This is a genomic window from Pseudodesulfovibrio sp. 5S69 (assembly GCF_037094465.1).
GTDB classification, from domain to species: domain Bacteria; phylum Desulfobacterota; class Desulfovibrionia; order Desulfovibrionales; family Desulfovibrionaceae; genus Pseudodesulfovibrio; species Pseudodesulfovibrio methanolicus.
The window spans coordinates 1,117,501-1,229,708 of the sequence record NZ_CP146609.1; the positions used below are offsets into that span (position 1 = coordinate 1,117,501).

105 protein-coding genes, 3 tRNA genes, 2 rRNA genes and 1 pseudogene (2 of these 111 only partly in view) are annotated in these 112,208 nt (G+C 58.0%); 51 read left to right on the top strand and 60 right to left on the bottom strand.

Annotation, left to right across the window (positions count from 1 at the left end):
* The 3 genes from V8V93_RS05215 to V8V93_RS05225 all read left to right on the top strand — a co-directional run.
* A 23S ribosomal RNA gene (locus tag V8V93_RS05215) occupies positions 1-1,126 on the top strand (it extends 1,814 nt beyond the left edge of the window).
* A gap of 66 nt (positions 1,127-1,192) precedes the next feature.
* A 5S ribosomal RNA gene (gene rrf / locus V8V93_RS05220) occupies positions 1,193-1,307 on the top strand.
* 240 nt (positions 1,308-1,547) lie between these two features.
* On the top strand, positions 1,548-2,306 hold the full coding sequence (locus V8V93_RS05225) for a dimethylarginine dimethylaminohydrolase family protein (protein ID WP_338669302.1): 759 nt from the start codon (positions 1,548-1,550) through the stop codon (positions 2,304-2,306).
* A gap of 145 nt (positions 2,307-2,451) precedes the next feature.
* On the opposite strand, the gene V8V93_RS05230 is transcribed toward V8V93_RS05225, so the two are convergent.
* From V8V93_RS05230 to V8V93_RS05245, 4 genes are all read right to left on the bottom strand, one after another.
* Positions 2,452-3,840: an esterase-like activity of phytase family protein gene (locus tag V8V93_RS05230; RefSeq protein ID WP_338669303.1), complete on the bottom strand. Its 1,389-nt coding sequence runs from the start codon at positions 3,838-3,840 to the stop codon at positions 2,452-2,454.
* Positions 3,841-4,029: 189 nt separating this feature from the next.
* Positions 4,030-6,093 carry an AsmA family protein gene (locus V8V93_RS05235; RefSeq protein ID WP_338669304.1) on the bottom strand — a complete coding sequence of 688 codons (2,064 nt, stop codon included), beginning with the start codon at positions 6,091-6,093 and terminating at the stop codon, positions 4,030-4,032.
* Between the two features lie 22 nt (positions 6,094-6,115).
* Complete coding sequence (locus V8V93_RS05240; RefSeq protein ID WP_338669305.1) at positions 6,116-6,823, bottom strand: DUF4197 domain-containing protein; 708 nt, start codon at positions 6,821-6,823, stop codon at positions 6,116-6,118.
* Between the two features lie 158 nt (positions 6,824-6,981).
* Positions 6,982-8,010, bottom strand: a complete 1,029-nt coding sequence (locus V8V93_RS05245) for a DUF1786 domain-containing protein (protein ID WP_338669306.1) — start codon at positions 8,008-8,010, stop codon at positions 6,982-6,984.
* Between the two features lie 111 nt (positions 8,011-8,121).
* On the opposite strand from V8V93_RS05245, the gene V8V93_RS05250 reads away from it, so the two are divergent.
* Complete coding sequence (locus V8V93_RS05250) at positions 8,122-8,994, top strand: alpha/beta fold hydrolase (RefSeq protein ID WP_338669307.1); 873 nt, start codon at positions 8,122-8,124, stop codon at positions 8,992-8,994.
* 70 nt (positions 8,995-9,064) lie between these two features.
* Here V8V93_RS05250 and V8V93_RS05255 read toward each other — a convergent pair whose 3' ends face one another.
* Together V8V93_RS05255 and V8V93_RS05260 are read right to left on the bottom strand one after the other, a co-directional pair.
* Positions 9,065-10,648, bottom strand: a complete 1,584-nt coding sequence (locus V8V93_RS05255) for a HEAT repeat domain-containing protein (RefSeq protein WP_338669308.1) — start codon at positions 10,646-10,648, stop codon at positions 9,065-9,067.
* A gap of 34 nt (positions 10,649-10,682) precedes the next feature.
* A complete protein-coding gene (locus V8V93_RS05260; protein WP_338669309.1) occupies positions 10,683-11,141 on the bottom strand; it encodes a chemotaxis protein CheX in 459 nt (152 codons plus the stop codon).
* Positions 11,142-11,455: 314 nt separating this feature from the next.
* Between V8V93_RS05260 and V8V93_RS05265 the strand changes: the two genes are divergently transcribed.
* The 3 genes from V8V93_RS05265 (at position 11,456) to V8V93_RS05275 (ending at position 13,996) form a co-directional block, all read left to right on the top strand.
* A complete protein-coding gene (locus V8V93_RS05265; RefSeq protein ID WP_338669310.1) occupies positions 11,456-12,205 on the top strand; it encodes an N-acyl homoserine lactonase family protein in 750 nt (249 codons plus the stop codon).
* A gap of 78 nt (positions 12,206-12,283) precedes the next feature.
* Positions 12,284-13,192 (top strand): AEC family transporter, encoded by a 909-nt coding sequence (locus tag V8V93_RS05270; RefSeq protein WP_338669311.1) that lies wholly within the window; start codon positions 12,284-12,286, stop codon positions 13,190-13,192.
* A gap of 303 nt (positions 13,193-13,495) precedes the next feature.
* Complete coding sequence (locus V8V93_RS05275; protein ID WP_338669312.1) at positions 13,496-13,996, top strand: hypothetical protein; 501 nt, start codon at positions 13,496-13,498, stop codon at positions 13,994-13,996.
* 201 nt (positions 13,997-14,197) lie between these two features.
* Here V8V93_RS05275 and V8V93_RS05280 read toward each other — a convergent pair whose 3' ends face one another.
* The 3 genes from V8V93_RS05280 to V8V93_RS05290 all read right to left on the bottom strand — a co-directional run bounded on the left by V8V93_RS05280 (position 14,198) and on the right by V8V93_RS05290 (position 16,087).
* Positions 14,198-14,881 carry a DUF554 domain-containing protein gene (locus tag V8V93_RS05280; RefSeq protein ID WP_338669313.1) on the bottom strand — a complete coding sequence of 228 codons (684 nt, stop codon included), beginning with the start codon at positions 14,879-14,881 and terminating at the stop codon, positions 14,198-14,200.
* Between the two features lie 101 nt (positions 14,882-14,982).
* Entirely contained in the window at positions 14,983-15,693 is a 711-nt protein-coding gene (locus V8V93_RS05285) for an LrgB family protein (protein WP_338669314.1), read from the bottom strand.
* Positions 15,677-16,087: a CidA/LrgA family protein gene (locus tag V8V93_RS05290; protein WP_338669315.1), complete on the bottom strand. Its 411-nt coding sequence runs from the start codon at positions 16,085-16,087 to the stop codon at positions 15,677-15,679. Before V8V93_RS05290 ends, V8V93_RS05285 begins: the two co-directional genes overlap by 17 nt.
* A gap of 90 nt (positions 16,088-16,177) precedes the next feature.
* Between V8V93_RS05290 and V8V93_RS05295 the strand changes: the two genes are divergently transcribed.
* Positions 16,178-17,071: a LysR family transcriptional regulator gene (locus tag V8V93_RS05295; protein ID WP_338669316.1), complete on the top strand. Its 894-nt coding sequence runs from the start codon at positions 16,178-16,180 to the stop codon at positions 17,069-17,071.
* Between the two features lie 65 nt (positions 17,072-17,136).
* Here the strand turns inward: V8V93_RS05295 and aldA are convergent, their stop codons facing one another.
* Both aldA and V8V93_RS05305 read right to left on the bottom strand, forming a co-directional pair.
* Entirely contained in the window at positions 17,137-18,573 is a 1,437-nt protein-coding gene (gene aldA / locus V8V93_RS05300) for an aldehyde dehydrogenase (RefSeq protein ID WP_338669317.1), read from the bottom strand.
* Positions 18,570-19,061, bottom strand: coding sequence for a hypothetical protein (locus tag V8V93_RS05305; RefSeq protein WP_338669318.1), 492 nt, complete (start codon positions 19,059-19,061; stop codon positions 18,570-18,572). The genes aldA and V8V93_RS05305 overlap by 4 nt, the downstream gene beginning before the upstream one ends.
* A 246-nt stretch (positions 19,062-19,307) precedes the next feature.
* On the opposite strand from V8V93_RS05305, the gene V8V93_RS05310 reads away from it, so the two are divergent.
* The 10 genes from V8V93_RS05310 to V8V93_RS05355 all read left to right on the top strand — a co-directional run bounded on the left by V8V93_RS05310 (position 19,308) and on the right by V8V93_RS05355 (position 29,634).
* A tRNA-Leu gene (locus tag V8V93_RS05310) sits at positions 19,308-19,394 on the top strand.
* 175 nt (positions 19,395-19,569) lie between these two features.
* Positions 19,570-20,787: a tyrosine-type recombinase/integrase gene (locus tag V8V93_RS05315; protein ID WP_338669319.1), complete on the top strand. Its 1,218-nt coding sequence runs from the start codon at positions 19,570-19,572 to the stop codon at positions 20,785-20,787.
* Positions 20,788-20,795: 8 nt separating this feature from the next.
* A complete protein-coding gene (locus tag V8V93_RS05320; protein ID WP_338669320.1) occupies positions 20,796-21,497 on the top strand; it encodes a hypothetical protein in 702 nt (233 codons plus the stop codon).
* Between the two features lie 94 nt (positions 21,498-21,591).
* Positions 21,592-21,795, top strand: coding sequence for a helix-turn-helix transcriptional regulator (locus V8V93_RS05325; protein WP_338669321.1), 204 nt, complete (start codon positions 21,592-21,594; stop codon positions 21,793-21,795).
* 3 nt (positions 21,796-21,798) lie between these two features.
* Positions 21,799-22,617, top strand: a complete 819-nt coding sequence (locus V8V93_RS05330; RefSeq protein ID WP_338669322.1) for a conserved phage C-terminal domain-containing protein — start codon at positions 21,799-21,801, stop codon at positions 22,615-22,617.
* On the top strand, positions 22,535-23,266 hold the full coding sequence (locus tag V8V93_RS05335) for an ATP-binding protein (protein ID WP_338669323.1): 732 nt from the start codon (positions 22,535-22,537) through the stop codon (positions 23,264-23,266). Before V8V93_RS05330 ends, V8V93_RS05335 begins: the two co-directional genes overlap by 83 nt.
* A 1,225-nt stretch (positions 23,267-24,491) precedes the next feature.
* Positions 24,492-25,427, top strand: a complete 936-nt coding sequence (locus V8V93_RS05340; RefSeq protein ID WP_338669324.1) for a DNA cytosine methyltransferase — start codon at positions 24,492-24,494, stop codon at positions 25,425-25,427.
* Positions 25,384-26,313, top strand: coding sequence for a DNA cytosine methyltransferase (locus tag V8V93_RS05345; RefSeq protein ID WP_338669325.1), 930 nt, complete (start codon positions 25,384-25,386; stop codon positions 26,311-26,313). The genes V8V93_RS05340 and V8V93_RS05345 overlap by 44 nt, the downstream gene beginning before the upstream one ends.
* Before the next feature lie 68 nt (positions 26,314-26,381).
* A complete protein-coding gene (locus V8V93_RS05350) occupies positions 26,382-29,135 on the top strand; it encodes a DNA methyltransferase (protein ID WP_338669326.1) in 2,754 nt (917 codons plus the stop codon).
* A gap of 61 nt (positions 29,136-29,196) precedes the next feature.
* Complete coding sequence (locus V8V93_RS05355) at positions 29,197-29,634, top strand: very short patch repair endonuclease (RefSeq protein WP_338669327.1); 438 nt, start codon at positions 29,197-29,199, stop codon at positions 29,632-29,634.
* Between the two features lie 654 nt (positions 29,635-30,288).
* Here the strand turns inward: V8V93_RS05355 and V8V93_RS05360 are convergent.
* Positions 30,289-30,711, bottom strand: a complete 423-nt coding sequence (locus V8V93_RS05360) for a hypothetical protein (protein WP_338669328.1) — start codon at positions 30,709-30,711, stop codon at positions 30,289-30,291.
* Between the two features lie 505 nt (positions 30,712-31,216).
* Between V8V93_RS05360 and V8V93_RS05365 the strand changes: the two genes are divergently transcribed.
* The 3 genes from V8V93_RS05365 to V8V93_RS05375 all read left to right on the top strand — a co-directional run bounded on the left by V8V93_RS05365 (position 31,217) and on the right by V8V93_RS05375 (position 33,271).
* Positions 31,217-31,711 (top strand): GlcG/HbpS family heme-binding protein, encoded by a 495-nt coding sequence (locus V8V93_RS05365; protein ID WP_338669329.1) that lies wholly within the window; start codon positions 31,217-31,219, stop codon positions 31,709-31,711.
* Between the two features lie 189 nt (positions 31,712-31,900).
* On the top strand, positions 31,901-32,818 hold the full coding sequence (locus V8V93_RS05370) for a metal ABC transporter solute-binding protein, Zn/Mn family (protein ID WP_338669330.1): 918 nt from the start codon (positions 31,901-31,903) through the stop codon (positions 32,816-32,818).
* Between the two features lie 21 nt (positions 32,819-32,839).
* Positions 32,840-33,271, top strand: a complete 432-nt coding sequence (locus V8V93_RS05375; RefSeq protein ID WP_338669331.1) for a Fur family transcriptional regulator — start codon at positions 32,840-32,842, stop codon at positions 33,269-33,271.
* 582 nt (positions 33,272-33,853) lie between these two features.
* On the opposite strand, the gene V8V93_RS05380 is transcribed toward V8V93_RS05375, so the two are convergent.
* Positions 33,854-34,108, bottom strand: coding sequence for a hypothetical protein (locus V8V93_RS05380; protein WP_338669332.1), 255 nt, complete (start codon positions 34,106-34,108; stop codon positions 33,854-33,856).
* 10 nt (positions 34,109-34,118) lie between these two features.
* A complete protein-coding gene (locus V8V93_RS05385; RefSeq protein WP_338669333.1) occupies positions 34,119-34,709 on the bottom strand; it encodes a YkgJ family cysteine cluster protein in 591 nt (196 codons plus the stop codon).
* 456 nt (positions 34,710-35,165) lie between these two features.
* Between V8V93_RS05385 and dsrA the strand changes: the two genes are divergently transcribed.
* From dsrA to V8V93_RS05420, 7 genes are all read left to right on the top strand, one after another.
* Positions 35,166-36,482 carry a dissimilatory-type sulfite reductase subunit alpha gene (dsrA, locus tag V8V93_RS05390; protein WP_338669334.1) on the top strand — a complete coding sequence of 439 codons (1,317 nt, stop codon included), beginning with the start codon at positions 35,166-35,168 and terminating at the stop codon, positions 36,480-36,482.
* Between the two features lie 18 nt (positions 36,483-36,500).
* The gene (gene dsrB, locus V8V93_RS05395; RefSeq protein WP_338669335.1) at positions 36,501-37,646 is read left to right on the top strand and encodes a dissimilatory-type sulfite reductase subunit beta; all 1,146 of its coding nucleotides are present in this window, start codon (positions 36,501-36,503) and stop codon (positions 37,644-37,646) included.
* Positions 37,647-37,714: 68 nt separating this feature from the next.
* Positions 37,715-37,963 carry a dissimilatory sulfite reductase D family protein gene (locus V8V93_RS05400; protein WP_338669336.1) on the top strand — a complete coding sequence of 83 codons (249 nt, stop codon included), beginning with the start codon at positions 37,715-37,717 and terminating at the stop codon, positions 37,961-37,963.
* Positions 37,964-38,051: 88 nt separating this feature from the next.
* Complete coding sequence (locus V8V93_RS05405) at positions 38,052-39,440, top strand: cobyrinate a,c-diamide synthase (protein WP_338669337.1); 1,389 nt, start codon at positions 38,052-38,054, stop codon at positions 39,438-39,440.
* 75 nt (positions 39,441-39,515) lie between these two features.
* Positions 39,516-40,649, top strand: a complete 1,134-nt coding sequence (locus V8V93_RS05410; protein WP_338669338.1) for a DegT/DnrJ/EryC1/StrS family aminotransferase — start codon at positions 39,516-39,518, stop codon at positions 40,647-40,649.
* Between the two features lie 5 nt (positions 40,650-40,654).
* Entirely contained in the window at positions 40,655-40,999 is a 345-nt protein-coding gene (locus V8V93_RS05415) for a hypothetical protein (RefSeq protein ID WP_338669339.1), read from the top strand.
* A gap of 103 nt (positions 41,000-41,102) precedes the next feature.
* Entirely contained in the window at positions 41,103-41,597 is a 495-nt protein-coding gene (locus V8V93_RS05420; protein ID WP_338669340.1) for a peptidylprolyl isomerase, read from the top strand.
* A 110-nt stretch (positions 41,598-41,707) separates the two neighbouring features.
* Here V8V93_RS05420 and V8V93_RS05425 read toward each other — a convergent pair whose 3' ends face one another.
* From V8V93_RS05425 to V8V93_RS05455, 7 genes are all read right to left on the bottom strand, one after another.
* On the bottom strand, positions 41,708-42,325 hold the full coding sequence (locus V8V93_RS05425) for a hypothetical protein (protein WP_338669341.1): 618 nt from the start codon (positions 42,323-42,325) through the stop codon (positions 41,708-41,710).
* Between the two features lie 168 nt (positions 42,326-42,493).
* Positions 42,494-43,231, bottom strand: coding sequence for an ABC transporter ATP-binding protein (locus V8V93_RS05430; protein WP_338669342.1), 738 nt, complete (start codon positions 43,229-43,231; stop codon positions 42,494-42,496).
* Positions 43,228-43,995, bottom strand: coding sequence for an ABC transporter ATP-binding protein (locus tag V8V93_RS05435; protein WP_338669343.1), 768 nt, complete (start codon positions 43,993-43,995; stop codon positions 43,228-43,230). The genes V8V93_RS05430 and V8V93_RS05435 overlap by 4 nt, the downstream gene beginning before the upstream one ends.
* A gap of 10 nt (positions 43,996-44,005) precedes the next feature.
* Positions 44,006-45,100 carry a branched-chain amino acid ABC transporter permease gene (locus tag V8V93_RS05440; RefSeq protein WP_338669344.1) on the bottom strand — a complete coding sequence of 365 codons (1,095 nt, stop codon included), beginning with the start codon at positions 45,098-45,100 and terminating at the stop codon, positions 44,006-44,008.
* A 15-nt stretch (positions 45,101-45,115) separates the two neighbouring features.
* Positions 45,116-46,027, bottom strand: coding sequence for a branched-chain amino acid ABC transporter permease (locus V8V93_RS05445; protein ID WP_338669345.1), 912 nt, complete (start codon positions 46,025-46,027; stop codon positions 45,116-45,118).
* A 120-nt stretch (positions 46,028-46,147) separates the two neighbouring features.
* Positions 46,148-47,323 carry an ABC transporter substrate-binding protein gene (locus tag V8V93_RS05450; RefSeq protein ID WP_338669346.1) on the bottom strand — a complete coding sequence of 392 codons (1,176 nt, stop codon included), beginning with the start codon at positions 47,321-47,323 and terminating at the stop codon, positions 46,148-46,150.
* Positions 47,324-47,671: 348 nt separating this feature from the next.
* On the bottom strand, positions 47,672-49,408 hold the full coding sequence (locus V8V93_RS05455) for a long-chain-fatty-acid--CoA ligase (protein ID WP_338669347.1): 1,737 nt from the start codon (positions 49,406-49,408) through the stop codon (positions 47,672-47,674).
* A 544-nt stretch (positions 49,409-49,952) separates the two neighbouring features.
* On the opposite strand from V8V93_RS05455, the gene V8V93_RS05460 reads away from it, so the two are divergent.
* The 3 genes from V8V93_RS05460 (at position 49,953) to V8V93_RS05470 (ending at position 52,956) form a co-directional block, all read left to right on the top strand.
* On the top strand, positions 49,953-50,567 hold the full coding sequence (locus tag V8V93_RS05460) for a winged helix-turn-helix transcriptional regulator (RefSeq protein WP_338669348.1): 615 nt from the start codon (positions 49,953-49,955) through the stop codon (positions 50,565-50,567).
* Between the two features lie 2 nt (positions 50,568-50,569).
* Positions 50,570-51,661: an N-acetylneuraminate synthase family protein gene (locus tag V8V93_RS05465; RefSeq protein WP_338669349.1), complete on the top strand. Its 1,092-nt coding sequence runs from the start codon at positions 50,570-50,572 to the stop codon at positions 51,659-51,661.
* A gap of 335 nt (positions 51,662-51,996) precedes the next feature.
* Positions 51,997-52,956, top strand: a complete 960-nt coding sequence (locus V8V93_RS05470; protein ID WP_338669350.1) for a chemotaxis protein — start codon at positions 51,997-51,999, stop codon at positions 52,954-52,956.
* Here V8V93_RS05470 and V8V93_RS05475 read toward each other — a convergent pair.
* The 4 genes from V8V93_RS05475 to V8V93_RS05490 all read right to left on the bottom strand — a co-directional run bounded on the left by V8V93_RS05475 (position 52,953) and on the right by V8V93_RS05490 (position 56,040).
* A complete protein-coding gene (locus V8V93_RS05475; RefSeq protein WP_338669351.1) occupies positions 52,953-53,234 on the bottom strand; it encodes a DUF2325 domain-containing protein in 282 nt (93 codons plus the stop codon). The genes V8V93_RS05470 and V8V93_RS05475 overlap by 4 nt on opposite strands.
* 106 nt (positions 53,235-53,340) lie before the next feature.
* Positions 53,341-53,919, bottom strand: coding sequence for a flavin reductase family protein (locus tag V8V93_RS05480; RefSeq protein WP_338669352.1), 579 nt, complete (start codon positions 53,917-53,919; stop codon positions 53,341-53,343).
* A gap of 71 nt (positions 53,920-53,990) precedes the next feature.
* On the bottom strand, positions 53,991-54,425 hold the full coding sequence (locus V8V93_RS05485) for a MarR family winged helix-turn-helix transcriptional regulator (protein ID WP_338669353.1): 435 nt from the start codon (positions 54,423-54,425) through the stop codon (positions 53,991-53,993).
* Positions 54,426-54,741: 316 nt separating this feature from the next.
* The gene (locus V8V93_RS05490; RefSeq protein WP_338669354.1) at positions 54,742-56,040 is read right to left on the bottom strand and encodes a right-handed parallel beta-helix repeat-containing protein; all 1,299 of its coding nucleotides are present in this window, start codon (positions 56,038-56,040) and stop codon (positions 54,742-54,744) included.
* Positions 56,041-56,283: 243 nt separating this feature from the next.
* On the opposite strand from V8V93_RS05490, the gene V8V93_RS05495 reads away from it, so the two are divergent.
* Complete coding sequence (locus V8V93_RS05495) at positions 56,284-58,308, top strand: methyl-accepting chemotaxis protein (RefSeq protein ID WP_338669355.1); 2,025 nt, start codon at positions 56,284-56,286, stop codon at positions 58,306-58,308.
* A 71-nt stretch (positions 58,309-58,379) separates the two neighbouring features.
* On the opposite strand, the gene V8V93_RS05500 is transcribed toward V8V93_RS05495, so the two are convergent.
* From V8V93_RS05500 to V8V93_RS05510, 3 genes are all read right to left on the bottom strand, one after another.
* A complete protein-coding gene (locus tag V8V93_RS05500; protein WP_338669356.1) occupies positions 58,380-58,925 on the bottom strand; it encodes a tetratricopeptide repeat protein in 546 nt (181 codons plus the stop codon).
* A gap of 165 nt (positions 58,926-59,090) precedes the next feature.
* Positions 59,091-60,677: a chaperonin GroEL gene (gene groL / locus V8V93_RS05505; protein ID WP_338669357.1), complete on the bottom strand. Its 1,587-nt coding sequence runs from the start codon at positions 60,675-60,677 to the stop codon at positions 59,091-59,093.
* A gap of 173 nt (positions 60,678-60,850) precedes the next feature.
* Positions 60,851-61,111, bottom strand: coding sequence for a co-chaperone GroES (locus V8V93_RS05510; RefSeq protein WP_338669358.1), 261 nt, complete (start codon positions 61,109-61,111; stop codon positions 60,851-60,853).
* Positions 61,112-61,322: 211 nt separating this feature from the next.
* Between V8V93_RS05510 and V8V93_RS05515 the strand changes: the two genes are divergently transcribed.
* From V8V93_RS05515 to V8V93_RS05530, 4 genes are all read left to right on the top strand, one after another.
* Complete coding sequence (locus V8V93_RS05515) at positions 61,323-62,795, top strand: alpha,alpha-trehalose-phosphate synthase (UDP-forming) (RefSeq protein WP_338669359.1); 1,473 nt, start codon at positions 61,323-61,325, stop codon at positions 62,793-62,795.
* 1 nt (position 62,796) lies between these two features.
* Complete coding sequence (locus tag V8V93_RS05520; RefSeq protein WP_338669360.1) at positions 62,797-63,030, top strand: hypothetical protein; 234 nt, start codon at positions 62,797-62,799, stop codon at positions 63,028-63,030.
* Between the two features lie 26 nt (positions 63,031-63,056).
* A complete protein-coding gene (locus tag V8V93_RS05525; RefSeq protein WP_338669361.1) occupies positions 63,057-63,587 on the top strand; it encodes a hypothetical protein in 531 nt (176 codons plus the stop codon).
* Positions 63,588-63,689: 102 nt separating this feature from the next.
* A complete protein-coding gene (locus V8V93_RS05530) occupies positions 63,690-65,030 on the top strand; it encodes a DUF697 domain-containing protein (RefSeq protein ID WP_338669362.1) in 1,341 nt (446 codons plus the stop codon).
* Here the strand turns inward: V8V93_RS05530 and V8V93_RS05535 are convergent.
* Positions 65,027-65,539 (bottom strand): C40 family peptidase, encoded by a 513-nt coding sequence (locus V8V93_RS05535; protein ID WP_338669363.1) that lies wholly within the window; start codon positions 65,537-65,539, stop codon positions 65,027-65,029. The two genes, V8V93_RS05530 and V8V93_RS05535, sit on opposite strands and share 4 nt — an antisense overlap.
* Positions 65,540-65,547: 8 nt before the next feature.
* Complete coding sequence (locus tag V8V93_RS05540) at positions 65,548-66,111, bottom strand: BON domain-containing protein (RefSeq protein ID WP_338669364.1); 564 nt, start codon at positions 66,109-66,111, stop codon at positions 65,548-65,550.
* A 134-nt stretch (positions 66,112-66,245) separates the two neighbouring features.
* On the opposite strand from V8V93_RS05540, the gene V8V93_RS05545 reads away from it, so the two are divergent.
* Positions 66,246-66,668, top strand: a complete 423-nt coding sequence (locus tag V8V93_RS05545) for a hypothetical protein (RefSeq protein ID WP_338669365.1) — start codon at positions 66,246-66,248, stop codon at positions 66,666-66,668.
* Positions 66,669-66,677: 9 nt separating this feature from the next.
* Entirely contained in the window at positions 66,678-67,214 is a 537-nt protein-coding gene (locus tag V8V93_RS05550; protein ID WP_338669366.1) for a hypothetical protein, read from the top strand.
* Between the two features lie 5 nt (positions 67,215-67,219).
* Here V8V93_RS05550 and V8V93_RS05555 read toward each other — a convergent pair whose 3' ends face one another.
* The 8 genes from V8V93_RS05555 to V8V93_RS05590 all read right to left on the bottom strand — a co-directional run bounded on the left by V8V93_RS05555 (position 67,220) and on the right by V8V93_RS05590 (position 76,067).
* Positions 67,220-68,128: an RluA family pseudouridine synthase gene (locus V8V93_RS05555; protein ID WP_338669367.1), complete on the bottom strand. Its 909-nt coding sequence runs from the start codon at positions 68,126-68,128 to the stop codon at positions 67,220-67,222.
* Between the two features lie 98 nt (positions 68,129-68,226).
* Complete coding sequence (locus tag V8V93_RS05560; RefSeq protein ID WP_338669368.1) at positions 68,227-68,589, bottom strand: YdbL family protein; 363 nt, start codon at positions 68,587-68,589, stop codon at positions 68,227-68,229.
* On the bottom strand, positions 68,579-68,788 hold the full coding sequence (locus tag V8V93_RS05565) for a hypothetical protein (protein ID WP_338669369.1): 210 nt from the start codon (positions 68,786-68,788) through the stop codon (positions 68,579-68,581). Before V8V93_RS05565 ends, V8V93_RS05560 begins: the two co-directional genes overlap by 11 nt.
* 12 nt (positions 68,789-68,800) lie before the next feature.
* Positions 68,801-71,188, bottom strand: coding sequence for an intermembrane phospholipid transport protein YdbH family protein (locus tag V8V93_RS05570; protein ID WP_338669370.1), 2,388 nt, complete (start codon positions 71,186-71,188; stop codon positions 68,801-68,803).
* A gap of 319 nt (positions 71,189-71,507) precedes the next feature.
* On the bottom strand, positions 71,508-72,809 hold the full coding sequence (locus tag V8V93_RS05575) for a TRAP transporter large permease (RefSeq protein WP_338669371.1): 1,302 nt from the start codon (positions 72,807-72,809) through the stop codon (positions 71,508-71,510).
* A complete protein-coding gene (locus V8V93_RS05580) occupies positions 72,809-73,297 on the bottom strand; it encodes a TRAP transporter small permease (protein WP_338669372.1) in 489 nt (162 codons plus the stop codon). The genes V8V93_RS05575 and V8V93_RS05580 overlap by 1 nt, the downstream gene beginning before the upstream one ends.
* 55 nt (positions 73,298-73,352) lie before the next feature.
* Positions 73,353-74,360, bottom strand: a complete 1,008-nt coding sequence (locus V8V93_RS05585; protein ID WP_338669373.1) for a TRAP transporter substrate-binding protein — start codon at positions 74,358-74,360, stop codon at positions 73,353-73,355.
* Positions 74,361-74,411: 51 nt separating this feature from the next.
* Entirely contained in the window at positions 74,412-76,067 is a 1,656-nt protein-coding gene (locus V8V93_RS05590) for a VCBS repeat-containing protein (protein ID WP_338669374.1), read from the bottom strand.
* 209 nt (positions 76,068-76,276) lie between these two features.
* On the opposite strand from V8V93_RS05590, the gene V8V93_RS05595 reads away from it, so the two are divergent.
* From V8V93_RS05595 to V8V93_RS05605, 3 genes are all read left to right on the top strand, one after another.
* The gene (locus V8V93_RS05595; protein ID WP_338669375.1) at positions 76,277-77,560 is read left to right on the top strand and encodes an RsmB/NOP family class I SAM-dependent RNA methyltransferase; all 1,284 of its coding nucleotides are present in this window, start codon (positions 76,277-76,279) and stop codon (positions 77,558-77,560) included.
* 179 nt (positions 77,561-77,739) lie between these two features.
* Positions 77,740-77,815: transfer RNA gene (locus tag V8V93_RS05600), tRNA-Val, on the top strand.
* Positions 77,816-77,861: 46 nt separating this feature from the next.
* Positions 77,862-77,938 (top strand) — tRNA-Asp (locus tag V8V93_RS05605).
* Positions 77,939-77,954: 16 nt separating this feature from the next.
* Here the strand turns inward: V8V93_RS05605 and V8V93_RS05610 are convergent.
* The 11 genes and pseudogenes from V8V93_RS05610 to V8V93_RS05655 form a co-directional block, all read right to left on the bottom strand.
* Entirely contained in the window at positions 77,955-79,049 is a 1,095-nt protein-coding gene (locus V8V93_RS05610; protein WP_338669376.1) for a tyrosine-type recombinase/integrase, read from the bottom strand.
* A gap of 165 nt (positions 79,050-79,214) precedes the next feature.
* Positions 79,215-80,480, bottom strand: coding sequence for a hypothetical protein (locus V8V93_RS05615; RefSeq protein ID WP_338669377.1), 1,266 nt, complete (start codon positions 80,478-80,480; stop codon positions 79,215-79,217).
* Between the two features lie 152 nt (positions 80,481-80,632).
* Positions 80,633-81,526 (bottom strand): hypothetical protein, encoded by an 894-nt coding sequence (locus tag V8V93_RS05620; protein WP_338669378.1) that lies wholly within the window; start codon positions 81,524-81,526, stop codon positions 80,633-80,635.
* Between the two features lie 241 nt (positions 81,527-81,767).
* Positions 81,768-82,622 carry a GIY-YIG nuclease family protein gene (locus V8V93_RS05625; protein WP_338670164.1) on the bottom strand — a complete coding sequence of 285 codons (855 nt, stop codon included), beginning with the start codon at positions 82,620-82,622 and terminating at the stop codon, positions 81,768-81,770.
* Between the two features lie 67 nt (positions 82,623-82,689).
* On the bottom strand, positions 82,690-83,496 hold the full coding sequence (locus tag V8V93_RS19480) for a DNA adenine methylase (protein ID WP_422394411.1): 807 nt from the start codon (positions 83,494-83,496) through the stop codon (positions 82,690-82,692).
* Positions 83,459-85,420 (bottom strand): DGQHR domain-containing protein, encoded by a 1,962-nt coding sequence (locus V8V93_RS05630; RefSeq protein WP_338669379.1) that lies wholly within the window; start codon positions 85,418-85,420, stop codon positions 83,459-83,461. The genes V8V93_RS19480 and V8V93_RS05630 overlap by 38 nt, the downstream gene beginning before the upstream one ends.
* Complete coding sequence (locus V8V93_RS05635; protein WP_338669380.1) at positions 85,320-85,835, bottom strand: hypothetical protein; 516 nt, start codon at positions 85,833-85,835, stop codon at positions 85,320-85,322. The genes V8V93_RS05630 and V8V93_RS05635 overlap by 101 nt, the downstream gene beginning before the upstream one ends.
* Positions 85,836-86,169: 334 nt before the next feature.
* Complete coding sequence (locus tag V8V93_RS05640) at positions 86,170-87,555, bottom strand: ImmA/IrrE family metallo-endopeptidase (protein WP_338669381.1); 1,386 nt, start codon at positions 87,553-87,555, stop codon at positions 86,170-86,172.
* A 2-nt stretch (positions 87,556-87,557) separates the two neighbouring features.
* Positions 87,558-88,088, bottom strand: a complete 531-nt coding sequence (locus V8V93_RS05645) for a hypothetical protein (RefSeq protein WP_338669382.1) — start codon at positions 88,086-88,088, stop codon at positions 87,558-87,560.
* A 584-nt stretch (positions 88,089-88,672) separates the two neighbouring features.
* Complete coding sequence (locus tag V8V93_RS05650; RefSeq protein ID WP_338669383.1) at positions 88,673-89,443, bottom strand: hypothetical protein; 771 nt, start codon at positions 89,441-89,443, stop codon at positions 88,673-88,675.
* 802 nt (positions 89,444-90,245) lie between these two features.
* Positions 90,246-91,154: pseudogene (locus V8V93_RS05655) on the bottom strand (DUF5131 family protein).
* A 115-nt stretch (positions 91,155-91,269) separates the two neighbouring features.
* Between V8V93_RS05655 and V8V93_RS05660 the strand changes: the two are divergent.
* Positions 91,270-92,400 carry a hypothetical protein gene (locus V8V93_RS05660; protein WP_338669384.1) on the top strand — a complete coding sequence of 377 codons (1,131 nt, stop codon included), beginning with the start codon at positions 91,270-91,272 and terminating at the stop codon, positions 92,398-92,400.
* Positions 92,401-93,446: 1,046 nt separating this feature from the next.
* Here the strand turns inward: V8V93_RS05660 and V8V93_RS05665 are convergent.
* The 7 genes from V8V93_RS05665 to V8V93_RS05695 all read right to left on the bottom strand — a co-directional run bounded on the left by V8V93_RS05665 (position 93,447) and on the right by V8V93_RS05695 (position 97,320).
* The gene (locus V8V93_RS05665; RefSeq protein WP_338669385.1) at positions 93,447-94,922 is read right to left on the bottom strand and encodes a hypothetical protein; all 1,476 of its coding nucleotides are present in this window, start codon (positions 94,920-94,922) and stop codon (positions 93,447-93,449) included.
* Positions 94,923-95,332: 410 nt separating this feature from the next.
* The gene (locus V8V93_RS05670; RefSeq protein ID WP_338669386.1) at positions 95,333-95,530 is read right to left on the bottom strand and encodes a hypothetical protein; all 198 of its coding nucleotides are present in this window, start codon (positions 95,528-95,530) and stop codon (positions 95,333-95,335) included.
* Between the two features lie 8 nt (positions 95,531-95,538).
* Complete coding sequence (locus V8V93_RS05675; RefSeq protein ID WP_338669387.1) at positions 95,539-95,757, bottom strand: hypothetical protein; 219 nt, start codon at positions 95,755-95,757, stop codon at positions 95,539-95,541.
* Between the two features lie 20 nt (positions 95,758-95,777).
* Positions 95,778-96,173, bottom strand: coding sequence for a hypothetical protein (locus V8V93_RS05680; RefSeq protein ID WP_338669388.1), 396 nt, complete (start codon positions 96,171-96,173; stop codon positions 95,778-95,780).
* On the bottom strand, positions 96,174-96,524 hold the full coding sequence (locus tag V8V93_RS05685) for a hypothetical protein (RefSeq protein WP_338669389.1): 351 nt from the start codon (positions 96,522-96,524) through the stop codon (positions 96,174-96,176). It abuts the gene before it with no gap.
* An 8-nt stretch (positions 96,525-96,532) separates the two neighbouring features.
* Positions 96,533-97,012 carry a hypothetical protein gene (locus V8V93_RS05690; RefSeq protein ID WP_338669390.1) on the bottom strand — a complete coding sequence of 160 codons (480 nt, stop codon included), beginning with the start codon at positions 97,010-97,012 and terminating at the stop codon, positions 96,533-96,535.
* An 8-nt stretch (positions 97,013-97,020) separates the two neighbouring features.
* Positions 97,021-97,320 carry a hypothetical protein gene (locus tag V8V93_RS05695; RefSeq protein WP_338669391.1) on the bottom strand — a complete coding sequence of 100 codons (300 nt, stop codon included), beginning with the start codon at positions 97,318-97,320 and terminating at the stop codon, positions 97,021-97,023.
* Between the two features lie 156 nt (positions 97,321-97,476).
* Here V8V93_RS05695 and V8V93_RS05700 point away from each other — a divergent pair, with 156 nt between their 5' ends.
* Positions 97,477-97,797, top strand: coding sequence for a helix-turn-helix domain-containing protein (locus tag V8V93_RS05700; RefSeq protein WP_338669392.1), 321 nt, complete (start codon positions 97,477-97,479; stop codon positions 97,795-97,797).
* A gap of 119 nt (positions 97,798-97,916) precedes the next feature.
* On the opposite strand, the gene V8V93_RS05705 is transcribed toward V8V93_RS05700, so the two are convergent.
* Positions 97,917-98,303 carry a DUF6573 family protein gene (locus V8V93_RS05705; protein ID WP_338669393.1) on the bottom strand — a complete coding sequence of 129 codons (387 nt, stop codon included), beginning with the start codon at positions 98,301-98,303 and terminating at the stop codon, positions 97,917-97,919.
* Between the two features lie 213 nt (positions 98,304-98,516).
* Between V8V93_RS05705 and V8V93_RS05710 the strand changes: the two genes are divergently transcribed.
* The 8 genes from V8V93_RS05710 (at position 98,517) to V8V93_RS05745 (ending at position 108,128) form a co-directional block, all read left to right on the top strand.
* Entirely contained in the window at positions 98,517-100,019 is a 1,503-nt protein-coding gene (locus tag V8V93_RS05710) for an N-6 DNA methylase (RefSeq protein ID WP_338669394.1), read from the top strand.
* Entirely contained in the window at positions 100,016-101,215 is a 1,200-nt protein-coding gene (locus tag V8V93_RS05715) for a restriction endonuclease subunit S (RefSeq protein ID WP_338669395.1), read from the top strand. The genes V8V93_RS05710 and V8V93_RS05715 overlap by 4 nt, the downstream gene beginning before the upstream one ends.
* 1 nt (position 101,216) lies before the next feature.
* A complete protein-coding gene (locus V8V93_RS05720) occupies positions 101,217-101,657 on the top strand; it encodes a hypothetical protein (protein ID WP_338669396.1) in 441 nt (146 codons plus the stop codon).
* A gap of 1 nt (position 101,658) precedes the next feature.
* Positions 101,659-101,922 (top strand): hypothetical protein, encoded by a 264-nt coding sequence (locus tag V8V93_RS05725; protein ID WP_338669397.1) that lies wholly within the window; start codon positions 101,659-101,661, stop codon positions 101,920-101,922.
* Positions 101,923-102,232: 310 nt separating this feature from the next.
* A complete protein-coding gene (hsdR, locus tag V8V93_RS05730) occupies positions 102,233-104,656 on the top strand; it encodes an EcoAI/FtnUII family type I restriction enzme subunit R (RefSeq protein ID WP_338669398.1) in 2,424 nt (807 codons plus the stop codon).
* A gap of 182 nt (positions 104,657-104,838) precedes the next feature.
* Entirely contained in the window at positions 104,839-105,381 is a 543-nt protein-coding gene (locus V8V93_RS05735; RefSeq protein WP_338669399.1) for a hypothetical protein, read from the top strand.
* 3 nt (positions 105,382-105,384) lie between these two features.
* A complete protein-coding gene (locus tag V8V93_RS05740; RefSeq protein WP_338669400.1) occupies positions 105,385-106,218 on the top strand; it encodes a hypothetical protein in 834 nt (277 codons plus the stop codon).
* Between the two features lie 902 nt (positions 106,219-107,120).
* A complete protein-coding gene (locus tag V8V93_RS05745) occupies positions 107,121-108,128 on the top strand; it encodes a hypothetical protein (protein WP_338669401.1) in 1,008 nt (335 codons plus the stop codon).
* Positions 108,129-108,707: 579 nt separating this feature from the next.
* On the opposite strand, the gene V8V93_RS05750 is transcribed toward V8V93_RS05745, so the two are convergent.
* The 3 genes from V8V93_RS05750 to V8V93_RS05760 all read right to left on the bottom strand — a co-directional run.
* Complete coding sequence (locus V8V93_RS05750) at positions 108,708-109,733, bottom strand: molybdopterin-binding protein (RefSeq protein ID WP_338669402.1); 1,026 nt, start codon at positions 109,731-109,733, stop codon at positions 108,708-108,710.
* A gap of 246 nt (positions 109,734-109,979) precedes the next feature.
* Positions 109,980-111,416, bottom strand: coding sequence for a B12-binding domain-containing radical SAM protein (locus tag V8V93_RS05755; protein WP_338669403.1), 1,437 nt, complete (start codon positions 111,414-111,416; stop codon positions 109,980-109,982).
* Positions 111,417-111,582: 166 nt separating this feature from the next.
* On the bottom strand, positions 111,583-112,208 hold the 3' portion of the coding sequence (locus V8V93_RS05760; protein ID WP_338669404.1) for an aldehyde ferredoxin oxidoreductase N-terminal domain-containing protein. 1,522 nt of this gene lie beyond the right edge of the window; only the last 626 of its 2,148 coding nucleotides appear in the window; the start codon falls outside the window, past its right edge; its stop codon occupies positions 111,583-111,585.

Genomic DNA, 112,208 nt, shown 5'->3' on the forward strand with positions numbered 1-112,208 from the left:
TACTAAAAACATAGGTCTCTGCTAAGTCGTAAGACGATGTATAGGGACTGACGCCTGCCCGGTGCTGGAAGGTTAAGAGGTGGGGTTAGACTTCGGTCGAAGCTCTAAATCGAAGCCCCAGTAAACGGCGGCCGTAACTATAACGGTCCTAAGGTAGCGAAATTCCTTGTCGGGTAAGTTCCGACCTGCACGAATGGCGTAACGATCTCCCCGCTGTCTCAACCAGAGACTCAGTGAAATTGAATTCCCGGTGAAAATGCCGGGTACCCGCGGAAGGACGGAAAGACCCTGTGCACCTTTACTGCAGCTTGACATTGGTATTTGATTAATAATGTGTAGGATAGGTGGGAGACTTTGAAGCGTGCTCGCCAGAGTGCGTGGAGTCAACCTTGAAATACCACCCTTTATTACTTAGGTATCTAATTCATAACCGTTATCCGGTGTGGAGACAGTGTCTGGTGGGTAGTTTGACTGGGGCGGTCGCCTCCTAAAAAGTAACGGAGGCTTGCAAAGGTTCCCTCAGGCTGATTGGAAACCAGCCGTTGAGTGCAAAGGCATAAGGGAGCTTGACTGTGAGAGAGACATCTCGAGCAGGAACGAAAGTTGGTCTTAGTGATCCGGTGGTTCCGAATGGAAGGGCCATCGCTCATAGGATAAAAGGTACGCCGGGGATAACAGGCTGATCGCGTCCAAGAGTTCACATCGACGACGCGGTTTGGCACCTCGATGTCGGCTCATCACATCCTGGGGCTGAAGCAGGTCCCAAGGGTACGGCTGTTCGCCGTTTAAAGTGGTACGCGAGCTGGGTTTAAAACGTCGTGAGACAGTTTGGTCCCTATCCTCCGTGGGCGTAGGAGAATTGAAGAGGGTCTGCCCCTAGTACGAGAGGACCGGGGTGGACGAACCTATGGTGTTCCTGTTGTCACGCCAGTGGCACTGCAGGGTAGCTAAGTTCGGAACGGATAACCGCTGAAAGCATCTAAGCGGGAAGCCAGCCTCAAGATAAGTTCTCCCTGGACATTAGTCCCTAAAGATCCCTGGAAGACCACCAGGTTGATAGGCTGGAGGTGTAAGCAACGTGAGTTGTTCAGCTGACCAGTACTAATAGATCGTGCGGCTTATTTAACAATTACAGGAATTCTCTCTTCCCCTATTTACTAATATATTCCGAACTCCGGTTCGCCAAAATTTTCTTGGTGGCCAAGGAGGAGGGGGTACACCCGGTCCCATTCCGAACCCGGTAGTTAAGCCCTCCATCGCCGATGATACTGCATGGTAGCGTGTGGGAAAGTAGGTCGCCGCCAAGGAATATTTCAAAAAAGCCCTCAGTCATTCACTGAGGGCTTTTTTGCGTTGTGGCCACCGGCGCCCGGAGAATCCGCCCGGCGGACAAACGGGCCTCTCGCCGTCGCCCCTCAACGCGATTAGGCCGGTCTGGGAGTCGCCGGGGAGAGGTTTGCCTCCCTGGACGTTGTTGGAGAACGTGCTTGACGGGCCGTGGTGGAACCCGCAATCTGGGACGGCATCCATCACCCAAGGAGAATACCATGTTCACGCGCGCAATAACCCGCCGTCCCGGCCCCGAGATGGTCGACGGCATCACTTCCCAGAACCTGGGCAAGCCGGACTTCGATCTGGCTCTGAAGCAGCATGCCGTCTACTGCCGGACCCTGGCCGACCTCGGTCTGGACGTGACCGTGCTGGATGCGGTCCCGGGCTTCCCGGACTGCTGTTTCGTGGAGGACACCGCCGTGGTCTGCCCCGAGGTGGCCGTGCTCACCCCCCTGGGCGCCCCCTCGCGCCAGGGCGAGCAACTGACCATCGAACCGGAATTGGCCAAGCACAAGCCTGTGGTCCGGATCGTCCCGCCCGCGCTCATCGAAGGCGGTGACGTGCTGCTGGTGGAAAAGACCTTCTACGTGGGGTTGTCCGATCGGACCAATGCGCAGGGGGCCGCGGCCCTGGCCGATGCGGTCAGGCCCCACGGCTACGACACCGTGACCATCGCCTGCTGCCCGAGCCTGCATTTCAAGACCGACGTCAATTTCATCGGCAACGACACCATCCTGGTCTCGCCCTGCTGTGACTCCCTGCCTGAGCTTTCCCGCTTCCGGCGCGTGGTGGTCGAGGACGACGAGGCATATGCCCGCAACTGCCTGTACATCAACGGCACGGTCATCGTGCCCGACGGGTTCCCCAAGACCCTGGCTCAGGTTCAAGCTACCGGCGCCAAGACCACGGTGGTCGACGTGTCCGAGTTCCGCAAGCTGGACGGCGGACTGACCTGCCTGTCGTTGCGCTTCTAGGCCCCTGCGGTTTTTCGTTCCGCGTTACAAGGCCCCCGGCTCGTTCGAGCCGGGGGCCTTTCTATTCATCCCGCCCGCAGAGGGGAGGGAGGGAAGCGGCCGGTCGGGGAGGAGAGGTGAATCCCCGACCGGCCCCGGATGGGGTCTAGTACTGGCTGACCGGCTTGGGCAGGGTGAAGAACCACAGTTTGGGACGGGTCCCGGTGTTGGTCAGCTCGATGTGGGTGTTCACCGGCTTGCCCTTGTATTGGACCTGGCCGGAAGGGTCCACGGTATAGGCGGCGGCTTTGGTCACGGGCTTGCCGTCCGCATCGTTGACCGGGTCCACCACCTTGAAGGTGAAGCCGAAGTCGTTGTCCGAGGTCACGGCGATGGTGCGCATGTCGGGCAGCAGGGCAACGCCCTCGGCCTTGCCGGGCTTCCAGCCATAGTCCTTGAGATCGAGGAGCTTGGTCTTTTTGACGTATTTCACGCCGCGGGCCTCGACCTCGCCGCGGTCGGCCAGGGTCTCGAGTTCTTTTCCTTCCTTGGTTTTGACGCCGGTGATGTCCGAAGCGCCGGAGATGTCGATGAGGTAGACCGGGATGCGGGTCTTGCCGTCCGCGTTCTTGCCCCGCTCGATAATCAGGAATTGGGTTTCGGACACGGCGTGCAGGTCGCCGATCTTGGCGTCGGCGGATCTCTTATAGTTGTCTCGGTCATGCGGGTAGGCAAACTGCTCGACCTTGCCGGTGGCCGGGTCCAGGAGGAGCAGACGGCAGAAGGTGGCCTTGGATTTCTTGACGTTGCCATCCACGTCGCAGATGGACTGGATGGCGGCCAGGACCTTGTTGGCCGGGGTCACGGCGATGCCTTCCAGGCCCCGGTTGGGCTGGCGGGAGGCGGCGATCATGGGCAGTCCCTTGCCGGGCACGTACTTCTTGACAATCTTGCCGGTGTAGCCGTCGATCTTGGCGATGAACGGGCCGTACTCGTCGCAGATCCACAGGTAACGCTTGTCCTTCTTGTCGATGGCGATGCCCTCGGTGTCCAGGCCCTCGGGGTCGAAAGGCAGCCTTTTCAGCGAGTCGTTCAGGGGAATCTCGCCGGTGGCGCCCACGGATCCCAGGGGGATGGCCCGGCCCGATACCGGGCGCATGTGCGCGTCCTTCACAGTGATCAGGCTGGCCAGGACGGCGTGGCCGTCCTTGACCCGGACCGCGCCGAAGGAGGGGTGGAAATCAGGAGCCGGAAACATTTTGGTGGGCGTGGTCTTGCCTGCTTCGACCCACTTGGGGGCGTCGGCGTTGGGGCCGCGGTCGGTGATGGCGTAGAACACGCGCGCACCGTCGGCGGCCCGGCCCACGTAGGTCATGCCCGAGCCCACGCCGAGGGTGAATCCGTCCGGGAAACCTGCGGCGTACTGCCCCGTGTAGGGGACCATGAATTCCTTGGGGATCTCTATGTCGTATTTTTCCACGGTAACGTCTGCGGCCCAGGTATTCTGGACGGCGGACAAGAGCAGCAAAGCGGTCAGGATGAGATAGCGCAGCATGAAGTGCCTCCTAAAATATTTCCAGATTATATAAGGGAATGGCGCGAAACAGTTGTTTCGGCAGGGTGGCGTTTGTGTAACGGATGGCGGCCGCCCCGACAGGGGAAGAGGCGGAGGGAGCGGCGGTAAAAAAGAAGGGAGGGGCCGATGTTCGGCCCCTCCCTTATTGTGTTTACGGGGTTCCGTCGCTTACTGGAACAGCTTCCTGAGCGGGCTCAGGGGGTTGTCCGTGGACTTGGAATCGCCGCCGGTACCGGTTGAATCGGACGGCTTGGAGCCGCCGAGGAGCCCTTTCTTGAGGGTCTCTTCCAGGCCCTTGGCGCCCTGCTTGAAGGTGCCCTTGAACAGGGCCTCGCCCATGGCCTTGAGGTCCAGGGAGATGGACGGGTCGTCCAGGCTGCCCTTGACGTTGACGGGCAGGGGCAACCCCTTGAGGTCTTGGATGGACTTGCCGTCCTGGCCCTCCAGGGTGCCGACCACGGTGACCGTGGCGGTGTAGTCCGTGGTGTTCTTCGGCAGGTCGGCCCAGCCCTGGCCGTTGACGCGCAACAGCGGGGACTTCATGAGCAGGTCCTTGTTGACGATGTGCCCGTTGGTCAGGGTGGCGGAGCCGAGCAGTTCGGCGAAGTCGGTCTTGGCCGGTTCGTCGCCGGACACGGGTTGCCCCTTGAGGCGGCTCCAACCGTCGCGGAGCATCTTGGCCACGTTCACGCCGTTGACGGCCCCGTTGGTGAAGGCGAAGGAGGCGGTGCCCGAGACGGACTTCTTGATGTTGTCCGGGGTCAGCCCGGCTCCGTTAAGGTCGTACTGGGCGTTGGCGGTGCCGGTCAGGTGCTCCTTGCCGGTCAGGTCCTTGAGCAGCGGCCCGGCCTGGACGTTTTTGAGCCGGCCTTTTTCGGTCCAGGCGGCCACGGCCTTGTTCGCGTCCAGGGTACCCCGGGCGGTGTAGGCGCCGCCGTAGAGGTTGAGCGACACCGGGTCGGCGGTGACCAGGCCGTTCTTGGCGGTCACATCGGCCAGGATATCGGTGATGGTCAGATTCATGAGCTTGAGCTTGCCCACGGTCAGCCGGGCCTTGAGGTCCAGGGGCCTGAGCGCGCTCAGGTCGGGCTCCTGGGCCGGGGCCGCCTGGGGGGAGCTGGCGGCGGGCCGGGCCGGGGCGGCCTTGGATTCGGACTTGGGCGGCAGGTAGCGGTCCGCGTCGATGTCGTCCACGTTGACGTTGACGGTCACGGCGGGCTTCTTGAAGTTTTTGACCGCGCCCTCGGCGGTGATCAGGGTCTGGTCGAGCTTGAGGTTCAGGGACTCCAGGGTGGCCTCGGTGTCCGAGCCGTTGACCTTGAGGTCGGCGGTCAGGTTCTCAAGGACTTTGGGGTCGCTGGTTTCGGGCGGGGTCATGCCCAACTGCTTCATGAGCTCGCGAACCGAGGCCTGGGCCAGCTTGATTTCGGCCGAGAACGAGGTGTCGTCGTTTTTGCTCTTGGCGAAGAGCAGCCCGGAGAACTCAAGGTTGAGCACGGAGAGCTTCATGTCGTCGACTTCGATGCTCCCCGCCTCCTGGTCGAACCGGGCGAAGCCGGTCAGGACCGGGCGGGTGTCGACCTCGGGTTTGTCGAGTTTGAGGTGGAACTTGAGTTCGAAGGGGAAGCGGACCTTGTCGCCGACCTCGCCGATGACCAGGCTCAGGTCGTTGACCGAGGTCTTGGTCCCGGCCTGCATGTCGTCATAGACGATGTTGGCGTTCGATATCTCCACGCCCTGTACGGACAGGGACTTGGGCTGGCCGGACTTGGCGGCGGGCGCCTCCGATCCGGTGGCCGTCTCGGCCGCAGCGGAGCCGGAGTCGCCGCCCTTGGCCAGATCGTCCCAGTTGGTCACGCCCTGCTTGTTTTTGGCCAGGTTCAAGGTCAGGCCGTCCAGGACCACGGTGCCCACGGCCACGTCGCCCGAGAGCAGGGGCAGCAGCCGGATGGAGGCTTCGGCGCGCCGGATGCGGACCATCTCGGCCGGGGCGAACCCCTGGGCGTTGCCGAGCGCCATGGGGCCGACCTTGAGCCCGAGCCAGGGGAAGAAGTTGAAGGAGATGTCACCCTCGAACTTCAGTTCCCGGCCGGTCTGTTCCTGGACCGCCTTGGATATCTGGGCCTTGTAGTCGTTGGGATTGACGACCAGCACCAGGACGATGCAGGCCGCGATGAACAGGGCTGCCAGGGCCCCGATGATTATCAATCCGATCTTGAGCGTCTTGTTCATGATTCTGCTCCTCGCAGTCCGCTTAAAAGACCTTTTTCAGGAGTTCGCTGGTCACGGCGATATCGCCCGAGCGGACGTCCTTCTCGGTCTTGCCCATGTACAGGAACATGGAGTCCAGGGTTTTGTTCGTCAGATAGTCCACGGGGTTGAAGTCCGTGCCGGTCAGGGCGGAGAGCCTCTGCGCGGCGTCGACGGCCGTGCCCGCTCCGGCCTTTTTCAGAGCGGAGCGGATCAACGGGGCCGCGTTCTCGGCCAGTCCCGGCCGCGCGCTCTCCTCGAAATAGCTGGTCACCGCGTCGCTCTTGCCCGAGAGCAGGCCGGACGGGTTGGCGAACTCCATGGTCTTGATGGTCTTTTGGAACAGCTCGCCGATGGCCGGGACCGCCGCCTCGGCCGCCGAGTTCAGGTTGGCGAGCAGGTCCGGGGCTACGGTCTCGGCAACTTTTCGGTAGCTGTCCGGAAGGGACAGGGAGGTGGCCGCCAGCTTGGAGAAGCCGCCGTCACGGGACAGGGATTCCACGGCGGAATCCGCCCCCATGGAAAGCAGTTCGCGGAAGGCGCTCTCGATCTGGGAGGGGGTCACGGAAAGCCCCGCGGCCTTGGCCCCGGCGTCTCCGGCCGCCTTGAGGGCGTCGCCCCACCCTGTGGCGGATGCGGGCACGGCGGCCCACGACAGGGCCAGCACGAGCAACAGGGGGAGAATGGGGAGAGCGGGATATTTCACGGGCATGGTCGGCTCCTGTCTGCAAAAGGGAATGGGCATTCTCGAAGATTACCACGGGCCGACCGGTCTGCCTAGGGGGCAAGGCGAATTTTGGCGATACCGTATGGATGGGAACAGGACCGCCGACGCGAGCGGCGGCTGCCGGGACCGCGTGCCGTCACGCGCTAACGTTGCATGGCCAGCCCCTTGATCAGGCCGAAGCATCCGGCCAGCATCATGTCGCCGCCCGGAGCGGGGAACTCCACGTCGTACCCATCGAGCATGGCCCGGCGCGGGCCGATGACGAAGGTGGGCGCGAACCCGTCCGCCTCGGCGGGCAGGTCCATGCAGAGGCAGCCGTGGCCCCTTTCGTCGAAGACCTGCTCGAAGGAGAGGCAGCCGCAGCGGAACGCGGCCAGGTCGGCCCACAGCTTCTCGCCGTCCACGCACCCGGTGTGCTGTTCGTACACGCCGTGGATGCGCCCGGCGTAGAGCAGGAAGGCGATGAGATGGGAGTTGCCGATGTTGACCAGGGTGATGCCGCGCTCGAAGCTCAGCCGCTCGATCTCGTCCACGTAGAGCGCGCCGAGCACGGCGGCCGCGCCGGTGTCGGCCACGGGGCCGCCGCCGATGTCCCGCTGCAGGTCCGCAAGGCGGGTGAGCATGGCGGGCGGGGTCCGGTAGACCAGCGCCTCGGGGCGGCCCTCGCCGTCGCCGAGCAGGGCCTGCCAAAGCTTGAAGCGGCCCATGCGGTTGGACTGGCCGGGGTGGAAGCCGTGGTCCTGGGCGCAGGCCGCGATGGAGTCGGGCCAGTCCAGTTCGGCGGCATCCAGAAAGCGGCGCCACCAGGCCTCGTCGAAATCGGTCAGCCGGACCGGGGTGAATCCGTCCGGGCACTCCTCGGTGATATTGATGCTCATGTCCGTCACCCGCGTCAGGTCGTCGGCCATGGTGTAGGCCGCGCCTTCGCTGGCGGCCACCTTGAGACCGGCCTTGAGGTGGCCGTTGACGAACCGGGTCACCCCGCCGCCCATGTTGCTGCCGTGCAACCAGATCGGTTCGCCGCGCAGGCGCAGGGTCTCGATGCGGCGGCCGATCTGGAGGGCCGGGGAGGGGATGACGAACTTGGGACAGTTTTCGATCTCCCTGTCCGGGGAGTAGAGCAGCACGTCCTGGGTGCCGCTGCCGATGTCGAGGCAGAGTGTGGTTGTCACGGGGATTCTCCTTGGATGTCCGGCCTTGGTACACCGAGGGCGGGGCCAAGGCAAGGGAGCGCGCATTCCCGGCCGGGTTGACACCGGCACGCACCGGCGTCATGGTGCGGCATGCCTGTCAGAGTCTTCCTCTACATCCTCCTGGGCCTGACCCTGTTCACCCTGCTGCGCTACGGCATCTTCCTGCTGTCCAACGCCCTGGCCGGGCGGCTCGGGCTCATCCGCGAGGAAGCGGGAGGACTGGGCTCGGCCGTGGCGCGCGGCGTGGTCACGGCCATGGCCGCCGACGTGGTCGCCCTGCCGAGCATCGTCTTTCTGGCCCTGCCGGAGCGGCCCGCCTCGCCCACGGGCACGCCCGTGCTCATGGTCCACGGCCTGTACCACAACCGTACGGCCTGGTTGATCTTTTCCCGCAGGCTGCGGCGGGCTGGATTCGGCAACCTGCACACCTTCGGCTACAACAGCTTCACCAAGGACTTCGACAACGCCCTGGCCGGGCTCAAGGCGCGGCTCGACGCGCTCCTGGCCGACTCCCCGGACGGCAGGATCATCCTCATCGGCCACAGCCTGGGCGGGCTGCTCTGCCGTTGCGCTGCGGGCGATCCCCGGTTCCGCGACCGGGTGGCCGCGCTGGTCACCCTGGGCTCGCCCCACGGCGGCAGCGAGCTGGCCTGGCTGGGCGGCAACCGCATGGCCCGCGGCCTCATCCCCGGCCGGACCATTCCCGAGGCCGTGGCCGAAGCGCCCGACCCGGACTGCCCCAAGCTGGCCGTCTACACCGTGGCCGACGACTACGTTATCCCGCTGGACCTGTTGCGTACCGGCCGCCCCGGATGGGACGAGCGCGTTTGCGCCCCCATGGGCCACGTCTGGATGCTCTACTCGCCCGAGGTGGCCGACATGGTCACCGGCTTCCTGTGCCCGTTACCGCGCGTGGAGCGTGGTGGGGAGCCGGTCTCGGGTTCCCGGAAGAAAACCGGCTGACAATTTTTGCCTTCGGAAACAAAAAAGGGGCCTCGCGAGAGACCCCTTTTTTGTCGTATCATTGTTGATGCTAGCCGGTGACTTCGAGAATCTTGGCCTTGAGGTCGTCCGGCTTGAACGGCTTGGTGATGAAGGCGGACACGCCGGTCTTGGAGGCCAGGCCCTGCTGGGAGGCCTCGGACTCGGTGGTGACCATGATGATGGGCACGTCCTCCATGCCGGGGGTGGAGCGGATCTTGCCGACCAGCTCCATGCCGTCCATGATCGGCATGTTCATGTCCGTGATGATGACCTCGAACGTCTCGCCCTGTTCGATGAACTCGTAGGCCTCCTCGCCGTTGGCGGCCACGAACGGCTCGAACCCGAGGTCCGTGAGGATGGCCCGGTGCATGGCGCACATGGAGCGGGAGTCGTCCGCGGCCAGGGCCTTGCGCGTGCCGGTGACCAGGGCCGGCAGCCGGTCCAGGTCCTGTTCCGCGCGGATGCCGCCGATCTCGGCCAGCACATCCCGGAACTCCTCCACGATCTCCGGGTCGCGGGACTCGGCCAGGGCGTCCACGAGGATGTCCCCCGCGCCCTGGTTCTCGTACAGGTGGTCGAAAATGGTGGTGGCCCTGGAATTGATGACCGCCTTGGCCAGCCGGAAGGACTGCTCGTCGGCCATGGAAATGAGATTGATCAGGGAGGAGATCATGCCCGGATTGACGTGCTGTTCCAGCCCGCCGATGACGGCCATGAGGATCAGTTCGTCGGTCTCGGACAGTCCGTCCACCAAGCAGATGATGCCCTTCATGGTGCCGATGCGGCCCAGGGCCTCGTACACGGCGTAGCGGACGTTGGGATCATCGGCCTGGCCCTTGTCGAAGGCGGCGACCAGCCCGTCCGCGCCCGCCTTGTCGCGCAGAAAGCCGAGCACGTTGGCGGCCAGAATCTTGGTGTCCGTGTCCCCGGACACGAAGGCGTCCAGGAGCATGGGGATGCAGAACGAGCCCACGTTGATCAGCGCGTCGGTGATGATCCGGCGGACCGTGGGGTTCTTGTGGTGCAGGGTCTTGACCAGGAAGGCGATGGTGTCCTCGGTGGCGTTGCGGGCCAGGGCGTCCACGGCCTTCCAGGTGGTGATGTCGCAGACCTCGAAGCGGTCGTCCGCCTCGCTCTCGATGATGATCTTTTTGAACTCCTCGATGGACTGGGGGTCGGCGAGCTTGCCCAGAGCCTCGATGCAGGAGGACTGTATGAACGGGTCCTCGTGGTCCAGGAATCGCCGGAACACGGGTACGGCGGCCTCGTCGCCGATGCGGGCCAGCGAGGTCAGGATTTCCATCAGGCGGTCGAGGTCTTCCTCGGCCAGGGCCAGATCCACCAGCGGCTGCACCGCGCCCTTGAGGCCGTACTCCCCGGCCACGCGGATGCACAAAATATTGAACCCCTCATGCGAATCCTTGAGGCCCTCGATGACCTTGTCTTCGTTGCTCGACAGAACGGCGTTCAGGGCGTTGACCACCATGTAGTCGATGGAGGTGTCGCCGACCGGGTCCTTGAGCAGGTCCACAAGGCCGGGTAGGGCCTCGGAGTCCTTGCTCCCGGAAATCTCATTCAGGATCGTGATCTGATCCAGGAATTCCTTATCTCTGAAGTTCTCTAGTGGTGACATGGCGTCTCCGCGTGTTGATGGGGAAGGCCGCAGCCTACTCGAAGCAGAACTCGATGGTGAAATCCCCGTCTTTGGTCTTGAAGGGGATGGCCATGATCGGGGCCTTTGCCATGTGGGAGATGGTGTGGTTGTCTCCCATGACCACGGTGGGCGTGGAACCTTGGAACACGAGCCCGCGTTCCGCCAGGCCCGCGCGCGCCTGGCCGGAAATCATGTTCGTCAATTCGCCAACGGCGTCCTTGACGTCCTGCATGATGTCGTCGATCTCGTCGCCGAGCATGTTTCTGACGATGGCCACGGCGCATCCCTTGGAAAAAGAAAGGGAAACGCTGCCGTTCTTTTCGCCGGTAATGCCGACCATGCCGGACACGTCGCCGGCGGCGACGTTGTTTCGCTTCACGTAGGGTTTGCCCACCTCGGGTTTGATGAATGCCATGGTGGACAAGACATCTATGGCGGCTTTGATGAAGGGCTTGGCCAGTTCGACGTCCATGCTCTATCTCCTTAAAAAATGAGGGTCTTGGTATCAGCCTTCAAGTCCACTCCAATTATTGGCAATAAATGGAGAACACCTGTATATATCCATTTGAGACGCGCGCGATGGCATAGCCCCGCATTGCAAGTACCTACCCGAGGATGAGTTAAGGGGTCAAGGTGTGTATAATATTAATAATACACCCTTGAGATTTTTTTTTGCCCCGGTGCGGAGGAAGCGTCCGGGGGCCGGCCCGTAGCGATGCGCGCGGCCCTTGACATGGTTTACGTCCGTTCATACTTAGAGGTCAAATACAACAGGAAGCGTGAACTGTGAGCAGCTATAAAATTCACCCGATCGTCATGGGAACCAAGGTCTTCGACAAGGGCATGATGACCTATCAGCACGATTACGGCACCCCGTACACCATCCCCATCTACACATGGTACATCGAGGGCGGCGACAAGAACATCCTGGTGGACACCGGCGAGATGCAGCCGATCATTTCCGAGGACCGCGAAAAGGCCATCGGCGGCAAGATATATACCTTTGAGGAAGGGCTGGCCAAGTACGGCCTCAAGCCCGAGGATATCGACATCATCATCCACACCCACCTGCACAACGACCACTGCGAGAACGACTACAAGTGTCCGAACGCGACCATCTACGTGCACGAGAAGGAGATGGAGTCGGTCTACAACCCGCATCCGCTCGACTTCCGCTACCTGGAGGACTACGTGGACGACGCCAAGGAGAACGGCCAGATCGTGACCGTGGACAAGGACACCGAAGTCCTGCCCGGCATCACCATGATCCACACCCCGGCCCACACCCCCGGCGGCATGTCCGTGAAGATCGAGACCGACAAGGGCTCGGTGCTCATATGCGGCTTCTGCACCATCCTCGAAAACCTGGACCCGCCCAAGGAAGTCCGGGCCATGGAGATGGAGGTCATCCCGCCGGGCACCAACACCGGCCCGTACGAGGCCTACGACATCCTGCTCAAGGCCCGCGACATGGCCGACTACGTTCTGCCGCTCCACGAGCCCAAATGGGCGTCCATGGAGACCATTCCCGAATAGTCCAGACGGGGGATTTCCCTTTCGGAAGTCCCCCGTTTTCCTTGCCATAACATCGCATCGGGGCGTACCGTCCCGTCCATGTCCCCCGTCATTCTCGCCATCCTGCCCATCTTCGGGCTGATCCTTATCGGCTTCGTCCTGTACCGCCTCGACTTTCCCGGCGTGGGATTCTGGCCCGTGTCCGAGCGGCTGACCTACTACGTGCTCTTCCCGGCCATGCTCGTCAGCGGGTTGTCCGGTCGGCAGTTCGACGCCTCGTCCCTGGGGCTCTCCCTGACCCTGATCGGCGCGGTCTGCCTGCTGGGCGCGTTCCTGGTCTTCACCCGGACCATGTTCCACCTGGACGGGCCGGTCTTCACCTCGGTCTTTCAGGGCGCCATCCGGCCCAATACCTATGTGGGGCTGTCCGCTGCGGCCGGGCTGCTCGGCCCGGACTGGATGGCCCTGTCCGCCGTGGCCCTGCTGACCCTCATCCCCCTGGTCAACGTGCTCTGCGTCCTGGTCCTCTCGCGGCACGGACGGCACGGCGGCGGCCTGGGCCGGGTGGGGCTCGAACTGGTCAAGAACCCGCTCATCCTGGCCTGCGTGGTCGGCATGGTCCTCAGCGTGTTCAAACTTCCGCTGCCCGGCGTGCTCTTCGACCTGCTGACTATCCTCGGCAAGGCCGCGCTGCCGCTCGGCCTGCTTGCCGTGGGCGCGGGCCTGCGCTTCCACGGCATCGGTGCGTCCACCCTGCCCGTGGCCCTGGCCTCCCTGGCCCACCTCGTGGCCCTGCCGCTCGCCGCCTACGGTTGCGCCCGTCTGCTCGGCGTGGACGGCCCGGCCGTGACCACCGCGCTCATCTACACCGCCATCCCCGTCTCGGTCTCCGCTTTTATCCTCGCCCGTCAAATGGGCGGCGACCACGAGGTCATGGCCCTGATCATCACCGCCCAAACCGTCCTCTCCGCCCTGACCATGCCGCTTATCCTCGCCCTGCTGGGTTAGGAAGACGCCTCCGGCGCGGCCCCCCAACCCGCTTTCGCCCTTGGAAATTTTTGGTTGCCGTTTCGCGGGGCAGGGGGCTTGATTGGGATGATCGCGCATTTGAATGCGGCAGCATCCAAACGGCGTCAAAACACTGTATCCCTCCTTCAATCCATGCCCCCCCGAAGCGAAACGGGTGCGCAGCACCCGACAACCGCTCTTATTTCTTCAGCCGCCAAGCCGTCCTCGGAAGCCGCTTGCCATAAAGTTGGAATTGAGTAAGTATGCCGCAGATTTCCTGTTCACGGTTTAAAGGAGTGTGCAATGGCTAAAGATTTCAGAGAATATCTCGTCGAGGGCTATCGGTCCGACGATTTCGGCCGCGTGTTCAAGGAACTGGCCGTGGGTTTCAAGCTGTTCGTCTCGTTCCAGGCCAGCCTGGTCCACAGCTGCACCCCGGAGGAGACCCTGGACGACATCTATGGATACACCCACTGGGAGGTCTCCCTGCGGTCCACCACGCCGCCCATCGACACCCCCGGCATCGGGCCGTGGATGTATCTCCGCGACAAGGAATGGGCCGAGCCCTTTGACCGCCCAGAGTTCCAGCGGGCCATGGTCGGCGAGTTCATCCCCACCGAGCATTGCCAGCAGGTCCTTGAGGATTGCATCGCCTACGCCATCGAAAAGGGCCACATCGAGTCCGAAGCCGACATCCGCACCGTGGAGCCGGACGAGGAGGTCAAGAAGACCATGGGCTGCGGCGGCTGCAGCGGCAAGAAGAAGCCCGCCAAACCCGCCGCGAAGCCCGCGCCCGCCGAATAGGCGCGCTCCCGCAACGCACGCAACAAGGCCCGCCTGGTATCAGGCGGGCCTTGTTATTATTGGCAAGCGGTTAGCCGTGCACGGCCAAGACCGCCTCGACCTCGATCTTGAGGCCGTCGGCGAACGGCCCGGCCACCCGGACCAGGGAACTGGCGGACGGCGCGGACATACGGACCCAGCGGAATCGGCGGGCGGAAAGGATCAGCCGAAGAAGCAGGTCAGGACGACCACGTAGACCAGGGAGGGGAGCAGGTTGGCCAGGCGGATCTCGGTCAGTTCCAGGAGGTTGATGCCGATGCCCACGATGAGCAGCCCGCCGCAGCCGGTGATTTGGGCGATCATCAGGTCCGAAAAGTACTGTTGGAAGAACGAGGCGCCCACGGTGATGGAGCCCTGGTACAGGAAGACCGGGATGAACGAGAAGATGACCCCGGTGCCGTAGGTGGCGGCAAAGGCGATGGCCGCGAACCCGTCCAGGATGGACTTGGTGTAGATGATCGTGGCGTCGCCGTGGATGCCTTCCTCAAGGGAGCCGACGATGGCCATGGCCCCGATGCAGAAGAGCAGGGAGGTGGTCACCAGCCCGTCCGTGAAGGTGGCGTTCTTGGAGCGCACCAGCTTCTTGAAGCGGTTGCCCAGCCGGTCCAGCAGGGTGTCCAGCCTGAGCCATTCGCCGGTGATGCCGCCGAGCAGGACCGCGAAGATGACGATCAGGATGTTCTCCACCTTGAGCGCCATCTGGATGCCGATGAGCAGCACGCACAAGCCCAGCCCCTGGAACACGATGGTTCGGATGCGCTCCGGGAAACGGGATTGCAGAAAACAGCCGATCAGCGAACCGCCGATGATGGCGCAGGCATTGACTATGGAACCGATGGGCAGCATGGGGGTTTCCTTGATCAGACGTGGATATATCGTCCAGCGGTGCTACCACCAAGCGTAGGGCCTGACAAGCTGAATGGCGCTTCGCCGCTTCGGAAAAGCGCCTAGCGGAAGAGGGAGAAAACCGAGGCACCCAGGACGTTGAGCATGCCGACGAGGACCATCAGCAGCCCGGCGACGGCCCCTTCTTCGGTTCCGAGTTCATTGGCCTTGGCCGTGCCCGCGCCATGGGCCGCCACGCCGAGCATGGCGCCGCGGGCCAGGGCTGAGCGCAGGGGCAGCCGGTCGGCCAGAAATCCGCCCACGATGGAGCCGAGGACCCCGGTGACGATGACGAAGACGGCCGTTAGGTCGGCCGTGCCGCCGATATCCCTCGACACGTCCACCGCGAACGGGGTGCTGATGGAGCGGGGCAACAGGCTGAGGCGCAGGGCCCCGTTAATGCCGAGGACCGTGGCGAGGCCCCAGCTGGTCAGAAAGGCGGTGGCCGATCCGGCCAGCATGCCGATGGACAGGACGGCCCAGTAACGCCGGATCAAACGGCGCTGCTCGTAGATGGGCACGGCGAAGGCGACCGTAACCGGTCCGAGCATGGTCAGCAGCCAGCCAGCCGCGTCGTGGTAGCGGCTGTAGGACTCGCCCAGGAGCCAGACCAGCACGATCAGCAGCGCCGGGGCCAGGGCCAGCGGCATCTGCCACCAGCGGTGCCAGCGCCTGTAGGCGAACTTGGCCGTCAGGTAGAGGCCGATGGTCAGCAGGGACCAGACCGCGGCCTGGACCAGGGGATAGTTCCAGCACTCAGTCACGGCCGTCACGGCGAGCCTCCATGCGGAAAAAGAGATCGACGGTCAGCGCGGTCACGTTCATGACCGCGACGGTGCCCAGGAAGATGACCGCCAGCAGCTTCAGGCCGAGCAGCCCGAAAAATTCCGGATGGGCGGTGACGGCCGGCACGGCCGGGATGAAGAAGAGCAGCATCTCGCCCAGGTACCAGTCGGACCCGCGGCGCAAGCTGCGCAGGCTGATCTTTCCGCTGGACAGCAGCAAAAAGACGATCAGCAGGCCGACGATGCCCGAGGGCACCGGGGCGTGGGTCGCCCGGACGAATCCGTCGCTGGCCAGCCAGACGAGAAAGAGCAGCCCGACCTGGGCCAGGCTGCTGTTGTGGAATTTCCGCCGCAAGGGAACGGCGATGGCTCTTGTTGTCATGGTGAATACCTCGTGCCGGAAAGGTAGGTCGCGCCCCTTGATGAAGCAAATGACTTGTACAACTCGGAACTATTCCATATTGGAATAGAAATGGAGTTCAGAAAAATACAGATGTTTGTGGAGGTGGTCCGGCAGCAGGGTTTTTCCCGGGCCGCCAAGGTCATGTTCAGCACGCAATCGACCATCAGCAAGGCCGTGCGCCAGTTGGAGAACGAACTGGACGCGCCGTTGCTGGACCGGAACGCGCGGGGCATCGTCATGACCCCTTCGGGTGAGGTGGTCTACCGCCGGGGCCTACGCCTGTTGGCCGAGCAGGGGGACATGGAGCGCGAGCTTGAGGAATTGCAGGGGCTGGCCAAGGGCTCGCTGGTGCTGGGCCTGCCGCCTATCGGGGCATCCACCCTGTTCGCCCCGGTCTTTGCGGAATACCGCAAGCGGTTTCCGGGCATCGACATCAGGCTGGTCGAACACGGCAGCGCCGAATTGGAAGAGCAGCTTCTTGCCGGGCAGGTTGAATTGGCCGCGTCGCTGTTGCCCGTGGCCGAGGATTTCGAATGGCTGCCGATCCGGTGCGAGCCGTTGGTGGCGTTGCTTTCGTGGGATTATCCCCAGGCGGCGCGGGGCTCCATTCGCCTTGAGGACCTGCGCGAGGTGCCGTTCATCCTGTTCGAGGACGGTTTTGCCCTGAACCGGATTATCCTGGAGGCCTGCCGCCGAAGCGGGTTCGAGCCCGCCGTCATCACCAAGAGCAGCCAGATCGACTTCATCTGCAAGCTGGCCGGGGCCGGGCTGGGAGCGGCTTTCCTGCCCCGCGTGGTCGCCGAGCAGCGGACCTCCGGCGAGGTCGGGCTTGTTGAAGTGGAGGACCCGCATACGGCCTGGGACATGGCCGTCATCTGGCGGCGTGGGGCGTATCGCTCCCGGGCGGCCCAGGCCTGGCTCGACGTGGTGCGCGATCTGTACGGGGGGCCGGCGGCGGGCTGATCCCCCGCGCGGCAAAAGAAAAGGACCGGCCGTACGACCGGTCCTCTGTTGAGCGGACGTGGAGCCTAGTACTGGATGTAGGCCACGTGGGATTGCAGGTATTCGTACAGGCCGTGCTTGCCGTCTGCGCCGCCGATGCCGGACTTGCGCCAGCCCGCGTGGAAGCCCTGGATGGCTTCGAAGTGTTCGCGGTTGACGTAGGTCTCGCCGAACTTGAGCTCGTTGATGGCGCGCATCATCTTGCTCATGCCGGAGGTGAAGATGGACGAGGTCAGGCCGTATTCGCAGTCGTTGGAGTACTCGATGGCCTGGTCGAAGTCGTCGACCTTGACCACAGGCAGGACCGGTCCGAAGATTTCCTTGCGGATGATCTCCATGTCCTGGGTGCATTCCGCCAGCAGAGTGGGCTCGTAGAAGTAGCCCGAGGGCTGCCCTTCGGCGCGCTTACCGCCGACCAGGACCTCGACGCCGTCGGCCTTGGCCGTGGAGACCATGTCCTCGATCTTGCCGAGCTGGGCGGCGTTGATCTGGCAGGACATGTCGGGCGGAGTCTTGGCAAAGGGGTCGCCGTAGGTCACTTCGCTCATGGCCTTGGTCATGCGCTCCATGAACTCGTCGTAGACCGGAGCCTCGACGTAGACGCGCTCGGCGCAGTTGCAGACCTGGCCCGAGAAGATGACGCGCGAGGCGACCACGGCCTTGACGGTCAGGTCCATGTCGCAGTCGGCGCAGACGATGACCGGGGCCTTGCCGCCCAGTTCGAGCGAGGTCTTGGTGATGTTCTCGGCCGTAGCGGCGATGATCCGCTGGCCGGTTTCCACGCTGCCGGTCAGGGTGATCAGGCCGACCTCGGGGCTGCGCACCAGGGCGTCGCCCAAGGTGGAGCCGCCGCCGGACACGAAGTTGAGCACGCCTTTGGGCAGGCCGATGCCGGCGATGAGCTTGGCGAACTCGAAAGTGGTGTTCGGGGTATCGCTGCTCGGTTTGAGAATGATGGTGCAGCCGGTCAGGATGGACGGGGCGACCTTGCGGGCCATGACGAAGAACGGGAAGTTCCAGGGGCAGATACCGACCACCACGCCGATGGGCTGGCGGTACAGGAGGATGTTTTCAGTGGGCCGGTCGCTCTGGATGACCTCACCTTCGTACTTGTTGGACCACCCGGCGTAGTAGTCGAAATAGGCGGCGGTGGCGTCGATCTCCACCTGGGCCAGCGGCAGGACCTTGGCCTGTTCCTCGGCCAGGGTCTCGGCGAGCATCACGCGGTTGGCGCGAATGGCCTCGGCCATCTTGGTCAGGTACACGGCACGCTCGGAGCAGGGCTTGGCGGCCCAGGCCTTCTGAGCGGCGGAAGCGGCTTCGAGGGCCAGGGCCGCGTCTTTCGCATCCCCCTTGGGGGCCATGGCCACGACCTTTTCGGTGAAGGGATTGATGACCTCGAACTGCTCCTTGGAAACCGCGTCACGAAATTCGCCGTTGATGTACTGCTGATATGATTTCATTCAGAAACCTCCTGAATAACAAGTGGGTTAACGTGCCGGGCTGAGGGGAGAACCTCACCGCCAGGAAGCGGTACGGCTTGGGACACGTAGGAATGGTTCATAGATTGACAGAAGTGACGGCTTGAAACAACCCCTCCAGCGGAGAAATGTGTCAATTCCGGCATAGTGGATTGTTTTCGCCGGAGCGGGCCGGGGCTGCCGGAAGAGCCGCCGCCCGGCGGTTCGGGCCGGTCTCCATCGGACTTTTGGACGGCCTCTTCTTCGACCCATCTGGAACAGGCGAGCATCTGGTCCTCGGCCAACACGGCGGCCAGTTTCTTGTCGATCTTCCATTTCAGGTCATCCATAAGAGCCTGAAGTTCCCCGCGCTTCCAACTGCCGCCGGGTCGGGCCCGGTCCATGACCGTCTGCCCGCGCTCGAACCGTTCCTCGATGATCGGCTTGACCGCGGCGGCCTGCTCGTCGCTCAGGCCGAGTTTGGCCCGCATATGGGCCACGCGGCGTTCGGCCGGGATCGGCTCGGCCTGCCCGACGTCTCCGGTCCGCTCCCGTCTCCGCCCGTCCCGCCCTTGCCTAGGCCGAGCGCAGTCCCACCCCCCGGCGCATCCCGGAATCCATCGCACGTAATTCCCCTGGCCAACGGCCGCAACCCGCCATCCCGCACCACCCCGGCCGTCCCGGACAAGACCATTGACAGACCAGCCGCCCCTGCCCTATGAGATAACCTCTCCCACGCCAGGGTGGCGGAATTGGTAGACGCAGCGGACTCAAAATCCGCCGGTAGCGATACTGTGAGGGTTCGAGTCCCTCCCCTGGTACCAAGACAGAATCCGACCCAATCCGAGGTCGTCCAAAAAGCCCCCGAAATACGGGGGCTTTCTTCGTTTTATGTGTCTCGGCTAGTCTCAGGTAGTCCGTTGACATCCAGCGGACGGTGTGAGTAATGATGTGCGTAACTGGTGTTCTTATACTCCAAGTTACTCACGGAGGTACCCCATGCCGTTGACCGTAAAAACCATCGAAAAAGCCAAGTCCAAGGATAAGCTCTACCGTATCGCAGATGCCCAGGGGCTGTGCCTTGAGGTGCCGCCTAACGGTTCGAAACGGTGGAGGTTTCGCTACCGTTTCGGCGGTAAGGCCAAAATGGTCAGTCTTGGGGTTTGGCCGGATGTAAAGCTGCCTGAAGCCCGCGATAAACGAGATGACATGCGCCGTTTGCTCAAAAGGGGCGTTGACCCGGCCGAGCATAAGAAATCCCAGCAAGCCATTGCAGAGGGTAAGGATCGTTTTGAGGCGGTGGCCAGGGAATGGTTTGATAAGTTCCATAAGAATTGGGCTGAACAAACCGGAGTGCGCAAAATGGCTCGGCTTGAAGGGCACGTCTTCCCTTTGATCGGGGATATCTCCATTGAAAAGGTGGACGCTCCCCAAATTCGGCGGGTCCTGCTTCGGCTGGAGAGTCTCGGCAAGCTGCATACTGGCCATAGGGTCAAGAATATCATTGGCGAGGTCATGCGCTACGCCGTGGCCATGGGGCTGGTTACTCACAATCCCGTCCCTGATCTTGCTGGCGTCCTCCCTCCTGTAAAAGAAGAGCATCGGGCTAGTATCACCGACCCGGAGGGCATGAAAGGCCTTCTGTGCGCAATTGATGAGTACCAGGGGAGTCCGGTTACGCGGAATGCCATGAAATTGGCAGCCCTCACTTTCGTGCGTCCAGGTGAATTGCGGCATGGCGAGTGGTCAGAGATTGATTTTGAGAAGAAGGAGTGGCGCATAGCGGCCGGGAAAATGAAGATGAAGCGGCAGCACATCGTCCCTCTTTCGAGGCAGTCCATAGCCGTCTTGAAGGATATGGAGTTGGTTACTGGCCATGGCCGATATATATTCCCTTCCGAGCGCTCCAGGGATCGGGCGATGAGCAACAACACCGTCAATGCCGCCCTTCGCCGTATGGGCTACACCAAAGAAGAAATGACCGGCCACGGCTTCCGAGCCATGGCCAGCACCAACCTCAATGAAATGGGGTTCCACCCTGACCAGATTGAACGGCAACTTGCCCACGTAGAAGGCAACAAGGTGAGGGCCGCATATAACCATGCTGAGTACCTGCCCGAGAGGAAGAAGATGATGCAGGTTTGGGCGGACTATTTGGATACGTTAAGGGATGGAGGGAAGGTGATACCGCTAAAGCGTGAGTCCAATGGTGGTTAGGGGGAAGGATGAAGCTTGAAGATGATTTCAAAAAGGATTTGCGTTTTACACTTGGAAAGTGCTTAGACCAGGCCCCTGTGATTGATTTTATCGCCCTAGAATATTGGATAAATCTTTCGTTCGATGAAGATGCACGAAGGGGATTGTTGGAGGCGGTAGTTGGCTATGAGAATGATTGTATTGAGGCAGAATTAATTCCCTCTGTTGAAGTCAACCGTTCGTTGAAAGCCATTATTAAAGCATGCGAGACTCTTGAACCCTTGCTGGATTTTGGAGAGTTTGGCCCCTCTGCCCGTTTCTCGGATAAATTGGTTGAATATGCTGTTTGGTATCATACTGACCCGAAATTTATCCGATTGGATAGGAATTGCCGTCAAAATAGGCGGGGTGAGTTGATGGTTTCAGATAGACATGTGGCCGCTTTCCTCAAACTGTGGAGAAAGAAAGCTCTCAGCAGTCTGGGGCACAAGAACAAAGGGGGAAAGCCTGCCAATATTCCTTTACGGAATTTCATTAAAGCACTCCATGCAATCTACAAAAAGGCTGGCGGCAAAGGGATTGGAAGCTCAAGGGATGCGACCTCAGAGTATACGGGGGATTTTTTGCTTTTGGTCGATGTTTTATTAGAGAATTCAAGTAGGCCGGTTCCCTTTCGCATTCTTGGCAGATACATTGAAGAAAACTCGGGTTTATTAGGCTTAAATAAATAGTTTTCCGTGGGTGACTGATATTGTCACAAGCCCCTATCGTCCCTTCAAGAACAATGAGGCCCATTTTGGGCTCAGCAAATCTTGGAGGTTATTTATGCATCCCACCTTGCCCGATGAGGGCTATGTTCGAATCCACAAAATCTTGGAAGTTATCCCTATCGGCAAATCCAGCTGGTGGGCAGGCGTAAAGGCTGGGAAGTTCCCCCAGCCGGTGAAGCTCGGCCCAAAGACTACAGCCTGGAAAGTCGAAGACATCCGAAAGCTGATTGAAAACCTGTCCCGCAACATCGAGGGGTAATCCATGTCTCGCGGTTGGGTCGCGGTTCATAGGAAAATCGTTGATTGGGAATGGTACCAGGATGCGAACACGTTCCGCCTATTCATGCATTTGCTTTTCAAGGCCAATTATTCATTTGGGAAATGGCGGGGAGAGTCGTTGTCCCCTGGACAATTGGTTACAGGTCGAGAGCAGCTGGCTAGCGACCTACGAATCTCAGAGCAATCAATACGAACTGCGTTGGGACATTTGAAATCAACCGGCGTGATAACCATCAAATCAACCAACAAGTATTCGATAATATCCATCGTGAATTGGGATAGTTATCAGCCTTCAGCGGCCAGTTTTAACCAACAAGCTATCCAGCCGGTTGGCCAGCAATTGGCCAACAATCAACCATCAACTAACCACATCCAACAAAGCAAGAAGGGAAAGAAGGGAAGAAGAAAGAATGAGGAGGGCGAAACGCCCTCGGATGGTTGTAAGTCTTCTGACCTGATTGCTGAGCAGGCGAGGGCTGTTCTTGAGCACCTTAATAAGGTCACAGGGAAACGGTTTAAGGTAACCGGTCTTATTCCCGCCCGCCTCAGGGCCGGGGCTGCCGTGGAAGAGTGCATGCAAGTGATTGATTACAAGGCCAAGGACGAGGGCTTTGATCGCAAGTATTTGGATCACACGACACCCTTTCGAGAGGCAAATTTCGACAAATATTTGAATCAAGCCTTGGCGGATCAACGGCCTAACAAACAAGGGAGATCAAATGAAGATGACGATGCAAGAGGCTGGAGTCCAGAGCCAGAAAATAAGTGGGCAAGAGGAGTCGGCTCGCCTCATCCCAGCTGAGTGCCTTTTGCATGGAACCTTTCTAGGGCATCAGTCTCAGGACGGCCGGATAGAATGTCCAAAATGTGCAGCCAATAAAGCAAAGCGTGATGCCCTGGAAACAGGTATTCCATTTAGATTTATTGCAAAGAGCTGGAATGATTTTGTGACAAGTCGTGCTGAGCACGAAACGGCCTTGAATACAGCGAAAGGATACGCTGAGAATTTCGATGAGGCTTTGCAGGAAGGGGCTGGATTGGTGTTTCTAGGCAAGGTGGGGACAGGGAAAACCCACTTGGCCTGTGCAATCGCAAATCACATTCGAGCCAATGGGAGAAAGGTCTTGTACTCAACTGTTCGTCATGCCGTAGGCTCGATTAAGAACACCTGGAGCCGTGATAGTCATGTTAGCGAAGCGGAGGTTCTTGGCAAGTTCTTTGCGCCTGATTTGCTTATTCTGGATGAGGTCGGGGTACAGTTTGGCTCTGAAGCAGATCGGATTGTTTTGTATGATATTATTGATGGAAGATACGGCCGAGTTCGGCCCACTATCATTGCTTCCAATCTCTCACTTGATGGTCTTCAAAGGGCAATTGGCCTCAGAAGTATGGATCGCATGCGTGAAAAGGGGCAGCTTATTTTGTTCAATTGGAAAAGCCATCGCCAGTGATTTGCATTGCCCTTGTATAGAGGCAAATTCGATCACCATTATGGGAAGATAGGACGTGTCCTCTAGGCGTAAAACGAATGGGGGCGGAAATGTAAAGAAACGAGGTAACTTTACGTTTGGAGCATTCGAGGCAACTCAAGGGCGTCAATGGGACATTTGAGGCAACTATAAGACCGTGAAGGGAGGAAGAAGGATGAAAAGGCCGTTGAAAGATCGCTATTCTTGTAAATGCGCTGAATGCGCCCAATCGTGGGAATGTTCACCATCCGCGTACATGCAGCTCGGCATCAATCGCGGCTTTACCTCTTGCCCCTTATGCGGGGCGTTGTTGTCACTGGAGTTGTCGGGTGACTGTGACCTTATGCTGAGCCGGGCATGGACAAGCAGGTACTCCGAAGAATCAGAACGCATGCTTGAACGAATGGGGGCACTTCGAGATTAGGTGCAGTGAGGTTTGGTCCTCATCCGTTCAGGAGGTGGGGAGGGGGGTGTAAATCACTGGAGCCTGAGCGAATAGGTACCGATAGGGCAGTTTGCTTTACGCAAAATTGAAATGGGGTGGGGGGGGTAAAAGATCATTTTGTGGAAAATCCACCAGCAAGATATCATTAGAAAAAGGGCGGGAATAATGGTGGAAAATCCGACTGGAAAAAGCTGATAAAAAAAGGATAAAATTCCCATTTTTTGTGTTAAAATGAATGATAAAAGTGGTCTGTTTAATTCAATTGTCTGTAACCCTGCGTTTTTTCGGATGGAGAATAGCTGCCACAGCTAACATGTCGATTCTCTTTTGAAGCGGAATAGTCTGACTCTGGGAGAGTCTTTCGTCATCTTCGCAGCTACTTCTGTTGGAGCCAAAGACGTTGTCCTTTGAGTTATGGTTTAGCCTATGGTTCTTAGCCAGGGCTTTCAAGCCCGCGTTGTTCGCTCGTTTATGAAGTTATGATTCTGTCCTCTTACAAGTCGGTTGCTATCGGACAAGGTGTGACTAGCCAATAAAGTGAAATATTTTAGCATGTTGAGTGATGGCATCAGACCGTTGTCAGTGAGCCTTTTTTTGACATAATTCAAGAAATATGGTTTGACCTCAATGGGGTTGGACTCTTTGTCAAATTTGTTTGCCCATGTCAGAGGACCAAAGGTTTTTTTGTTGCTAAGAAAGCTCTCGCCAAGAGTAATCATTAGCTGCTCCAGAGTTTAACTTTCGTTGGCTGGCTGAGGAAGCGTGAGAGAAATAAAGGTTGTTGACCTCTTTTGTGGTTGCGGTGGGATGTCGTTAGGTTTTCAAAACATGGGTTTTGATGTCGTGGCTGCATTTGACCACTGGAAGCCAGCGTTGGACGTTTACAGAGATAATTTTGAACACAATGTTTTTGAATGTGATTTATACGATTCAAGCGCTGAGACGATTGTTCAAGATTTTAACCCAGATTTAATAATTGGTGGCCCTCCCTGCCAAGACTTTTCCAGTGCTGGCCTTAGTAACCATTCCAGTGATCGGGCGTGGTTGATCAATCGGTATGTGGATTGTGTCGAGGCTGCGCAACCTGAATACTTTGTGATGGAAAATGTCCCCAGAGCTCGTTTGCGGCCTGTTTTTAAAGCAGCCGTGAGCAGACTGAGGTCATTGGGCTATGGGCTAAGCTCTCATGTCCTCGATGCTAGCTATTGTGGCGTCCCTCAACATCGTAAACGTCTTTTTCTAGTAGGGGCGGTAGGGGCGGAAGACGGCTTTCTTGAATCGTACGTAGCTGAGCACCTATCCGATACCCCTATGTCCTTACGAGAGTACTTTGGGGGGGCTTTAGACACTGATTATTATTTTCGGGTTCCTACCAATTATGGGCGACGAGGAGTGTTCAGTGTTGACGAACCTTCCCTGACGATCCGAGCAGTCGATCGACCTATTCCTCCTGGCTACACAGGACATCCCGAAGACCCAGTCGCAATCGGGCCTCAAGTACGAACCTTTACGGTCCTAGAGCGAAGCTACATTCAAACCTTTCCTCACTCCTTTAAATTTAAGGGCACGAAGACAAATCTAAATATGATGATTGGGAATGCCGTGCCTGTAAAACTTGCAGAGTTTGTAGCTAACGCTTTGAAACAGTATATTAATGAAAATCATATCGAATATGTCCGTATCAAAACAGCTTCTTAATACAGTAGATCTTTTTTCAGGGTGCGGCGGGCTTTCGCTTGGTTTTCAGAATGCCGGTTTCAACATACTCGCGGCTTATGACAACTGGAGGCTCGCCCTAGATGTTTACCAGCGTAATTTTGACCACAATGCACATGTTTTCGATCTGAGCGATATTCAAGCGTCCGTTGAACACGTTAAAGAATATAATCCAAATGTGATAATCGGTGGCCCACCATGTCAGGACTTCTCTATCGCTGGAAAGAGAATTGAAAAAGATAGAGCTAACTTGACAGTTGCTTTTGCTGAAATCGTAGCAAGCGTATCTCCAGACATTATGGTTATGGAGAATGTGTACAGTATTGAGAGAAGCAAATCTTTAGGAATTGCGAAGAGTGTCTTATCTGATGCTGGCTATGGTCTTACTTCAAGAGTGATAGATGCAAGCCGTACGGGTGTCCCACAAATGAGAAAGCGTTTTTTCTTGGTCGCAGCCAAGGGCTTCAAGGATGATGATTTTGGTGCATATTTAGATCAGGGATTAACTGAAAGGAGGATGACGGTTGCAGAGTACTTTGGTGATGAGATTGAGGTTGAATTTTATTACGCACATCCTAGGAGCTATAAGCGGCGAGCAATATTTAGCGTGCACGAGCCTAGCGCTACAATACGAAGAGTGAACCGCCCCATTCCAGCAAATTACGTTCGGCATCCCGCTGATAAAGCAGATGTAGGAGATTGTGTACGAGTTTTGACAACTGAGGAAAGGAGTAGAATACAAACGTTCCCTAAAGAATTTATTTTTGAGGGCTCGATGTCTCAAAGAGAGCACCTCATTGCCAATGCTGTACCTGTGAAAATGGCACAATATGTGGCTGAAAAAGTTCTTGCACACTGGATAAGCTAACATATACAGATTTTTCAATATATTGATATGTTTTAGGTACGCGGCACTCAATTTCATGGAGGAAGCAGGTGCACACTTCTTGGAAGGAAGTCGAAAAGAGGGCGGTCGAATTCTCAAAAACGTGGGAAGGCGCTTTCTACGAAAAAGGGGAATGCCAAACATTTTATAATGATTTTTTTGAAGTGTTTGGGATTAAGCGGCGGAGTGTGGCAAGGTTTGAGGAACACGTTCGGAGAATAGATAACCGTTCGGGATTTATTGATCTGTTGTGGCCGAAGCGCCTCATAGTAGAACATAAAAGTAGGGGGGGGAGTCTAGAGGATGCAGCCGATCAGGCTGGGGATTACTTCGATGCATTGGCAGAAGAGGTAAAGCCTCGATATCAACTGGTCTGTGATTTTCAACGATTTTCCCTAATTGATCGGGATACAGGGGGTAAGGTTGAATTTGATCTTCCTGATTTGCATAAGAATTTAAGAAGTTTTTCGTTTATGCTTGGGCTACAAGCTCCGAAGCATCGAGTTTCAAAACATCTCAACGTTCAGGCCGCACAGTGTATTGGAAAAATACAAGATGCGCTAAGTAAAGCTGAATATGCTAAAAGAGATCAAGAGATTCTCTTAACCCGAATAGTTTTTTGTCTTTTTGCGGACAACACTGGCATCTTTCAACCTAGGGGGGTGTTCGTTGACTATATTGAATCGCGATCAAAGCCTGACGGGTCAGATTTGGGGATGTTGCTTGCTTTTTTATTTCAAGTTTTAGATACGCCCTTGGCTAGTCGGCAAAGAGGTCTCGATCCTGAACTTACAGAGTTTCCATTTATAAATGGAGGGATGTTTAGCGAGCGCATAACTATTCCCACGTTAAGCCGAGAGGTAAGGGATAGCTTGTTAGACGCTTGTGAATTTGATTGGTCTGAAGTGTCCCCTGCAATTTTTGGATCATTGTATCAAGCAGTTTTAAGCAATGAACAGTGTGGAGATTTGGCAGCGTTTGCAACATCTGAGAAAAATATAAAAAAAGTTATAGATGAATTGTTTTTAAACGATTTGCAGCAAGAATTTAAGAAGATGTCTCTTCATGGTGTCAGCAGGGAGGAATCCCTTTTTACTTTCCTCTCAAAGCTTGTGGGGATGACTTTTTTTGATCCTGCTTGTGGCTGTGGAAATTTTTTAGCAGTAGCGTACAGAGAACTTCGCCGTCTAGAGCTGGCAGTGCTGTTGGAATTGAATCGTCTAGGGAAACTGCAAGTTGAATCGAAAGTATCACAACTAGATGTTGACCAATTCTATGGAATAGAGGTTAATTCTTATTCTGCACGTATAGCCTCAACGGCCATGTGGATGACTGACCACATTGCTAATAACGAGTTAAGCCAATCCCTAGGTGTCGACTTTATACGTGTTCCTTTGGTTAAAAAACCGCACATAGCAATTGCAGATGCTCTTTCTGTCAATTGGGAGTCAATAATACCAATAGTATCATGTTCTTATCTGTTCAGTAACCCCCCCTACAAAGGCAGTAAAAAGCAAAGTAGAGAAGAACGTGTAAAAGTGCGGGAAATCGCAGATCTTGGGGGAGCAGGAGGGACTTTAGATTATGCCTGTGGCTGGATATTGAAAGCGGCTGATTACGCGAGGGGAGGAGTAGGCGTTGGGCTTGTGACTACCAACTCGGTCGTACAAGGGGAGCAAGTAGCTCAGTTGTGGCCATTATTGTTCGAGAAATATTCGCTGGAACTCAATTTTGCGCATCAAACTTTTCAATGGAGTACGGAGAGCAGGGGGAGAAGAGCAAGAGTCCAAGTCGTTGTAATTGGGTTGGTCCCAAAGTCGAGAAACCACCTTTCTTGTCGACTATTTCAGTATGCAACAGCAGAAAGTGATCCTACACTTGTTGAGTGCAATAAAATTTCGCCATATCTAATTGTTGGTGATGAGCTTAACAGTCCTTATGTGACTGTAAAAAAGGTTAATAACCCAATTAATGGTCTTCCAAAGCTAAGAACAGGTACGAAGCCAATTGATGGTGGCTACTATATTTTAGACAGTGAAGAGAGAAGAGTACTAATAGATCGAGAGCCTCTAGCAAAGCAATATATTCGCCCTTTTGTCGGAACAACTGAATTTTTGGAAGGAATTGAGAGATATATTTTGGTGTTACAGGATGCGTCGGCGAAGGATGTGAAATCCATGCGAACGGTGAAGTCCTTAATAGAGCGCGTTGTAAAATATCGTAAAGCCGAGATTATGAACAAAAGTGGTACGCGTAAATTAAAAGCCGTTAATGAGTTATATAGCAGGCCAACGGCGTTTCATATTACAACACTTCCTGAATGTCCTTTTCTCGTTCTCCCAGAAGTAACATCAGAAAACAGGCACTATCTCCCGATCGGTTGGCTTGAACCCCCTGTTATTCCTAGCAACTTGGTGAAAATCGGTGAAGATGCGACATTAGAGCAATTTGCACTATTAACATCAGCAATGCATTTGGCTTGGCTTCAAGGGGTGGGGGGACATTTGGAAGGAAGGAATCGATATTCTATAGGAATAGTGTACAATAATTTCCCGATTCCAGATAAATACGATTCGGAAAAGCTACAAAAACTGGCGAAGTCTGTGCTCAAGGCAAGGGATGAGGAGGCGGGGCGAGGCGGTACGCTCGAAATGATGTATGACGTGCTGTCTATGCCCAGCAAATTAAGAGCTGCGCATGCCGCTTTGGATAACGAGGTTGACAAATTGTATCTTGGCAAAGTGGCAAAAAACGATCATGAACGACTTGTAAATTTGCTGAATAGATACAGTGAAATGATTTAGATTTGTTGGAACAAATGGCTCCACCGGCCAAAGTATATTTGGATTTATGGAGAGTCTTCTGATGGCAGACCATGTGTCAAAGTCTGAGCGTAGCCGCATTATGAGTCTGGTTAAGCAAAAGAATACAAAGCCAGAACTCCTAGTGCGCTCATATCTCCATAAAAACGGGCTAAGATTTCGGTTGCACGACAGAAGACTGCCAGGAAGTCCTGATCTTGTTTTCCCCATGTACCATACAGTAGTATTTGTGAATGGTTGCTTTTGGCATGGTCATGAAAGCTCGCAATGTCGGCGAGCGACCATCCCAAAAACTAATGAGGGGTATTGGCGAGAAAAAATCGCAAATAATAAGCTTCGAGATTTGCGTAATATCTTCCAATTAGAAAACGACGGCTGGCGCGTGTTGGTGGTTTGGGAGTGCCAAATCAAACAATCTGAATTGAGCTTGTTGGTCGATACTATTCGTCGAAATAAGAAAAGCGACCATTTTTCCTACTGATCCATTAAGCGATTTCTTCCTGTGCGGCTCCCTATAAAATATCGCTTTATTTCGTTGAAATCATTAGAAAAATGTTGCACTAGCTGCTAATTGGGCTGAAAATTATAAAGAGTCTATTTGCTCCAGTTGTTCATGTTATCGTACCCACTTCGCGTATGGTGATCCCCCTTTTAGCCATATTTGTACTTTATATTTAACGCGTGCCAATGCTTTCGGTCTGCTTTCTGCAACGGGTTTGACTGTCCGTCGACATTTTTATTGACTGTAAAAATCGCATTGCCCTGATTCTCGCTAGTTTCAGATTTGCCGATTAAAACTCCTGACTATAGGTTAGACTAGAAAACGATGTTGCCTAATTGCAAGATTTAATTTGTTTTACATGTCTCTGTAAGTATGGACGGTATGTTTATCCCAGTTTCTGACTGATTTTTTGCTGGAAGGGCACGGTATCGTTAATTCAGATACTTTTGTGAGTAACTTTGTGAGTATTTATATTTTACAGTTAGGTTTTATCCCAATGTATTCAGGATATTATTTTGTATATTAACGTCCCTCCCCTACCAGGAATAAAATCAGGGCCTTGGAGGTTATACCTCCGAGGCCCTTTTTGTTTTGTCGGTGGGTGTGGGGTGGCCGCTTGGGAGGGGGCGGTAGTTATTCCTTGGCGGCGGCGAGGCAGGCGGTCTGGAGCCTTTCCTTTATGTATCGGACCATTTCGTCGTCGCCTTCGTAGAGGTCGAAGCATTTGGCGTCTTCGCCCAGGAGGCCGCCGGGGACCTCGTCGCCCAGTCCCTGGGGGTCGTCCACCAGTTCGTTGTAGAAGCAGACGGACAGCCAGCGGTCGGCCGGGTCGTCGTCGATGACGTCGACCATGGCGAAGAGGTTGCGTTTGCTCTGATTCTCATGGGCGGCGCGCAGGGAGTAGGTGATGCCGGGCCGGGGCACGAAATCGAGCTTGATGCCGTCCAGCCCTTCGAGGTGGGATTTGAGGGCCGTGAAACAGGCCTTGGTCAGGTTGGGGTCCGTTGTCCAGGTGTCGACGAAGGTTGCCAGTTCATCGGCGAATTGAGTGTCCATGGCAGGGGCTCCTTTGCGTATGCGTGTTCGCGGGGGGACTTCCGTTTGTCAGGCGCGGGGGTGTCCGGTGCGGCGCTCTTCGGGAATTCAGCCGTCTTGCCGGTGCGTCCCAACAAGGCCTTTGGTCCGTCATTTGCCAATGCCGCCTTGATGTCAAGCGGGACATCGGGTCTCCCGTGCCCGGCGCCGCCGCCGGCTTCGGGATCGCCCACGGCTCGTATTTATCAATTTTATCCAATTTTTTTATGGTGATAAAGGTTCGAACGCCTCTTCTTTCCGTTGGTCAGATGGCCATCATGGGGCCGTCGCGCCTGCCTGCCGGGACCATCGGCCGACGGCCTCGGCGGGATGGGGCCGGAGGGCCTGCCGGGGTGCCTTTTTTTGTAACTAGTTATTGCATTGTTAGTTTCGGGAAGATAATTTTGGCTTTAATTAGCCGCTATTACCGCTCGGCTTCAGTGTGAGGCCGGAGGTGGCGGAAAATCCATTAGTTGAGGAGCTTGTTATGAGAAAAATGATGCTTTCCACCCTTCTTGTCCTTTCCATTGCCCTCTTTTCCGTGCCCGCCCTTGCCGAGGGCCCGGTCAAGACCCTTCCCGGCGACATCACCCTGGCCCAGGCCCGGGCCGTCCTCGACGCCGCCCTGAAAAAGGCCGTTGAGATCAAGGTGCCCATGAACATCGCCATCGTGGATGCCGGCGGCAACCTCAAGGCCTTTTACCGCCAGGAAGACGCCTTCCTCGGCAGCATCGACATTTCGATCAAGAAGGCTGTCACGGCCCGGTACTTCAACATGACCACCCGGGCCCTGGGCGCGGTGTCCGTGCCCGGTCAGCCCCTGTACGGCATCGAGGCCAGCAACAACGGCCTGATCCTGTTCGCGGGCGGAGTGCTGCTCGTGGACAAGAACAACGTCATCATCGGCGCCATCGGCGTTTCCGGCGGCTCCGTGGATGAGGATGAGAGCGTGGCCCTGGCCGGAGCCGCCGCCCTCAAGTAGCAACCGTTTTCGTCAACTGCAAACTGTCCGTAGGCCCGGTCCGGGGAATATCCCCGGACCGGGCCGTGTCGTTGCGCAAAGCCGTCGGAACTTGTCGAAGAGGGGTGTTGACACCGATGCAACCAAGTTGCATTGTGTAACCGGATTGCCTATCACGGCAATGTCGCAACACAACCCACGGAGGTCGGCATGAAGGTTTCCAGGCTGATGAAAAAAGTGCTCCCGGCGGTGCTCGGGCTGATGGTTGCCTGGGCCGGGCCCGCTTTGGCGGGTGCCAAGGTGCGGGCGTTCGTGTCCATTCTGCCGCAGAAGTATTTCGTGGAGCGGATCGGCGGGGATCTGGTGGATGTGAGCGTGCTGGTCCTGCCGGGAGCCAACCCGCACATGTACGAGCCCTCGCCGCGGCAGATGACCGCCCTGGCAGGGGCGCAGGTCTTTTTCGCCATCGGCGTCAACCTGGAGGAGGTCTGGCTGCCCAAGCTGGCCGACGCCAACCAGACCATGCGCATCGTCCGGACCCAGAAGGGTGTGGAGAAGATTCCCATGACCGCGCACGGGCACGGCGAGCACGAGGCCATGCATGGGGAACACGGGGGCGAGGAACCCGGGCACGGCATCCTGGACCCGCATATCTGGCTTGACCCCGTGCGGGTCAAGATCATCGCGCGGAACACCTGCGACGGGCTGGTCCGGGTCGATCCCGCCCACCAGGCGGTGTACGAGACCAACCTGGCCGCGTTCCTCAAGGACCTGGACAGCCTGAACGCGTCCATAGCCAAGAGCCTGGCGGTCATCCCGGCGGACAAGCGGACCTTCATGGTCTTCCACCCGTCCTGGGGGTATTTCGCCAAGCGCTACGGCCTGACCCAGGTGGCCATCGAGGCGGGCGGCAGCGAGCCGAGCCCGCGGCATCTGGCCGAGATCATCGAGCACGGCCGCGAACTGGGCGTGAGCGTGGTCTTCGTCCAGCCCCAGTTCTCCCGGCGCAGCGCCGACGTCATCGCCTCGGAACTCGGGGCCCGCGTGGTGCCCCTCGACCCCCTGGCCGAGAACTGGAAGGACAACCTGTTGCACGCCGCCGACGCCTTCGGACAGGCCCTTCGCTGACATGCCCCCATGGAGGTTGCCATGACCCTGCACGACACGGCCGAAGCCGCCCGAGAGTTTCTGGAACAAACCGGCCTGGAACCGACCATCAACCGCATTCTGGTTCTGTCCGCCGTGGCCGCCGGGCAACGGCCCATGTCCGCCGCTGAGGTCCATGCCGAGGTCCTGCGCGAGCACCGCCTCAACCGGGTCACGGTCTACCGCATCCTCGACCTGTTGGCCGACAAGGGCGCGGTCAACCGTTTCAGCACGGGCGGACGGGCCCAACATTACTGCGTGGGCCGCAACCACAGCCATTTCCACTGCACCGGCTGCGGCCGCGTCCAGTGCATCGCCAACGAAGAACTCCACTTCGACGAAAACGCCGTGGCCAACGCCCTCAACCTGGACGTCAGCCACGTCGACCTCCACCTCGAAGGCCTCTGCCCCGCCTGCGCCCGCGCAGCGGGGTAGGGCGGAGGATGCCTCCGGGCCTCCAGCCGTTGGCGAGTCTTGGAGCCCTACGGATGAGGACAGCAGCGATCGGCCGGGGAAGGGTGCTTTCCCCACTGAAAATGTCGCCGCGCTTCGGGTGGCGAAGTCTCCAATATCCCCCTAAACATTGGAGCGACTCGGGTGCCACAGGCACCCGACAGCGGCTCTCGCCACGCACGGTGTCAGGCTTTCGAGAGTGGTGTAGCCGTGCATTTTCCGAGAGGGTGTTTCACCGCAGCGTAGTCCCCCTACGTGAGGATGAAACACCCTCTCGGAAAATGTGCGGATGCGCCGCTCTCGGAAGCCGCGCGCAGCACAAAAAGAAAGGCTCCATGGCGGTGATTGGAGCCTTTCGGGGGGAGTTCCCGGCGGGGATTGCCGGGAAAACAATTGTTGTCGTTGACGGTGCCCATACAGTCATACTTTTATTGTAAATACAATAGGGGAACTTCCTGATGTTCGTTCGCATTCCTGGGAAAAATTCCCATTCGCGAAAATAGAACCGCCCGGCAGGACCGGGCGGTTTGAAACATGCTGAATTTATTGATTTTATTCAATAGGTTACTCGTCGAGCAGTTTGCGCGCGATGTCCCGGTCGTAGAGGGCCAGGGGGTTCCGGTCGGTGTTTTTTTCGCGGAACATGGCCGCGGCCGCTTCGATGGCCTGGTAGGGGACCCACTGGTGCTTTTCCCAGATGACCGGCTCATCCGGATTGTAGAGCCTGAATTCGATTTCGCCCTCGTTTTCGCGCACGTACATGCGCACTTCGGGGTGCTGCAGGGAGGGGGTGTAGTAGACGCCGCGTTCGTCTTTCATGGCGGTTCTCCTAGGCTTGGAAGTTGAAGCGGACCGTATCGCCCGTGTCGTAGACCTTGACGTTCATGGCGCCGAGCAGGACGCGCAGGGGCCGGCCGAAGAGGAAGTCGTTCAGCTCGGCGGGCATGCCGGATCTCTGCGGGACCAGGCGGCGCATCTCCATGTCGTAGACGACCATCTCCTTGAGCGCCTCCCCGGCCTCGCGGTCGCCCTCGCGAGCCGCCTTGGCCAGCTCCTCCATGCGCGCGGGAGCGCAACGCCGGTCGTGCTCGGCCATGAGTTCGAGCAGGGGGTGCCCCTCGGGCAGCAGGTCGGCGCGGGTCAGGCGGTCCTTCCCGTACATGGCCTGGAGCGGCGCGGTGTCCGCGCAGAACAGGACCTCGCACTCGATGGGGCGGTTGGCGTATACGGCGCAAAGATTGCTCTCGGGGCTCAGGTAGAGGCAGGTCCAGGCGCCGTCGCGGCCCTTGATCTTGAGCATTTCGGCCGTGAGCGGCAAGACCTGCTGCGCGGGCTGGTCGAAAACCCATTCCCCGGCGCGCAGGGTCACGATGTCCGCCAGGGGGATGGTGCCGTCCTGAATGAGCGGAAGATCCTGCACGTGGAGGGCGGGGCCGCCTTTACGGCAACACTGCCCGCAACGGTGACATTTCAGTTCATTAGTGGTTGGAATTTGCAAGTTTGTGTTGCTCCTTATACCCTTTTGCGGTAACGCTTATGGCGGTCCATATCCTGTGCCAAGGGTCCGATACTCCGGCTCGGCCGCGAAGGCAAGGCCGGGGGTGGCAAACGATCCCAAAATCAGGTTGTCCGTTGAGTCCGCAAACTGTGGGTTGACAATGGTTTCTTGGATATTTCGGTTGACAGAAAACCGAACGGTCCAGTACATTATCAGCCCTGCATACCTTGTGAATATTGGCGCAATTGCCGGTATTTCAGGTGGTTGCGTTAAGTAGGAAAGGCGCTCTGGCTCCGGGTGAATTTTTTCACCATTTGCCGGCCCGGGCGCAAAAATGGTTGATGGCAACATCTTAATCAAACAATGGAGGTTAAGGGAATGGCGAAACACAAAACTCCTCTGTTGGATCAGCTGGAAAGCGGCCCGTGGCCCAGCTTCGTATCCGACATTAAACAGGAGGCTGACGCTCGAGCCAAGAACGAGAAGGGTCTGGACTACCAGATTCCCGTTGATTGTCCCGAAGATTTGCTGGGTGTTCTCGAAATGTCGTACACCGACGGTGAAACCCACTGGAAACACGGCGGCATCGTCGGCGTCTTCGGTTACGGCGGCGGCGTTATCGGCCGTTACTGTGACCAGCCCCAGATGTTCCCCGGCGTCGCTCACTTCCACACCGTCCGCGTGGCTCAGCCCAACGGCAAGTGGTACAACACCGAGCTGCTGCGCAACCTGGTCAAGATCTGGGAGCTTCGCGGTTCCGGCCTGACCAACATGCACGGCGCCACCGGCGACATCGTGTTCCTGGGCACCACCACCCCGCAGCTCGAGGAAATCTTCTGGGAACTGACCCACGACCTCGAGATCGACCTCGGCGGTTCCGGCTCCAACCTGCGTACCCCGGCCACCTGCCTCGGCATGTCCCGCTGCGAATACGCCTGCTATGACACCCAGGAGCTGTGCTACAACCTGACCCAGGAATACCAGGACGAGCTCCATCGCCCGGCGTTCCCCTACAAATTCAAGTTCAAGTTCGACGGTTGCCCCAACGGTTGCGTTGCCGCCATCGCTCGTTCCGACCTCTCCTTCATCGGTACCTGGAAAGATGAGATCAAGATCGACCAGGAAGCCGTTGCCGCCTACGTCGGCGGTGAGATCGCTCCCAACGCCGGCGCCCACGCGGGCCGCGACTGGGGTGCGTTCGACATCCAGAAGGAAGTCGTTGACCTGTGTCCGTCCCAGTGCATCTCCTACGATGGCAAGCTGACCATCGACAACAAGGAATGCGTCCGTTGCATGCACTGCATCAACACCATGCCTCGCGCCCTGAAGGTTGGCGACGAGCGCGGCTGTTCGATCCTGTGCGGCGCCAAGGCCCCGATCCTCGACGGTCCCCAGATGGGCTCCCTGCTCGTCCCGTTCATGGAAGTGAACAAGGAAGACGACTACCAGTCCATCAAGGATCTCATCGAGAACATCTGGGATTGGTGGATGGAAGAAGGCAAGAACCGCGAGCGTATCGGTGAGACCATGAAGCGTCTGGGCATGTCCGCCCTGATCGACGCCGCCGGTGTTCCGGTCGACGCCCGCCAGGTTCAGGAGCCTCGCCACAACCCCTACATCTTCTGGAAAGCCGAAGATGTCGAAGGTGGTTGGGATCGCGACATCAACGATTTCCGCAAGCGTCACCAGCGCTAAAAAGAGGAGTGTATCGATATGGCTTTTATTTCTTCTGGGTACGATCCTGCTAAACCGATGGAAGGTCGGATCTCCGACATCGGACCTCGTCACTTCGGCGAGTATCTGCCCCCGGTTATCAAAGAAAACTTTGGTAAATGGGACTACCATGAAATCATCGAGCCCGGCATCCTGCTGCACGTGGCCCAGTCCGGCGACAAGACCTACACCGTCCGCGCCGGTACCGCCCGCCTGATGTCCGTCACTCATATCCGTGAAATCTGCGACATCGCCGACAAGTTCTCCGGCGGTTACGTCCGTTTCACCACTCGTAACAACCTCGAGTTCCAGGTCGAGACCGAAGAGGCCGCCAAGGAACTGAAGGCCTACCTGAACGACCAGAAGTTCCCCGGCGGAGCCCACAAGTTCCCGGTCGGCGGCACCGGCGCCGGTGTGACGAACATCGTCCACACCCAGGGTTGGGTCCACTGCCACACCCCGGCCACCGATGCTTCCGGTACCGTCAAGGCCACCATGGACGTCGTCTTCGACGACTTCACCGACATGAAGCTGCCCGCTCCGGTGCGCATCTCCATGGCCTGCTGCCTGAACATGTGCGGCGCAGTGCACTGCTCCGATATCGCCATTCTCGGTATCCACCGCAAGCCGCCCCTCATCGACCACAAGTTCCTCGACAACCTGTGCGAGATTCCCCTGGCCGTTGCCGCCTGCCCCACCGGTGCAGTCCGCCCGTCCAAGGTCGAACTCGATGGCGAGACCTACAAGACCGTGGCCATCAAGCAGGAGCGCTGCATGTTCTGCGGCAACTGCTACACCATGTGCCCGTCCCTGCCCCTGTCCGATGGTGAAGGCGACGGTATCGCCATCATGGTCGGCGGCAAGATCTCCAACCGCATCACCAAGCCCGCCTTCTCCAAGGTCGTGGTTCCCTTCGTGCCCAACGAGCCGCCTCGCTGGCCCACGCTGACCAAGACCATCAAGAAGATCCTGGACACCTACGCCCAGGATGCCAACAAGTACGAGCGCCTGGGCGACTGGGCCACCCGTATCGGTTGGGAGCGGTTCTTCGAGAAATGCGACCTGCCCTTCAGCGAGCACCTGATCGATGACTTCCGTGATCCGGCGTACTACACTTGGCGCCAGACCACGCAGTTCAAGTGGTAAGATAATGAAGCTCCGGGGTACGGCTAGCTCGCCGTACCCCGACTTTATGTAAAAATAAGGAGTCCATTATGGCACTCGATCCCGAAGCTGGAAAAGCTGAAATACTCAAATTCTGCGAAGAGAAGTCCAAGAGCAAGACCAAGTTTTACTTCAACGACTTCACCAAGCTGTTCCCGGATGAGAAAAGCCGCGCCGTCAAGAAGCTCCTGACCCAGTTGGTTCAGGAAGAGAAGATGGTGTTCTGGTCCTCCGGGTCCACCACCATGTACGGCCTGGCCGGTGTCGGCAAGCAGGCCCACTCCGAGGGCGAAGACTAGTCTTCGGCTCAATTCGGTCCACAAGGCCTTGCCCGCATCCAAGAGGTGACGGGCAAGGCTTTCTTGGTTACAAGAACCCGTGCGCAACGTGGCGAATCCTATCCCCCGCATACTCCTGGCCGGGCTGTCCGGCGGCACCGGGAAGACCATCGTCTCCCTGGCGCTGGCCCGCGTCTTCAGCCGCTTGGGCCGGACCGTGGCCCCGTTCAAGAAGGGCCCGGACTACATCGACGCCCAGTGGCTCGCCCTGGCGGCGGGCCGCCCGTGTTCCAACCTGGACCCGTTTTTCCATTCACGCGACATCATCCGGTCCCTGTTCTTCCACCGCTCCGAAGGCGCGGCCCTGAGCCTCATCGAGGGCAACCGCGGGCTGTTCGACGGCATGGACGAGCGGGGCACCTGTTCCAGCGCGGAACTGGCCCGCATGCTCGACTGTCCGGTCGTCCTGGCCATCGACTGCACCAAGATGACCCGCACCGTGGCCGCCATCGTCCAGGGGTGCGCCGGTTTCGAGCCGGGCCTGAACCTGGCCGGGGTCATCCTCAACCGCACCGCGGGCGAGCGGCACCGCACCGTGTTGCGCCGGTCCATGGAGACCTATTGCGACGTGCCGGTGCTGGGCATGCTCCCGAAGATGAAGAACCCCATCCCCGAGCGGCACATGGGGCTCATGTCCGACCAGGAATACGACGGCTCCGCCCACCTGGACGGGCTGGCCGACCTGGCCGCCGATTGGCTGGACCTGGACGGCATTGTCCGGGCGGCGGAGGCGGCCCCGGATTTCGGCCCGGATCCCGGCCCCGTATTTACCGGCCCGCCGGCTGAAAAGACCGTACGCATCGGCTACGTGCACGACGCGGCCCTGTGGTTCTATTACCCCGAAAACCTGGAGGCCCTGGAACACGCCGGGGCCGAACTGGTCCGGCTGAGCCTTCTTGATGGCGAACCCTGGCCCGAGATCGACGGCCTGTACCTCGGCGGCGGGTTCCCCGAGGTCTTTGCCGAACGCATCGCGGCCAACCGGCCCGCCCTTAGGTATCTCCGCTCCCTGGCCGAGTCCGGCATGCCCGTCTACGCCGAGTGCGGCGGGTTCATGGTCCTGTGCGACCTGCTCGAAATCGACGGGCAAAGCCACCGCATGGCGGGCGTCTTTCCCCTGACCACGTCGTTCTGTCCCCGCCCGCAGGGGTTGGGCTACACCGAGGCCGAGGTGGTCGAGGATTCGGTCTTCTTTCCCAGCGGCGAGCGCATCCTGGGGCACGAATTTCATTATTCCATGTGCGTGTCCGACGGCGCGGCCGACCTCCGCCACGGGCTGCGCATGCTCCGCGGCCAGGGCAGCGCGCTCGGCCGCGACGGCTTTCTGCACAAGAACACCTGGGCCGGATACAACCACATCCATGCCCTGGCCGTGCCCGGCTGGGCCGAGCGGTTCGTGGCCGCCGCGGCCGCCCGCCGCCGGGGTGCGGAGCGGTAAACCCCTTGTCTCGGCACGGTCTTTCGTGAGACACTGCCGCCACACAATCACCCACTCCTACAAGCGAGTATCATAATGAGTATACCCTTCATCGACCTGAAAACGCAGTACAGACAGATCGAGAACCAGATCAAAGCGAATATCGAAGGCGTCCTGGAACACGGCGCCTACGTCATGGGCCCGGAAATCCGCGAGCTCGAAGCCAAGCTGGCCGGCTATACAGGCGTGTCCAACGCCGTGAGCTGCTCCTCGGGCACCGACGCGCTGCTCATGGCCCTCATGGCCCTGGGCGTGGGCCCGGGCGACGCGATCTTCACCACGCCGTTCACCTTCATCGCCACCGCCGAGGTGGTGGCCCTGCTCGGTGCGACGCCGGTGTTCGTGGACATCGACCCCGTGACCTTCAACATCGATCCCGACGACCTGCGGCGCAAGATCCGCGACGTGCGGGAGAACCGCAAGGATCTGACCGCGCGCGGCGTCATCGCCGTGGATATCTTCGGCCAGCCCGCGGACTACGACGCCATCGAGCCCCTGGCCCACAACTCCGGTCTGTTTCTCATCGTGGACGCGGCCCAGTCCTTCGGGGCCACCTACAAGGGGAAATCCGTGTGCGCCCTGGGCGACCTGGCCTGCACCTCCTTCTTTCCGGCCAAGCCGTTGGGCTGCTACGGGGACGGCGGCATGGTCTTCGTCAACAACCAGGAGCTGCACAAGCTGCTCGTCTCCATCCGCGTTCACGGCATGGGACTGGAAAACAAGTACGACAACGACCGGCTGGGCTTGACCGCGCGCATGGATTCCATGCAGGCCGCCGTGCTCCTGGCCAAGTTCGAGATCTTCCCCGGCGAGATTGAAAAGCGCCAGGAAGTGGCCGCCCGCTATGCCGAACTCCTGTCCGAGGTGGACGGCCTGACCCCGCCGTCCGTGCCCGAGGGCAACGTCTCGGTCTGGGCGCAGTATTGCGTCCTGGCCCGTGACGCCGAGCAGCGCACCGAGGTCATGGAGCGGCTGTCCGAGGCCTCCATCCCGTCGGCGATCTACTATCCCAAGCCCCTGCACCTGCAAAAGGCGTTCGCCGACTTGGGCTACTCCATGGGCGACTTCCCGGTGTCCGAGGACGCGGCTTCGCGCATCTTTGCCCTGCCCATGCATCCCTACCTGGCCGCCGAGGACCAGGAAGCGATCGTCAAGGTCCTCAAGGGGTAGCGGGCGTGTTCCGGGTGACCTGGGCGGGCACGGTACGGGTGCTCAAGCCGGTGCTCGCGGGCGTGGCCCTGGCCTACCTGGCCACGGGCTTCGTGGACGGGCCGCCGCCCGTGAACTTTCGCCCGGAAAGCCCCAACTCCGCCAAGCAGACGGAGATCGTCGAGCCCCAGGCCGAGCTGGTCATTGAGCGGAACATCCTCAAGCTCGGCTCCCTGCTGACCTTCCGGGCCGAGAATCCTGCCCTGGTCCGGCAGGAGGCCTCGCCCAACGAGGGGCTGGGCATGTTCTACGATACCGAGGTACGGCCGCCCGCCGCCGGCGGGGGCGGGGCGCCCGAGGCCGGGCAGTAGGCGCGCCCGGCGGCCTGATTTGCCAGGCGCATCGGGCTTTGGTAAGGGGAAGGCCCCTAACGACATCACGCCGGGCGCGACCCCGGCACAAAGGAGCGTATTCATGATCAAGATGGAAACCAGCATGGGCGACATCGTCATCGAACTCGATTTCGAAAAGGCCCCCGAGAGCGCGGCCAACTTCCAGCAGTACGTGGAAGAGGGCTTTTACGACGGCCTGATCTTCCACCGCGTGATCTCCAACTTCATGATCCAGGGCGGCGGCATGGACCCGGATATGAAGGAGAAGGCGACCCGCGCGCCCATCAAGAACGAGGCCAACAACGGACTGACCAACGACAAGTACACCCTGGCCATGGCCCGGACCATGGACCCGCATTCCGCCTCCTCCCAGTTCTTCATCAACGTGAAGGACAACGGCTTCCTGAACTTCTCCTCCGAGACCCCCCAGGGCTGGGGCTACGCCGTGTTCGGCAAGGTCGTGGAGGGCCAGGACACCGTGGACAAGATCAAGGACGTGCCCACCGGCCGCCACGGCTTCCACGACGACGTCCCGGTCGAGCCGGTGGTCATCAACAAGGCCACCGTGGTCGAATAGCGGCCTGACCGCGCCCCCCGGCCTTCGGGCGCGGGGGTGAATTGCATGGAAAAGGCGCACCCTGTTTCGGGGTGCGCCTTTTTTGCCGTGCGAAAGGCGGGCCGGGCCCGCTAGACCATCAGGTTCAGGCCGGTGTAGGACGCGCTGCTGCCGCCCATGGCCAGGAGGCCGCCGCCCTCGAACCAGCTGGCCGGGTCGGTGTTGTCCGCAAACCACCACGACATGGCCTGCTGCTTAAGGCTGGTCATCATGTCGTTCTGCGAGAGCTGGCTGGAGGCCGTGGAGGCCAGTTTGCCCAGCTGGATGATGGTGTGGAATTCCTTGACCCTATCCGGGTTGTCCTCAAAATATTTGTTGATGATCTCCGCATCCTTGGTGGAGTCCGGGACCGTGACCTTGCCCGTGTCCGGGTCGTAGGTCATGGCGAACTCCTTGGACACGTCCACGCCGAGCTTCTTCAGGTCGGCCATGACCGCGACGTCCCACTTGTCCCCGAGTTTCTCCCGGTAGTCCTGCACCTCCTGGAAGGAGAGGCGGTTGTCGTCGCCCTTGGGAATCTGGTCCAGGACGGACGATATATCCGAGGCCAGGCCCTTTGTGGCGCCGCTCTGGGCGCTTTCCTCGTCCAGCGCCTTGGCCTGCTGGCGCAGTTGCTTCTCCTCCACCGAGGCGCGAAGCAGGGTGTAGGTGCCGGTGATCAGGTCGCTTCCGATGGATGTGGTCGACATGCTTGCTCCCGCTGTTGCCGTTGTCCATGGGGAATGTTTTTCCCTCCGCCATGAACAGCACAAGCCGTGCCAACTCGGGACAGGCGAACGGCGCACCGTCCGGAATCCGGCGCAAAAAAAGGGCTGCCCGTCTGAGCAGCCCTTGTGTCTTGCGTGTTGCGAGCGGGGCTAGCCGCCGAGGTACGCCTTCTTGACCTCCGGGTTTTCCATGAGCTCGGCGGACGTGCCCTGGGCCACGATCTCGCCGGTGTCGATGACGTAGCCCCGGTGGGCGAACTTGAGCGCCAGGTTGGCGTTCTGCTCGATGAGCAGGATGGTCATGCCCTCCTCGTTCAACTCCCTGAGGGTGCGGAACATGTCGTACATGAGCAGCGGGGCCAGCCCCATGGACGGCTCGTCGAGCATGATCACCCGGCAGCCGGACAGAATGGCGCGGCCCACGGCCAGCATCTGCTGCTCGCCGCCGGACAGGGACTCGGAGCGCTGTTTCTTGCGTTCGTCCAGGCGCGGAAAGAGCTTGTAGACGCGCTTGTAGTCGCGGTCGATCTCTCCCTGGCCGTCCTTGCGGGAGTAGGTGGCGATCTTGAGGTTTTCCTCCACGGTCAGGTTGCCGAAGATGTGGCGCCCTTCCGGGACCAGGGCCATGTGCAGGTCCGAGACGACCTTGTCCGCGGGCATGCCCAGGATGGACTTGCCCTTAAAGCGGATGTCGCCCTTGATGACCTTGGGGGCCTCGGGCGGCGGCAACTGGGCGATGGACATGAGCGTGGTCGACTTGCCCGCGCCGTTGGCGCCGATGAGGGTGACGATTTCGCCTTCGCCCACGGAGAAGGAGATGCCGTGCAGGGCTTCGATGTTGCCGTACTTGACGTACAGGTTTTCGACTTCGAGTAAGGGAGTAGTCATATGTTGTCGTCTCCAAGATAGGCCTTGATGACGGCCGGGTTGCTCTGGATGTCTTCGGGGGTGCCCTCGGCGATGGTGGAGCCGAAGTCGATGACCTTGATCCACTGGCACAGCGAGGTGACGACCTTCATCTGGTGCTCGATCATGAAGATGGTGATGTCGAAGCGGTCGTGGATGCCTCGGACCAGGGTGATCAGGTCTTCCACGTCCTTGGAGTTCAGGCCCGCGGCCGGTTCGTCGAGCAGCAGGAGCTTGGGCCGGATGGACATGGCCCGGGCGATCTCCACCCGGCGCTGCAGCCCGTATGGCAGGTTCTTGGGATACTCCATGGCCACCTCGGTCAGGGACATGGCCTCGAGCAGCTCCTCGGCGATCTCCAGGATGCGCGCTTCGCGGGCGCGGTACCTCTTGCCGCGCAGCACCGAATCCAGAACCGTGTAGCCGAGGCGGTAGTGCTGGGCGATGCGGATGTTGTCCAGCACGGTCATGTCGTGCCACAGGCGGATGTTCTGGAAGGTCCTGGCGATGCCCATGGACGTGACCTGGTGGGGCTTGAGCTTTGCCGTGGGCTTGCCGTCGAAGGTGATGGTCCCCTCGGTGGGCTGGTAGAAGCCGGAGATGAGGTTGAAGATGGTGGTCTTGCCCGCGCCGTTGGGGCCGATCAGCCCCATCAGTTCGCCGCCCTGCATGTCCACCGAGAACTCGCTGACGGCCTGGAGGCCGCCGAACCGCTGGGTGAGGCTGTCTATTTTAAGCAGTGACATGAACAGCCCCCTATTTGAACGTGTAGTATTTTTTGAGTTTCGGGAACACGTCCGACAACTCCTTGTTGCCCATGATGCCCTCGGGCCTGAACTGCATGATCAGGACCAGGAGCAGCGGGATCATGACCCACTTGATGACGCCCGCGGACGGCTCCCAGTCCGGGAACACGAAGGTGGCCGGGGCCATCAGGAAGTCGATGAGCGCCTGGGAACGCAGGATCTCGAGCAGGAAGGTGAAGACCACCGCGGAGATAACCGCGCCCGAGAGCGAACCCATGCCGCCCAGGTAGACCATGACCATGGCCTCGGTGGACTTGAGGATGTTGAACGACTGCGGGTTGACGTAGCCGATCACGTGGGCGAACAGGCCGCCCGCGCACCCGGCCAGACCTGCCGAGATCATGAAGTTTACGGTTTTGATCTTGTTGGTGTTCACCGACATGATCTCGGCCGCGGTCTCGTCCTGGCACACGGCGTCCACGCCCTTGCCGTAGGTCGAGGTGATGAACCGGCGGATGACCCAGATGTCGAAGATGGTGAACAGGATGACGTAGAGCAGGACCCAGGGGAAGTCGTTGTCGCCCGCCAGCCAGGACGGGGTGGAGTCGACCATGGCCCAGACCGTGTCCTTCATGCCCTGGAAGCCGCGGGAGCCGCCGATCCAGTCCATGTTCTCGATGCCCGAGATGACCATGTAGTTGACCGCGATGGTGATGATGGCCAGGTAGTCGTCGCGGGTCTTGAACGAGGGCAGGGCCACCAGGATGGAGGACAGGGCCGCCATGAAGCCGCCGATCAGGATGATGATCGGGAAGACGAAGTAGGAAGCGGCCGCCGGGAACAGCGGGTCGCCGAACTTGGAGCCGAAGCAGACCACGGACAGGATGGAGGCCACGTAGGCGCCCACGCACATGAAGGCCGCGTGGCCGCAGGTGAACTCGCCCATGTTGCCGTTCACCAGGTTCAGCGAGGTGGACATCATGATGTTGATGCCGCCGAACATGATGACCGCCTGGATGTAGTTGTCGAGGATGCGGTATTGGGCCAGGACCAGCAGGACCACGGCCGCGAACGCGATCAGGATGTTGAATGAGTATTTCTGCATGCGCTTGGCTCCCGACTAGATTTTGGTGGACTGCGGCATGCCGAACAGTCCGGTCGGTTTCATCCAGAGAATGATCAGCAGGATGGTGAAGGCGAACAGGTCGCGGTACGTGGACGGGAACACGGTGACCACGCCCACCTCGATGAAGCCGAGGAGGAAGCCGCCGTAGAATGCGCCCCGGATGTCGCCGATGCCGCCGACGACCGCCGCGATGAACGCCTTCCAGCCGATGAGCATGCCCATGAACGGTTCGAGCACCGGGTAGGACATGGCGAAGAGCAGCCCGGCCAGACCGGCGAAGCCGGAACCCAGGATGAAGGTGAAGACGATGATCTGGTCGATGGGGATGCCCATGAGCGGGATGGCGAACTTGTCGTAGGAGATGCCGCGCATGGCCATGCCGATCTTGGTCTTGGTGACGATGAAATTGAGGATGACGAAGACGGCGATGGCCGCGAAGATGACGATGACCTTCAGATTGGTCACGGTCACGCCGCCGATGTCCCAGATGGTCTTGTGGACCAACTCGGGGAACTTCAACCGGCTGGCGCCGAGCACGGCGAGGTTGGAGTATTCAAGGATCAGGCCGCACATCAGCGCGGTGATGACCACGTAGAGCCGATGCGCGCCCTTGCGCCGCAGCGGGCGATAGGCCACACGCTCCAGGGTGACGCCCACGCAGGCGGTCAGGAACATGGTCAGCGGCACGGCGAGCAGGAAGGTCACCATGGGCGACAGTCCGAGCGCCGGACCGAGCATGAATCCGGCCACGAAAAACGCGATGTAGGCGCCGACCATGAAGATATCGCCGTGGGCGAAGTTGATCAGGCGCAACACGCCGTACACCAGGGTGTAGCCCAACGCGATGAGCGCGTAGAAGCTGCCCCACTGCAGGGCGTTGATGATGTTTTGAATGATGAAGTCCACGATAGCCTTCCCTGGGAAATTTCTGAGGATTTCGGGCCGACGGGCGCCCCGGCCCCGGAGGGTGTATACAAGAGCGGGGGCCAACGGCCCCCGCTCACCTAACTCGGTGTACTCAAAGGCCTACGGGCAGACGGACTGCTCGAAGACGAATTCGCCCTGGTCGGAGATCTTGACCACCACGGCGCACTTGATCGGGTCGCCCTGAGCGTCGAACTTGGACTTGCCGGTGATGCCGTCGAAGGACTTGATGGCGGCCAGGCCGTCGCGGATGAGCTGGCGCTCCTTGCGCGGATTGGAATCAACCTTGCCGGCGTTCTGGATGCCCTGAACGAGCAGGCCGATGGAGTCCCAGGTCAGGGCCGCGTAGTCGGCCGGGGTGGAACCGTAGGTCTTCTCGTAGCGGTCGATGAAGACCTTGGTGGCGCCGGTGGCGCCGGCCGCGGCGTAGTGGGTGGAGAAGTAGTTGCCGTAGCACTGCTCGCCGCAGAGCTTGATCAGGTCGGGGGTGCCCCAGGCGTCGGAGCCCATGAACGGACCCTGGTAGCCGAGGTCACGCGCCTGCTGCACGATCAGAGCGACCTGGTTGTAGTTGTCGGGCACGAAGATGAAGTCCGGGTTGGCCTTGATGATGGTGGTCAACTGGGCGGAGAAGTCCTGGTCCTTGGTGCCGTGGGACTCGAAGGCCACGACCGGGCCCAGGCCCTTCTTCTCCCAGGCGGCCTTGAAGATCTCGGCCAGGCCCTTGGAGTAGTCGTTGGACACGTCGAACAGGACGGCAGCGGTCTTGGCGCCGAACTTTTCGGAGGCGAAGTCGGCCGCGACCGGGCCCTGGAACGGATCCAGGAAGGCGGCGCGGAAGACCCAGGGGCGGTCCTTGGTGGTGTCCGGGTTGGTGGACCAGGGGGTGATCATCGGGCAACGGTTATCGTTGCAGGTGCCGCCGGCGGGCACGGCCTGCTTGGAGGAGTTGGGGCCGATGATGGCGACAACGTTCTCCTGCTCGATGAGCTTGAGGGCCGCGTTGACGGCGGATTCGGCCTTGGACTCGTTGTCCATGTACACGAACTCAAGCTGGTACTTCTTGCCGCCGACCTCGAGGCCGCCGGCGTCGTTGATATCTTTGAGGTACATCTCGGCGGCCTTCTTGGAACCGTCGCCGACCTCGGGAATGTCGCCCGTCAGGGGCAGGTTGAAGCCGATCTTGATGGTGTCGGCGGCAAAGGCCGGAACGATCATCAGGAAGCTCAGAACGAACGCGAGAGCCAGCAGGCCCGTCTTGTGCAAACTCAGTTTCATTACTCCTCCTCTCATAGGAATTATGGTTGCTGATTGAAACAGTGATGATTCATACACCAAAAGGGGGGTGAGAGGAAGTGGTTTTCGGTAATACATTTTTGCAAATCTGGCGGTATGGTTGAATTAATTGCGCAGTTCCAGGTGAAAACAGGCCATAATTTCTCGAAAAGAAATTTTTAGGGGAATAAAATTTTTCATTAATGTGAGAAAACCTCCCGAGTAGCGCCGCCCGGCGTCCGGCGTTTCCGCGAAGCGGGGGACGCGATGCGCCCCCAGGGCGCGAAAAAAGGCCGGTTCCGAGCGGGAACCGGCCCTTGATTTCGGGCTTGCGGACGGCCTGTGCGGCGGTTATTCGCAGGCCTCCCCGGCCTTGGCCTGCTGCTTGTCCGCCCGGCGCTTCTTCCTGGCCGCGGCCTTGGCTTCCTCTTCCTCGCGCAGGGCGCGGCGCAGGACCTTGCCGACCATGGTCTTGGGCAGGTCGGTGCGGAACTCCACCTGGCGCGGGACCTTGTAGTTGGCCAGCTTCTCGCGGCAAAACGCGATGACGTCGCAACGCTCCAGCTTTTCGCCGTCGTGGACGACCACGTAGGCCTTGATGATCTCGCCGCGCGCCTCGTGAGGAATGCCCACGGACACGGCCTCCTTGATTTTGGGGTGGCCGTGCAGGACCTCGTCGATCTCGCGGGGGTAGATGTTGTATCCGCCGGAGATGATCAGGTCCTTTTTGCGGTCCACGATGTAGAAATAGCCTTCCTCGTCCATGGTGGCGATGTCGCCGGTGTACAGCCAGCCGTTGCGGAGCACGTCGGCCGTGGCGTCGGGCCGGTTGTAGTAGCCCTTCATGACCTGCGGTCCGCGGATGACCAGTTCGCCGCGCTTGCCCGCGGGCAGCGGCTCGCCGCCCACGTCCATGTCCACGATCTTGGCGTCCGTGTCCGGGAAGGGCAGGCCGATGGAGCCGTTCTTGCTCTTGCCCTCCAGGGGGTTGAAGTGGGTCACGGGCGAGGCCTCGGTCAGGCCGTACCCCTCGGTGATGGACGTGCCCGAGCGTTCGAGGAATTGCTCCATGTACTCCACGGGCATGGGGGCGGACCCGGACACACAGACCTCGATGGATTTGAGGTCGTATTTGTCGATGTCCTTTTGCTGCAACAGCGAAATATACAGGGCGGGCGCGCCGGGAAAGACCGTGGGCCGGAGCTTGTGGATGCCCTTGAGCACATCCAGCGGCACATAGCGTGGGAACGGGGCCAGGGTCGCGCCCAGGCTGGTCGGCCAGGCCAGGCATGTGGTCAGCCCATATATATGGAAATAGGGCAGGATGCCGAGGAAGGTCTCCCGCTTTTTGCCCAGGGTGTGCATCATGGACTGGCACTGCTGCATGTTCGCGCCGATGTTGAAATGGGTCAGGATGCATCCCTTGGCCACGCCGGTGGTCCCGCCGGTGTACTGCAACAGGGCCATGTCGTCGGCCACCACCCGCTCGTTGGTGAATTTCTCGCGCCCCTTGGCCAGGGACTTGAAGGGGAGCACGGACTTGCCGTCGAAGGGGACCTTGGGCGTACTGCCGTTCTTCCGGGCCTGCAGGGCGTAGAGCACGTTCAGGGGAAATTTCAGCCCCTCGCCGATGGAGGTGACGAAGAACTTCTCCACCGGCAGGGAGTCGCGGAGCTTTTCGAGCTTGGGCCAGAGCAGGTCCAGGGTGATGCAGCAGCGCACCCCGGCGTCGTTGAACTGGTGGATGATCTCGGTCTCCATGTACAGGGGATTGGTCATGACCCCCACGGCCCCGGCCCGGAGCACGCCCCAGAAGGCGATGATGGTCTGGGGCAGGTTGGGCAGCATCAGCGCCACCCGGTCGCCCTTGCGGATGCCCGCCGCGCGGAGGTTGGCGGCCACGATCTCGGTCCGGGCCTTGAGCCCGGCGTAGGTAATCGACCAGTTGCGGAAAACGATGGCCTTGCGCTTGGGCCACTTGTGCGCGGCCCTGTCCAGGAACTTGAACAGCGGAATTTTCTCGTAATCCAGGGTCGGCGGCACATCCGGATCATAGGATTTGAGCCAGGGGCGGTCGAGTTGCTCCATCTCAGGGTTCCTTCAAGGGGTTTCGGTGATGAAAATGTGCGGCGAACGTATAATAGGCCGGTGACGGGGTCAATATGGCGCGTTTCAAACAACGGGGTCGAATTTTTGACGTTTTTTTCGCGTTCGGCAAGGTCCGTTGCCGAACCGGCCTTCGCTTGGAGGCATGTTGGGAATAAGATTCTTTCATTATAGTGTGTTGTGGTAAAATCAGGTGCGAGACAAAGCCTGCTTGCCACCCTTGGCAAACTCCTTGCAGATACCCCCGCACGCCCCTTTCGGGGGAAATCATTGCCCGCCGGCTAAAGTCAGAGCCGGAACGCGCCGATTATTCAATATGTCAACGATTGATCGGCGGGCGGGCTCGGCGGAGGGTGCGGCAGACGTCCGGGAAAGCCCGGTCCAGGCCCGAGTTGACAGGTAAGGTGGCCGTGTCTAGAGTGAAATCCTCGGCAAAGCCGGACGCCTCTTCGAACGGATGCATCATTGACCGAACGAATGACCGAGAAGTTGTATGGCTGAATACGCTGAAAATGTGGTGACCGGAATGCTGATAACCGAAGGGTGCTACCTCAGGCCGAGCAAGAGCACCCGAGTCCTGGCCATCCTGGACGCCCTGTCCAGGGATTCCAGCCTGTCCCAGTACGAGTTGGGAAGACGGCTGCATCTGTCCGGGGCCATGGTCAACCAGTACCTCAAGCAGTTGCAGGCCGACGGGCTGGTCGAGTTCCTCCCGGTCAACGGCAAGAGCTACAACTACACCCTGACGGAACAGGGCCGCCGCTCGCGGCAACGGATGTTTTCGGACTATTCCTCGGAAACCGTCCGGCTCTATTCCACCATCAAGGAGTTCGTGCTCGACAAGCTCAAGGGCCTGGATGAAGAAGGCAAGCGGGACCTCGCGCTCTTTGGTGCGTCCGAGACCTGCGAAGTGGTCCTGTCCGCTCTGCGCGGCTCCCGCTTCCGGATCAAGGTCCTGCTGGACAACGACACCGAAAAACAGGGGCAGATTTTCAACGGACACGTGGTTTCCGCACCGCATGTCCTGGATCAGGTGGACTGCGATGCCGTGGTCATCACCTCCTTTGGCAAGCAGGGCGAGATCTATGAACAGGTCAAGCCCTATTCCGAAAAGCGCGGATTTCAAATCGTGAGATTCTGATTATGAAACAGATTCAATCCGTCACATTGCGTTCGGGCGTCACCATCGGCAAGGGCCATCCCTGCTTCGTGGTCGCGGAAATCGGCAACAATCATCAGGGCGAATTCAACATCGCCAGGCAGATGATCGACGAGGCCGCGTCCGCTGGGGTCCAGGGGGTCAAATTCCAGAAGCGGGACAGCGAGGCGCTGCTCACCCGGCAGGGCCGGGCCGCTCCCTACACTGGTCCCAACAGCTTCGGCCCGACCTACGGCGAACACCGCGCCGCGCTCGAGCTGTCCATCGAAGAGATGGCCCGGCTCAAGGAATACTCCGAATCCCTGGGCCTGGTCTTTTTCGCCTCGGCCTGGGACGACCCGAGCCTGGCCCAGATCCTGGACCTGGACGTGGAACTGCTCAAGATCAGTTCCGCCGAACTGGTCAACGTGCCCCTGGTGCGCAAGTACGCCAAGGCCGACATTCCGGTCATCCTGTCCACCGGTATGAGCGGTCTGGACGACATCGACGTGGCCATGGCCGAAATCCGCGCCTACCACGACGACGTCATCCTCCTGCACTGCAATTCCACCTACCCGTGCCCCGAGGAACACATCGGCCTGCCGGTCATGGACGCCCTGCGCGAACGCTACGGCGTGCCGGTCGGCTACTCCGGGCACGAGAAGGGCATCGGCCCCAGCGTGGCCGCGGCCGCCCTGGGCGCGTGCGTGGTCGAGCGCCATTTCACTCTGGACAAGACCCTCAAGGGTACCGACCACCAGGCCTCCCTTGAACCCGCGCAACTGGCCGCCATGGTGACCATGATCCGCGAGGTCGAAAAGGCCGTCCAGGTCAAGGGCAAGGTCGTCTTCCCCGACGAACAGGCCGCCGCCAAGAAGCTGCGCAAGTGCATCGTCTTCTCCCGCGACCTGCCCGCCGGGCACATTCTCACCGAGGCCGACCTGACCACCCGCTGCCCGCGCGTGGGCGTCTCCCCGGTCCACTGGGACGAAGTCCTCGGCGCGGCCCTCAACCGTTCGGTCAAGCACGAGGAACCCGTCCAATGGGATGCCCTCAGCCTGACCCAATCCGTCTGCGCAGGCGCCGCCTCGTCGTAGACGCCGAGTAAGCGAAATGGAAGTGCGGACGCGCGTGGAGCGTCCGCACTTTTTTTGTCTCCGACGGCCGGGGGAAGGACTGTTTTTATATGGGCTCCATATCGTCATCCTTCGGCGTGCGCTCGTCCTTGCCGAAGGCACATAAAAAGTTTGGGAGGGTCCAGGGAACCTTTTTCAAAAGGTTCCCTGGCGGGGTCTGGGGCAGCGCCCCAGCGGGGTTCGGGGCAGTGCCCCGGCCTCCGGAGGCAACAGTCTATACGTAAATTATCATTCATCTCGGGCGTGGAGCGTGCTAGGAGGTGAGGCATGGCCGCAACCGTGCCGGAGGAGGGCGAATGAGTCAGTCGGACATTCTGTTGGAAACAGGGACCAATGAGCTTGAGATCATTGAGTTCTTCATCGACGAAGTCACCCCGGACGGGGTGGAGCGGCAATATTTCGGCGTGAACGTGGCCAAGGTGCTGGAGGTCGTCGAGGCCCCGGAGGGGCTGGAGGGTTCCGAGGCGGCGGTGCACCCGAGTTTTCTGGGCACGATCCCGTTGCGCGACCTGATTCTGCCGGTGGTGGACCTGAGCGTGTGGCTGGACATGGAGCGCTCGCCCGCCGCGAACGAGCCGATTATTGTGACCGAGTTCAACGCCATGATCACGGGCTTTCTGGTTTCCGGGGTGACGCAGATCCACCGGGTCTTCTGGGCCGACGTGGAGCCGCCGAGCAAGTACGTGTCGTCCATGGAGAACAACTGCATCACCGGGACGGTCAAGATCAAGGACCGGTTCGTGCTCATGCTCGACCTGGAGCAGGTCCTGGCCGATCTGGACGAGTCGGGCCAGACCCAGGCTAACCTGAGCAGCGTTGTTTCGGAGCAACGGTACCGGGCGTTGGTGGCGGACGATTCCACATCGGTGCGCCAGTTGCTCGAAAGCAATTTCAGCCAGGCCAATTTCGAGGTGACCATGGTCCGCGACGGGGCCGAGGCATGGTCGTTTCTGGAGGGGATCAAGGCCAAGTGCGCGTCCGGGGGCGGGAGCCCGCTGGACTATCTGGACGCCGTGGTCTCGGATGTGGAGATGCCGCAGATGGACGGCTACACCCTGACCCGCAAGGTCAAGGAGGACCCGGTCCTCAAGGTCCTGCCCGTAGTCCTCTTCTCATCGCTCATCTCCAAGTCCGTGCTGCACAAGGGCAAGGCGGTCATGGCCGACGAGCAGGTCACCAAGCCGGAGTTCCACGGCCTGACCGAGAAGGTCATCAACCTGATCCGCGGCTGGGACGGGAACGGGGCCGCGGGCTAGCCGGTCACCTCGTCCAACTGCCTGCGCAGAGTGGACACGCCGCAGGAGTGGTGCATGTAGACCGGCACGTCCTTACCGCGCACGGCGTCGAGCACATCCTTGCGCGCCTTGTGGGACACCTTGTTGGTGAACATGACCACGAAGTCCACCTGGCCCAGGGCCTTGGATATCTTCCGCTCCTTGCCGGTGAAGTGCTTCAGCTTGATCCCGCTGCGTTTCGCTTCCGAGACGTATTCCTGCTTCAACCGGTCCATTCCGCCTATCAATGCTGCGCACATGTTGCCCTTCCTTCGTTGAGATTGAAAATCGTTATCAATAAATACCCGGCAGCGAGGGGCGTGTCAACAATTGATCGCGATTTCTTCGCGAGGAATTTCAACCGGCTTAATCCGTTGGGGATTTGCGCAGCGCCTTGCCCTCGTGCCAGGCCCTGCCGACCTGTACGCCCACGGCCCAGTAACGGTTGTCGGGCATGGTCAGGGTGAAGGGACGTGCCTTTTCCACGTCGACGTGGCCATCGGTCAGGAACCGCTCTTCGGTCCAGGCGGCGACCAGTTCGCCGATGAACAGGGTGTCGTTGGTCATGTGGAACTGTTCCTTGAGGCGGAATTCCATGGCCAGGGGGCAGGCGCGGATGAGCGGGGCGTTTTCGAGCTCGCCGAAATGGACCTCGAACAGGCCGGACTTGTCGGTCCGGTTGCCCGAGGCCAGGCCCGCGTAATCGGTCTCGGCGACCATGTCCACGGACGGAAGGTTGATGGAGTACTGGCCTGTTTCGAGGATGGCCCGGTGGCTGGCGTGTTTCTTGTTGACCGCCATGGCCATGATGCACGGGTCGTAGTTGACCCGCGTGACCCAGGCCATGGCCATGAAGTTGGGCCTGCCGTCGAGCATGGTCCCGAGAATGGTCTGCGGTTCGGGCAGGATGAAGGCGTTGTTGCCGATGTTGATCCGCTCGGACATGGTGAGCTCCTTTTTTATTGTATGTACATACAAGTGTTCTTGGCGATAAAACCGGACGCCGGGCCTCCGGGTCAGCTTAGGTCTTCGAGGCGCTGGTGCGCGGCAAAGGTCTCGCGGGCCAGGTCGTCGCCCGCCTCGCGGCCGAGCACGGCGGAGTAGTCCTCGTGCAGTCGGGTCCAGGCCTTTTCGATCTCCGCCTGGGCCTTCCGTGCCCTGTCCGTGGGATAGACGCGGGTCAGCTTGCCTTCCTGTCGGCGCTCCACCAGGTCCTGATAGACCAGCTTGTCCGTGAACCGGGTCAGGGTGGACGGGGCCAGGTGCAGGTGGTCGGCGAGCTCCGTCACGGTGATGCCCGGCTGGTCGTTGACCAGCATGACGGCAAAGGCCAGGGACGGGGAGAGCCCGGTGTCGCGGAACGCCTTTTCGGCCAGGCGCGTGACCGACCGTGCCAGGGCGTTGGCCGTGAAGAACAGGCAGTTTTGCAGATAGAGGGATGGTTTTTTCATGGGGTTCTCGCTTGTATGTACATACAACTATCATCGATATACGGAGACGTAAAGGAGGCGAGGCCGGAAGGGAGGCCAAAGCGGATGCGGGACGCGTCGTGGGCAGCGGATGCGGAGGGGATCGGAGTGCCGGGTGCCGGTCGGATCCGGCGCGGCACAAACCGGCGGGAGGCGAAGACCGAGGCGGAAACCGGACACGTGGGGTGAACAAGGCGGTATCCGGACACCGGGGGACGAGGAATCCGGGGAAAGAAGGGCCCGGGGCAAGGGCGGCATCCGGGGAGCCTGCGCCTGCCGGGAGCCGGGGAAGGCGCGGCTATGGTGCCGGGGGCCAGGTTTCGTTTTCGGGGTCGGCTTCGGGCAGGGCGCATGGGGCGCAGTCCGCCACGCGGTTACCCTGGCCGTGGTCGATGAGAGACGGGACCGTTCCGACCACCACGTTGACCCGACCGCCGAGCAGGACCTGGCCCTTGAACCCGGTGAACAGGCCCAGCTCGGTCCAGGCAAAGGTGTTGGCCGTGGCGGTCAGGGCCTCGAAGGGGTAGCAGAACAGGGCGTAGTTGGCCCGGCCGCGCACCCGGTTGTTGGCGAAGAATCCGCGCGAGCCGGTCTGGACCGCGCCGCGCGCTCCCCGGCCTCCGGCCATGACGATATCGTTGCAGGTGACCACCAGGTCGTTGGCATAGAGCAGCAGGCCGATGGACTCTTCCCCGCGCGCCTCAATGCGGTTGCCGGTGATGATGGCCCGGTTGTTTCTTGAAAAATCAGCACCTCCATTGGTGTCGAAATACCAGCCGACAACAACTCCGTTGGGCCCGAACTTATTGGGGTAGGCGATTCCTTCGTTGTCCGTGACGATGCGGTTGGACTCGATGCGGATGAACCCCTTGCCCTCGGGGCCCAGTTCGTTGTCCAGGACCTCGATGCCGTTGCGCGAGGTGCGGTTGATCTCGTTGCCGCGGATGGTCATCTCTGCGCCCGTGGTCCAGTCCGCGAGCACGCCGTACCCGGCGGTCTCCTCCGGGTGGTCGTTGATCATCTCCAGGCGGTTGTGCTCGATGAGCACCGTGCCCGTGACCGCCCCGTTGAGCCCGCCCTTGGGGTGGACCAGACGATTGCCGACCACGATGCCGGCCTGGAACGGCAGGGAGTCGCCCTGGCTCCAGGTGATGGCCGTGTCCTGCGGCAACACGTTGGTCACGACGCAGCCGCCGATCTCCAGCCCGCCCGCGTAGGCGAAGTGCAGGGGCGTACCCTTGGCCCCGTCGAAATGGAGGTTGCGGACCACGATGAGCGGTCCGTCCTTGCCCGGCGGCGCGGTGTCCACGGGCAGGGGGGAGTAAAAGGTCCAGTCGCCGCCCGAGATGGTGGTCAGGGGCTCATCCGCTTCGTCCAGCCTGCCCAGGATGCGGACGTTCTTGGTGATCTTGACCCGCCCGTCCGCGCCGAAGTCGAACCGGCCGCGCAGCCGGACCGTGCCTCCCTTGTCCAGCGCGGCCTGTACGTTGGCCACGTCTCTGGCCGGGTCGCCCGTGCCCGTGACCACGGCGTCTTCGGCGCCGGCGGGGACGGCGAGAAAGAGGACAAGAAACAGGACGGTGAAGAAACGGTGCATGGGGTCTCCGTGCGGCTGGTCGTTCATTTTTGCGGCTATCTGAATGATTTTACCCCCTTTGGCGACGATGTTCAATGCGCTGACCGGCGTCCCGCGGGCGGCCCCTGCCCTCGCATCAATATTTATAATGGCGTTTATCAATTTGTTCGCGAACCATAAAGACCACGATGCATAACGGATGGCTGATACGGCCTGACAAGCGACCCGCGAGGGGGGGGGATAGCGATGCGTTTGAGAACCAGAATGACGTTGATGCAGGTGGCCACTGTTGTGGTGGTCATCGTGGCCCTCAGCCTACTCTCCATACAGGGATTGAGAGGGTATGCCGATGGACAGATGAAGGATTTCCGGCGTGAGCAGATGGAGGACGCCCGCCTGAATCTTGAGGACGCCGTCCAGATGGCCGAGGGTACCATCAAAAGATATTACGACCGCTCCCAGGACGTTGAGGGCTTGAAGCGGGACAGGGAAGAGGATCTGAAGCGGGTGGTGGACGTGGTCTACGGCCAGGTCAAAGCCTACTATGACGCCAACGCGGGCCGCCTGGATCAGGCAAACCTCATCCGGGGGCTGCGCCGTATCGTCGAGCCCGCCCGCTTCGACGGGGACAACTACGTCTGGGTGCAGAATCTCGACAACGTCATCCTGGCGCACCCCTCTGACGCCCTGCGGGACAAGGACATGTCCGGACTCAAGGACAAAAAGGGATTTCCGATCATCGCGGGCATGAGCGACATAGCCAGGAAAAACGGTCAGGGCGTGGTCGCCTATTGGTGGCCCAAGCCGGGCGAGGACGTGCCCAAGCTCAAGATATCCTACGTCCGCCTCCTGCCCGAGGCCGGATGGGCCATTGGGACCGGGGCCTGGATCGAGGACATCACCCAGGCCATGAAGAAGGAGGCCCTGCGCCAGGTGTCCAAGATGCGGCTCACGGACGGCAACTATTTCTGGGTCACCGACCTGACCCCCAAGATGGTCATGCATCCGATCAATCCCGGGCTGGACGGCAAGGACCTGAGCCGAGAACTGGACAGCAAGGGCAAACCGTTCTTCGTGGAGATGGCCGATGTCGCCAAGGCGGCGGGCCAGGGATTCGTGAGCTACTTCTGGACCAAGCCCGGCGAGCAGGGCGATTTCCCCAAGCTCTCCTTCGTCAAGCTGTTCAAGCCGTGGGGCTGGGTCGTGGGCATGGGCGTCTACGTCGACAACATCGACGCCGCCATCGCCGCCAAGCAGGCCGACCTGGACAAACGTATCGAGAGGATGATCCTCATGGTCCTGGGCATCGCCCTGCTGCTGGCTGTTCTCGGCGTGGTCGCGGGCATGATGAGCGCCCTTTCCGTGACCCGGACCTTGGGTGGAGAGCCTTCCGACATCGCCGGGATGGCCTCCCGGGTGTCCGAAGGGGACCTGACCATGGCCAAGGCCGACGACCGCGACCGGGGCGTGCTCAAGTCCATGCTCCAGATGGCCGATCGGCTGCGCGGCGTGGTCGGCGAGGTCCAGTGCGCCACGGACAACGTGGCCGCGGGCAGCGAACAACTCTCGGCTTCGTCCGAGACCCTGTCCCAGTCCACAGAGGAACAGGCCGCCTCCATCGAGGAGGTCTCCTCGTCCCTGACCGAGATCGTGGCCTCCATCCGCAAGAACGCGGACAACGCGGAAAAGACCAGCGAGATCGCGGACCAGACCAACCGGGAAATCCTCACCGGAGAGGAGTCCGTGCGCCGGACCGTGGGGGCCATGCGAGAGATTGCGGACAAGATTTCCTTCATTGAGGAGATCGCCCGGCAGACAAACCTGCTGGCGCTCAACGCGGCCATCGAGGCGGCCCGGGCCGGAGAGCACGGCAAGGGGTTCGCCGTGGTCGCCGCCGAGGTCCGCAAGCTGGCCGAGCGCAGCGGGACCACGGCCCAGGAAATCCGCGAGCTGTCCGCCTCCAGCGTGCAGGTGGCCGAGCAGACCGGCGACCTGTTCGCCCGGCTCACCCCGGAGATCGCCAAGACCGCCGAACTGATCAAGGACGTCTCCAAGGTCTGCTCCGAGCAGAACCACGGAGTCAGCCAGATCGAACGGGCCATGGGCCAGTTGGATACGGTCATCCAGCAAAACGCCATGGCCTCCGAGGAGATGGCCTCCACCGCCGAGGAACTGGCCGGACAGGCCACGACCTTGCAAAGCGCCATGCACTACTTCCATGTGGACAGCGTTGACCAGACCTGCGAACAGGCAAACTTCAAGGCCCTGCCGCCGGGCGGGGCATCCTGATCGATCCGAAGAGAAAGCCCCCTCGCGGTCTTCCGCGAGGGGGCTTTCTCTTGCGCTCTGCCGTGCCGGAGTCAGTACCCCTGGCGAAATTCCGAGGTCCGGCGGCCCGCTTCCCGGAAATTCCGGTCCCGTGCGTTGACCTTGTCCTGCTCGAACACCGCCCTGGCCACCGTCTCGCATGCCGCGCCGAGGTCCGCGCCGCCCGCGCGGATCCGCCTGACCTGCTCGTTGAGCGCGGACTCCACCGTGCGCTGGCCCGCCCAGGACGGATACAGCGCCCAATACCGGGCCGCCTCGTTCGCCCGGCCCAGTCTGGCCGCGGCATACCCCGCGTTCAGAAACGCGTCCGGAATTTCCTTGCGCTCCACGCATTCGGATAGCACGCGCAAGGCGTCCTCATACCGGCCCGTACGCGTGTAGCACACGCCCGCCATGGCCAGGTGCGAAGGCCGGACCTCGTCCGGCTTCCCGGCAAAATATTCGTCATAGGCCGCCGCGCCCTCGCTGAAGTACGTCTCGGCCTTGCCGAAATCGCTCCGCGCCTCGGCCGCGCGCCCGCGCTCGAAGTTCTTTTTGCCCTTGGTCTCGGGCCGTACCAGCTTGGAGAAGAATGTCATGGTAGGCACAATAGCGGTTTGCCGCCCCGAGGACAAGGGGGATGAGGGCGGCGGACGGGGCGCCGCCCCGAACCCCGCTGGGGCGCTGCCCCCGGCCCCCGGAGACAAAAAAGTGGGGACGCGCATTGCGCGTCCCCACTTTTTAATATTGATGAATCGGGGTGACTAGTCTTCGTCGGCGACGTAGTCGGAGATGGCGCATTCTGTGGTCAGCAGCATGCTGGACACGGACGCGGCGTTCTGCAGGGCGATGCGGGTGACCTTTTTGGGGTCGATGACGCCCTCTTTGACGAGGTCGGTGTATTCGCCGGTGGCGGCGTTGAAGCCGTTGTTGCCCTTGAGGGCCTTGACCTTTTCGACGACCACGGTGCCTTCGAGGCCGCAGTTGTTGGCGATCTGCTTGAGCGGCTCTTCGATGGCGCGGGCGATGATGTCGATGCCGGCCTGCTCGGTGTCGTTGTCGCCCTTGAGGTTCTTGAGGGCCTTGCCGGCGCGCACCAGGGCGGTGCCGCCGCCGGGGACGATGCCTTCGTCAACGGCCGCGCGGGTGGCGTTGAGGGCATCCTCGACGCGGTCCTTGCGTTCCTTCATCTCGATCTCGGTGGGGGCGCCGACCTTGACCACGGCCACGCCGCCGACCATCTTGGCCAGCCGCTCCTGGAGCTTCTCGCGGTCGTAGTCGCTGGTGGCGTTGTTGGCCATGTTGGAGATCTCGTCGCAGCGGGCCTCGATGGCCTTCTTGTCGCCGGCGCCGTCCACGATGAGGGTGTTCTTCTTGTCGACCACGACCTTCTTGGCGGTGCCGAAGTGCTCGGGGCGGATGGATTCCAGAGTCACGGCGGTGTCCTCGGAAACCGGGGTGGCGCCGGTCATGATGGCGATGTCGCGGACCATTTCCTTGCGGCGGTCGCCGAAGCCGGGGGCCTTGACGGCACAGACCTTGAGGGCGCCGCGCATGGCGTTGATGGTCAGCCCGGCCAGGGCCTCGTTTTCCACGGTCTCGGCGATGATCAGCAGGGGGCGGCTCGCCTTGGCCACGGCTTCGAGGATGGGCACGAGCGCCTTGATGTTGGAGATCTTGTTTTCGGACAGGAGGATGAACGGGTTCTCGAAGGTGACGTTCTGGTCTTCCTGGTTATTGACGAAATAGGGGGAAAGGTAGCCGTTATCCCACTGCATGCCCTCGACCACGTCCAGCTCGGTGGTCAGGCCCTGGGACTCTTCCACGGTGATGACGCCGTTGTTGCCGACCTTGTCCACGGCCTCGGCCAGGATCTCGCCGATGGTCATGTCGTTGTTGGCGGAGATGGAGCCGACCTGGGCGATCTCGGAGGTCTTCTTGATGGGCTTGGCCATCTGGTCGAGCTCCTCGACCACGGCGGCCACGGCGGCGTCGATGCCGCGCTTGAGGGACATGGGGTTGCGGCCGGCGGCCAGGAGCTTGACGCCCTCGTTGAACACGGCCTGGGCCAGGATGGTGGCGGTGGTGGTGCCGTCACCGGCGATGTCGTTGGTCTTCTTGGCCACTTCCTTGACCATCTGAGCGCCCATGTTTTCGAGCTTGTCCTCAAGGTCGATTTTCTCGGCCACGGTCACGCCGTCCTTGGTCACCTGGGGCGCACCCCAGGTCTTTTCGAGCATGACGTTGCGGCCCTTGGGGCCCAGGGTGACCTTGACGGCGTCGGCCAGGGTGTTGACGCCGCGCTGCATGCCCTCGCGGGCTACCGCTTTGTAATCAATTGCTTTAGACATTGTTCCAAGTCCCTATGAAAAGTGGTTGTCAGTGATTGTAGTCAGCTTCGCAAAACCGTTCAGAAAGGTTCGAGTGCGAGGCGCAAAAAAGAATCAAGGCCGAAACGTAGTCTTCCTACGCGAGGATTTGATTCTTTTGCAGCAACGAAGCAATCGGGCCTTTATGGGCGGTTTTAGGCGAAGACGCCGAGGATGTCGTCCTCACGCATGATAATCAGATCGTCGCCGTCCATGCTGAATTCGCTGCCGGCGTACTTGGCGAACAGGACGATATCGCCGTCCTTGACGGTCTTGCACTCGGGGCCTGCGGCCACGACGATACCGTTCTGGGGCTTTTCCTTGGCGGAATCCGGGATGTAGATGCCCCCGGCGGTCTTTTCCTCTTCTTCCTTCCTCTGGACGATGACGCGGTCATTGAGCGGTTTCAAACCCATGAAAAGTCTCCTTATGCTGTCTTCACCGCAAGCAGTGGCGGCGTATGTTTCGACTGGGCCAAGAGATAAGTATGGTGAGGGCGGTGTCAACAGGCGGGCGGAATATTTTTTCCTGACCGTTCCGGAGGCGCGGTTGAAATCCCCACCGAAGCAGGGTAGTGCTGTAAATAGAAAAAACCGAATAAGCAAAGCAAACAGGAGCAAGTACAGGATGGAACCCGCGCTAAAACGGCTGGTGGTGGTCTCGAATCGGCTTCCTGTCGCCCTCCGCAAGGAAGAGGACGGCTGGAAGATCAAACAGGGCTCGGGCGGGTTGGTCACGGCCATGGCCCCGGTGCTCAAAAACCGGGGGGGCATGTGGATCGGCTGGTCCGGAGCCACGGACTCCGAGGCCGACATGGACGAGCTCCTGGCCGACTTCACGGAGGAGGCCGGGTACGAGTTGTGCACCGTGCCCCTGACCGAGAAGGACGTGGACGGCTACTACTACGGCTTTTCCAACGAGATCATCTGGCCGTTGTTCCACGACCTGCAGAGCCTCTGCCGTTTTCATCCCCGTTACTGGCGCACCTACCTGGACGTGAATTTCAAGTTCGCCGAGGCCGTGGCCCGGCGCTCCTCGCCCGAGGATTACATCTGGATCCAGGACTACCACCTCATGCACCAGGCCTTTTTCCTCAAGTCCATGGGGGTCAGGCGCAACACCGGGTTCTTTCTGCACATCCCCTTTCCGCCGCCGGACATCTTCATGAAGCTGCCGTGGCGGTCCAAGCTCATCCAGGCCCTGACCGAATTCGACCTGGTCGGCTTCCAGACGGTCCAGGACCGGCGCAACTTCGTGGGCAGCCTGCACCGGCTCATGCCCGAGGCCAAGGTCGAGGGCCGCGGCGCGGTGGTGACCATCAACCTGGGCAACCGCTCGTTCCGGGCCGGGGCGTTCCCCATTTCCATCGACTACGCCCAGTTCACGGAGATGGCCGGGCGGGCCGACGTGGTCCAGAAGGCCTTCGACCTCAAGGAGGCGCTCCGGCACCGCAAGATCATTCTCGGCGTGGACCGGCTGGACTACACCAAGGGTATCCCCGAGCGCATCCGCTCCATCCAGACCCTGCTGCGCCGCTATCCCGATCTCAAAGGCAAGGTGAACTTCATCCAGATCGCGGTCCCGAGCCGCGAGGAGGTGGACGAGTACAAGGATCTGCGGACCGAGATCGAGCAGTTGGTCGGCCGGGTCAACGGCGAGTTCTCCTTTCCCGGCTGGGTGCCGGTCCATTATCACTACCGCAGCCTGCCGCACGAGGATTTGGTGGCCTACTACGCCGCGGCCGACGTGGGACTGGTCACGCCGCTGCGCGACGGCATGAACCTGGTGGCCAAGGAGTACTGCGCCTGCAACAACAAGGGCGACGGGGTCCTGGTCCTGAGCGAGTTCGCCGGGGCCGCGGCCCAGCTCCAGCGGCACGCCTACCTGGTCAACCCGTACGACGTGGAGGGCATCGCCAAGGCCCTGCACCGAGCCCTGCACTGGCCGCTGGAGGAGCGCAAGGTACATATGACCCGGCTGCGCGAGCAGATCCGCCGCAGCAATATCTTCCGCTGGGTGGACTCCTTCCTTCGGGCGGGCATCGCCAAGTCCCTGGAGGACTTCCCCGAGGCGGAAACCGTGCACTTCAACAGGATGTGACGTGCTCGTCCTCAAGTGTGCCGACTGCCGCCGCAAGCTCTGGAGGTACCGCAAAATCGGCCAGGGCGAGGTGCACCGCTGCCACAAGGACCGCATCGACAGGATATGGAACCTGGAGGAGCGGGACGGCAAGGTGTTCTGTCCCTGCGGCCGGGCCGTGGGCATCGACCGGGGGAGCCACTACACCATGGACAGGAAGGCCTTCACCTACAAGGGAACCAAAACCAACGGTTGACAGGCGGTCGCCCTTTCGGAAAAGGTATGCATATGAATATAATGGAACCCGCGTACAAGGAGCTCGCCTTGAAGACCCGTATATTGATCCCGGCCCTGATGCTGACGTTGTTACTGGCCACCGCGGCAGCGGCCGCGACCGCTCCGTCGGAGTCCGCCCAGCCCGCCGTGGAGGACTGCGGCTCCATCCCCTGGGGCGCGCCCATCGCCACCGTGGAGGAGATCACCTACTCCCACACCGTGGCCGGGGTAAAGTACTACAAGGTGACCAAGACTGAGCCGTGCGGGGTGTTCAACATCCAGGGCGCGAACGTGACCTACGGCTTCCGCGACGGCCGGCTCTACACCGTGCTGGTGGAGATCGCCAAGGTCCAGGACATCAAGCAGGTGGTGGCCACCCTGATGGATTCCTACGGGCTGCCCGACCACAAGCAGTCGGACGGCTGGGACGAGTACCGCTGGGAGACCGCCACCCTCAAGGTCAAGCTCAAGAGCCAGTTCTCCACGGACCGCATCAAGATCGGCATGTACTACAAGCCGCTGATCCCCAAGGAGTAGCGGCCGTCTGACCTCTTTTCGCGGGGCCGTCCCGGAACGGGGCGGCCTTTTGCTCCATTTGCCTTTGGCCGGGCCGTGCTTATCCTCTGCGGGGAGGAATCCATGTCGAAACAGATGAAGAATTTCCTGACCGTCGCCGGGATCATCATCCTGGGGGCGTTTCTCGCTTTCCTGTACGACTGCATCACCGGGCTGGCCGACTTCGCCGGGCGCATCAACCCGGCGCTGGCGCCCTGGGTCTTCTGGGGGCTGCTGGCCGTGGTCCTCGCCTCGCTCGCCTGGTGGGCGGCGCTTGTCCTGGTCCGGCCCAAGCCGCTCCTGGTCCACGCCGATCCCACGCCCGAGGAGCTGGCCGGGTTCCGGCGGGAACTCGTCAAGCGGCTGTCCAGAAACCGCGTGCTCAGGGACTCGGGGGTCGCGGTGCGCGACGAATCGGGCCTGGAGCTCGGACTCGAGGTCCTGCGCAAACGGGCGGACGAGGAGATCCGCAGCACCGCCAAGCGCGTGTTCATCGGCTCGGCCGTGTCCCAGAACGGGCGCCTCGACTCCCTGGTGGTCCTCTTTCTCATTTCGCGCCTGGCCTGGCGCATCTCCAAGCTTTACGCCCAGCGGCCGCACTACCGCGAGCTGGTCAATCTGTACGTGAACATCGCGGCGACCTCGTTTTTGGCCGGGTCCATCGAGGAGTTCGGCATCGAGGAGTACATCCACGAACTCATGGGTCCGCTGGTGGCCGGGTCGGCCCTGGGGGTCATGCCCGGGGCCGAGGCCGTGGCCTCCACCGTGACCAGCTCCATCCTGAGCGGCTCGACCAACGCGTTGCTGGCCATGCGCTGCGGCATCGTGGCCCGCAACTACATGAGCCTGGACCTGGACCGTCGCGGGGCCATGCGCCGGTCCGCCACCCTGGAGGCGGCGCGCATGTTCATGTCCATCTCCAGCGAGACCGTGACCCAGGTGACCAAGCTGCTGGTCAAGGGCTCGTCCAGGGCGGTCAAGGGCGGGGCAAAGAAGGCCTTCACCTCGGTGGGCAAGGGCGTCTCCGGGGCCGCCGGGAGCGTCGGGCGCGGCGTGTCGGGCGCGGCCGGAGCCGTGGGCAATGGAGCCAAGAGCGTAGGCCGGGGGGCGAAGACTGTCGGGCGCGGGGTCACGGGCACCGCCCGCTCGGCGGTGGACGGCGTGGACCGGGCCCTGGACAAGGCTGTGGACGCCACGACCGGAGCGGCGAGGCAGTCGGCCCGCAAGATCCGCGATGCGGCGGACGGGGCCGGTCGGCTGGCCAAAAAGGCGGGGGGAGCCGTGACCGGGGCGGCCGGTTCGGCCAAGGGCGCGTTACGCTCCACGGGCAAGTCCGTGGAAAAGGGCATGCGCTCGGTGCGCGACACGCTGCTGCGTCGGAAGAAGAGGCCGGAGAAGCCGAAGGAACCGTTCGAAGACGGTTAGAGCACGCGCCGCGCGCCCAGGAAATGTTCCATCCAGAAGGGTGAATTGAGACTCGATTCCATGACCCGCTTGCCGGAGCTGGGGGAGTGCACGAACGTGCCCCGGTCGGTGACGATGCCCACGTGCAGGGACTTGCCGTCCTTGTCCACTTGGTGGAAGACCAGGTCGCCGGGCCGGATGTCGGCGCGCCTGACCGGGTTGCCCGCGCCGAGTTGCTGCCAGGATATACGCGGCAGGTCGACCCCGTTCTCGTGGTAGACGTACCAGATGAATCCCGAGCAGTCGAAGCCGGTCCCGGGCGAGTAGCCGCCCCACTTGTACGGGGTGCCGACCAGCGAGCGGGCCAGGCGGATGATCTTCCGGGCCTCGGGCGTGGCGGGCGCGGGCCGGACCGCGGCCTCGGGCGGAGCCGGCGCGACCGGGGCCGTCGCGGCGCAAGCGCAGAGCAGGAGCGCGCAAGCCGCGAGCCCGAGCGCGGTGAACCGTCCCCTCGTCCTGCCCGCCTGCATCGAGCGGCCTAGGGCCTGCGTTTGATCCGCAGGAAGGACTTGACCGAACGCACGCCGGGCACGGACTTGGCGTAATCGATGATCTTGTCGCGCTCGGTCGCCGAACCGACGATGCCGAGCAGGACCACATGGCACTGCACGGTCTTGATCTCCACGTTGGTGGACCAGATGTCCTTGTCCTCGACGAGCAGGCTCTTAACCTTGGCGTAGATGTTCAGATTGTCCGTGGTGCCGCACGAGTCGTCGGCCTTCTTGGGCAGCAGGTAGGTGGTCACCGAACGCACGCCTTCCACGGACTTGGCGATCTGGATGGCCCGGTCCACCTGGGCGCGGGATTCGTACTCGCCCACGATGTAGACCATTCCCTCATAGCTGGACGCGTCGAAGTCCATGTACTTGACGAGATCGTCGGCCAAAAAGTCCTTTTCGATGAGAAAGGCGATCTTTTCGTCGTTGGCGTAGTCGCCCACGTTACGCTCCTCCACGGCCACGTCGTAGACCGTGCAGCCGTTGGCGAACAGGCCCACGGCCAGGAGCATCAGGATCGAAAATATCAGTTTGTATCGGTGCATGGGATTCCCCCTGGGTTTTTCTAGATTATCTCTATACCGGTTTCGCGGTGCGCTGGCAACAACGGCGCTCGGTCCCCATTGACCCGGTGCACGTATTTCCGCATACTCCCCATACTGCCATTGGAGGTGGCTCGATGCAACGAATTTGGTTTGTTCTCATGGTCATTCTGGCGGGCTTGCTCCTGGCGGCCTGCGGTCCCAAGCGGCCCGTGCTCTATCCGAACGCGCACCTGGACAAGGTCGGCATGCAGGTGGCCCAGGCCGACATCGACGACTGCATCATGAAGGCCGAGGCCGCCGGGGCCAACGCCACCGACGCGGGCGCGGCCGCCGGGAACGTGGCCAGGTCCGGGGCCATCGGTGCCGCAGCAGGGGCCGTATTCGGGGCGATCATGGGCAACAGTGTGGGCCGCGCCGCTGCTGCCACGGGCGGTGCCGCCGCTGCCGGGAGCGCGGTCAACGAGGGCTTCAAATCCGGCGACCCGACAGCCATCCACAAGAATTTCGTCGAACGCTGCCTGCGCGAAAAAGGCTATGACGTCATCGGCTGGAAATAGGAGGAGACCATGAACCGCCCGCTTTTGCTCATTCCGCTTCTGCTCTTCCTGGCCGCCTGCGCCGCCAGGGGCCCGCTGACGGAGAACCGCAACGACAACGTGGTCAGCTTTGTCCGGTCCGATACCGGCCACGCCGTGACCGTGACGCTCGGCCCGGAACTGGCCTACGACAAGCGCGTGCACCGCGACTTCATGGGCGCGACCATCGAGGGCTGGCTGTACCGCGCCGATGACGGCACCTCGGTCCTGGTCTCCAGCATGGACCGGGCCAAGTTCGAGGACCTCATCGGCCGGACCATCGAGGCCCCCAGGACCGGGATCAAGGCCTACCCGCCGCAGACCTCCTGGCTGCCGCGCCTGTGCCAGTTGGTCCGGGCCTACGTGGTCTCCCTGGACAGCGACGTAGTCTCCGCGGTCAAGTTCGGCCCGCGGCCCGAAGGGGAATGCGACGGCCTGGTGGACAACGACGAGTACATGGCCGCCCATTTGGACCAAGTGGCCGAGTTCGACCGCCGGGCCGAACAGGATATCGCCATCGGCTGGTAGCGGGCTCAGTCGAAGAGCAGCCCGAGCGCCTTCTGCAGGGCCTCCCGGTCCACTTCCCAACCGCCCGACCAGGCCGGTTTCAGGCTGATGGTCCGCTCCCCGGCGCGCAGGGCGTAGCAATGCAGGCGCATGTTCGTACGCGACGTGCGGGACCCGCTCTTTCCGTACTTTCTGTCTCCGACAACGGGGTGCCCGCGCGAGGCGAGCTGCACCCGGATCTGGTGCGTACGCCCGGTGAGCAGCCGCACGGCCAGCAGCGAGCGGTCCCGGCCCGCGGCAAGGACCGTCACCCGCGCCAGGGCCGTCTTGCCCGACCCGGTGCGGACCCTTTCCCTGCCCGGTGCGCCGCGCTTCTCCATGACGTCCTCAAGCAACGCGCCGTCCTGCTCGTCCCAACGTCCCTCCACCCAGGCCAGGTAAACCTTGGCCACGCCGTTTGACGCAAAGAGGTCGTTGAGTTCGCGCAGGGCCTCGTAGCTCTTGGCAGCCAGGAGCAGGCCCGAGGTGTCCCGGTCCAGGCGGTGGGCCAGGGTGGGCATGAACGCGGCGTCGCGGTACTTGGCCCGCAGTCGCGCCGTGACCGAATCGGTCACCCCGTCGCCGCCGTGGGCCGCCAGCCCGGCGGGCTTGGCCACGGCCAGCAGCTCGGCGTCCTCATAGGCCACCTTCAGGTCGCCTGTCTCCGACACCTGTTTACTCTCGCCCGGCGTGTACGGCGGAATGCGCACGGTCTGCCCGGCCTCGATGCGGTCAAAAGGCTTTTTGCGGCCCTTGTCCACGCGCACCTGGCCGGTGCGGATCCATTTCTGGATGGCCGAACGCGGCACGTCGCCGGTCAGCCGCCGCTCCAGGAACTGCAACAATTTCTGGCCCGACTCGGCCTGCGTGACGATAACGAATTGTGTTTCCGGCATGATGGGAGAATGCCTCCCCCGGCCCCCCATCCCCTCCTTTTCCTGAACTTTTTTGGTCGCTTCGCGAGGGAGGGGGCGGGGGGAGAGTTATGGGGTGGTTATTTTTTGTACCAGGTGCCGTCGGGGTTTTGCAGCCAGGTGCCGGCCGGGGCCTGCTTGGCTACACGGGAGGCCCGGCGCTGACCCACCAGGTCCGGAGTGGTTTTGATCTTCTTGGCGATGGCCGCGTAGACCGTGGCCCGGTCCTTGTTCTCGGCGGCCACCACATCGGCCTGTTTCTCCGGGCCCCGGAATTCGAGAAAGCCCTGATTGTTCTCGCCCACCGTGCCGTCGGCCAACAGCGCAGCCACCACGGGCTTGCGGGCGATGAACCGGTCCTTGAGGGGCCCGGCCAGGGCGGCGCTGGCCGCCAGCCCGAGGACAAGGGTGAATATGAGGACGAGTCGTGTCTTATTGCGCATTGGTCGCCTCCGGTGCGGCTGGGGCTTCGTCGACGTCGGAGAAGAAATCGTCCAGGGCCCGGTCGACCCGGACGTTCACGTCGATGGTGATATGGATGGGCTTGACCTCCACCGGGGCCACCTCCACCTTGTGGCTGGTGGAACAGCCCAGGGCGAGGAGCAGCACGAGGCAGGCCGTCGCGGCTAAACAATGTTTCATGGCATGTTCTCCCTATTCGATCATGCTTGTGATGTCTTTATACAGCAAAATACGGTCCAGCGGTACGCTGAAATTCACGTCCAGGCGCAAGCCCTGGAAATTGGAGCCCTTGACGTCGCCGGTCACACGGATGAACCCGCCGAACTCCCGCTTGTACACGAACGGCAGGGTCGAGGCGGGCTTGCCGTCCAGGGAAAGCCGCACCAGCAGGTCCTCGCCCACGGTGTCCGCCTTGATGCGCACCCACTTGTAGTCGAAATCCCGGACCGCCTCGCGGGCCAGTTCGATCTGGCCGCGTTCGGGCGTGCCCTCGGGGATGGCGTCCACCAGGTCCTGCATGGCCTCCACCCGGATGGTCCCGCCCTCGCCCGGCGTGGAGTGCAAAAATCCGCCGTTGAACGAAATTTTCCCGTTCTTCCAGGTCACGGGCAGCTCGCCCGACAGGGCCGCTTCGCCCTGGGCCTTGGCCAACCCGAGCTGTCCCAGGATCTCCGAGAGCTTGAGCTCGGAGCAGAAGAGGGTGACCGCGTACTCGTTGGATTCGGGCACGATGCGGAAGGCCCGGCTCGACACGTGCCCGCCGCACCAGTCGAACCCGGCCTGCTCCACCAGGATGGAACCCATGGACTCCAATTGGTACACGACCCGCCCCTTGGTCAGGGCCATGTCGCCTGCCCTGAGGGAGTCGAAGGACAGGGTCTGGGCCGGAGCGCTGCGCAGGGTGAACAGATCCGGGGTGTAGTAGGCCAGGTCTATGCCGTCGACCACCGTGTTCCCCTCGTTCATGGTCAGCCTGCCGTGGGTCAGGAAGACCCCCAGACGGCTGTCCACGCCCCGCTCACTGACATTGATCCCGCCGTCCGCGCGCAGCGTCCCGCCGAGCGTCACGCCCTTCAGCCCTGTCGCCAGCGTTGCCGGGTCGAATCCTTGGGGCAGCGCGTACCCGGCCACCTTGAAGGTTACGTCCGATTCGTTGCGGACCATGGAAGACCGGCCCGAAAAGGGTATCCGCAGGCCGGGCAGCAGTTCGGTGTACAGGGTCCCGCCGTAGGTCAGGTCCGTGCCCTCCTGGCGCACCCTGGCCTTGACGTTGCCGAGCGTGCGCTTGTCCAGCCTGAGGCCCGACAGGCTGATGGTCCCTTGCTTGTTGGCCTTGGGGGCGGGCCATTTGAGCGGCAGGGTCAGGCGCATGGGGCCGGAGGAAAATCCGGTGTTCGCCAGCCCCGTGCCCCGGGTGCCGCAGTTCAGGACCACGTCCGCCGACTCGGCACCGGCCGTGCCCTGAAGGGAAAAGATGAATCCGTTGAGTTTGATGGTCCGGCCCGAGGTGCGCACCGTCAGATGGTTCGGGTTGGCCGCAGTGAGGGAGACGTCCCACGACCCGCTGCCGCCGGGCCTGCGCGCGGCGTCGAACCGGCCGCCCATCTCCACCCCGGCGCCGGCCAGGGAGAACTGCGCGGACAACTCGTTCTCGCCGAGGCTGCCCGCCGGGATAACCAGCGCCGCGGGGTACGGCTCTGCCAGGGCCACGCGGTTCGTGGAAAACCGGACCTCCCGCTCCGCAAGCCGCCCCTTGATTTCGACGACCGCGCCCTCGGCCAGCCCCACACCCAGGGCGCGCAGGTCGCCCCCGGCCAGGGCAAGCGAAAAATCGGCGGCGGCTCCCGCCGGATCGGCCAAATCGACCTCGGCGGTGGCCGCCACGGCGGCGCTTCCCTCCAGCGGCACGGGCAGGAAATCGCTGAACGCGCCCACCCGGAGCGCGTCCGCCGTGACCGTGAGCGACAGGTCGTCCAGGGTCGGGCCGAGGGCCCCTTCCACGTGCACGGACTGGTCGCGCGGGGTCAGCATGGCCTCGAAGGCCACGGTCTTGCCCGGCGTGATTTCGGCATCGATGGGTACGGACACGGACCGGCCCATGACCTCGCAGTCCAGGACCGCGTCGCGCAGGGTCAGCGTGTCAAGGGGCAGGGCCGGGACCGGCGCCGTCGCCTCTTCCGCGCCGCCTCCCGATCGGGGGAGCATGTCGAGGACCGGCAGCCGGAAGTGCTTGCCGTCAAAGGAGCAGGCCAGGTGCAGCCCATCCAGCCGGACCGCGTCGACCCGCCCGGCCTTGAGCGAGGCCGGGGTGTAGGTGACGTGCACGTTGGCCAGCGTCAGCCCGTCCGCGCCTTTCCCCAGCCTGACCGGCCCGATGTCCGCCGAAAACAGCCCGGCGTTGCGCACATGGAATTCGGTCAACGCAAGCCCCATGTCCGCCGCCAACTTCGGCACCAGCCGCTCCAGATACCCCGGCGTCCAGACCGTCAGCCACCAGCCCGCGGCCAGCACAACCGCCAACGCCCACGGCGTGACCAACACGGTCCACTTCAGGATGGATTTGCCCGGGGATTTCGCCATGCATTACCCATACAAGCCCCGGTCACCCATTGGCAAGGAATAGCCTCCTGGCCTCCAGCCGTTGGCGAGTCTTCGAGCCTTACGGATGAGGACAGCGGCTCTCTTACCGCGCTGGCACAAGGCTTTCGAGAGTGGGTCGGCTGTGCGTTTTTAAGTGAATTGTAGGCGAGTCTTCGAGCCGTACAAGATCTTATGCCCCAGGTACAGACCCGGCCGGGGCAACCGCAGCGTAGCCGTCTACGTGAGGATGGAAGCCCCCGGAAAAAATGTGCAGATGGCCCGCTCTCGGAAGCCGCTCCCCACTCGTGGCCGGCCACCTTTACATGAGGCTCGGTAGAAACGTCACCAACTGAGGGACCGCAAGCATCAGCGCCACACAGACAACATAGGCGGCCACAAAATACGCAACCCCCTTGAAAGCGTCGGTCATGGACACGTCGTGCGCCATGGAGGCGACGATGAAGAGGTTGACGCCGACCGGCGGGGTGATGGCGCCGAGCGTGGTGACCACGGTGATGAGCACGCCGAACCAGATGGGGTCGTAGCCCATGGCCGTGACCACCGGGAAGAAGATGGGGATGGTCACCAGGAGCAGGGCCAGGGCGTCCATGACCATGCCGCCGATGACGTAGATCAGGCAGATGACCATGATGATGACCACCGGCGGGATGGGCAGCGCGGCCACCCAGCCTGCGGCCTCGAAGGGCAGCCGGGTGATGGCCAGGAAGCGGCCGAAGATGACCGCGCCGAGCATGATGACCATGATCATGGAGGAAATCTTGAGGGTGTCGCTGACGGCCAGGCGGAATTTTTCCACGCTCATCTTGCCCGATACCGTGGCGATGAGCAGGGCCAGGGCCGCGCCCGCCGCACCCGCCTCCGTGGGGGTGAACAACCCCATGAACAGGCCGCCCATGACCAGGAAAAACAGGGTGACCATCTCGATGGAGCCGGGCAGGGAGCGCAGCTTCTCGGAGAAGGTGGTCTTGGGACCGGCCGGGCCCCAGTCGGGGTGGCGTTGGCAGAGGTACCAGATGGTCCCCAGGAACAGCGCGGTCAGCAGCACGCCGGGGATCATGCCGCCCACGAACAACTGGGCGATGGACTGGCTGGTCTGCAGGCCGATGATGATCAGGACCACGGACGGCGGGATGACCACGCCGAGCGTCGCGCCTGCGGCCACCGAGCCCGTGGACAGGATCGGGTTGTACTTGAACTTCTTCATCTCGGGCAGGGCCACGGTGGACATGGTCGCGGCCGTGGCCGAGTTGGACCCGCAGATGGCCGCGAACCCGGCGCAGGCCAGGACCGTGGTCATGGCGATGCCGCCCCGGATCTGGCCCATCCAGGCGTAGGCGGATTTGTACAGCCGCTCGTTCACGCCCGAGTAGAAGCAGATCTGGCCCATGAGGATGAACAGGGGGATGACGGTCAGCCCGTAGTTGGAAAAGACGTTCCACAGCTCGGTGCCGAGCATGCCCGTGGCCGCGTTCCAGTTGAGCACGTAGGCGAAGCCGCCGAATCCGATGATGCCCATGGCGAAGGCCACGGGGATGCGGAAGAGAAATATGGAGACCAGGAGCAGGAGGGTGCCGAGAATGCCGGCGGTGATCGGATCCATTACGCCACCTTCTCCTGGGTCAGGGACTTGAGCGTGTCCACGGCCAGGACAAAGGCCAGGGCGAGGCACCCGGCGGCCGAGGCGAACACGAAGGGATGGTAGACGATCTGGAGGGTCTCGGAGACCTCGCCGGTCTTGACCAGGAAGGCCGCCCATTTCCAGGTCTCGATGCCTGCCAGCAGGAAGAAGCCGCAGGACAGCCCGTTGGTGGCCGCGTCGGCCAACTTGCGGAACCAGGCCGGGAAGCGCGCGAGCAGGATGCCCACGGCGATGTGCGCCTTGCGCCGCTGGGCGAAGGCCAGGGAGAAGGCGGCCACCACCGCGCCGAGGAAGCCCATGAGCTCGAAGGTGCCCTGTACGGGCACCCAGACAGCGCGCAGGACCATGTTGGCGCAGGCCAGGAGCATCATGGAGACGAGGAATATGCCTGCCAGCACGGCCAGCGCCCGAGCGATCAGCTCGCTGGCCCGATCGAGGAAATGCATCATGGGAGGCCCCGGAAAAAACGCCCCCGCGCGGACGCGGGGGCGTTGCGGTATGCGGTTACAGGGATTCGTATTTGGCCTGGTATTCGAGCAGGTCCTTGAGCACGGCGTCGGCGTCGATGCCGTCCTTGGCGCACTCGGCCTTCCAGTCGTCGACCAGGGGCTGGCCCAGCTTCTTGAGCTCGGCATGCTCGGCCGGGGTCAGCGTGTGGACCTCGACCTGATACTTTTCCCGGGACCAGTTCAGCGAATCGTCGATGTGGGCGTCCAGGTACCGGCCGGTCCACTGGGCCTGCTCCCGGCCGAGGTCGTTGAGGACTTCCTTCACGTCGCCGGGCAGGGATTCCCACTTGGCCTTGTTCATGATCACGGCAAACGGATAGACCGGCAGGTTGGTGATGGTCTCATGCCGGCAGATGTCGGCGAAGTTGAAATCCTTGAGCACGTCGAAGGAGGAGACCAGCCCCTTGACCACGCCCTTCTGCAGGGCCTCGGGGGTCTCGGACATGGGCATGCCCACGCCCTGGGCGCCCAGAGCGCTCAGGACGCGCAGGATGGTGCCCGAGGCGCGCAGCTCCATGCCCTTGAGGTCGGCCAGCGTCTTGACCGGCTCCTTGCTCATGATCTGGGACGGGGCCGAGGTGAACATGGTCAGGACCTTGACGTCCTTGAACTCCTCGGGCTGGTATTTCTGAAAGAGGTCCCACATGGTCAGGCTGGCCGCTTCGGTGGAGGTGAAGGCCACGGGCAGGTTGACCGCGGACATGAGCGGGAACACGCCGGGATAGTAGGCGATGGAGATGCAGCCGATGTCGGCTTGCCCGGTCTGTACGCCGCGGAGCATGTTCTTGGCCCCGAGCAGGGTGGAACCGGGGAAGGTCTGGACGGTCAGCTCGCCGCCGGTGCGCTTCTCCACCTCAGTCTTCCACCGCTCCATCTGGACGCAGGGGAAGGTCTTGGCGGGCGGGAAGTTGGCATAGGTCACCATGGTCCCCGCCAGGGCCGAAGCCGCCAGGAGGCCGACCAGAACCAGGCTCAAGGCCAGCACGGTCATCGTTTTTCGCATCACTCTCTCCTTGAAATGCGTATGGTTGGGAACGGCCGGTCGGCCGCTCCCCTATTTGGCGTTCAGGTCGTAGGCCAGGACCAGGGTCTTGCGGTTGCCGTAGCCGTAGCCCACAAAGGTGTTGACCAGCACGCACAACTGCTTGTTGCCGTCGTTGTTCAGGTCGGCCAGGGCCACGTCCGCGACCTGGCCCTTGATGCGCCGGGTCTTCCAGGCCAAGTTCAGACCCACCTGGTCGTAGACCAGCGAGTGGATTTCACCCTGGGTGAAGTACTTGTAGTTCTTGAACACCTGCGCCGTGGCCGACAGGTCGCGGTTGACCAGCAGCTCGTAGCGCTTGTTCGAGGTCAACGGTGCGGCGATGCCCCGGATCGGGATGTTGTAGGTGATGCCGTGCTCCTCGGTGGGGCCGCCGCCCATGCCGGCCATCTTGTCGGCGGTCTCGATGACCACGCCGGAGCTGTTGTAGGTCTCGTCGCTCTCGTAGAGGCGCTCGAAGGTCTGGCTGTAGACCACCAGCTTGTGGCTGTTGTTGATGACCACGCACTTGTAGCCCAGGCCGTCGGGCAGGTAGGTCAGATTGTAGACGTTGCCGAAGGGCGGCACCGGAATGGGCTGGCCGATTTCGATCCTGTCGCCCTTGATGAAGGCCTCGTTGACGTGCTTGTCGAACAGGTCGCGCTGGCCCTTCTTCTGGGCCACCAGGACGGGCATGTAGGTCGGGGGGATGCGCAGCACGCCGAGAAAGCGGTCCACCTTCTCGACCACGTACTTGAACCTGTCGCCCTTGAACGAGAGGACGCAGGACTGGGGGATGCCGCGCGGAGCGCGGATGCCGCCCTGGCTCTGGAATCGATAGGCGCCGACGATGAATTCGGGCATGCCGTCACGGTTCAGGTCCGCGATCTCGAGGCGGACGCTCATGACGTTGGCGGGCAGTTCGAAGGTGTTCAGGTGCTGGAGTTTGCCGTCCTTGACGCGGTAGGCCGAGATGGCCGATTCCTGGAGGATGAAGAGTTCGTTGCGGCCGTCGCCGTCGCCGTCGGCGATGTACATGCCGAAGGAGAAGAAGGGCAGGGTCTGGCTCCGCCAGCGGCCGGTGGTCTCGGTGCCGCCTTCGTAGCGGAACTGCGGGTTGAGGGCCGTGGGCTGGAAGGCCTGGCCGTCGCCGGTGAGGAACGGGCTGTCCGTGGGGGCGGCGGTCTGCACCGTGTTCACCGAGGCCTTTTTCTTTTCCACGGTACCGTAGCCGGGGCGGTTGAACACGTCGCCCTGGAGGAGCTTGGCCTGGGAGTCCAGCCAGTTGGTCATCTCGTCGATGCCCACCTCGCCCTTTTTCTGCCAGGAATTGCCGTCGGCCGAGATGGCGTCGATGCGCATGTGCGCCTTCTGGCCGAGGATGGCGATCTCGCCGTACATGATGTAGTCGACGCCCAGGCTGCGCAGGGCGTTCAGGGCCGTGCCCGTGTCCTTGGGCGTGGCGACCGACTGCAGGCTCTTGGTGGTGGGCTCGACGTGGCCGAGCCATTCCAGGTCGTTCTCCAGGCTGGCCTGGACCGCCTTGGAAAAGTATTCATACTTCTGGGGCCCGTTGTAGACGAACGGGAGGACCGCATAGGTCTTGGCTCCCTGGGCCAGGGCCGGGGCGGCCAGGAGCAGGGTCGCCGCTAGGGCGATCAAGACGGTGATGACGGGTCTTCTTGCCATGTATTCCTCCGGAAGGTAGGTGATAACCTTGCTTTTGTGACATGCGTGGACATGCGGTTTCGCACGGGAGCCCCTTGTACCAGTTTCCGGACCGGATGCAAAGGGCCAAGAGAGTTGATAAGGCGGGGCATAGCCGCTATTGCTGCCGTCGGCGGACGGGCCGGGCGGCAAGGTGACGGCCCGGTGTCCGGCCGCCTCAGGGAGAGTACATGACCCAATTCGGACGCACCTTCAGGCTGGTCTGCGACGAACCGGCCGTCCCGGTGGTGGAAGGGCTGCTGCGCGCGCAGGGGTTCGATTTCGGCCCCGAGCCGTTCTACGCCTTCGCCCGCAGGCTGATTCATGAGCCGTTCCCCCTCGGTGAAAGTCTGGCCGCCCGGTTCGGCCTGATCTACATCCAGGACCGCTCCTCCATGCTGCCGCCGCTGGCTCTCGACCCTCCGGCCGGGGCCGACGTCCTGGACATGTGTTCCGCGCCGGGCAGCAAGACGAGCCTTCTCTCCCGCCTGGTCGGGCCGCGGGGGTTCGTGTTCGGATCCGAGCCCTCGGCCGACCGGCTGGGCACCCTGCGCGCCAACCTGCGGCGCACCGGCTCGGTCAACACGGCCACGGCCAAGGCCATGGCCCAGGACCTGCCCTTTGCGGACGGCGCCTGGGGCCGTATCCAGCTGGACCCGCCGTGCAGCGGCTGGGGCACCGTGGACAAGAACCCCAAGGTCATGGAGGTCTGGTCCGGGTCCAAGACGGCCCCGCTGGTCTCCCTGCAAAAGACGCTCCTGGAGAGGGCGGCGGCCATGCTGCGCCCCCGCGGCACGGTCCTGTACTCCACCTGCACCACCAATATCGAGGAGAACGAGGCCCAGGTCGCCTGGGCCCTGGAGACCCTCGACCTTGAGCTCACGCCGCTTGCCGAGCCCGAGGGGTTCGTCTTCGAACCTCCGCACATGCCGGGCATGGACGGCGTCCTGCGCGTGGCCGAGGATTCGGACGGCCAGGGGTTCTTTCTGGCGAAGTTCGTCAAGCGGGGCGGCGAAAGCGCAACGGGCGGAGAGGGTGCGCAAAAAAGAGACCTGCCGGGGAACCGGCTGAACCTGGCCCGGATGGTCGGGGGCGACCTGCCCGACCTGACCCGGCTGCCTCCGGGCGAGGTCTATGATTTTGGCGGCAAGGCGTTCTTTCTTCACCAAAAGGCATTGGACTTGGTGCCCGGCGGCCTGCGTTGGCAGGGATTTCCGCTGGGCAAGGTCGCGGGCAAGGGCGACCGGGCCAAGTTCACCCCAGCGCCCCTGGCCCGCATACTGCTCCCGGAGGATCCGTCCAGGGCCGTCTGCGACGTGCTCGACGCGGATGATACGGACATCCTGGAGCGCCTCTTCACCGGCCAGAGCGTACCGTTCGGGCAGGGCAGGGGGAGCGTGGGGCTGTATTATCGCGGCCTGCCTCTGGGTTGGCTGGCCCGGAAGGGCGGGCGTCTCCTTTGGTCTGCGAAATAGTCATTTCATTTCAGCATGTTGTAGCATGTAAAATTTTTGTCAAAAAGCGTTGACAAAAGAGAGTTGTATGGGCAGTATGCCCTTCGCTGAACGCGGATGGGTGCTTGGACAAGAGCGCGTCGCCACTGCCGAAAATGGTTGACAAGCGTGCCCTGCCAAGCTAAAGACTCTCTTCCTGCGGGCGCGTAGCTCAGCTGGGAGAGCATCGGCCTTACAAGCCGAGGGTCACAGGTTCGAGCCCTGTCGCGCCCACCATCTTTGAAATAGAGGGTACGCTTAACACCCTTTATCATATAAGTGCGGAGCCGTAGTTAAGCTGGTTATAACGCCGGCCTGTCACGCCGGAGGCCGCGAGTTCGAGTCTCGTCGGCTCCGCCACTAAAGATCAAGGACATCAAGCAATTAGCTTGAGGTCCTTTTTCTTTGCCATATCCAAATCAGGGTTGGTGGGCCCCGAGGTGGGCCCGGAGAATCCCCCACCTTGCAGAATCATGAGGTGAGGACGTATCGGTTCCATGCCTCGGACATACCTTTCAGTAGTCGCCAGCTTCTTGTGTCTGAGTATTTGCTGGATGGCTATCATGGGCACGTTGTTGTTCGCCAGGATGGATGCCGTGAGGTGTCGGATACCATGACATCCAAAAGGCTTAACACCGGCCTTCTTGCAGAGCTTCTGGGGGAACCCCCGATTTTCCATGTAGGGCTTGCCGTTGAACCGGCCACCTTGTTGGGTGAAGACCCATTCAGTGGTCGCCGCCTGCTTGTGGGCTAGCAGGACCTCAAAGAGCTCGTCCGTCATGGGGAGCCATTCATACTCCATAGAGCTGTCCTGTCGCTTCTTGGTGCCCAACTGGATACGCTTCCGGCTGAAGTCCACATCTTTCCATTGAAGCCTGTATATCTCTCCGCGCCGGGCTGCTGTGTGCAGCAGGGTCAAGAGCATGACCTTGTTCTGCCCCTCGGCCACGGCCATGGTCTTCCAGAAGTCCTTTTCAGGCGGGACGTATCGCTCTTGTCTTTGCTCGGGGAACTTTTCCACTGCCAGGAAGGGATTCACGGCAGGGAAGCCTTCAAGGTACTTGATACCGAAGTTCCAGGCAGCGGCCATGTTCTTCCGCTCCTTGTTGGCGGCATAACCTGTGCGTTGCTTGTAGATGCGCTGAAGGTGCTTCAGCGCGTCCATCTTCTTGAAGGTGTTGATGTCCGCATGAGGGTCAAGGGACTTGAGGAACCGTTTGAAAGCGGTTCGCTTCTCGCTATAGGTCTTGGGACTGTATTTGACCGCAAAGTCTAAATACAGGTTTGCCCACTCAAGAAAGGAGGTCGTGTGGGTCTCTGGCTCTGGCGGCAGTTTCGCCAGTTCCTTTTGCTCGACTTCCCATTTCTTTGCTTCGTCCAGCCTCGTAAACCGCTTGCGGAGTTTCTTGCCGTCTATTTTGACCTGCGCCATCCAAACGGTCTTCCCGTTCTTCTTTTGCTTGTAAGGCATAATGCCTCCTAATCGCTTCGCCTATCAGATTTTCAAAGAACAGGATGCGACGGCCTAGCTTTACACCACCGTACCGGGCAGGGTGCCTCAATACCGTGGACTCGGCAACCTCAAAGAAATTCGCAGCCTCTTCCGATGTGTATTTCTTGCCAAGGTTTGGGAGTTTCATTTGATCACACCCATGTCATAGAGTTCCCAAGCGTAATCCGGCTCTATGCCCAAGGTCAGCATGTCGGCGGGATGGCCCTCTTTAATACGCTGGTAGTTTGCCAGTTGGTATTTCCCTTTGCCTCTATAGTTCTTGGCGCGCTTCCGGTTAACAGCATCCTTCAATTCCAATTTGCTTTTCCCGGAGAGGTTAAGAGCCTTGCGAAAGACCTTTACGAGTCCTTCCTGGGACACTTCCTCAAAAAGGGGAGTGGTTCCGAATTCGTCGTCCACGGCAGCAAGCGCAATGACGAGTCCCACTGCCTGAGTTGCCAATTGGAATTGGGTTGCTCGTACAGCCTTCGCACGAATTGCCGGAACCGGGTCTGAAACGCCGATGAAGTTGTTTTGGACGGTTTGCCACCAGCCCAATGTTTTACGCTGAGTATGATGCTTGCCTGGGTTGGTTTGGAACTTGAGCCATTTCTTGGTGCAATAGCCCCAGATGCTATCAAGGATTTTGAGACAATCTTCAATCGTGTCGATTCCGAGGTTTTTGAGCGGTTCCCGACGAAGTTGGAATTCAACCCGGATTACCCTCTTTGTCTCAGGCACTTCAGAAGTGCCCCAGACGTCGTACATCCAAGTCTTGTGTGATTGTGTTTCGATTTCCTCCACCTTGTCGTAGAGGCGGCAAGACAGATCGTCTTTCCCGATGTGGACGCCGGTAAGAATGTTGCTTTTTGTGTAGTAGGCAACTTTTCTGGCCCTGGACACTTTGTTTCGGAACAGCTCACCATCCCATTCGCAATCCGGGATGAGTATGTCCATGCAAAGGTCAATTCGGCTGGGCTTGATTACGAGGATTTCCGAATGGACCCCTTCAAGGGCCAGGATGATGCGTTTGATTGCATCTTGAATTCCGAACTGCCAGAGCGTTTCAGATCGAATTTCAATGAACACATTCGGCCTGGAATTCGGAATAAGTGCTTTTCCAAATTTGACCGCGTATTGGGTTCCCGAAATTATCCATTTATATCCGTTGCCTCCGTTCGGAAGCGTTGTGAAAAGCAATTCGTCATTGAACTCCGGAATTTGAATCTTCATCGGGTAGGAGTGCCCGGTATTCTGGGCGGCCTTCTTATTCATATCCAAGAGTTCGTGGAAAAAGTGGTCCTTCCACTTCACGCCTAGAGACAGATTCAGAGAATCCACCCCGGACGCGAGTACCTCCGGCTCCAAGGGAAGCTCCGTGTTCACCTTTGAAGGGGGGCTGATAGTCATCAGCCCCCCTTCTAGTGAACGCGAAGGCTGTGTGCGTTGTTTCTTCGTGCTCATGTGGTGGAAAATATGGAATCGGAAAAAGAAACACCTGGACACGAAAAAAGAAAATCGTGTCCAGGTGCCGGGGAACGGGGAATGCTATTCTGGAAAATTTACCTAGAAGTGGAGAGCTTCCAAAAATCCTTTCTTCTAGTCAGAGCCTTGGCGAAGGCTTCAGGGGTCATGCCCCCAATATCAGGGTCTTGAAGTCCTCGGCCTGAATCTTGAGCTATGGCGTTGAAAAGCTCTTGGATTTTAGGTGCGGGCATACGCTGCCCAGCCCTCAGGGATGTATCCAGGATGAAGCGTGCCCAAGTAAGCTTGACCTGCTGTAAAGAGACATCCGGGATTGATTCGCCTAGGAAGCTCCCGATTTGGGCAAGCTTGTCCGTTCGCGCCTCCGCTGACCACTTCCGAATCTTTCGAGCTATGCCTTGTTCGGAAATGATGCTCTTATCAAGCTGTATCAGCTTACGGGCCGCGTCGAGATCGCCATGCCTAGCTCTGAATAAAAGCTCAGGAGGGTTCTCGCCCCAGATGCAATTGCATGGAACCCAAATGAGGATGAAGAAGAGCAGGGCTGGCGGCGAGTTGTGCCAATCCAAATCCAGGTTGTTTAGTTCTGGGGTCCCGGCTGGCGTGAGAGATAGGAGGAGTGCATGGGCATCTATGTCAGAGGGCAACGGCTCTTTCTCTGTAAGAATGTCTTGTGGCCCATGCCCGTTAGGGGCCTCTTGCTGGAGAGGTGCGTAGAAAGCGGTAACATCCGCAAGGAGTTTTTTGTGGCTCCTGTAGTATGAAAACCAAACTTCCGTGTCGGGGATGTTTTCGGGGATGATTCGGATTTCGCCAGAGCGGATGGCGTTGAGCTTATGGAAGAGGGGCTCCGAGTCACAGGCTAGGAAAATTGCGACGCTGGCCAACAGCGGGGCAACGCCTTCCTTCCATGCCTTCACTTTTGGACCTTCTATTAGGTGGAATTCAGATTGGTCTGTCTCAGCGGCCATGGATGGCGTTTATACTAGCTGAGATTCTTCTGCAAATCAGACGAATTGCTATGATGGGAATGGCGTTGCATTTCATGTTTGTTTAGCACCAGTTTTAATGCGGTTCAGGCACATAAAGCATATTTCTTGAGGTAAATTGGTTTGGTCGGCAGGAAGTCCGTTCTGAGGGGGAAAGATAAAAACATCTGAGTTAGACCATATTGTTAGCGGGTGTACTTAACAAGAAAGGTCGACTCATTATTCACTCGTTATTCTTGGTGCTAGCGGCTTGAATTGCTTTTAGTGTTTGCCCGCTGGCGTCTTTCCAGCAAATCCTACCATTCGAGCTGTTGCCCAGGACCACGTCTGAGGCAGCGCTAGGTGACGAGAATAAATAGTTTTCAGTGAAGATATATCGACCGCTTTCTTCACGAAACACACCGTTCCTTATGAGATCCTTCCTTAAGTTGGAGGTTGCTTCGTGGCTTGATGGAACCTCTTTTAAAACACTCTCTGAGCCTTCAAGCACGACAAAGCCTCCACTTGCCTCATAACCTTTTGCAGAGACACCTTTGGCCTTTATATAAAGAAATTGTCTTTCCTCTGTTATTTCTTCTGGTTTTTCAAAAACAGATAGGCCAACAAGCGGGAAGACTTTCAACATATCTTGGATGAAGCTTTCCATGTCTGCCACATCTGCTTCTGAGAGGTTTGGCTGACTGGAATCATTGGAATTGTCCAGATTGCATTGCTTGGCATCTTTCGCCAATGTGATAAGTCGGCTCTCAAGATATTTTACATGGGCCTTGTTAAGGCTTTGGTTGCTGGTGACAAAAAATACTGCCCAATTCCAAAAGTCTTTTTGGGCATAGTGTGAATCGAGCCTGGGGCGAACCGGGTCTCCCTCGCCGATGTATAACGTCGGCAAGCTGCTGTCTTCAGATGAACCAACCAAAACATAAACCCCAGTCCTTTGGAATTCATCTCGTTTTAAGGCTTCTTTGTAACCAGAACGGGAGAATACGACACCTATTCCTGTCCAATTTGATTTTTCAATTAGCCTTAGACCGTCTGGGTCACCGCCAGGGAGATAGATTTTGATGGAATATGGTGTCATTTGTTTTTTTATAACCTTGGTTGTTTTTGACGACTGAGCGTGGCTATCGACTTGTTGCCACCTGTTGCTAGTTAAAATTGATTCGATACATTGCTTCGGTCGTTTTTTTCCGTTTGTCGGCCCTACCGGCCAAGACGCTATGCCGAGAAAGCTGTCTGTATTCGCCAATGCCACTATACAAATCATGGATAGATTTATGATCTGCGTTGCAAATAACAATATGAGATCCGCGATTAGCAGCTCTGGCTATTGCCTCGTATAACCTAACTTGATCCGCCCAACTGAATATGCTCTCATTGTATTTTATGAAATTGTTGTTATTGTGCTTAACCGTATATGGTGGATCAACAAAAACAAAATCGTCTTGATTGGCTTCGTCGATTATATTCTCAAAATCGGAGCAACGGATTTCGGAATTCTTAAGAGCTGCTGCTGCTCCAAAGAAATCGTCTGTATCAAGAATCACCTTGTTTTTAGTCCCAATTGGGACGTTGAATTCGCCATTCCTGTTCACCCTGTATAGTCCATTCCAACAGGTTCGATTCAGATACAAGAAGCGAGCAGCCCGTTCTAATGGGGTGTCATAATTAGTTGATCGTTGAATATAATAGTATTCTTTTGAGTGCTCTCGCTGGTGAGACTCCATAGCCCGGATTAGGTCATTCGGGGAGTCTCGTAATACTCTATAGAACTCTATTAATTCAGGGCTGATGTCAGAGATGAGAGACGTCTCAGGTGATAGCTGGAAATAAACAGCGGCCCCACCTAGGAACGGCTCAATGAATCGTTGGTATGTTGCTGGCGGCTTTAGCTGGTCTTGTGATATCAACCAACGCTTACCGCCTGCCCATTTTAAAAAGGGAATTATCGGCATAACCTTCCCATTCTGCTGTTGCCTCTTCAAGTCGAGAATAGAATTCGTGTTTCAGCCAGTCTATGAACGCATAATTTTCTTCAGAGTAAACTCTCAAGCTGCTTTTGTGCCCAGGCGTTCTTCTAAGTTCATTGAATGTTAATAACCAATCGAGGTAATACTTTTTCCCTTTTTGCTCGTCAGGCATCGGGATGTTGAAGATTGACTCAAAATGCGGCCAGTTGTTCTTTTGCTTTGCAATGTCTTTAAGGTCGACTAAGTCCAGATAGGCTTCCTTTGGCAGTTGATCCTGTGGGCTATAGTCTTGTTGTTTAGCATAAGCTTTTTCCTTGGCTCTTCGATTGTCGATGCCTTCAGCCCAATAAGCTTTTTCCCCAGATGGTAGCTCTTTTTCTCCATAAACATGTTTTAAGTTTGCAATAACATAGTCGGTAATGTCTTCGGTTAATTTGATGATATCTAAATGCGCAGCTTCAGCCCGCCCATCTTTCTTTTGTTGTATGTAGTCTCTGAAGTCTTCTGATCCGAAATCGGCATATTTACTTGCAACGAGTTCACACAGTCGCCAGTAGTATTCCTTGACTCCTCCTTCGCCGAATTTTCTTGAGAAGTCTTCCTTAATCTGCTCATCCGAAGCAGTTTTGATGTAGGACCTGACGGGAGTAGTCGATTCGATCAATATGCTTGCTATTTCATCTGTGGGCATTGAGTCAAATTCAAGCTCGTCCTTGAAACCTCGGTAACGAATAATTTCGTCAATCAAGAGTAAATGCGCCCTAATTCCAGGGTTTACAGCGATATAAGAGGGGTTCCCATTGTCCCAACGTTCTGGGTGTGCGTTGCATATTTCTTCAAAATATAGGTTGAGGATCCGTGTGGCCTTTTTGAATGTTTCTTTGTCAGTCCCTGCTGCAAGAGGGCCAGGAACAAGTGTATTGAGCACAACCTTACCAACAAGGCCAGAGCGAGTCAGGCCATTAACAAATTCGGGCATGGTTAGATTTCTCAGTCCCCCACCTGCCACGCCTTCAATTTTGAAGCGTTTAAAGAAAACACTTGAGGGCTCTGCGTTCAGCATTTTCACTATGCCGGAAGAGAGGGCTGAGATCCTCTCCTTGGGGATCTTTGAATCGATTTTGAGGTCAGACATCAAGCTGACTAGAATGCTCTTGGGGACACTTTTCTGTTTGTTGTTGATCGTGATGAAGAGATCAGCTTCTTTGTGAGTGGATAGTTTCTCAAAAGCTAGAACAAATAAGCTCTGGTCCAAATACTCGTCTTCTAGATATGAGTATCCATAAAGTCTGTGCTGCCCGTCAATAATCCATGCGCTCCGGTACTTTTTGGGCAGAGTGATCCAGCCAAACTTGATATTTGGATCAGTGTTTTGCTTGCTTGAGATGGCATCCCAGCGGGGCGATTCGATTAGGTTAACTAGTATGTTTGTGGGGAAGTATCCCCCTTTTTCGATGTACTTACCGATCTCCTTGATGCGATTTGTCGTTATCATTCTTTGATATGCAGGTCGGCCATCAGGATGATTAAGGGCTTGGTGGTTAACGAAGGCGATTTTCAGTAGCGCTCTTGGAGTGCAAACGAAACTGTAAAAAGTTTCGCCTCCAATTTTCCCTTTGATTGCAGGAAGGGTGACATTATCTAGCCCATGTATCTTTTGCCCTTTCAAGAATTCAGATAGGATTTGATATTTTCCTGCTGGGCCCATGTGCTTCAAAAAGGCTTCAAAGTAATCGAGCTCATTTTCAGTGACTATGACAATATTTCCAGAGACCGCTCTCTCAATGTCTGGTGTGGACCAGATAATGTTATTGGTGATGTACATCCATACAATTTTTAAGGGGGGGAGTTCGACCATACTTTTTATGGAGAGCATTGCGTATAGGCTGTTGTAGGTAGATGCTTTCATGGATGTCTTTTTGGAGAGAGCGACGCCCACGACTCAAACGAGATTTGCATTCGACAATGACAACGGTCTCATTGTCTTTGCCAAATGCATCAATTTGTTTAGTGCCTATTGTCCCATCCTCTCTCTCATAGGTAATCTTAAACTTTTCATCATTAAGTGTTGGATAGCCCATTTTATAAAAGAGAGTCCAAGCCCTGTCTTCAAGTAATATATCGTGCCTTTTATCTTTTTTGACCCTATATGTATTTTTGTTCGTCCGTTGGATTTTCCAGCCCTGTTCAAGCCGACTTTCGAGTTCGTGTTTCTTAATCGTTTCCGATTGATAACTCAGTTTTTTCCTTTTAAAAGCGGCAATTCTTTCACTCTTTTCTTCTAACAGGGGGGAGAAGTCGATCTCATGTGCTTCAAAGGACATAGGCTGCTCTCGAAGTTATAGGTGGTCCTATTCCAGAAGCAGGTACACTAAAAGGCTTATAAAATCTATATGGTCACGAACAAGGCTGTGAGAAGCAGAGCCGACAAAGTGGACCCACATATAAATACTAGAGTCGTGTCAATGAGCAGTAAGCTAATCTGACTTATATGCTCCACAAGTTTAACCGATGAATGGCGCCTGGTTCGGCCTGTAAATGAAATTCGATATGTCTAAAAAATCAATGATATTATGATCGGTTCAGTTTGGAGGTAATCGAAGAGCCCTAACAAAGAGTTTTGTTAGGGCTCTGGAGAGTTCAGGTGTGTGAAGAAAGTTATTCAAACATCCCGGTGAGAAGGTCTACGTTACGCAAAAAATCCTCTTCTGAGCATTTCATGTAACTTGAGGCTGTGCTTATAGTGATTAATTTTTCTTTGTAGCATTTCGCAACTCTATAAGAGAATAGCCCCCTCCTAGAAACAGGAACATTGGATATTGGGAAAAGATCAATTCCGAATGACTCTTTTCCGTCCCAACTGCCTCGATCAAGACTTTCATCATTAATTCGTTGTGGGGTAACGTTTCTACCAAGTCGGTTGGCAAGATGATACGTTGCACTAGTCACAGAGAAGCCAAATTTTTCTACTGCATTGACAACTAATTCTGTATCATCCGTAATGCCTGTTGCGAATTTATGATCTATTGGGCCAATGAAATGAACAGCAAAAGCATTGGCTCTTTGCTCCACGTATCTATCGTGATCATCAACAGTGTTCATGAACTGCGGGTTCTCGCCAATGTGGTCAAAGGTGTCTACACGAATGTCGTTTAAGTTCTCTTCCGTATCCCATAGCAGGTGGCCGAGTTCGTGAGCGATGGTCATTCTGCGTATTAAGACATCATCGTGCCGCCGATCATTTGCAACAACGATTGCTCTCATTCCCGCAACTGAAAGCGTTGCGCCAGCGATGTTTTCAGACAACTCGGTTTGAATGACGGGTATACCGAGCTTTTCACATGTTTCACGAAGGAAGACATGGTCTTGGTCTACCTCAAGCAATTCTCTGGCCTTTTCTGCTAATTCATACCCAATTCGCCAAGCCCGATAATTAGGATTGCCATATTCAGGGTTCTTTTCAAATAAACATAAAGGATAATCTGCTGTGAATCCTAGCCAGGATTCCAGCTTAAGCTGTGTTTGAGCTACCCAGGCAGCTTCTGCAAACGCCATGACGTCTTTTTTTTCAATGGTATTGTCGTCACTAAAGGTTCGCAGCCGATACCCAAATGAATGATTGTCGCTTTTGGGATTGATTGATAACTGAGCATCATCAATGTCAAGCGCATGTGCTATTTTTTGCAATTCTAAAATTGGAGTTCGGCTGTTAGAATTCTCGGCATCACGAATGGTTTCTTCTGGCACTTGTGTATATCTTGCAAGCTCTTCAATGCTAATTCCAAATGATTCACGTGCTGATCTTATAGTGTCCGCGGGCTCATCCCTAAGGCATGGCAAAGAGGCAACACCATATTCCAGTACTTCCATAAGTTTGTCGGGATAATATGTTGCAGTCTCAAATGCAGTAAGAACTCTTCCATTTGCATTGCTGTCATGAACGGCTAGGTGGTCTTGGCTGCGAACAAATAACAACTTGGAGTCCTTAATGGCTTCCCAGTCGCCGGCCTTCACCTGTGAAATTAATGTCTTCAGCTCATTCATAGCTACCTCGGATACTTCACTGGTCGAGCGGTTTCATCATCCCACCCAAGGGAGATTACTTGCCAACCTGATCTTCTAACCACTTTGACTATCTCACTGAGCTGCTCCGCAGTCCTGGGGCCATAACGCCCTGAGCATCCATTGAGCACAATTGTTTTAGGCGCAGTGATCCACATTTCGCCGCCAGAGTATGCTTTACTTCCGCCTGTCAAATTCGTGTGTTTTGCTTTTTTAAGAGCAAGACGTTTTGTGGCGTTGGCTTTCTCGTTAACGATTTTGATCCGATCCTTCAGCGCCACCCATAAAAACGGAGGATTGTCCTCAAGTTCAATGCTCGAGGTTGGTGGTTTCTTGTGCTCTGTAACATGATCAGCTTTAGGTGGAAATCGTCTAACCCCGTGCTGCCACTTGAGTGGTCTCAACTCATCTTCGTGCTGGAGAGTGGATAGGTCGGGAGCTTTCGGCTTGTTGTGCTTGCCATATTGAGCGAGTCCAATCCGAATCTCAGAATGTGGTGTCTGCTTGTTGCTCATGAGGCTTATTGCAATTTTGCGAGTTGTCGTAATGTCTTTTTATCCTAGCCTTTCGACACAATCAACCTCATACGCTACGCCCAGGCAAGGTGTAACGTCAATACAGGGCCTTCTAAGTCGTATTATAATAGGGTCAAATCTTTTGTTTTGCACTCCCGGATTGATGGGCAATAAGTGTGTTAGTGTGTACACGCTGGCTATTTTTGAAATTCTAGCCAGCAGTATCCGGCGAAGGCGGGGCGATTTTGGTGGGCCCTCAGGTGGGCCCTTGGGGCCCACCGAGACTCCTTGAAACTACGTGAAGCTACAAAAAGTTCAATAAAATTAGGTGGTGAAAGCTAGAATTCGCACCTGTCACGCCGGAGGCCGCGAGTTCGAGTCTCGTCGGCTCCGCCACTAAAGATCAAGGACATCAACGAAAGTTGGTGTCCTTTTTCAGTTTTCTGATCCGAGAAACATCGAGCACATCCATCGGACACACTCTGCTTTCGGTAGCAATCGAGTAGGGTTGAAATGTGAAATTTTGCTATGGTTTTCAGCCAAATGGACTTATCCCGTAGAATTTATATGAAGATTTGAATGGGTCATGGATAAGTGAGATTGTGGAGCTGTTCGATGAAGTTACTAAGAGTGCGTGGGACATGATTTGCTTTGTTGTTCAACAGCACTCTAAATTTGCTGTCCTTCCCAAGGGGGGCATAGTGGAAAATGATTCCTGCAATGTAAGCATTATCAGGATCGGTTAGTATTCCTTCCTTGTGAAGGGTGCCATCTTTATTCGATGCGCCTTCAAACTCTACAGGACGATACATATTTTGGTTATATTCCCCATACGCAACCGTGAACAGAATGCCGCTAGCCTTAGAGTTTAGGTGGTAATAATATCTATTGATTTCATCTTCCAACTTACTCAGCAGTGGAATTTGGCTGCTCAAGTCAACTAATAGGAAGGTTGTCCCCAGTTCAAATTGTTCTTTTTTAAGATTCTGGTTTGTTTTGTCGATTATGATTTCTGAAATATACTTGGGGGAAAATGGGTCATAGTCATTTCTTGTTCCTTTCAATGGGGTGATATGCGGACCTTCTTTAATGACAAAATCGTTGTCTTTAAGTTCATCTTCGATCTCAATAAGGCTTGTGAGTGAGTCATTCATGTAATTTTTGTATGAGTAGTCACCACCGAGGAAGCGAAGTGATTTGTTTTCAATGAATATAGCTTCTCCATCTAGAATAATTTTAAAGTCAGGTGTTTTTTTGTCACTTTCTGGGATGTGCGAAATATTAAATGCCTGCTGAAGGCATCGATAGATAAATGCTTCTGAATATGCCTCAAATAGTCGCCCTTGAGCGTCCATGTTGCTGCAACAACTAACAATTGCTTCGCACTCATTTTTTATTAATTCAGATTTTTATGAAAGAAATTCGTCATCAGATCCACTGAGGTAAGTGATGAAATCATGATTTAAAAAAGACAGCAGTGGAGATCGAGAGACAGAGTTAATCGCTTGTAGTGCGAGTGTTAATGCTTCTTTTAAGTTTCGATGATTCGCCGATGTCATAAAAATCCTATCCAGTTGTTTAATCGTCCTTGGACATGACATAATCACAGTAGCTGCAAAAACCTCCGAAATGCTGTTCGTCAACGGAAATGCTAGTGCCGCATCTGAGGCACTCCTTGTATGATCGTGTGCTGCCGCATGCCAAACAAACGTCTTCATCGATGATATATGTTTCGCTAGAACATTCGGGACATGTCTCTGTCACTGGCCCGCATCCATCTCTGGCTGCTAGATAATTATCTCCATCGTAAGCGTCGTGTACGGCTGATTCCAGCACCTCATCAAGTCCAAATTCATGGCTTCCTTCTTCGCAGCACAAAGTCATGTTGTGAGAGTATCCACCGTTGCCTTTTGCTTTGATGAGCGTGGAGTTGCATCGTGGGCATCGCAGATGTGGTAGTATGTAGTAAAATGATTCGTATGGCCATTCGATCCTTTTCAAACTTTCATAGCACCTTTTCTTTGCCGCTTCGAATATATCGTTGTTCTCAAGGAGGACTGTCCAATAATCCTCGCCTAAGACTATCGAGTATTTAATTGCAGGACAATAGTACTGGAGGGTCGGGGCTCCGAGCCGCCGACATTGGTTACTCCCTGGTCAGATTGACGGTTTCAATGATGTCGACACTTGGCGAATTCCTCGCTCCTCGACGGCTTTCAAGTCGGGCCATTCCTCGTAGACCTCGCCGTCCAGCTTGTTCCCTCCTTTCTTCGGTTTGCCGCCGTAGCTGCCGACCTGTTTGAAGAAGAACGGGACGCCCGCCTCACGACATGTCGCCAGGATTTTGCGAGCCCAATCGAGCTTCATCTCACGGGCTCCCGTACCGGATTCGCCGCCTACGATCACCCAGTCGATGCCATCGAGCATTTCCGGGGTAAGGCCGACGAGTTCATCCAGGAGCGGTTCACAACTCAGGAATCGTACATTTGCCGGGACCTCCTTTAGGTGGGCGATCCGGTCAAGGTGCTTGTTGCCCTCCACCGTCACACCACCCCATATGTTGGGAGACCATTCGAGCTCTCAGGCCATGTCCGCCATCCGCTTGGAGCGTTTGGTCAGGACCCTGTAGGTGTGCTGGTCGGCATCGTTCATTACGCGGAACATGCCGTGCAGAAATGCGTCGGGTACGTTCGCGTGGAAGGTGTCGCTCATCGAATTGACGAAATAGAGCGTGGGTTTTTTCTTGCCCAACACTTCATCCATCACGCCGGGGTGACAGGTCACATCCGTACCATTGCGGTACTTTTCCAGACCGAATCCCTTCAGTCGCGGGATCATCCGCAAAGCGTAGCAGTTCTTGCACCCGGCGGAGAGTTTATCGCAGCCGGTAATCGGATTGATCGTTTCCTCTGTCCAAGAGATTGTTGTTTTAGCCAAGAGTAACCTCCTTGGCTGTCTAGTTGAATTCCCTATGCAACTGTTAAAAGAACGTTGGGCTTTCGATTGGGGAATCGAGTGTTTTAACCCGTTGAAGATGTATAGATATGAATTTTGGGCCGTCGCCAACGAATTTACGTTTACAGTAAAGATCAGATATTGACTGTTAGCGTTTACGTATTTTTGAGTGAGGGATAACTAGTTGCCATCGATAGTTCAGCGCAGACAGGCATTGGCCGGGGCCATGCGGAGACTCATCAAATTCCACAAGTTTACCCGCCGAACGGACTGGGGTGCCGACACGATTCAAGATACGGACGCACGGCGGCTGCAAGGGGAACTGGTCGGCCTGTTCAGCGGGCTCTACGAACGTGTTGAGGTGGATGCGCAAGCACGATCCCGGCAGCGCTCAACTGGCGGGGAGTGCGTGGACATTGAGGAGATGTTTGAAGCAGCCAAATGCGTGCCCCTTGCAAAGTCGGAGAATGAGTATGCCCCGCCGGGGACAGGCATTATTCTCAATCTGTACCCCACTGAGGATGAACAGCTTTACGAGGAGCTATGGGAACCTGGCAGAGCAATTCCATTCCCGGTTCGCTACGCCGACCTGATCGAGTTCAATAACACTATGGAGCATTTCAGGCTCTCTCTCATAGCTTCTCACAAGAAATGGCAGGAACTGTATTTCGGCGGGGACGATGATCCGAAGGAGAGAGTCCAATTTCCTATTGTCGAAACGTTTTCCAGTAAGCGGACAGAGCCTTATGTTGGAGAGGAGTTTGGCTATTATATGCCGGATCATCATTTCAAGGCCATAACAAGGTATAAGGTCCTGGCCGGGAGTGAGTCGAAAGAAATATATTTGCTCACCACCGACTCTGCCGACTTGCCGCACGATGCGATGGAGCGAGAAGTGATTAGTATCTTTTCCGGTGTGTGGCGTGATCTGAAAAGTTTCGCAGAATCACTTCTTGTCACTTACTATGACCATATCGGGTCATTCGCGAAAGTGCGTTCATGCAAAGAGTGCGGAGAGTTGCGTATGCCTCCTCGCGTCCATCCGACAAGAGAGGGGGTCTGTGATGAACATTGCAAGAACAGGTGGCATCTGAAAAACCGGTATAGCAACTGCCGAAGGCGGCACAACGAGGCTATGGGGCGTCACGAAAGCAAGTCGGCTCGAAAATTGAAGCCGCACCTTTTGACCTTTGAAGACTGTACTGCCGCCAACTGCCCGGATGAGAAGAAAGAGCGGAAGGGCTTTCACTGCATTCTCGCCGCAGAGAAAAATTATGACTACCTGTGCTCGATCGTTGAGGCTGACAAGAACTTTGCGCTTAAAGGCGATATGCTCAAGTTGCTCAAGAAGGTATGACGTCGCCCCAAAGTTGCTGTTTGGCAAATCTCGATGAATAGTATAATCGGTATTGCTGAATAGAAACAGAGAGTCTTGAATGAGTAACATGTTTTTATTTTTGGTTTTCGCCGGGTTGGCTGCGCTGGGTGCAGTTGCTCTTGTTTGTCGGGCTTATGTCTTGGGCAATAGATCAGAGACAAAGAGTAATGGGTGGACACTCCTCGTTGGGGCTTTGGCTGTCGTCATATTAGCAGTGCCTTGCAGCGTCATTGCTTTTGTTGGTCATGCATTTATCGATGTTAATTCTGATCTTGATTGGGTTAAATCAATTACGTCTTGGATCGTTGTGCCTCCACTATGCTACTATTTGTTATATTGTTTGGCTCGCCGGTTTCACTTTTTTAGGACATACTCATGTAAGTCTTGGGTCCTACTCGCGTATTCAGGTGTATTGACTACCTGGGCATTTGAGGCACTGATAATGTACGAGTTAGCCACAACATCATGATGGTTATAGGGAGAGGTTTTTCACCTCCCCACTAGAATTTATTTGAAGTATTGGAATTGCCGTGACTCGCTCAACTAAGAACAAACTTATCTTTGCAACCGGCATTGGGTGCATAGCTCTCGGCTACTCTCTTTGGATGTTTGTTGGCATGTACAATCCAGACGATATGTCGCTCACGCTGCCTCCTACTTTGGCCGCACCGGTAGGGGCTTTCGTTTTTGCTGCACTGTGTTGGTATGTTGTAATTGAGAAACTGTGCAGATGCGGCACAGTGGCAGGGGTAATAATTGGAGTTATGTCGAGTTGGTCAATTTTTGCCTCTGGATTATCGGCAGCTTTGATCCCCGCGGTCATAACCGGAAACGGTTTCAGCAACATCGAAGATATTGTCGTTTTTGTCGGGATAGTATTTGGAAGTGGCCCGTTGATTCTATTCTTTGCATGGGGCTGGGTTCCGGTCCTGTTGTGTCTGCTTTGGGGTTCCTTTTGGGTCCCCTATAGTAACACTGGGGCAACGAAAAAGTCGGAAGGATAATCCTTTCCGACTTTGGCCATGCTATCGAACCGGTGGCAACACCGGCATAGACTCAATTACGGTCTTGGCTGCTTTTCCTAATTCTTCTTTGGAGGGCACCAGGTGAGAAGCTCCTGTTAATACGGAGCGGCCTGCTTTTCCGAATTCCCTCTGCGATATGAACTCGCCTCCAACCTGAAGCGATTCCTTGAGTGCCTTAGGGTCAAGCATATCCATTCGGTCAACTGCCTGAATTACCTTGTCGATATCCTCCTGCGGCAGATCAGCCAAACCAGCTTCCAGATACGCCTCCGAGTGCGAATCATACGCCTTTTCTTTCAGTTCCTCAGGTTTGGATTCATCCCATTTCCCGCTACGAAGCCCTGACTCCATTTTGACCTGGAGCAGATCCTTGGTTCGCTCCATCCACTCCTGCCCTTTTTTGGAAAGTCCCGGCTTCAGCTTGTCAAATCGTTTGACATACTTATCGCCGTACTCCCGATAGTAGGCCGGGGCTGTCTTGCCGGGATTTCGTTCCTCGAAGTCCTTGGCTCTTTTTTCGTAGTACGCGGTTTTGCCGAGTTCATCTTTGATCCATGTAGGCTTTGCTCCCGGCTGCTGCCTGTAGTGCTCTTCAACCTCTTTTGCGCTGTTGCCGGTCTCTTTCTCCCACTCTCCGATGAGATGTGCGGCTTGCGTTGAGTTGCCGGGCTTGGCGGCTTCGGCCTCCATCTTACGGGCATGTTCCGTAGAAGATTTGGCAGGCGCTGCCTGTCGATCTTCACTTTTTTCCATGACTGCGGTTGCTTTTTGTTGCGCCGGATTGTCGCCGTCACCGCTGTCCTCCATTGCAGAAGCCTCTAAATTCTTGGCCGCCTCCACCCCCGCATACCCCAGGTACTTGCCGTACATGGCATCGGCGTCCTTCTCGTCGAACCTGGCCTCGGACAGCACGTACTTGTTGATGAGGTCGAAGGCAGCGTCATCGTGGGCCTTGACGCCTTTTTCGTCCCTGGCTCCGAGTGCGCCTTGGGCGATACGCTGCAACCCCTTGTCGAGGACGCTTCGGGACCGCTCGTTGAGCTTGTCCACGGCGAATTGGTGCCCTTGCTTCAGGAAGCCGTCCTTGATGCCGGGCAGAGACTTCGAGAGCGCCTCGTGCCGCTTGCCGCCCTTGGGCACGCCGGAAAGGATGGAGTGCTCGTAGTCGTCGAATTGCTTCTTGAGGTTGGTGGCGTCCTTGGACGGATTGCTGCCGGTGACGTTCTTCCGCCAGTCGGCCAGCCCCTTGCCGAAGAAGTCGTGCGCCTCGTTTTCCTTTTCGACGATGGTGTTGAGCCGGTCCAGGTCGTGGTAGGCGTCCCGTTTTTGCTGCCGCTGCTGTTGCTGTTGATTCTGATTGTTGAAACCGATGCCCAGTTCCAGGGCGGACTTGCGCTGGCCGGGCGTTGCGTTGCCGAGCATCTTCTTCTGCTTGTCGGGGTCCATGCTGATGAGTGATTTTCCAAAGTCGAACATAGCCGATTTCCTCCTGTCGGGATGTTGATTGTTCAGAGATCAGACATCCTAACCCCGGTTTTCCGCCCAGGAGGGAAACGGGAGAAAAAGGGTACTAAAAGGAGAGAAAAAGCATAAAAAGGGAACTTGACATGGTTTCAGCGAGCCTGTTCGAAAAAATGTTCGCCGAATAATATGTTATGATAGTTGTTTCAATATGTTGCGACGTTGTCTTTCTGCTTTTCCCAAGACGTCGGAAATGGCTCGGGACAAGAAAGGGGTACGAAGGGGTACCAAAAGGATAAAAAGGAAGGGTACCCACTCTGTGGGAGTGGGGAGAAAGACTGCTTCGGATAAAGCGTGTGTTTTTAAGTTGTTGCTGGATGTCTAAAATAATGCAGAATTCTATTCTGATTTCTGACGAGAAAGGGTTATCCCAGTATCGCCCCGCCCAACTGCATCCACCAGGAAGGCTCTTCCGGCGGAAAAAGCCATGTGCCTATTTTGAAGAGCAGGAAGGCAACCACCAGATATATGCCGACGAATGCCGGGAGATTGCCCGCACCAATTTGGGCCACGATGATGGCGGTGACGAGAAACGCTACGACCAGCACGATGAATGTGAGCATGACCTTTCCTACCTGCTCATGATGGCAATGCGTTTGGCGCAGTTGTAGCAGATGTTTTCATTCTCCTTGCCTTCGACGTAATGATTCTTTTTGACCCTGGTGTTGGTTTTCCCGCAGGAATTGCAGGTTCCGACCAATGTGAAGCCCTGCCTTGCGGCATGTTCATCCGCCTGCTTTTGCTTTTTCGCTCTTTCTTCCGCAATGTTCTCTTTCAACCATTTCAGCATGACTACTCCCGTGTAATCCGTTAGGCGTTCAAAATGAGTATCCGGCCACGCTCAAGGACTTTCCAATAGTCCTGGAGCCAGTCTTCGAGTTCTTCCAGTTTGGGTATGGGAATGGAGATGAAATCGGCCAAGTCTTCAATTCGCCGCTTCTCCGCTTCGGCGTAATCTCCGTCGATATGCGCGATGGTGATGCAGTCCCTCAGTAGAGACATTTTCGCGGCATGGGAGATGTCCCGGAGGTGCTCCAGGGGTACGGGCTGGGCCAACTCTTCGGAAGCAACGCCCCAGAGCTTTGCTTGCAGTGCGATGTACTCCCGCTCCTTGTCGTCGATATGACCGTCCGCTTCGGCAACTTTGAACAAGTAGGAGAGATATGCCTTGGCTTCGGTCCTGGTCAGGTCGTTGGTGTCCAGCATCTACTTGTCCTCGTACAATGCCTTGTTTTTGTGATCGCGCGATATGCCGGATTTGATGGCTTTTCCGGCCAGTCCCGCTACAGCGGCACCGGCTATTGCTGCTCCGACGGTCCAGCCTATCGGGGTGCTTGCCACGAACACGCCGCCCAAAGCGCTGGCCAGGGTCGTTGATCCGAGCAGGGTGGTCGCTCCCGCCGCGCCCGCGACCGTTCCGGCAGCGGCGGCTCCTCCGGCGGCTCCGCCGAGCAGGTTGGCTGCCGAGCCGAGCAGCGTTCGTTTGTGTCTCTTCCTTGCCCTGTCCTTGAATTTGTCCAAGTCTTCAGCGGTGACGGATGAGAGATCGAGCGGCATTGGCCCTCCTACAGTGTTTCCTTGACCGCCTGGAATATCTCCACCACCAGACGGTAGAACTCCTTGGCCGCCAACACGGCGGCTTGAATGGTGCTGTCGGTGGATTCTCCCCGATCCCGCAAGTCGATCATCATCCCGGCGATACTGGCGTAAGGGATGGCGATAATTGCCACCAGGGGAGCGAGTATCGGTCCGATCCAGGGAATCATGCTTGTCAACAGGCTTGCTGAAACACCTAAGGCGATACCCAGAGCCAAATTGGGGTTGCGCTGCACAAACTCAATGATTTTGCAGCAAATGATTTTGCCGATGCCGACCAGCTTGGCGCCGATTCTTTTGGTGTTGTCCCAGAGGTCGAGCATCACTTCCGTGATCTGGAATGGGACGCCCATCTTGTGGAGCAATGCGCCGGCTTTGATTTTGTCTATGTCGGTAAATTCCGTCTCCCATGTTTCAAGCTGCTGGACCGCTATGGCGGTTGTCGTCATGTCGGCTCCTAGAGGTTCTTGACCCAACTGGCGTTAGGATTGTTGTTGGCGAAGTATGAATTCAGGTGTTTCCCTTCCAGGGTGTAGACCATCACTCGCCGGTCGTGTTTGAGCAGGTAGATTTTGTTGTCATAGATTTGCAGTTCCCTGTTGCCCTTGTCGTGACAAGCAAGAAGCGGTTTTAGCCTGTAGCCCACCTCGTTGTAGACGAAGACATCGCCGTTGGGTTCAAGGCGAATCTGCTGTGCAAGGTTGCCTATGGTCTGAGCCGAGTCGCCGTTGGAAAAAAGTTTCTTGAAGAATCCCATGTCTGTTCCTTTTCGATTGAGTGTGAATAATACCGTTACATAGAATTTCAGTCGAATATTCTGTCTTTCAGTAGAAAAATCAAGTATAAATTCAACCTTTGGCTTGTGTATACCCCACCGATAGGCGGTCAAAATGGTTGTCCAAAGGAGCAGAGCATGGACGACCTCGCAAAACGCTTGGGCGGAAGGATCAGGAAGCTGAGAAAAAGCCGTGGGCAGACCCAGGAACAGTTGGCCCAGGAGGCCGGTGTCAGCGACAAGTATCTGAGCGAAGTGGAGCGCGGCGTGAGCAAGGTGTCTGTCGAAGTCCTTGATAAGGTCGCCTCCGGCCTGAATGTCGAACTCCGTGACCTTCTCGCCATGGACCTTGAGGAGGACCGCAAGCAGATGGAAGACTACCTTGTCCGACTCATCAGAGGTGCCAGTGACGAGCAGCTTGTAATGCTCCAGCGGGTTGTCCGAGCGATCCTGGTGTAGGCCGGGTGCTCTTCCGCCTCTGTGGGACCTCTCAGGCGGAGCCTATAATAATGGGGGAGTCCCTTCCCGGATGGCCTGGATGTCCCGGATTTTCCTTCATACGGACGGGCCAGAAAAAACTATTCATCCTCTGGCAGGCAGATCGTCATGACTGGCTCGCCTTCATCGCCCGGACCGACAATCGCTACGCATTGCACTTTCTCGAAGCGTGGCCCCTCTCCCATCAGAAAGAGCACTTCGAAGTAGACCCGCTCGCCATCCCAGCGAACTTTGGCCGCGTAGAACGTCATCAAGAGCACGTCACGAAGACGCCCACTGATGCTCTGGCCTTCGCCGTCGAGTCCGTCAGGCGGCACGATGTAGCCGTTGTAAAGGTGGTCGGAGATCGCTACGGGTACTTTGAAGCCGGTCTCGTTGGCTTGGTCTGTTACGTCGATCAAAACTCCGTCTTCAATTGCTTGTTTGCGCGAATATGAGTAAATCAGCTCGAGGCCTTCAAAGCTCATTGGAATCTCCTTCAAATTTGGGTTGTTGTAAAAATTGAAGGATACCCTTGGGCTGGGGCTGTGGTCACGGAAGAGAATGTCACTCCATGGATGTTCTTGTGTAACAGCGTGAAAACTATGAATAACCTTGCCAGCTCTTGGTGAGTGTTTTATAGACAGTCTTAAAATTGCTTACCTTTAGCCTGAAGCGAATGAACTAAATCAGAAGACAAAATGTTCGAACAAACTTTCAAGAATATCGATGACGTCCTCTGGAAAGAGGCTGGATGCTCTTCGGAGCTGGACTATACGGAGCAGTCCTCGTGGATGCTGTTTTTGAAGTACCTGGATGACTTGGAGACCGAGCGGGCCATGGAGGTGGAGCTGGTCGGTAAGGAATATGACTTTATCATCGAAGACAAATTCCGCTGGTCCGCCTGGGCGGCTCCCAAGAGGGCGGATGGCAGCTTCGACCATGACACCGCCATGACGGGTGATGACCTTATTGGCTTCGTGAACGGAGAGCTGTTCCCGTACCTGAGCGGCTTCAAAGAACGCGCCTCCTCGCCCGACACCATCGAATACAAGATCGGGCAAATTTTCGGCGAGATAAAGAGCAAGTTCCAGAGCGGCTATTCCCTGCGGGATGCCCTGGAGTTGATGGACCAGCTCCGGTTCCGCTCCCAGCAGGAGAAGCACGAGCTTTCCCACCTCTACGAAGCCAAGATCAAGAATATGGGCAACGCTGGGAGAAACGGCGGCGAATACTACACCCCTCGTCCGCTCATTCGAGCCCTGGTCAAGGTTGTCAAGCCGACCATTGGCGAGACCATTTATGACGGCGCATGCGGGTCGGCGGGCTTTTTGTGCGAGGCTCACGATTACATGCGCTATGGTGAAGCTGGCTGGAAGCCCAATGGCAATGGGAATGGGAATGGGAATGGAACGGCGTTGACGGTGGATCAGCTTCGGACGCTCCAGACCAAGACCTTCTATGGCAAGGAGAAGAAGAGTCTGCCCTTTGTCATGGCTATCATGAATATGATTCTGCACGGCATTGACGCGCCGAATGTCATCCACACCAACACGCTGGCGGAGAATCTGGCGGACGTGCAGGAGAAGGACCGCTACAACATCATCCTCGCCAATCCGCCGTTCGGCGGCAAAGAGCGCAAGGAGGTGCAGCAGAACTTCCCCATCAAGACCGGGGAGACCGCGTTCCTGTTCTTGCAGCACTTCATCAAGTTCCTGAAGGCTGGCGGACGCGCGGCAGTGGTCATCAAGAACACCTTTCTTTCCAACTCGGACAACGCCTCCAAGGCGCTACGACAGGAGCTGCTGGAAAGCTGCAACCTGCACACGGTGCTGGACTGCCCCGGCGGCACCTTCCTCGGCGCTGGCGTGAAGACCGTGGTGCTGTTCTTTGAAAAAGGCTCACCCACCAGAAAGACCTGGTACTACCAGCTCGATCCGGGCCGCAGCCTGGGCAAGACCACCGCCTTGAACGACGATGACCTGAAAGAGTTCGGGGCGATGCAGGCGAGCTTCGCGGATTCGGAGAAGTCATGGACCGTGGACGTGGCGGACATCGACACGAGCACCTTTGACCTGTCCGTGAAGAACCCCAACGCGCCGGAAGAAGCTCCGCTCAGGGAGCCGCAGGAGATTCTGGCGGAGATTGCCGCGCTTGATGCGGAGAGTGCGGAACTGCTGGCTGAGATTGGGGAGATGGTATGATTCACTCCAATGGAAGCTGGAAGGATTTCCCTCTGGGAGAAATCTGTGAAAACCTAGACAGCAAACGAATCCCGATTACAAAAGCAAAAAGGGACAGTGGAAGCATCCCATATTATGGTGCATCCGGCATTGTTGATTATGTCGCAGACTACCTTTTCGATGAAGATTTGCTGCTTGTCTCTGAAGATGGGGCGAATCTGTTAGCTCGAACATATCCAATCGCGTTTTCAATCAATGGCAAAACATGGGTCAATAATCATGCTCATGTTTTACGATTCAAGAATCACGATTCGCAAAGATTCGTCGAGTATTATCTGAATTCAATATCTTTAGAGCCCTATGTTAGCGGGATGGCTCAGCCTAAGCTGAATCAGAAAAAGCTGAATTCTATACCAGTTCCATTTCCCTCACTCCCAGAACAACAACGCATCGTCGCCATTCTGGATGACACCTTTGAGCGCATTGATGCAGCCATCGCCAACACCGAAAAGAACCTCGCCAATGCTCGGGAGTTGTTTGAGAGCTATTTGAATGATGTGTTTTCACAGCGGGGTGAGGGGTGGGAGGAGTGTCCTCTTGAAGAACTATCTGAAAAAATAACGAAGGGCTCTTCTCCAAAATGGCAAGGGGTAGCCTATGTTGACGAGCCAGGGATACTTTTTATTACAAGTGAAAATGTTGGCTCTGGGAAGATGCTCTACAACAAGACAAAATATGTTGATGAGTCATTTAATGACAAAGATAGCAAATCCATTCTTTGCAAAGGTGACGTTCTGACAAATATCGTTGGTGCATCGATTGGACGCACTGCTGTTTTCGATAGAGATGATCTTTCCAACATTAACCAAGCAGTGTGCATGATTCGATGCATCAAAGACAAGCTGTCAAACAGATACCTTTCTTACTTGCTAAACTCTCCATACTTCATTCGTTTTCTGCACGATAATGAAATTGACAACGCAAGAGCAAATTTGAGCCTAACATTTTTCCGCGAGTTAATGATTCCGATACCCAGCCTTGAGGTACAAGAAGAACTCGTATCAAAGATGGATGCAATGTCTGAGGAGTGCGTTACTCTTGAGTCTCTTTATCGGAGAAAACTTCAAGCCCTAGCCGAACTCAAACAATCCATCCTCCAAAAAGTATTCGCCGGTGAACTCACTGCCGGCACGAACCAGGAAGCCTTGGTGAACTGAAATGGGTAACGAAGAACAGGAAAAACAGCTTAGGGAGTGGTACGAAAAAAATCGTAGCCAGTATTTGGGGAGGGTGGAGTCGCAGCAATTATTGTTCGACAAGACGCTTATTCTGTTGTCGTCTGGAGCCGTCGCTGGTTTGGTGTCCGTGGCGGGTAAGGTCGGTTCGATTTTGTGGTTGAAGGTCACGATTGCCTTGTTTCTTGGGGCTATTGTTTCGTCGATGCTCTCTTTGGTCTTTTCGGTGAACCTTCAGAATAGTTTTATGGAGCAATTTGACAGGAATTTCAAAGAGCAGGAATATAGCAAACCATTGGTCTCCGCCTGGAATACATGGGTTGGGATTACCAATATAGTGACCATTATTTGTGCCGTACTAGGAACTATTGGGATAGCCGTTTTGGTGTGGGGATATACACCTGCCTTGAGCGAAGGAGCTTAAAATGAGTAAACGAATTAAATTCAATGACGGAATGTCATCCGTTCAGCCCAGTGCTGTAAGGCTTGAGGAAGGCGTTAAAGGCAGCAAGCCATGCCACCGTCAATGTGAGCGGGGCATGACGGGAGGGCAACCGAGTGTCGCCCCTGGCAGCGATGGATTTGGCATGAACGGGCAACAGCCTTCTGTTGCGCCTGTGTCTTCTTCGGCGCCGCAGCATGGTGGAAATTCCGTGGATAACGGAACAGGCAGCGATAGCAAAAAATAGCACACGCTATCTAAGGATTGCGTTGGTAACATACTTAGGGCGGTAGCCCGAAAAACGGAGGTCGCGATGAGTGAGAAAACCAATTCTCGGGGCGGGAGGCCCTCTGGGTCAGATACGGAAATAGCCACAAATGGACAAAAGGGAGCACAACCTAGCATTGTGCCAGGGGTAGAAGGGCTAGTTGGCGCACAGCCGTCTACTCCTCCCGTGCAGTCCTCAAAACAACAGTCTTCAGGCTCCTCGGGAGGTAAGGGCAACAAATAGTTTTTATTGGTTCCGCCGTTGCGAATACAATCTGAGGAGCAAGCCCATGCCTGACCATGCACTATACGACCTGAACGAAGCGGAAACTCGTGCGGAGCTGATTGACCCGGCCCTTGCCGAGGCTGGCTGGGGCAAGGTCGATGGGAGCAGGGTCAGGCGGGAAGTCATCACCAATGGTCGTCTTATCGGCGGCGGCAAACGCAGCAAGCAGGACATTGCGGATTACGTGCTCGTCTACCGGGGGCACAAGCTGGCGGTCATCGAGGCCAAGCGCATAGGCTTGCCGGATACGGAAGGCGTCGGACAGGCGAAACGCTACTCCGAAATGCTCCAGGCGCGGTTCGCGTATTCCACCAATGGCAAGGGTATTTACTGCATCGACATGAAGACCGGTGACGAGGGATACGTCGAAGCCTACCCCACACCGGAAGAGATCTGGAACGCTACGTTTGCCGAGCAGAATCTATGGCGGAACAGGTTTGCCGAGGTCCCGTTCGAGGACAAGAGCGGCACATGGGAAGCCCGTTACTACCAGCACAACGCCATCAATCAGGCACTGGAAGCCATTGCCGACGGACGGGACCGCATCCTACTGACCCTCGCCACTGGCACGGGCAAGACCTTCATCGCCTTCCAGCTCGCCTGGAAACTCTTTCATAGCCGTTGGAATCTCAAGGACTGGCGCGGCGGTGAACTTGGCCGCAGGCCACGTATATTGTTCCTGGCAGACCGCAATATCCTGGCGGATCAGGCGTACAACTCGTTTTCCGCGTTTCCTGAAGACGCGCTGGTTCGCATCTCGCCGGATGTGATCCGCAAGAAGGGCATGGTGCCCAAGAACGGCAGCATCTTCTTCACCATCTTTCAGACCTTCATGAGCGGACGTGACGCGGACGGTAATCCTGCCCCCAGTTTTGGCGACTATCCGCCGGATTTCTTCGACTTCATCATCATCGACGAGTGCCACCGTGGCGGGGCTAATGACGAATCCACCTGGCGGGAGATTTTGGAGTACTTTTCACCGGCTGTGCAGCTCGGTCTGACCGCCACTCCCAAACGGACCACAAACGTAGACACCTATGCCTATTTTGGCGAGCCCGTGTACGTGTACTCGCTCAAGGAAGGGGTCAACGATGGCTTCCTGACGCCGTTCAAGGTCAAGCAGATCGCCACGACCCTGGATGACTACGTGTACACCTCGGACGACGAGGTGCTTGAAGGCGAACCGGAAGAAGGCAAGCGCTACACCGAGGAAGAGTTCAATCGCGTCATCGAGATTCGGGAGCGGGAAAAGTACCGCGTGAAGGTGTTCATGGACGCCATTGACCAGACCCAGAAGACGTTGGTCTTTTGCGCGACTCAACCGCACGCCCTTGCCGTTCGGGACCTCATCAACCAATACAAAGAAAGCAGCGATCCCAATTATTGCGTCCGCGTAACTGCCCACGATGGCAAAGAGGGTGAACGCTGGCTCCGGGTCTTCCAGGATAACGAAAAGACCATCCCAACCATCCTGACCACTTCCCAGAAACTTTCCACCGGGGTGGATGCCAGGAATGTCCGCAACATCGTCCTCATGCGTCCGGTCAATTCCATGGTCGAGTTCAAACAGATCGTGGGACGCGGCACCCGCCTCTTTGACGGCAAGGATTATTTCACCATCTACGACTTCGTGAAGGCATACGAGCACTTCAACGACCCGGAGTGGGACGGCGAGCCTGTCGAACCGGAACCTTGCAAACGTTGCGGAAATCAACCCTGTACCTGCGTCGTCGATCCTCCCCAGCCCTGCCCCGTATGCGGCAAGCTCCCTTGTGAATGCGAGAAAGAGCCGCCGGGGCCATGCCCGGTGTGCGGCGAAACTCCGTGCATTTGCAGGAAGGTAAGCAAGGTCAAAGTCAAGCTGGCGGACGGCAAGGAACGAACCATCCAGCACATGATGGCAACCACCTTCTGGGGACCGGATGGCAAGCCTCTCTCATCGGCAGAATTTATCCAAGCCTTGTATGGCTCACTGCCCGAGCTGTTCCGAGATGAAGACGAACTCCGCGCCATCTGGAGCAAACCCGACACCCGCAAGAAACTCCTCCAGGGCCTTGAAGACATAGGCTACGGAGCCGAACAGCTTCGGGAACTCAGCCGCATCATCAACGCCGAGGACAGCGACCTCTACGACGTGCTGTCCTTCATCGCTTTCGCCCTTGCCCCTGTCTCCAGGGAAGAACGGGTAGAAGCCAGAAAAGACCTGATCTTCGAGAAATACGACGACAAACAGCAAGAGTTCCTGTCCTTCGTCATGGGCCATTACGTTGCCCAAGGCGTTGGCGAACTGGACCAGGAAAAACTGCCCGACCTTCTGACGATCAAGTACGGCTCGGCACCTGACGCCGTGGCGGTACTTGGCAGCGTGGCGGCGATCAGGGATGTATTCGTTGGGTTTCAGGAGCAGTTGTATGTGCGGGTTGAGTAGCGGAGGGTAGGAGTGGGGCGTTATTTTGCTTGTTGTTTCTTGTATCTCCTGTTCAAGATGTGGAATACTGTCTAGATTCAGGATGGTTTTCCACCATTTTTGGGCGCATAAATGGATAAATATATGTTTGCATTCCTACCCGGAATCAATCACCAAAACGGGCTTAGCAATTCAGATGAGATATGAATACAGTATTTCGGCTTCTCCTGACTTTTAATGCGACATCTCTGCTTGTGATTATTTTTCTAGTGCAGAAGAGTTTTTCTTTGGGTCATTTTTTTTCGAAATGTCCTTATCTTGTTAACTTGCCTAATGCTGTATCATACATTGCCTATTTGTTGGTGCCAATAGCCCTAACTGGATTGAGTATATTTCTTAGCGCTTGTCTTGGTAAAGATAGTTTTGGGAAAGGGGAAATTATTAGCATTGAGCATGCTAATAATAGTTTCTTGCCAAGCTATTTGGGTTATTTTTTTGTCGCATTGAGCGTTGGGAATTTGGAAACTTTAGCGGTTGTATATGGCGTATTGTTTGTATTCACTTTTCTTTCCCAGGCTCTCTATTTTAATCCATTGTTTTTATTGTTTGGTTTTAGCTTCTATAATATAACAACAAAGAATGGCGCTGTTGTTTTTTTGATCAGCCGCTGTAGCTACAAGACCCCACTTGATGTGATTATCCTTGAGGCATATCGTATTAACAACTACACGTTTATAGAGAAATAAGCGATGAATCATTTAGTTGCACGAATTAAAACAAGAAAAAAAGAAAAAATATTCAAGTTGCTCTCTGGTCAAGAAAATGTTTTTGACCTTGATGTCAAGCAGTTGCCTTTAATTGAATATGATGTGGATCATAATTTAGATGATGGTGCTTGGTTTAAGGTAGGAGAATTTAGTCAAAAAGATTACTTCTTGGATTATCTCGCCCGTGATTTTGTTGCAGCAGAATACAATGATTTAATAAAATCAGAATTTATTAAAATTGCTTCCTTATGCTCAGTGCAAGGTGATAATTTCTTTTTCCAAAAGGTTACACCATCAACTTTTTTGTGCAAAAAATGTATTGGTTTTGGGGATGTTGCCTATATCGAAAATAGTGAAACTCGACTTTATGTCAATCAGGAGCCTGATGCTGTTTATTGGGCTGAAAAAGATGTCTTAGTGTTTAAAAAGTTAGCGACGATATCTAGTATATTTCCTGGAATTGATATTCTATATAAAGAGGCAACTAATGATGAAGTGCAGAAGTTTTTAAATGAAGATTTCATTGATCTAATTGATGGGTTCGATCTTGAAAAAGTGTCAAAACCTAATAGGGCACGTATTGCGTTGGCCCTAAATAGCTTAGAAAGTATGGGGCCAGTGGAACAAGAAAGTATGTTGAACTATATCCATGAATATAGTGATGAGCGACTTGTGTATGATCAAAATAACAAGATATTTTCTATTCAAGACGACGAGCAGCTTAAGCTGTTGCTTTATGGGATCGAAGAGCGGTTCTATACGACTCCAATTGGGCAGCAAAAGCGTTTGGCAAATTCTATACAAAGTTCTTGGTAGGCGGCTGAACTCTCATACTATTGTGCGTTGGGCGACGCCACTACTTACAAGGATTCAATATGCGCACCATCTTGCGCTCTGCTTCAGCCAAGGGGAGCCCGACCAAGTGAGTTCCCCCAATGGGGTCTACCACCGCAACCATTTGGTTTCGGTGGGTGTCTTTATTCAGATTAAAAGGTTCCTTATTGCAGCTTAATACGGATATCCCTCTTTCCAAATTAAGTGGGGGGCTTTCAGGATAGTACGCTGTCATGCCAATTTTTGGACACAATGTGTCCTGCATGTGTCCTAATGTGTCCACATCTTATAACATTTTTGAATCAGTTAATAAGTATAGAACGACTGAAAGCCTGTCACGCCGGAGGCCGCGAGTTCGAGTCTCGTCGGCTCCGCCACTAAAGAACAAGGACATCAACGAAAGTTGGTGTCCTTTTTCTGTTTCGTCGTCCGCAAAGCCTCGGACACATCAATTGGACATGTTTGAATCTTTAGATCGCCATCGCAGTTGGTTGGGCTGTCCGTTTTCCTGCGGCATCCCGTTGATTGCTTATGTTTTGCTGGAGTTATCCAGGAAGGGCATTGTGCCAAAATGGGCATAAGTCTGGTTGGCTATACTTGGAATCGTTCTTCAACGTATCTAGGCATGAGAGAGTCTTTAAGCGGCAAACAATTTTTTAAATTCTCTCATTTTCTTTTTGTTATTCATTATGAACTCTGTGTCGTTATTCGACCTGGGGAAGCGGGTGCATATGCCGTGCGACATTAGTGCGCTCTTGGCATTTCTACTGCTCGGAAAGGACACGGGGCAACGATGGCCAGCAAACGCATGTGGTTTTCCGGAGTGATTAACCGGTGGAAACAGTGCAAGGCTGAATTTACCCGCTGGGCATACGGAGTGAAAGATGGATATGACAATTGCTGATTTAACAAGATTCAATGAGCTGTTGGATTCAACAATGGATCAAAAGAAGTTGGATGAGGAGTTTATTACTTTAAGACAAATCGAGCTGGATGGTATATCCAAGAATTCCGATGTTGAATATTTTCCTCTTATCGCCTTAAGCTATGCGAAGTTACTGGAGTTGACCGTTCTATTGGCTGGAAAGTGTGCTGACAATTGCCAAATTGTGGATTTTGGGGATCTTGTGGTAAATCCTCGGCACATGGACGTTTGCATCTTGAACACCCAATTGATAAAAGAAGATTACGGCATTACTGACAACATTCCGCTTTGGTTCAAGAGACAAGTGCGTAAGAGTACTGGTAGCCAATATTCTGAAGATCTGGGAAGGATGGTTGTTGATCCAGCATTGTTGTCACATTTTGTTGAAAAAGGGTTACTGCTGAGAACGGTAAAAAAAGAAAGACATAGGAAGTTAAGCGAGCAGTTCAGGTATTGTATTCCCGATGATCCTCAATTCGCTTTTTCAACATATAGTGAGCGGGTTGCACCTATCGCACATGACGCGGTAAAAGTGCTTGGTTGCGGATGTGGAAGGGCTGAGTGTAGCGATGTCGCATCCTGGCTCGCCGGCAGCACAGTATTGAACATAGTCAAAGGCACCTTGAAAAACGATCTTATGAATGTTCTGCATGACGTCATGTCAACTGATTACTTGAAATTGACTAATAAAAAATTTGAAAAGGCATTCAATTCGCTGCACTATGTAAGTATTGGAAGGAAAAATTTTGTTAATTTTCCATATGGTGATGTGAGCACATCAGAATGGGATGAGATCAATCACACATTGTGTCATTTTGATTTAGATGACTATGGTGTGATTCAGTCAGAATTAGATAAGAGCATTTCCGATCCATGTTACAGAAGTTATCTTCTGGACATATCGTTGTACAATGTTCCCATATCACAGGGCGCAACTCGGACACGAACGATCAGAAATATCATGTAAGTTTTCAGCGTCACCCGACAGCCACCCAGCAATACTGGAAAACTGATCAATTGAATTCATGGGCCACGTCGGGCGGCCTCATTCCGGTCACGCCGGGGGCCGCAAGTGCGAGTCTCGTCGGCTTCGCCACTAACGATCAAGGACTTCAAGCAATGAGCTTGAGGCCCTTTTTTTTGTGTCATTGGTTGTCCCCTGGGTGAGTCCCTGCCGGTCTTTTGCCCTCAGATGGGCACCGCACGGCGGGGGAGCGAGCAGCGTTTTGAGGTGGCGTTTGGTCCTTCTTGAGGCTTGTGCCGCGAGATGGCCTGAACGATGTGAAGCTGGACGTCTCTCGACCGGGGGGAGTCGGTCGCGTGGCGGACGCCATGGCAGGCGAAAGGCATGCTCCGGGTCAGCCCGCAAGACTCCTGCGGGAAACCTCGGCTTTTTCGGCTTGCCGGCATGCCGGGCGACCCGTCGGAGGGAGCGTTGTTTGTTCTCCGCGCCTTGCCGCCGTGTGCGGCAAGGCGCGGGAACATGACCCGGTGCCGCTCTTGGGCGGCCGTTGCCATCGTCCGAAGAGGCGGTGTCCGGCGGGAATTACGTCCCCTTGCCGAAGCCGCAGGCGGGATAGCGGCAGGTGGTGCAGCCTTCGCAGAATCCACCGTATCCCAGGGCGAGGATGTCGTCACGGGTGACCTCCTCGCCGCTCAGGAGCCTGGGGACCACCAGGTCGAAGATGCTCGCCCGGTAGTACATGACGCAACCGGGGAGTCCCAGCACAGGGACGTCGCCGATGCGCGCCAGCATGAACATGGCGCCCGGCAGGATAGGGGCACCGTAGGTAGTCACCTCGGCCCCGGCGGAACGGATGGCGGCCGGAGTCCGGTCGTCGGGGTCCACTGACATGCCGCCCGTGACCACGATGAACTCGGCCCCCTCGCGGAGGAAGCCGCGAATGGCCTTGGCGGTCATGGCCTCTTCGTCGGAAACAAGGCGTTTGCCCAGGACCGTGCAGCCGTAGCTTTCGAATTTGCCCTGGACCACCGGGCCGAATTTGTCCTTGATCAGCCCCTTGTACACCTCGCTGCCGGTGACCACGATGCCCACGCGGGCGGGTTTCAGCGGCCGCACCCGGACCATTGGTTCGCCTTCGGCGAGCAGTTGTTCGGCGGCGGCGACCAACTCCTCGGGAACCGCCAGGGGCAGCACCCTGACGCCGGCCAGATGCCGCCCCTTGCGCACGATCTGGTTGCCGTGGATGGTGGCGAAGAGGACGTCCCCCAGGGAGTTGAGCTTGAGCAGGCGCGTGGCGTCTATCTGGACCAGCCCGTCCATGGCGGCGGTGAAGGTGACCTTGCCCTCCACGGGCTCGTTCAGCTCCAGGTTGGGCCCGGCCGCAGCCCTGGCGATACGGCGGGCCGCATCGTCCTCGTGGACGTAGCCGTCCGCGAGATCGAGCACGTAGAGATGCTCCTTTCCGATCTTGCGCAGCTCGGCCACGTCTTCCGGACGGACCACGTGTCCTCGGAGAAATCCCGGCCCCTTGCTCTGGCCGGGGACGATCCGGGTGATGTCGTGACACAATACCGTGCCGATGGCGTCTTCAACGTTGATGACTTTCATGGGTGCCCTCCCTGTCCCCGCCCGGGGCGCGGAACACGATGGTTGGTTTTTGGTGATATGCGTAAAGGGCGGCCGTTGCCGGGATGGCGAACCCCTCCTTCCGGTCCTGACCGACTCCGGCGCGGCCGAGGGGCGGCACCGCGCATGGGCGCGCCGGAGCATAGGGGATGACGGCCGCGGCCGGGCCGGCCGGGATTGCCGATCCGGGCACCGCCTGGCCCGCGGACGGGCCGGGGGATGGAGCGCTCATGCCGTGCGGCCATGCCGGTTCCTCATCATGCGCCGCAGGCGGAAGTAGTCGTCGTCCAGGCCCATGGCGCGCATCTCTTCGTAGACCTCCGGGCAGACGCCTCTGGCCAGCCGGATCTGGAGCTGGATCAGGTCGTCCACCTCGTATTCACCGGTGTACAGCGGGGGCGCCGCGTCCGACCGCCAATAGTCGTCGCTGATGAGCCCCTGTCGTTTGGACAGCGCGTACTGCCTGGTCCCCGGCAGGATGGTGGTGATGCCGACGATGGGGGTCGTGCCCGGCCGGATCTCCCGGATGAGCGCAATGGTCTCGTCGATGGTGTCCGGGGTCTCGCCGGGGTTGCCGACCATGAGGAAACAACTGGGCTCCATGCCCGCTCTGTGCGTCATGCGGAAGGCCCGGCGCACCTGGGCGGTGGTGAAGCCCTTGTTGATGGACTTCAGGATGCGCGGACTGCCGGACTCCACCCCGTAGTAGACCCGGTAGCACCCGGCCTTGCGCATCCAGGCGAGCATCTCCTCGTCGACGCAGTCCACGCGGGTCTCGGCCATCCAGACGAGGTCCAGATTCCGGTCCAGGATCTCCTTGCAGATGCCGATGGTCCGCCGGGGATTCAGCGAGAACAGGTCGTCCGAGAAATAGACGTGCCGCACGCCGAAGTCGGCCACCAGCCGCTCCAGTTCGTCGGCCACGTTGCCCGGCGAACGGAAGGCCCATTTGCCCTTGAAGAACCGGTTCACCGAGCAGAACTCGCATTTGAATGGGCAGCCCCTGGAGGTCATGACGTGGGTTCCCGGCAGAGACTGGTACTCCAGGGGAATCTCCGGGGACTTGTATTCCGCCAGATCGAAGGCGTCGTAGGCCGGGAAGGGAAAGACGTCCAGGTCGGTCACGCTCTCGCGGGGCGGGGTCATGTGCAGCGTCTCGTCCCGGACAAAGGCGATGCCCCGGACGTCGTCCAGCTCGCGGTTCAGGACGCGTTCCCGGACCGGACGCCGGACCGGGCCCAGGGTGAACCGCCGGGCCAGTTCCACCATGGTGATCTCCCCTTCGCCCAGGGCCACCAGGTCCACGTTGCCGTCGGCCAGGATTTGGTCCGGGAAAAAGGTGGCATGGGGACCGCCCATGATCACCGGGATCTCGGGGAGCAGCCGCTTGGACAGCGCGGCCAGGCGCATGGCGTTGCCCCGGCCGAAGGTGAAGCAACTGATGCCCACCAGGTCGGGATCGGTTTCGGTCAGCAGGGCCTCCACGCGAGGCCATTCCCAGTCGTGCAGATCACGGTATTCAGCCGTGAACCCGCTGGCCCGCAGGGCGGAGGCCAGGGAGGCGACGCCCAGGGGCACCCAGGTCTTGGGCGGCAGCAGGTCCGCCACAAAAGTGGCCGGGTTCATGAGCCGGGTTGCCGGGGGAGCCAGGAGCAGAATCTTCATCTGAGCCTTCCTTCCGTCGCGAAGGACGCGTGACCGGGCCGCCGCGAGGCGGCCCGGCTTGCGTAAGGGGAGGTCCCGACCCCCCGAGGGGCTGAAAACCTGGGGAGGTCGGGTCTCGCGGTTCCTAATGGACGGAGGTGTTCTTCACTATCCATTGTGGATTTGGTTAACTCGGCAGCCTGAATGCCTGGGCCTCGAAGGAGGCCAGCACGTCCTGCATGCCCAGCTTCTTAAGCAGGCTGCGGGTCGGCAGCCCGGTTTTCACGTCCCAGCCCATGATCTTGTAGTACTCCGTCTTGGTCGCCTCGAAGTTCTCGCGGACCAGGGGCGGGTGCGGCGGATCGGCCGGGGGATAGGCGGGCAGGAGCCGGGTGTCCACCGGAGCGAAGAAGTGGTCCGGGATCTGGTCGTGCTCTTCGCGCATGTTCACCGGCTTGCCGTCATTCCACTCCAGGACCGTCAGGAGACGGTGCAGGGTCCAGGTCCGGGCGGCCTGCTCGTTCAGCTTGTCCTGGGTCATCTTTTCTCCGGTGACCAGCCCGACGAGCTTGTACTCCACCGAGATGTCGCCGGCATACCCACGGTCCTCACGGCCGCTGACCATGACCGGATAGACCCAGTCGCAGCCCGTCAGGCTGTCCTTGATGCAGCCGCGGTAGTGGATGAACTGGCTCAGGGCGGCGTTGGCCTTGGCCGACTTGTCGCCGTTCCAGGTCAGGGGGGTGGTGCGGTCGCGGTGGATGTCGTTCAACCCGTTCTCCGCGACGTCCTTGCCCCAGTGCTTTATGGCCA

Excerpts from the sequence above, each read along its gene's own strand:
- V8V93_RS05225 (WP_338669302.1), top strand. The coding sequence starts at position 1,548 with ATGTTCACGCGCGCAATAACCCGCCGTCCCGGCCCCGAGATGGTCGAC.
- V8V93_RS05230 (WP_338669303.1), bottom strand. The coding sequence starts at position 3,840 with ATGCTGCGCTATCTCATCCTGACCGCTTTGCTGCTCTTGTCCGCCGTC.
- V8V93_RS05235 (WP_338669304.1), bottom strand. The coding sequence starts at position 6,093 with ATGAACAAGACGCTCAAGATCGGATTGATAATCATCGGGGCCCTGGCA.
- V8V93_RS05240 (WP_338669305.1), bottom strand. The coding sequence starts at position 6,823 with ATGCCCGTGAAATATCCCGCTCTCCCCATTCTCCCCCTGTTGCTCGTG.
- V8V93_RS05250 (WP_338669307.1), top strand. The coding sequence starts at position 8,122 with ATGCCTGTCAGAGTCTTCCTCTACATCCTCCTGGGCCTGACCCTGTTC.
- V8V93_RS05255 (WP_338669308.1), bottom strand. The coding sequence starts at position 10,648 with ATGTCACCACTAGAGAACTTCAGAGATAAGGAATTCCTGGATCAGATC.
- V8V93_RS05260 (WP_338669309.1), bottom strand. The coding sequence starts at position 11,141 with ATGGACGTCGAACTGGCCAAGCCCTTCATCAAAGCCGCCATAGATGTC.
- V8V93_RS05270 (WP_338669311.1), top strand. The coding sequence starts at position 12,284 with ATGTCCCCCGTCATTCTCGCCATCCTGCCCATCTTCGGGCTGATCCTT.
- V8V93_RS05275 (WP_338669312.1), top strand. The coding sequence starts at position 13,496 with ATGGCTAAAGATTTCAGAGAATATCTCGTCGAGGGCTATCGGTCCGAC.
- V8V93_RS05280 (WP_338669313.1), bottom strand. The coding sequence starts at position 14,881 with ATGCTGCCCATCGGTTCCATAGTCAATGCCTGCGCCATCATCGGCGGT.
- V8V93_RS05290 (WP_338669315.1), bottom strand. The coding sequence starts at position 16,087 with ATGACAACAAGAGCCATCGCCGTTCCCTTGCGGCGGAAATTCCACAAC.
- V8V93_RS05295 (WP_338669316.1), top strand. The coding sequence starts at position 16,178 with ATGGAGTTCAGAAAAATACAGATGTTTGTGGAGGTGGTCCGGCAGCAG.
- aldA (WP_338669317.1), bottom strand. The coding sequence starts at position 18,573 with ATGAAATCATATCAGCAGTACATCAACGGCGAATTTCGTGACGCGGTT.
- V8V93_RS05305 (WP_338669318.1), bottom strand. The coding sequence starts at position 19,061 with ATGCGGGCCAAACTCGGCCTGAGCGACGAGCAGGCCGCCGCGGTCAAG.
- V8V93_RS05315 (WP_338669319.1), top strand. The coding sequence starts at position 19,570 with ATGCCGTTGACCGTAAAAACCATCGAAAAAGCCAAGTCCAAGGATAAG.
- V8V93_RS05320 (WP_338669320.1), top strand. The coding sequence starts at position 20,796 with ATGAAGCTTGAAGATGATTTCAAAAAGGATTTGCGTTTTACACTTGGA.
- V8V93_RS05325 (WP_338669321.1), top strand. The coding sequence starts at position 21,592 with ATGCATCCCACCTTGCCCGATGAGGGCTATGTTCGAATCCACAAAATC.
- V8V93_RS05330 (WP_338669322.1), top strand. The coding sequence starts at position 21,799 with ATGTCTCGCGGTTGGGTCGCGGTTCATAGGAAAATCGTTGATTGGGAA.
- V8V93_RS05335 (WP_338669323.1), top strand. The coding sequence starts at position 22,535 with ATGAAGATGACGATGCAAGAGGCTGGAGTCCAGAGCCAGAAAATAAGT.
- V8V93_RS05345 (WP_338669325.1), top strand. The coding sequence starts at position 25,384 with ATGAAAATCATATCGAATATGTCCGTATCAAAACAGCTTCTTAATACA.
- V8V93_RS05355 (WP_338669327.1), top strand. The coding sequence starts at position 29,197 with ATGGCAGACCATGTGTCAAAGTCTGAGCGTAGCCGCATTATGAGTCTG.
- V8V93_RS05360 (WP_338669328.1), bottom strand. The coding sequence starts at position 30,711 with ATGGACACTCAATTCGCCGATGAACTGGCAACCTTCGTCGACACCTGG.
- V8V93_RS05365 (WP_338669329.1), top strand. The coding sequence starts at position 31,217 with ATGAGAAAAATGATGCTTTCCACCCTTCTTGTCCTTTCCATTGCCCTC.
- V8V93_RS05370 (WP_338669330.1), top strand. The coding sequence starts at position 31,901 with ATGAAGGTTTCCAGGCTGATGAAAAAAGTGCTCCCGGCGGTGCTCGGG.
- V8V93_RS05375 (WP_338669331.1), top strand. The coding sequence starts at position 32,840 with ATGACCCTGCACGACACGGCCGAAGCCGCCCGAGAGTTTCTGGAACAA.
- V8V93_RS05380 (WP_338669332.1), bottom strand. The coding sequence starts at position 34,108 with ATGAAAGACGAACGCGGCGTCTACTACACCCCCTCCCTGCAGCACCCC.
- dsrA (WP_338669334.1), top strand. The coding sequence starts at position 35,166 with ATGGCGAAACACAAAACTCCTCTGTTGGATCAGCTGGAAAGCGGCCCG.
- dsrB (WP_338669335.1), top strand. The coding sequence starts at position 36,501 with ATGGCTTTTATTTCTTCTGGGTACGATCCTGCTAAACCGATGGAAGGT.
- V8V93_RS05400 (WP_338669336.1), top strand. The coding sequence starts at position 37,715 with ATGGCACTCGATCCCGAAGCTGGAAAAGCTGAAATACTCAAATTCTGC.
- V8V93_RS05410 (WP_338669338.1), top strand. The coding sequence starts at position 39,516 with ATGAGTATACCCTTCATCGACCTGAAAACGCAGTACAGACAGATCGAG.
- V8V93_RS05420 (WP_338669340.1), top strand. The coding sequence starts at position 41,103 with ATGATCAAGATGGAAACCAGCATGGGCGACATCGTCATCGAACTCGAT.
- V8V93_RS05425 (WP_338669341.1), bottom strand. The coding sequence starts at position 42,325 with ATGTCGACCACATCCATCGGAAGCGACCTGATCACCGGCACCTACACC.
- V8V93_RS05430 (WP_338669342.1), bottom strand. The coding sequence starts at position 43,231 with ATGACTACTCCCTTACTCGAAGTCGAAAACCTGTACGTCAAGTACGGC.
- V8V93_RS05435 (WP_338669343.1), bottom strand. The coding sequence starts at position 43,995 with ATGTCACTGCTTAAAATAGACAGCCTCACCCAGCGGTTCGGCGGCCTC.
- V8V93_RS05440 (WP_338669344.1), bottom strand. The coding sequence starts at position 45,100 with ATGCAGAAATACTCATTCAACATCCTGATCGCGTTCGCGGCCGTGGTC.
- V8V93_RS05450 (WP_338669346.1), bottom strand. The coding sequence starts at position 47,323 with ATGAAACTGAGTTTGCACAAGACGGGCCTGCTGGCTCTCGCGTTCGTT.
- V8V93_RS05455 (WP_338669347.1), bottom strand. The coding sequence starts at position 49,408 with ATGGAGCAACTCGACCGCCCCTGGCTCAAATCCTATGATCCGGATGTG.
- V8V93_RS05460 (WP_338669348.1), top strand. The coding sequence starts at position 49,953 with ATGCTGATAACCGAAGGGTGCTACCTCAGGCCGAGCAAGAGCACCCGA.
- V8V93_RS05465 (WP_338669349.1), top strand. The coding sequence starts at position 50,570 with ATGAAACAGATTCAATCCGTCACATTGCGTTCGGGCGTCACCATCGGC.
- V8V93_RS05470 (WP_338669350.1), top strand. The coding sequence starts at position 51,997 with ATGAGTCAGTCGGACATTCTGTTGGAAACAGGGACCAATGAGCTTGAG.
- V8V93_RS05475 (WP_338669351.1), bottom strand. The coding sequence starts at position 53,234 with ATGTGCGCAGCATTGATAGGCGGAATGGACCGGTTGAAGCAGGAATAC.
- V8V93_RS05480 (WP_338669352.1), bottom strand. The coding sequence starts at position 53,919 with ATGTCCGAGCGGATCAACATCGGCAACAACGCCTTCATCCTGCCCGAA.
- V8V93_RS05485 (WP_338669353.1), bottom strand. The coding sequence starts at position 54,425 with ATGAAAAAACCATCCCTCTATCTGCAAAACTGCCTGTTCTTCACGGCC.
- V8V93_RS05490 (WP_338669354.1), bottom strand. The coding sequence starts at position 56,040 with ATGCACCGTTTCTTCACCGTCCTGTTTCTTGTCCTCTTTCTCGCCGTC.
- V8V93_RS05495 (WP_338669355.1), top strand. The coding sequence starts at position 56,284 with ATGACGTTGATGCAGGTGGCCACTGTTGTGGTGGTCATCGTGGCCCTC.
- V8V93_RS05500 (WP_338669356.1), bottom strand. The coding sequence starts at position 58,925 with ATGACATTCTTCTCCAAGCTGGTACGGCCCGAGACCAAGGGCAAAAAG.
- groL (WP_338669357.1), bottom strand. The coding sequence starts at position 60,677 with ATGTCTAAAGCAATTGATTACAAAGCGGTAGCCCGCGAGGGCATGCAG.
- V8V93_RS05510 (WP_338669358.1), bottom strand. The coding sequence starts at position 61,111 with ATGGGTTTGAAACCGCTCAATGACCGCGTCATCGTCCAGAGGAAGGAA.
- V8V93_RS05515 (WP_338669359.1), top strand. The coding sequence starts at position 61,323 with ATGGAACCCGCGCTAAAACGGCTGGTGGTGGTCTCGAATCGGCTTCCT.
- V8V93_RS05525 (WP_338669361.1), top strand. The coding sequence starts at position 63,057 with ATGCATATGAATATAATGGAACCCGCGTACAAGGAGCTCGCCTTGAAG.
- V8V93_RS05530 (WP_338669362.1), top strand. The coding sequence starts at position 63,690 with ATGTCGAAACAGATGAAGAATTTCCTGACCGTCGCCGGGATCATCATC.
- V8V93_RS05535 (WP_338669363.1), bottom strand. The coding sequence starts at position 65,539 with ATGCAGGCGGGCAGGACGAGGGGACGGTTCACCGCGCTCGGGCTCGCG.
- V8V93_RS05540 (WP_338669364.1), bottom strand. The coding sequence starts at position 66,111 with ATGCACCGATACAAACTGATATTTTCGATCCTGATGCTCCTGGCCGTG.
- V8V93_RS05545 (WP_338669365.1), top strand. The coding sequence starts at position 66,246 with ATGCAACGAATTTGGTTTGTTCTCATGGTCATTCTGGCGGGCTTGCTC.
- V8V93_RS05550 (WP_338669366.1), top strand. The coding sequence starts at position 66,678 with ATGAACCGCCCGCTTTTGCTCATTCCGCTTCTGCTCTTCCTGGCCGCC.
- V8V93_RS05555 (WP_338669367.1), bottom strand. The coding sequence starts at position 68,128 with ATGCCGGAAACACAATTCGTTATCGTCACGCAGGCCGAGTCGGGCCAG.
- V8V93_RS05560 (WP_338669368.1), bottom strand. The coding sequence starts at position 68,589 with ATGCGCAATAAGACACGACTCGTCCTCATATTCACCCTTGTCCTCGGG.
- V8V93_RS05565 (WP_338669369.1), bottom strand. The coding sequence starts at position 68,788 with ATGAAACATTGTTTAGCCGCGACGGCCTGCCTCGTGCTGCTCCTCGCC.
- V8V93_RS05570 (WP_338669370.1), bottom strand. The coding sequence starts at position 71,188 with ATGGCGAAATCCCCGGGCAAATCCATCCTGAAGTGGACCGTGTTGGTC.
- V8V93_RS05575 (WP_338669371.1), bottom strand. The coding sequence starts at position 72,809 with ATGGATCCGATCACCGCCGGCATTCTCGGCACCCTCCTGCTCCTGGTC.
- V8V93_RS05580 (WP_338669372.1), bottom strand. The coding sequence starts at position 73,297 with ATGATGCATTTCCTCGATCGGGCCAGCGAGCTGATCGCTCGGGCGCTG.
- V8V93_RS05585 (WP_338669373.1), bottom strand. The coding sequence starts at position 74,360 with ATGCGAAAAACGATGACCGTGCTGGCCTTGAGCCTGGTTCTGGTCGGC.
- V8V93_RS05590 (WP_338669374.1), bottom strand. The coding sequence starts at position 76,067 with ATGGCAAGAAGACCCGTCATCACCGTCTTGATCGCCCTAGCGGCGACC.
- V8V93_RS05595 (WP_338669375.1), top strand. The coding sequence starts at position 76,277 with ATGACCCAATTCGGACGCACCTTCAGGCTGGTCTGCGACGAACCGGCC.
- V8V93_RS05610 (WP_338669376.1), bottom strand. The coding sequence starts at position 79,049 with ATGCCTTACAAGCAAAAGAAGAACGGGAAGACCGTTTGGATGGCGCAG.
- V8V93_RS05615 (WP_338669377.1), bottom strand. The coding sequence starts at position 80,480 with ATGACTATCAGCCCCCCTTCAAAGGTGAACACGGAGCTTCCCTTGGAG.
- V8V93_RS05620 (WP_338669378.1), bottom strand. The coding sequence starts at position 81,526 with ATGGCCGCTGAGACAGACCAATCTGAATTCCACCTAATAGAAGGTCCA.
- V8V93_RS05625 (WP_338670164.1), bottom strand. The coding sequence starts at position 82,622 with ATGACACCATATTCCATCAAAATCTATCTCCCTGGCGGTGACCCAGAC.
- V8V93_RS19480 (WP_422394411.1), bottom strand. The coding sequence starts at position 83,496 with ATGCCGATAATTCCCTTTTTAAAATGGGCAGGCGGTAAGCGTTGGTTG.
- V8V93_RS05630 (WP_338669379.1), bottom strand. The coding sequence starts at position 85,420 with ATGAAAGCATCTACCTACAACAGCCTATACGCAATGCTCTCCATAAAA.
- V8V93_RS05635 (WP_338669380.1), bottom strand. The coding sequence starts at position 85,835 with ATGTCCTTTGAAGCACATGAGATCGACTTCTCCCCCCTGTTAGAAGAA.
- V8V93_RS05640 (WP_338669381.1), bottom strand. The coding sequence starts at position 87,555 with ATGAATGAGCTGAAGACATTAATTTCACAGGTGAAGGCCGGCGACTGG.
- V8V93_RS05645 (WP_338669382.1), bottom strand. The coding sequence starts at position 88,088 with ATGAGCAACAAGCAGACACCACATTCTGAGATTCGGATTGGACTCGCT.
- V8V93_RS05650 (WP_338669383.1), bottom strand. The coding sequence starts at position 89,443 with ATGGACGCTCAAGGGCGACTATTTGAGGCATATTCAGAAGCATTTATC.
- V8V93_RS05660 (WP_338669384.1), top strand. The coding sequence starts at position 91,270 with ATGCGGAGACTCATCAAATTCCACAAGTTTACCCGCCGAACGGACTGG.
- V8V93_RS05665 (WP_338669385.1), bottom strand. The coding sequence starts at position 94,922 with ATGTTCGACTTTGGAAAATCACTCATCAGCATGGACCCCGACAAGCAG.
- V8V93_RS05670 (WP_338669386.1), bottom strand. The coding sequence starts at position 95,530 with ATGCTCACATTCATCGTGCTGGTCGTAGCGTTTCTCGTCACCGCCATC.
- V8V93_RS05675 (WP_338669387.1), bottom strand. The coding sequence starts at position 95,757 with ATGCTGAAATGGTTGAAAGAGAACATTGCGGAAGAAAGAGCGAAAAAG.
- V8V93_RS05680 (WP_338669388.1), bottom strand. The coding sequence starts at position 96,173 with ATGCTGGACACCAACGACCTGACCAGGACCGAAGCCAAGGCATATCTC.
- V8V93_RS05685 (WP_338669389.1), bottom strand. The coding sequence starts at position 96,524 with ATGCCGCTCGATCTCTCATCCGTCACCGCTGAAGACTTGGACAAATTC.
- V8V93_RS05690 (WP_338669390.1), bottom strand. The coding sequence starts at position 97,012 with ATGACGACAACCGCCATAGCGGTCCAGCAGCTTGAAACATGGGAGACG.
- V8V93_RS05695 (WP_338669391.1), bottom strand. The coding sequence starts at position 97,320 with ATGGGATTCTTCAAGAAACTTTTTTCCAACGGCGACTCGGCTCAGACC.
- V8V93_RS05700 (WP_338669392.1), top strand. The coding sequence starts at position 97,477 with ATGGACGACCTCGCAAAACGCTTGGGCGGAAGGATCAGGAAGCTGAGA.
- V8V93_RS05705 (WP_338669393.1), bottom strand. The coding sequence starts at position 98,303 with ATGAGCTTTGAAGGCCTCGAGCTGATTTACTCATATTCGCGCAAACAA.
- V8V93_RS05710 (WP_338669394.1), top strand. The coding sequence starts at position 98,517 with ATGTTCGAACAAACTTTCAAGAATATCGATGACGTCCTCTGGAAAGAG.
- V8V93_RS05715 (WP_338669395.1), top strand. The coding sequence starts at position 100,016 with ATGATTCACTCCAATGGAAGCTGGAAGGATTTCCCTCTGGGAGAAATC.
- V8V93_RS05720 (WP_338669396.1), top strand. The coding sequence starts at position 101,217 with ATGGGTAACGAAGAACAGGAAAAACAGCTTAGGGAGTGGTACGAAAAA.
- V8V93_RS05725 (WP_338669397.1), top strand. The coding sequence starts at position 101,659 with ATGAGTAAACGAATTAAATTCAATGACGGAATGTCATCCGTTCAGCCC.
- hsdR (WP_338669398.1), top strand. The coding sequence starts at position 102,233 with ATGCCTGACCATGCACTATACGACCTGAACGAAGCGGAAACTCGTGCG.
- V8V93_RS05735 (WP_338669399.1), top strand. The coding sequence starts at position 104,839 with ATGAATACAGTATTTCGGCTTCTCCTGACTTTTAATGCGACATCTCTG.
- V8V93_RS05740 (WP_338669400.1), top strand. The coding sequence starts at position 105,385 with ATGAATCATTTAGTTGCACGAATTAAAACAAGAAAAAAAGAAAAAATA.
- V8V93_RS05745 (WP_338669401.1), top strand. The coding sequence starts at position 107,121 with ATGGATATGACAATTGCTGATTTAACAAGATTCAATGAGCTGTTGGAT.
- V8V93_RS05750 (WP_338669402.1), bottom strand. The coding sequence starts at position 109,733 with ATGAAAGTCATCAACGTTGAAGACGCCATCGGCACGGTATTGTGTCAC.
- V8V93_RS05755 (WP_338669403.1), bottom strand. The coding sequence starts at position 111,416 with ATGAAGATTCTGCTCCTGGCTCCCCCGGCAACCCGGCTCATGAACCCG.